General features: G+C 32.5%; 105 protein-coding genes, 1 tRNA gene, 1 rRNA gene, 2 pseudogenes and 2 other annotated features. Of the genes and pseudogenes, 98 read left to right on the top strand and 11 right to left on the bottom strand.

From position 1 onward, the window contains the following. The 16 genes from rrf to J2Z35_RS06285 form a co-directional block, all read left to right on the top strand. Positions 1-100: ribosomal RNA gene (rrf, locus tag J2Z35_RS06360) — 5S ribosomal RNA — on the top strand; the annotation flags it as partial. A gap of 148 nt (positions 101-248) precedes the next feature. After that, a complete protein-coding gene (locus J2Z35_RS06355; protein WP_209660541.1) occupies positions 249-728 on the top strand; it encodes a GNAT family N-acetyltransferase in 480 nt (159 codons plus the stop codon). A 356-nt stretch (positions 729-1,084) separates the two neighbouring features. Then, positions 1,085-2,266, top strand: coding sequence for an ABC transporter substrate-binding protein (locus J2Z35_RS06350; RefSeq protein WP_209660540.1), 1,182 nt, complete (start codon positions 1,085-1,087; stop codon positions 2,264-2,266). Positions 2,267-2,330: 64 nt separating this feature from the next. After that, a complete protein-coding gene (locus J2Z35_RS06345) occupies positions 2,331-3,263 on the top strand; it encodes a branched-chain amino acid ABC transporter permease (RefSeq protein ID WP_330623401.1) in 933 nt (310 codons plus the stop codon). A 3-nt stretch (positions 3,264-3,266) separates the two neighbouring features. Beyond that, positions 3,267-4,352 carry a branched-chain amino acid ABC transporter permease gene (locus J2Z35_RS06340; protein WP_209660539.1) on the top strand — a complete coding sequence of 362 codons (1,086 nt, stop codon included), beginning with the start codon at positions 3,267-3,269 and terminating at the stop codon, positions 4,350-4,352. Then, positions 4,345-5,100: an ABC transporter ATP-binding protein gene (locus tag J2Z35_RS06335; protein WP_209660538.1), complete on the top strand. Its 756-nt coding sequence runs from the start codon at positions 4,345-4,347 to the stop codon at positions 5,098-5,100. The genes J2Z35_RS06340 and J2Z35_RS06335 overlap by 8 nt, the downstream gene beginning before the upstream one ends. Next, entirely contained in the window at positions 5,101-5,808 is a 708-nt protein-coding gene (locus J2Z35_RS06330) for an ABC transporter ATP-binding protein (protein WP_209660537.1), read from the top strand. A gap of 62 nt (positions 5,809-5,870) precedes the next feature. Beyond that, positions 5,871-6,121: a binding site (T-box leader), on the top strand. Positions 6,122-6,265: 144 nt separating this feature from the next. Then, a complete protein-coding gene (gene aspS, locus J2Z35_RS06325) occupies positions 6,266-8,353 on the top strand; it encodes an aspartate--tRNA ligase (protein ID WP_209660536.1) in 2,088 nt (695 codons plus the stop codon). Positions 8,354-8,482: 129 nt separating this feature from the next. Beyond that, entirely contained in the window at positions 8,483-9,958 is a 1,476-nt protein-coding gene (gatA, locus tag J2Z35_RS06320; RefSeq protein ID WP_209660535.1) for an Asp-tRNA(Asn)/Glu-tRNA(Gln) amidotransferase subunit GatA, read from the top strand. Then, the gene (gatB, locus tag J2Z35_RS06315) at positions 9,958-11,397 is read left to right on the top strand and encodes an Asp-tRNA(Asn)/Glu-tRNA(Gln) amidotransferase subunit GatB (protein WP_245330786.1); all 1,440 of its coding nucleotides are present in this window, start codon (positions 9,958-9,960) and stop codon (positions 11,395-11,397) included. The genes gatA and gatB overlap by 1 nt, the downstream gene beginning before the upstream one ends. Positions 11,398-11,437: 40 nt before the next feature. After that, positions 11,438-14,869 carry a pyruvate carboxylase gene (locus J2Z35_RS06310; RefSeq protein WP_209660534.1) on the top strand — a complete coding sequence of 1,144 codons (3,432 nt, stop codon included), beginning with the start codon at positions 11,438-11,440 and terminating at the stop codon, positions 14,867-14,869. A 302-nt stretch (positions 14,870-15,171) separates the two neighbouring features. Further along, positions 15,172-15,909 carry an SDR family oxidoreductase gene (locus J2Z35_RS06305; protein WP_209660533.1) on the top strand — a complete coding sequence of 246 codons (738 nt, stop codon included), beginning with the start codon at positions 15,172-15,174 and terminating at the stop codon, positions 15,907-15,909. 39 nt (positions 15,910-15,948) lie between these two features. Beyond that, a complete protein-coding gene (locus tag J2Z35_RS06300; RefSeq protein WP_209660532.1) occupies positions 15,949-16,779 on the top strand; it encodes a YfjL-like protein in 831 nt (276 codons plus the stop codon). 86 nt (positions 16,780-16,865) lie between these two features. Next, on the top strand, positions 16,866-17,165 hold the full coding sequence (locus J2Z35_RS06295; protein WP_245330785.1) for a YciI family protein: 300 nt from the start codon (positions 16,866-16,868) through the stop codon (positions 17,163-17,165). A 119-nt stretch (positions 17,166-17,284) separates the two neighbouring features. Continuing rightward, entirely contained in the window at positions 17,285-17,800 is a 516-nt protein-coding gene (locus J2Z35_RS06290) for a type 1 glutamine amidotransferase domain-containing protein (RefSeq protein WP_209660531.1), read from the top strand. Positions 17,801-17,994: 194 nt separating this feature from the next. Next, positions 17,995-18,960: a DapH/DapD/GlmU-related protein gene (locus tag J2Z35_RS06285; protein ID WP_209660530.1), complete on the top strand. Its 966-nt coding sequence runs from the start codon at positions 17,995-17,997 to the stop codon at positions 18,958-18,960. A gap of 205 nt (positions 18,961-19,165) precedes the next feature. Here the strand turns inward: J2Z35_RS06285 and speB are convergent, their stop codons facing one another. The 4 genes from speB to J2Z35_RS06265 all read right to left on the bottom strand — a co-directional run bounded on the left by speB (position 19,166) and on the right by J2Z35_RS06265 (position 23,365). Then, on the bottom strand, positions 19,166-20,017 hold the full coding sequence (gene speB, locus J2Z35_RS06280) for an agmatinase (RefSeq protein ID WP_209660529.1): 852 nt from the start codon (positions 20,015-20,017) through the stop codon (positions 19,166-19,168). Beyond that, on the bottom strand, positions 20,010-20,858 hold the full coding sequence (gene speE / locus J2Z35_RS06275; protein ID WP_209660528.1) for a polyamine aminopropyltransferase: 849 nt from the start codon (positions 20,856-20,858) through the stop codon (positions 20,010-20,012). The genes speB and speE overlap by 8 nt, the downstream gene beginning before the upstream one ends. Before the next feature lie 12 nt (positions 20,859-20,870). Continuing rightward, positions 20,871-21,302, bottom strand: coding sequence for an adenosylmethionine decarboxylase (speD, locus tag J2Z35_RS06270; protein ID WP_209660527.1), 432 nt, complete (start codon positions 21,300-21,302; stop codon positions 20,871-20,873). A gap of 587 nt (positions 21,303-21,889) precedes the next feature. After that, on the bottom strand, positions 21,890-23,365 hold the full coding sequence (locus J2Z35_RS06265) for an aminotransferase class I/II-fold pyridoxal phosphate-dependent enzyme (protein WP_209660526.1): 1,476 nt from the start codon (positions 23,363-23,365) through the stop codon (positions 21,890-21,892). A gap of 141 nt (positions 23,366-23,506) precedes the next feature. On the opposite strand from J2Z35_RS06265, the gene J2Z35_RS06260 reads away from it, so the two are divergent. The 3 genes from J2Z35_RS06260 to J2Z35_RS06250 all read left to right on the top strand — a co-directional run bounded on the left by J2Z35_RS06260 (position 23,507) and on the right by J2Z35_RS06250 (position 28,842). Then, entirely contained in the window at positions 23,507-24,604 is a 1,098-nt protein-coding gene (locus J2Z35_RS06260) for an alanine racemase (protein WP_209660525.1), read from the top strand. A gap of 513 nt (positions 24,605-25,117) precedes the next feature. Next, positions 25,118-27,913, top strand: coding sequence for a UPF0182 family membrane protein (locus J2Z35_RS06255; RefSeq protein ID WP_209660524.1), 2,796 nt, complete (start codon positions 25,118-25,120; stop codon positions 27,911-27,913). A gap of 44 nt (positions 27,914-27,957) precedes the next feature. Beyond that, positions 27,958-28,842 (top strand): mechanosensitive ion channel family protein, encoded by an 885-nt coding sequence (locus tag J2Z35_RS06250; protein WP_209660523.1) that lies wholly within the window; start codon positions 27,958-27,960, stop codon positions 28,840-28,842. A 131-nt stretch (positions 28,843-28,973) separates the two neighbouring features. On the opposite strand, the gene J2Z35_RS06245 is transcribed toward J2Z35_RS06250, so the two are convergent. Next, positions 28,974-29,924: a TDT family transporter gene (locus J2Z35_RS06245; protein ID WP_209660522.1), complete on the bottom strand. Its 951-nt coding sequence runs from the start codon at positions 29,922-29,924 to the stop codon at positions 28,974-28,976. Between the two features lie 384 nt (positions 29,925-30,308). Between J2Z35_RS06245 and rbr the strand changes: the two genes are divergently transcribed. The 3 genes from rbr (at position 30,309) to J2Z35_RS06230 (ending at position 34,200) form a co-directional block, all read left to right on the top strand. Beyond that, positions 30,309-30,911, top strand: a complete 603-nt coding sequence (gene rbr, locus J2Z35_RS06240; protein ID WP_209660521.1) for a rubrerythrin — start codon at positions 30,309-30,311, stop codon at positions 30,909-30,911. Between the two features lie 62 nt (positions 30,912-30,973). Then, positions 30,974-31,180: a binding site (T-box leader), on the top strand. A gap of 116 nt (positions 31,181-31,296) precedes the next feature. Further along, positions 31,297-32,574 (top strand): serine--tRNA ligase, encoded by a 1,278-nt coding sequence (gene serS, locus J2Z35_RS06235; RefSeq protein WP_209660520.1) that lies wholly within the window; start codon positions 31,297-31,299, stop codon positions 32,572-32,574. A gap of 177 nt (positions 32,575-32,751) precedes the next feature. Further along, positions 32,752-34,200: an alpha-amylase gene (locus tag J2Z35_RS06230; RefSeq protein WP_209660519.1), complete on the top strand. Its 1,449-nt coding sequence runs from the start codon at positions 32,752-32,754 to the stop codon at positions 34,198-34,200. Here J2Z35_RS06230 and J2Z35_RS06225 read toward each other — a convergent pair whose 3' ends face one another. Beyond that, a complete protein-coding gene (locus J2Z35_RS06225; protein ID WP_209660518.1) occupies positions 34,201-34,461 on the bottom strand; it encodes a hypothetical protein in 261 nt (86 codons plus the stop codon). A 226-nt stretch (positions 34,462-34,687) separates the two neighbouring features. Between J2Z35_RS06225 and J2Z35_RS06220 the strand changes: the two genes are divergently transcribed. From J2Z35_RS06220 to J2Z35_RS06190, 7 genes are all read left to right on the top strand, one after another. Beyond that, complete coding sequence (locus J2Z35_RS06220; protein ID WP_209660517.1) at positions 34,688-35,401, top strand: M48 family metallopeptidase; 714 nt, start codon at positions 34,688-34,690, stop codon at positions 35,399-35,401. A 260-nt stretch (positions 35,402-35,661) separates the two neighbouring features. After that, positions 35,662-36,258: a type IV toxin-antitoxin system AbiEi family antitoxin domain-containing protein gene (locus tag J2Z35_RS06215; protein ID WP_209660516.1), complete on the top strand. Its 597-nt coding sequence runs from the start codon at positions 35,662-35,664 to the stop codon at positions 36,256-36,258. Further along, on the top strand, positions 36,255-37,097 hold the full coding sequence (locus tag J2Z35_RS06210) for a nucleotidyl transferase AbiEii/AbiGii toxin family protein (RefSeq protein ID WP_209660515.1): 843 nt from the start codon (positions 36,255-36,257) through the stop codon (positions 37,095-37,097). The genes J2Z35_RS06215 and J2Z35_RS06210 overlap by 4 nt, the downstream gene beginning before the upstream one ends. 22 nt (positions 37,098-37,119) lie before the next feature. Then, positions 37,120-37,311, top strand: a complete 192-nt coding sequence (locus tag J2Z35_RS06205) for a hypothetical protein (protein WP_209660514.1) — start codon at positions 37,120-37,122, stop codon at positions 37,309-37,311. 167 nt (positions 37,312-37,478) lie between these two features. Beyond that, positions 37,479-37,555: transfer RNA gene (locus J2Z35_RS06200), tRNA-Arg, on the top strand. A 151-nt stretch (positions 37,556-37,706) separates the two neighbouring features. Further along, entirely contained in the window at positions 37,707-39,617 is a 1,911-nt protein-coding gene (locus J2Z35_RS06195) for a DEAD/DEAH box helicase (protein WP_209660513.1), read from the top strand. 67 nt (positions 39,618-39,684) lie between these two features. After that, complete coding sequence (locus J2Z35_RS06190; protein WP_209660512.1) at positions 39,685-39,945, top strand: hypothetical protein; 261 nt, start codon at positions 39,685-39,687, stop codon at positions 39,943-39,945. Between the two features lie 1,548 nt (positions 39,946-41,493). On the opposite strand, the gene J2Z35_RS06185 is transcribed toward J2Z35_RS06190, so the two are convergent. Next, positions 41,494-42,654 (bottom strand): tyrosine-type recombinase/integrase, encoded by a 1,161-nt coding sequence (locus J2Z35_RS06185; protein ID WP_209660511.1) that lies wholly within the window; start codon positions 42,652-42,654, stop codon positions 41,494-41,496. Between the two features lie 37 nt (positions 42,655-42,691). Next, positions 42,692-43,384, bottom strand: coding sequence for a helix-turn-helix domain-containing protein (locus J2Z35_RS06180; protein WP_209660510.1), 693 nt, complete (start codon positions 43,382-43,384; stop codon positions 42,692-42,694). Between the two features lie 191 nt (positions 43,385-43,575). Here J2Z35_RS06180 and J2Z35_RS06175 point away from each other — a divergent pair, with 191 nt between their 5' ends. The 13 genes and pseudogenes from J2Z35_RS06175 to J2Z35_RS06115 all read left to right on the top strand — a co-directional run bounded on the left by J2Z35_RS06175 (position 43,576) and on the right by J2Z35_RS06115 (position 52,256). Then, positions 43,576-43,770 (top strand): helix-turn-helix transcriptional regulator, encoded by a 195-nt coding sequence (locus J2Z35_RS06175; protein WP_209660509.1) that lies wholly within the window; start codon positions 43,576-43,578, stop codon positions 43,768-43,770. A 136-nt stretch (positions 43,771-43,906) separates the two neighbouring features. Then, positions 43,907-44,089 (top strand): hypothetical protein, encoded by a 183-nt coding sequence (locus J2Z35_RS06170; RefSeq protein WP_209660508.1) that lies wholly within the window; start codon positions 43,907-43,909, stop codon positions 44,087-44,089. Between the two features lie 82 nt (positions 44,090-44,171). After that, a complete protein-coding gene (locus J2Z35_RS06165) occupies positions 44,172-44,360 on the top strand; it encodes a hypothetical protein (protein WP_209660550.1) in 189 nt (62 codons plus the stop codon). Positions 44,361-44,467: 107 nt separating this feature from the next. Beyond that, positions 44,468-44,758 carry a hypothetical protein gene (locus J2Z35_RS06160; protein WP_209660507.1) on the top strand — a complete coding sequence of 97 codons (291 nt, stop codon included), beginning with the start codon at positions 44,468-44,470 and terminating at the stop codon, positions 44,756-44,758. An 80-nt stretch (positions 44,759-44,838) separates the two neighbouring features. Then, a complete protein-coding gene (locus J2Z35_RS06155; RefSeq protein ID WP_209660506.1) occupies positions 44,839-45,024 on the top strand; it encodes a helix-turn-helix domain-containing protein in 186 nt (61 codons plus the stop codon). Between the two features lie 79 nt (positions 45,025-45,103). After that, positions 45,104-47,296: a phage/plasmid primase, P4 family gene (locus tag J2Z35_RS06150; RefSeq protein WP_209660505.1), complete on the top strand. Its 2,193-nt coding sequence runs from the start codon at positions 45,104-45,106 to the stop codon at positions 47,294-47,296. 161 nt (positions 47,297-47,457) lie between these two features. Continuing rightward, a complete protein-coding gene (locus J2Z35_RS06145; protein ID WP_209660504.1) occupies positions 47,458-47,712 on the top strand; it encodes a hypothetical protein in 255 nt (84 codons plus the stop codon). Positions 47,713-48,170: 458 nt separating this feature from the next. Further along, on the top strand, positions 48,171-48,905 hold the full coding sequence (locus J2Z35_RS06140; protein WP_209660503.1) for a head maturation protease, ClpP-related: 735 nt from the start codon (positions 48,171-48,173) through the stop codon (positions 48,903-48,905). 84 nt (positions 48,906-48,989) lie between these two features. Next, positions 48,990-49,553, top strand: coding sequence for a hypothetical protein (locus tag J2Z35_RS06135; RefSeq protein ID WP_209660502.1), 564 nt, complete (start codon positions 48,990-48,992; stop codon positions 49,551-49,553). 1,245 nt (positions 49,554-50,798) lie between these two features. Next, positions 50,799-51,230 carry a hypothetical protein gene (locus J2Z35_RS06130; RefSeq protein ID WP_209660501.1) on the top strand — a complete coding sequence of 144 codons (432 nt, stop codon included), beginning with the start codon at positions 50,799-50,801 and terminating at the stop codon, positions 51,228-51,230. Beyond that, positions 51,217-51,603, top strand: a complete 387-nt coding sequence (locus tag J2Z35_RS06125) for a hypothetical protein (protein ID WP_209660500.1) — start codon at positions 51,217-51,219, stop codon at positions 51,601-51,603. The genes J2Z35_RS06130 and J2Z35_RS06125 overlap by 14 nt, the downstream gene beginning before the upstream one ends. Next, positions 51,603-52,016, top strand: coding sequence for a protein-export chaperone SecB (locus J2Z35_RS06120; protein ID WP_209660499.1), 414 nt, complete (start codon positions 51,603-51,605; stop codon positions 52,014-52,016). Before J2Z35_RS06125 ends, J2Z35_RS06120 begins: the two co-directional genes overlap by 1 nt. A gap of 129 nt (positions 52,017-52,145) precedes the next feature. Then, positions 52,146-52,256, top strand: a pseudogene (locus J2Z35_RS06115). 441 nt (positions 52,257-52,697) lie between these two features. On the opposite strand, the pseudogene J2Z35_RS14935 reads toward J2Z35_RS06115, so the two are convergent. Both J2Z35_RS14935 and J2Z35_RS06100 read right to left on the bottom strand, forming a co-directional pair. Then, positions 52,698-53,714, bottom strand: a pseudogene (locus J2Z35_RS14935) (recombinase family protein); the annotation flags it as partial. A 19-nt stretch (positions 53,715-53,733) separates the two neighbouring features. Next, positions 53,734-54,399, bottom strand: coding sequence for a LexA family protein (locus tag J2Z35_RS06100; protein ID WP_245330784.1), 666 nt, complete (start codon positions 54,397-54,399; stop codon positions 53,734-53,736). 163 nt (positions 54,400-54,562) lie between these two features. Between J2Z35_RS06100 and J2Z35_RS06095 the strand changes: the two genes are divergently transcribed. From J2Z35_RS06095 to J2Z35_RS05970, 26 genes are all read left to right on the top strand, one after another. Next, positions 54,563-54,787, top strand: coding sequence for a helix-turn-helix transcriptional regulator (locus tag J2Z35_RS06095; RefSeq protein WP_245330783.1), 225 nt, complete (start codon positions 54,563-54,565; stop codon positions 54,785-54,787). Positions 54,788-54,795: 8 nt separating this feature from the next. Then, complete coding sequence (locus J2Z35_RS06090; RefSeq protein ID WP_209660497.1) at positions 54,796-54,954, top strand: hypothetical protein; 159 nt, start codon at positions 54,796-54,798, stop codon at positions 54,952-54,954. Beyond that, positions 54,951-55,133: a hypothetical protein gene (locus tag J2Z35_RS06085; RefSeq protein ID WP_209660496.1), complete on the top strand. Its 183-nt coding sequence runs from the start codon at positions 54,951-54,953 to the stop codon at positions 55,131-55,133. The genes J2Z35_RS06090 and J2Z35_RS06085 overlap by 4 nt, the downstream gene beginning before the upstream one ends. Positions 55,134-55,149: 16 nt before the next feature. Then, positions 55,150-55,377, top strand: coding sequence for a hypothetical protein (locus J2Z35_RS06080; RefSeq protein ID WP_209660549.1), 228 nt, complete (start codon positions 55,150-55,152; stop codon positions 55,375-55,377). Continuing rightward, positions 55,358-55,603 (top strand): phage antirepressor KilAC domain-containing protein, encoded by a 246-nt coding sequence (locus J2Z35_RS06075; RefSeq protein WP_330623400.1) that lies wholly within the window; start codon positions 55,358-55,360, stop codon positions 55,601-55,603. The genes J2Z35_RS06080 and J2Z35_RS06075 overlap by 20 nt, the downstream gene beginning before the upstream one ends. 9 nt (positions 55,604-55,612) lie before the next feature. Then, positions 55,613-55,807, top strand: coding sequence for a hypothetical protein (locus J2Z35_RS06070; RefSeq protein WP_209660494.1), 195 nt, complete (start codon positions 55,613-55,615; stop codon positions 55,805-55,807). Between the two features lie 2 nt (positions 55,808-55,809). After that, on the top strand, positions 55,810-56,685 hold the full coding sequence (locus J2Z35_RS06065) for a phage replisome organizer N-terminal domain-containing protein (RefSeq protein ID WP_209660493.1): 876 nt from the start codon (positions 55,810-55,812) through the stop codon (positions 56,683-56,685). Positions 56,686-56,733: 48 nt separating this feature from the next. Next, positions 56,734-56,895, top strand: a complete 162-nt coding sequence (locus tag J2Z35_RS06060; RefSeq protein ID WP_209660492.1) for a hypothetical protein — start codon at positions 56,734-56,736, stop codon at positions 56,893-56,895. Continuing rightward, positions 56,895-57,275 carry a hypothetical protein gene (locus J2Z35_RS06055; protein ID WP_209660491.1) on the top strand — a complete coding sequence of 127 codons (381 nt, stop codon included), beginning with the start codon at positions 56,895-56,897 and terminating at the stop codon, positions 57,273-57,275. The genes J2Z35_RS06060 and J2Z35_RS06055 overlap by 1 nt, the downstream gene beginning before the upstream one ends. 33 nt (positions 57,276-57,308) lie before the next feature. After that, complete coding sequence (locus J2Z35_RS06050; protein ID WP_209660490.1) at positions 57,309-57,515, top strand: hypothetical protein; 207 nt, start codon at positions 57,309-57,311, stop codon at positions 57,513-57,515. A 79-nt stretch (positions 57,516-57,594) separates the two neighbouring features. Continuing rightward, complete coding sequence (locus J2Z35_RS06045; RefSeq protein ID WP_209660489.1) at positions 57,595-57,786, top strand: hypothetical protein; 192 nt, start codon at positions 57,595-57,597, stop codon at positions 57,784-57,786. 2 nt (positions 57,787-57,788) lie between these two features. Continuing rightward, positions 57,789-58,091 (top strand): hypothetical protein, encoded by a 303-nt coding sequence (locus J2Z35_RS06040; protein ID WP_209660488.1) that lies wholly within the window; start codon positions 57,789-57,791, stop codon positions 58,089-58,091. Between the two features lie 15 nt (positions 58,092-58,106). Beyond that, positions 58,107-58,331 (top strand): hypothetical protein, encoded by a 225-nt coding sequence (locus tag J2Z35_RS06035; RefSeq protein WP_209660487.1) that lies wholly within the window; start codon positions 58,107-58,109, stop codon positions 58,329-58,331. Positions 58,332-58,450: 119 nt separating this feature from the next. Continuing rightward, positions 58,451-59,101, top strand: coding sequence for a hypothetical protein (locus tag J2Z35_RS06030; RefSeq protein WP_209660486.1), 651 nt, complete (start codon positions 58,451-58,453; stop codon positions 59,099-59,101). Then, positions 59,094-59,507 carry a single-stranded DNA-binding protein gene (locus J2Z35_RS06025; RefSeq protein ID WP_209660485.1) on the top strand — a complete coding sequence of 138 codons (414 nt, stop codon included), beginning with the start codon at positions 59,094-59,096 and terminating at the stop codon, positions 59,505-59,507. The genes J2Z35_RS06030 and J2Z35_RS06025 overlap by 8 nt, the downstream gene beginning before the upstream one ends. A gap of 37 nt (positions 59,508-59,544) precedes the next feature. Continuing rightward, a complete protein-coding gene (locus tag J2Z35_RS06020) occupies positions 59,545-60,003 on the top strand; it encodes a sigma factor-like helix-turn-helix DNA-binding protein (RefSeq protein ID WP_209660484.1) in 459 nt (152 codons plus the stop codon). Next, complete coding sequence (locus tag J2Z35_RS06015) at positions 59,991-60,200, top strand: hypothetical protein (RefSeq protein WP_209660483.1); 210 nt, start codon at positions 59,991-59,993, stop codon at positions 60,198-60,200. Before J2Z35_RS06020 ends, J2Z35_RS06015 begins: the two co-directional genes overlap by 13 nt. A 12-nt stretch (positions 60,201-60,212) precedes the next feature. Further along, positions 60,213-60,833: a dUTP diphosphatase gene (locus J2Z35_RS06010; RefSeq protein WP_209660482.1), complete on the top strand. Its 621-nt coding sequence runs from the start codon at positions 60,213-60,215 to the stop codon at positions 60,831-60,833. A gap of 11 nt (positions 60,834-60,844) precedes the next feature. Next, positions 60,845-60,991 carry a hypothetical protein gene (locus J2Z35_RS06005; RefSeq protein WP_209660481.1) on the top strand — a complete coding sequence of 49 codons (147 nt, stop codon included), beginning with the start codon at positions 60,845-60,847 and terminating at the stop codon, positions 60,989-60,991. A 169-nt stretch (positions 60,992-61,160) separates the two neighbouring features. Then, complete coding sequence (locus J2Z35_RS06000; RefSeq protein ID WP_209660480.1) at positions 61,161-61,712, top strand: site-specific integrase; 552 nt, start codon at positions 61,161-61,163, stop codon at positions 61,710-61,712. A 168-nt stretch (positions 61,713-61,880) separates the two neighbouring features. Then, entirely contained in the window at positions 61,881-62,255 is a 375-nt protein-coding gene (locus J2Z35_RS05995; RefSeq protein ID WP_209660479.1) for a hypothetical protein, read from the top strand. A gap of 14 nt (positions 62,256-62,269) precedes the next feature. After that, positions 62,270-62,443, top strand: a complete 174-nt coding sequence (locus J2Z35_RS05990; RefSeq protein WP_209660478.1) for a hypothetical protein — start codon at positions 62,270-62,272, stop codon at positions 62,441-62,443. Next, entirely contained in the window at positions 62,430-62,705 is a 276-nt protein-coding gene (locus J2Z35_RS05985; protein ID WP_209660477.1) for a hypothetical protein, read from the top strand. Before J2Z35_RS05990 ends, J2Z35_RS05985 begins: the two co-directional genes overlap by 14 nt. Before the next feature lie 4 nt (positions 62,706-62,709). Then, on the top strand, positions 62,710-63,078 hold the full coding sequence (locus tag J2Z35_RS05980; protein ID WP_209660476.1) for an HNH endonuclease signature motif containing protein: 369 nt from the start codon (positions 62,710-62,712) through the stop codon (positions 63,076-63,078). Then, a complete protein-coding gene (locus J2Z35_RS05975) occupies positions 63,060-63,251 on the top strand; it encodes a hypothetical protein (RefSeq protein WP_209660475.1) in 192 nt (63 codons plus the stop codon). Before J2Z35_RS05980 ends, J2Z35_RS05975 begins: the two co-directional genes overlap by 19 nt. A 23-nt stretch (positions 63,252-63,274) precedes the next feature. Next, positions 63,275-63,475 (top strand): hypothetical protein, encoded by a 201-nt coding sequence (locus J2Z35_RS05970; protein WP_209660474.1) that lies wholly within the window; start codon positions 63,275-63,277, stop codon positions 63,473-63,475. Positions 63,476-63,522: 47 nt separating this feature from the next. On the opposite strand, the gene J2Z35_RS05965 is transcribed toward J2Z35_RS05970, so the two are convergent. Continuing rightward, a complete protein-coding gene (locus J2Z35_RS05965) occupies positions 63,523-63,672 on the bottom strand; it encodes a hypothetical protein (protein WP_209660473.1) in 150 nt (49 codons plus the stop codon). A 220-nt stretch (positions 63,673-63,892) separates the two neighbouring features. Here J2Z35_RS05965 and J2Z35_RS05960 point away from each other — a divergent pair, with 220 nt between their 5' ends. The 30 genes from J2Z35_RS05960 to J2Z35_RS05820 all read left to right on the top strand — a co-directional run bounded on the left by J2Z35_RS05960 (position 63,893) and on the right by J2Z35_RS05820 (position 84,827). Beyond that, on the top strand, positions 63,893-64,399 hold the full coding sequence (locus J2Z35_RS05960) for a P27 family phage terminase small subunit (protein ID WP_209660472.1): 507 nt from the start codon (positions 63,893-63,895) through the stop codon (positions 64,397-64,399). Beyond that, positions 64,374-66,137 (top strand): terminase large subunit, encoded by a 1,764-nt coding sequence (locus J2Z35_RS05955; protein WP_209660471.1) that lies wholly within the window; start codon positions 64,374-64,376, stop codon positions 66,135-66,137. The genes J2Z35_RS05960 and J2Z35_RS05955 overlap by 26 nt, the downstream gene beginning before the upstream one ends. After that, positions 66,124-66,354: a hypothetical protein gene (locus tag J2Z35_RS05950; protein ID WP_209660470.1), complete on the top strand. Its 231-nt coding sequence runs from the start codon at positions 66,124-66,126 to the stop codon at positions 66,352-66,354. The genes J2Z35_RS05955 and J2Z35_RS05950 overlap by 14 nt, the downstream gene beginning before the upstream one ends. Positions 66,355-66,358: 4 nt before the next feature. Continuing rightward, positions 66,359-67,579 (top strand): phage portal protein, encoded by a 1,221-nt coding sequence (locus tag J2Z35_RS05945; protein WP_209660469.1) that lies wholly within the window; start codon positions 66,359-66,361, stop codon positions 67,577-67,579. Continuing rightward, positions 67,572-68,333 (top strand): head maturation protease, ClpP-related, encoded by a 762-nt coding sequence (locus J2Z35_RS05940; protein ID WP_209660468.1) that lies wholly within the window; start codon positions 67,572-67,574, stop codon positions 68,331-68,333. Before J2Z35_RS05945 ends, J2Z35_RS05940 begins: the two co-directional genes overlap by 8 nt. Positions 68,334-68,368: 35 nt before the next feature. Next, complete coding sequence (locus J2Z35_RS05935) at positions 68,369-69,517, top strand: phage major capsid protein (RefSeq protein ID WP_209660467.1); 1,149 nt, start codon at positions 68,369-68,371, stop codon at positions 69,515-69,517. Between the two features lie 45 nt (positions 69,518-69,562). Continuing rightward, positions 69,563-69,886, top strand: a complete 324-nt coding sequence (locus tag J2Z35_RS05930; RefSeq protein WP_209660466.1) for a head-tail connector protein — start codon at positions 69,563-69,565, stop codon at positions 69,884-69,886. Continuing rightward, complete coding sequence (locus J2Z35_RS05925; protein ID WP_209660465.1) at positions 69,886-70,221, top strand: phage head closure protein; 336 nt, start codon at positions 69,886-69,888, stop codon at positions 70,219-70,221. Before J2Z35_RS05930 ends, J2Z35_RS05925 begins: the two co-directional genes overlap by 1 nt. A 4-nt stretch (positions 70,222-70,225) precedes the next feature. Next, positions 70,226-70,654 carry an HK97 gp10 family phage protein gene (locus tag J2Z35_RS05920; RefSeq protein WP_209660464.1) on the top strand — a complete coding sequence of 143 codons (429 nt, stop codon included), beginning with the start codon at positions 70,226-70,228 and terminating at the stop codon, positions 70,652-70,654. A gap of 146 nt (positions 70,655-70,800) precedes the next feature. Continuing rightward, positions 70,801-71,241, top strand: a complete 441-nt coding sequence (locus tag J2Z35_RS05915) for a phage tail terminator family protein (protein ID WP_209660463.1) — start codon at positions 70,801-70,803, stop codon at positions 71,239-71,241. Between the two features lie 3 nt (positions 71,242-71,244). Continuing rightward, the gene (locus tag J2Z35_RS05910) at positions 71,245-72,330 is read left to right on the top strand and encodes a phage tail sheath C-terminal domain-containing protein (protein ID WP_209660462.1); all 1,086 of its coding nucleotides are present in this window, start codon (positions 71,245-71,247) and stop codon (positions 72,328-72,330) included. Between the two features lie 16 nt (positions 72,331-72,346). Then, positions 72,347-72,769 carry a phage tail tube protein gene (locus J2Z35_RS05905; protein ID WP_209660461.1) on the top strand — a complete coding sequence of 141 codons (423 nt, stop codon included), beginning with the start codon at positions 72,347-72,349 and terminating at the stop codon, positions 72,767-72,769. 10 nt (positions 72,770-72,779) lie between these two features. Next, complete coding sequence (locus J2Z35_RS05900; RefSeq protein ID WP_209660460.1) at positions 72,780-73,169, top strand: hypothetical protein; 390 nt, start codon at positions 72,780-72,782, stop codon at positions 73,167-73,169. A gap of 210 nt (positions 73,170-73,379) precedes the next feature. Then, on the top strand, positions 73,380-75,167 hold the full coding sequence (locus tag J2Z35_RS05895) for a phage tail tape measure protein (protein ID WP_209660454.1): 1,788 nt from the start codon (positions 73,380-73,382) through the stop codon (positions 75,165-75,167). Positions 75,168-75,179: 12 nt separating this feature from the next. Further along, on the top strand, positions 75,180-75,602 hold the full coding sequence (locus J2Z35_RS05890) for a phage portal protein (protein ID WP_209660452.1): 423 nt from the start codon (positions 75,180-75,182) through the stop codon (positions 75,600-75,602). A gap of 1 nt (position 75,603) precedes the next feature. Further along, positions 75,604-76,599, top strand: coding sequence for an XkdQ/YqbQ family protein (locus J2Z35_RS05885; protein WP_209660450.1), 996 nt, complete (start codon positions 75,604-75,606; stop codon positions 76,597-76,599). Position 76,600: 1 nt separating this feature from the next. Beyond that, a complete protein-coding gene (locus J2Z35_RS05880) occupies positions 76,601-76,873 on the top strand; it encodes a hypothetical protein (protein ID WP_209660448.1) in 273 nt (90 codons plus the stop codon). An 11-nt stretch (positions 76,874-76,884) separates the two neighbouring features. Then, entirely contained in the window at positions 76,885-77,334 is a 450-nt protein-coding gene (locus J2Z35_RS05875) for a DUF2634 domain-containing protein (RefSeq protein WP_209660447.1), read from the top strand. Continuing rightward, complete coding sequence (locus J2Z35_RS05870; protein WP_330623399.1) at positions 77,331-78,431, top strand: baseplate J/gp47 family protein; 1,101 nt, start codon at positions 77,331-77,333, stop codon at positions 78,429-78,431. Before J2Z35_RS05875 ends, J2Z35_RS05870 begins: the two co-directional genes overlap by 4 nt. A gap of 10 nt (positions 78,432-78,441) precedes the next feature. Continuing rightward, positions 78,442-78,990 (top strand): putative phage tail protein, encoded by a 549-nt coding sequence (locus J2Z35_RS05865; protein WP_209660445.1) that lies wholly within the window; start codon positions 78,442-78,444, stop codon positions 78,988-78,990. A 12-nt stretch (positions 78,991-79,002) separates the two neighbouring features. After that, a complete protein-coding gene (locus tag J2Z35_RS05860; protein WP_209660444.1) occupies positions 79,003-79,521 on the top strand; it encodes a hypothetical protein in 519 nt (172 codons plus the stop codon). 16 nt (positions 79,522-79,537) lie between these two features. After that, positions 79,538-79,831 (top strand): hypothetical protein, encoded by a 294-nt coding sequence (locus J2Z35_RS05855; RefSeq protein WP_209660442.1) that lies wholly within the window; start codon positions 79,538-79,540, stop codon positions 79,829-79,831. Between the two features lies 1 nt (position 79,832). After that, positions 79,833-79,970, top strand: a complete 138-nt coding sequence (locus J2Z35_RS05850; RefSeq protein ID WP_209660440.1) for a hypothetical protein — start codon at positions 79,833-79,835, stop codon at positions 79,968-79,970. 1 nt (position 79,971) lies between these two features. Next, positions 79,972-80,106, top strand: coding sequence for a hypothetical protein (locus J2Z35_RS14780; RefSeq protein ID WP_281063624.1), 135 nt, complete (start codon positions 79,972-79,974; stop codon positions 80,104-80,106). Positions 80,107-80,280: 174 nt separating this feature from the next. Next, the gene (locus J2Z35_RS05845; RefSeq protein WP_209660438.1) at positions 80,281-80,823 is read left to right on the top strand and encodes a hypothetical protein; all 543 of its coding nucleotides are present in this window, start codon (positions 80,281-80,283) and stop codon (positions 80,821-80,823) included. Between the two features lie 340 nt (positions 80,824-81,163). Then, complete coding sequence (locus J2Z35_RS05840) at positions 81,164-81,511, top strand: hypothetical protein (protein ID WP_209660436.1); 348 nt, start codon at positions 81,164-81,166, stop codon at positions 81,509-81,511. 148 nt (positions 81,512-81,659) lie between these two features. Further along, the gene (locus J2Z35_RS05835) at positions 81,660-82,709 is read left to right on the top strand and encodes a nucleoid-associated protein (protein WP_209660433.1); all 1,050 of its coding nucleotides are present in this window, start codon (positions 81,660-81,662) and stop codon (positions 82,707-82,709) included. Between the two features lie 39 nt (positions 82,710-82,748). Beyond that, entirely contained in the window at positions 82,749-84,269 is a 1,521-nt protein-coding gene (locus tag J2Z35_RS05830) for a hypothetical protein (protein WP_209660431.1), read from the top strand. Positions 84,270-84,357: 88 nt separating this feature from the next. Continuing rightward, the gene (locus tag J2Z35_RS14775) at positions 84,358-84,531 is read left to right on the top strand and encodes a tyrosine-type recombinase/integrase (RefSeq protein ID WP_209660543.1); all 174 of its coding nucleotides are present in this window, start codon (positions 84,358-84,360) and stop codon (positions 84,529-84,531) included. Between the two features lie 41 nt (positions 84,532-84,572). Next, positions 84,573-84,827 carry a hemolysin XhlA family protein gene (locus tag J2Z35_RS05820; RefSeq protein ID WP_245330782.1) on the top strand — a complete coding sequence of 85 codons (255 nt, stop codon included), beginning with the start codon at positions 84,573-84,575 and terminating at the stop codon, positions 84,825-84,827. Positions 84,828-85,006: the final 179 nt, after the last annotated feature.

The raw sequence follows: 85,006 nt of genomic DNA, 5'->3' as shown, positions 1-85,006 counted from the left end.
AGAGGATACACCTGTTCCCATTCCGAACACAGAAGTTAAGCTCTTCATCGCCAATGGTACTTGGACCGCAGGGTCCTGGGAGAGTAGGACGCAGCGAATTAATTAAAGCCTCAGCTTTTGCTGTGGCTTTTTTGTATGTATTAAAAATTAATAACTAAATAGATAAATTAATTTTAGAATATTCTATAAAATTGGGGTATATCTAATTTATAATACTATAAAAAACTTTTACAGAGGAGAAGATATAATTGAGAGATATAGTAATCGAGTCTATAAATAAAGAAGAAATAAGATCCATAATAGATATAAAAAAGAGTATTCACAACGAATTTATAGAAAATCTTCCCCATGTATACAAAGAAAGCGATGTGCTTTATACAGAAAATTTTTTATCTAAGTTTTTTAAAGCAAACACTGAAAATAGAATATTTGTAGCCAAATCAAATAATAACGTCGCTGGATACGCTTTTGTGGAAATCATTAGAGTAAATGTCCCAATGATGCAAAAAAGAAAATATATTTATATCCATGATATTGCTGTAGATAAACAATATAGAAAAAATGGAGTAGCATCTAAGCTTCTTGAATATGTCGAAGGCTATGGAAAAACTATTGGTGTAGACAGAGTAGAGCTTGCAGTACACCTTTTTAGCAAGTCTGCAATATCTCTTTATGAAAAAAAAGGATATACTCCGAGAACTCTTAGAATGGAAAAAAAAATAGATTAAGAAATCTATGAAGATCTGAAAAATAAATACTTGAAAAATCAAATAAAATAGATTGGTGAAAAATCTCCATCTCTTAGAAGATATATTTTCTAGGAGCTGGAGATTTCTTTGATATAAAACTAACAATTATAATATAAAAAATTAATATGTCCTTTATATAAACACTATTTCTAAAAGAAAAGGAATTCCTGTATACGTTGATATAACTATAATACAGCAATATATAATTTTATATAAAAATTTATCAATATACATTGTAACAGAAGATTAATGGTGATAATATAAGAACAGATTTTTAACGTTCACCAATGACATACATATGTTTCTGGAAGAACGACTATAAGGAGGAAAAAGACATGAAAAAAATGTATAGGGTTTTTGTTTTAGTTTTAGCTCTAATGATTTCTATGGCTGGGTGTGTGCAAAAAGTCGAGGAATCTCAGGTAAGTGATGCACAAGATACAAGCGAAAGTGATGTTATAAAAATAGGTGTATTTCAGCCTCTTACAGGAGCAAATGCTGCTGGAGGAGAAATGGAGCTTGAAGGTACGAAGCTTGCTAACGAAATGTTTCCAGAGGTTTTAGGAAAAAAAATTGAGCTTGTTATTGTAGATAACAAGTCAGATAGAGTGGAAGCTGGTAATGCAGTAGCAAGATTAGTAGAGAGAGATAAGGTAACTGCAGTAATAGGTTCATGGGGTTCTGGATTTTCTATGGCTGCTGGAGAAACTCTAAAAAATGCTGGTATACCTGCCGTAGCACCATCTGCAACAAATCCTCTTGTTACTCTGGATAATGACTATTATTTTAGAGTTTGCTTTATAGACACATTTCAGGGTAAGGTTCTTGCACAGCTAGCATATGAAGAGCTAGGTGCAAAAAAAGTAGCTATAATTCAAGAGGTAAATAATGACTACTCTGTAGGACTAGCTCAGTTTTTCTCAAATGAGTTCAAAGGTCTTACATCTGATGATGGCTCTATAGTTGAGGTTGCAAACTATAATACAGGAGACCAAGATTTTACTGCTCAGCTTACAAATATAAAAGCAAAAAATCCAGATGTTATATTTGCTCCGGGTAACTTTACAGAATCAGCTCTTATAATGAAACAGGCTAAAGAACTGGGAATAGATGTTCCCTTCTTAGGTGGCGATACTTGGGAAACTCCAGAATTTATAGAAGTGGGACAAGATGCTGTAGAAGGAGCTATGCTTACAACATTCTTTGCAACAGAAGTACCTCTTAATGATTTATCTAAAGAATTTATTGAAAAATATAGAGAAAAATTTAATAGAGAGCCAAGCGCCGTTGCAGCACTAGGATTTGATGCATACCTTGTTATAAGAGAGGCTATAGAAAGAGCAGGAGATCCAAATGATACTGATAAGATTAAAGATGAGATAGCAAAAACAAATAATTTTCAGGGAGCTACAGGAAGTATTACTCTTGATGAAAATGGAGATGCAATCAAGGATGTAATTATAAAAACTGTTGATAATAGAAATTTTGTATATAAGACTACAGTAAAGCACGATTAAGTATCAAAGCCTCTGCAACTGCAGAGGCTTTATAAAATATATATATTTTAGCAGGCGGTGAATTATGGAAATGTTACAAAGCTTTTTTTTAAGTATCACAGGGATGTCTGTTGAAAGTTTTTTTCAGCATCTATCAAATGGAATATCACTTGGATCATTATATGCACTTATAGCAATTGGATACACTATGGTATATGGAATACTGAGATTAATAAATTTTGCCCATGGTGATATATTTATGATATCCATATATTCAGTTTTTTATGGAGTTGCGGTGTTTGCAATACCTTGGCCAGTAGCTGTTGTTTTATCAATAGTAATAACTGTTTTTCTTGGTATTTCTATAGAGAAGACTGCATATAGACCACTTAGAAATTCATCAAAAATATCAATACTAATATCTGCAATAGGAGTTTCTTTTTTTCTTCAAAATCTAGCAACAGTTGTGTTTGGAGGAAGACCAAAAGCATATCCAGTTCCAGAATTTTTTTCAAGGATATATAATTTTTCAGGGATATCCATTACATCAGTAACTTTTTTTATTCCTGTGATGACTATTTTTTTCCTTTTAGTACTTCTTAATTTTATTAATCATACTAAAACAGGTATGGCTATGAGGGCTGTATCAAGAGATTATGAGGCTTCGAGGCTGATGGCTATAGATGTGGATTTTATTATAATGCTTACATTTGGTATAGGCTCTGCACTTGCAGCAATAGGTGGAATTATGTGGGGGCTTAAATATCCTCAAATATCTCCTTTTATGGGTGTAATACCAGGTCTAAAATGCTTTATAGCAGCTGTAATAGGAGGAATTGGAAACATTAAAGGAGCAGTGCTTGGCGGGTTTATGCTTGGGATTGGAGAAATACTAATAGTAGCATTTTTGCCATCTATGACTGGATATAGAGATGCTTTTGCTTTTGTTCTTTTAATTCTTATACTCTTAGTAAAACCTCAGGGATTGCTTGGAGAAAACGTATCAGAGAAGGTGTAGACTATGAAAAACAGACAAGATATGTTGTATAGAGTATTTTTTATTGGGCTATTATTTTTGTCTTTATTTTACTTACAAAAGACAATGGATTCATATGCAGTTAGAATAATTAACCTTTGTGGAATTTATATTATATTAGCACTTGGTCTTAATCTTATAAATGGCTTTACAGGACTTTTTTCTTTGGGACATGCAGGGTTTATGGCAATAGGAGCCTATACATCAGCGATATTGACAATGCCTGAGAATGTAAAAGTGGTAAATTTTTTTATGAAGCCAATGAATGGATTTCTAGTTGAAGCTAATGCTCCTTTTGTGGTTGCATTAGTGATTGCTATGATTGTGTCTGGTCTTATAGCTCTTTTGATAGGAATTCCAGCACTTAGACTTAGAGATGATTATCTTGCAATTGCAACTCTTGGTTTTAGTGAGATTATCAGAGTTGTTTTTACTAATACTTATTCTGTTACAAATGGAGCATTGGGTCTTAAAATGATTCCTATTTTTACAAATATATGGTGGTCTTGGGGAAGTGCTGTAATTGTAATTATATTTATGTTTTCATTTTCACAAAGCTCATTTGGACGAGCTGTAAAAGCAATTAGGGAAGATGAAGTAGCGGCAGAAGCTATGGGAGTTGATTTATTCAAAACAAAGCTTTTGACATTTGTAATTGGCTCTGCTTTTGCAGGTCTTGGAGGAGCCTTATTAGGGAATCTTATAGGAACAATAGACCCTGCTCTTTTTAGATTTACCCTTACATTCAATATTTTACTTATAGTTGTAATAGGTGGTATGGGAAGTATTTCAGGAAGTGTAATATCTGCCGTAATAGTTACTGTCATGATGGAAGCACTTAGATTTTTAGATGAGAGTGTAAAGATAGGGGGATATATCATAGAGGGAATTCCTGGTCTTAGGATGGTAGTATTTTCTTTGATACTTATGATAGTAGTAATTTTTTATAGCGAAGGGCTTATGGGGAAAAAGGAACTATCAATAGATTCTTTAAAAGAGTTTGGAAAATCAGTAAAGGCAAGAAAAATACATCATAGAGCTCAGCAAAAGGATGTGAAAAAAAATGCTTAAAACAAAGGACGTAACTATACAGTTTGGAGGACTTACAGCACTTTCAAAACTTAATATAGAGGTTGAAGAAAATCAGGTTGTTGGTCTTATAGGGCCAAATGGTGCAGGAAAGACCACAGCCTTTAATGTGATTACAGGGGTCTATAAGCCCACATCTGGAAAAGTATATTTTGAAGAAAATGATATAAGTGGAAAAAAACCTAATGAAATAACAAAGTTTGGTATAGCAAGGACATTTCAGAATATAAGGTTATTCAAAGATTTGACGGTACTTGAAAATATTCAAATAGCTGAGCATCTTAGGATTAAATCAAGCCTTCCATCTGCTATCCTTGGTTTTTCATCTTACAAAAATGAGGAGAAGGAAATGCATGAAAGGGCTATCTCTCTACTAGAAGAGGTAGACCTTTTAGATAATATAAAAGACAAGGCATCATCCCTTCCATATGGAAAGCAAAGGAAGCTAGAAATAGCTAGAGCACTTGCTACAAGACCAAAACTACTGCTTTTAGATGAACCAGCAGCAGGGATGAATCAATCAGAAACTATGCAGTTTATAAGTTTTATAGAGGAACTAAAAAGAAAGCATAAGATTTCGGTTTTGATGATTGAGCATCATATGCAGCTAGTAATGGGGATTTGCGAAAAAATATGGGTACTTGATTATGGAAAAGAAATTGCAAAGGGCCTCCCAAAAGAAGTTCAGGGAAATAAAGCAGTAATAGAAGCATATCTGGGGGTGGATTAGATGCTCGATATAAAGGATTTAAATGTATATTATTCTGGAATCCATGCTCTTAAAGGTATTAACCTTAAGGTTAAAGAAAATTCTATAGTCAGTCTTATTGGAGCAAATGGAGCAGGAAAAAGCACTACCCTTAAAGCTATAATGAATATGACTAAGTATAATGGAAATATAGATTTTTCAGGAAAAAAACTCTCTTCAATGAAGACGAAGGATATTGTAAAAGAAGGTTTTACATTGGTACCTGAAGGGAGAAGAGTTTTTTCTAACCTTACGGTTTATGAAAATTTGTTACTAGGAGCATACTCAAGAAAAGATAAAGAGATACAAAAGGATATTAATAGCATATATGAGATTTTTCCAAGACTAAAAGAGAGAAAAGAACAAAAAGGCGGAACTATGTCAGGTGGAGAGCAGCAAATGCTTGCAATTGGGAGAGCCCTTATGTCAAGACCTAAGCTTTTAATGATGGACGAGCCTTCACTAGGACTAGCACCTCTTATAGTAAAAGATATATTCAATATAATAAAAGATATTCACTCAGAGGGAGTTACGATACTTTTAATAGAGCAAAATGCGAAAGCTGCCCTTGAAATAGCTGACTACGGCTACGTTCTAGAAACTGGAAACATAGTTCTAGAAGGAGAAGGAAAGGCTCTTTTACATGACGAAAGGGTAAAATCAGCATACCTTGGAGAAGAATCTATATAAAAAAATAAAATTTTATAAATTGACTTATATGAAAACTTCCCATATAATAAATCTCAATATAATTAAAGACTGTGAAGAGAAGAGTAAATCGAAATGGTAGTTACAGAGAACCGGCGTTGGTGAGAGACCGGTACGGATTTTTGATTGAAGAACATCTCTGAGTTGCTAACCGAAACCTTATGGGAGTAGACTTAGCCGGGATTGGACCGTTACATCCAATAGATATAGGCATATTGCCCGTATCGAAAACGAAGAGGGTTCTTTTTTAGAACCAATTTGGGTGGCAACGCGGAGATATACCTTCGTCCCTTTTAATACTAAGGGATGGGGGTTTTTTTATTGCCATAAATACACTAGATGCTTTTTTAAAATATAGAGCTTAAAAAATATATACGTTATGAATATAAACAAATACAAATAAAAATAAGATAATGCTTATGAAATTAAGGAGGAAGCTATGGAGACTATAAAGGGTTTAAAAAGAACATCATACTGCGGAGAGCTTAGAGAAGATAAAGTAGGTGAAGAAGTAGTAGTAATGGGTTGGGTCCAAAGAAGAAGAGATCTAGGTGGAGTAATATTTCTAGACCTTAGAGATAAAAAAGGGATAATACAAATCGTAATAGATGCAGAAGATGTAAGCCCTATAGATTTTAAAAAAGCTGAAGGAATAAGAAATGAGTTTGTAATAGCAGTAAAAGGAATACTGGAGCTAAGGGATGAAGACACAGTAAACCCAAATATAGAAACAGGAAAAATAGATATAAGGGCAAGGGAGCTTAGGATACTTTCTAAAGCAAAAACAACACCTTTTGCCATAGAGGATAAGCCGGTAAGAGAAGAAACCAGACTGACTTACAGATATCTGGATATTAGAAGACCTATGATGCTTGAAAACCTAAGGCTTAGACAAAATCTAATACAATCTGTGAGAAATCATCTTATTGAAAAAGATTTTCTTGAGGTAGAGACTCCAATACTTACTAAAAGTACACCAGAGGGAGCCAGAGATTTTCTCGTTCCAAGCAGAATGAAAAAAGGGTCATTTTATGCACTTCCTCAATCGCCTCAAATTTACAAGCAGCTACTTATGGTAGGGGGAATAGATAGGTATTTCCAAGTTGCAAAGTGTTTTAGAGATGAAGATCTTAGAGCTGATAGACAGCCAGAATTTACACAGCTTGATATGGAGCTATCATTTGTGGATGAAGAGGATGTAATAGCTGAACTTGAAGGACTTTTTAGTAAACTTTCAAAGGAAATTTTGAAAAAGGAAATTCCAGTTCCCTTTAAAAGGATGACCTATGCAGAGGCTATGGATTTTTATGGCTCAGATAAACCAGATACTAGATTTGACATGAAGATGGTAAATATTACAGAGATAGCAAGGACATGTAGCTTTGAGGTTTTTGCAAATGTTGTAAAAAAAGGGGGAATTGTAAAGGCAATCAATGTAAAAGGTGGAGATTGCTTTACTAGAACCCAAATAGAAGAGCTTACAGAAAAAGCAGTTTCTTACGGCGGTAAGGGAATGGCCTGGATAGCAATAGGAAAAGATGGTGAGCTTAAATCAGTTCTTACCAAGTTTTTCAAAAAAGATGAAATGGATGAAATAATTAAAACTCTAAAAGGTAAAGCTGAAGATTTAATCATATTCTGCGCTGATACAGAGGCTAATGTAAACAAGATCTTAGGAAGCCTAAGACTGGATATAGGAGATATGATGGGTCTTAGGGATAAAAATAAATTTGAGTACCTTGTAGTTACAGATTTCCCTCTACTTGAGTGGTCTGAAGAAGAAAAGAGATATGTAGCTATGCACCATCCATTTACAATGCCAAAGGATGAAGATTTAAGGCTAATGGAGTCTGCACCTGAAAAAGTAAGGGCAAAATCCTATGACATAGTACTAAATGGTGTGGAGCTTGGAAGTGGAAGTATAAGGATACACCAAAAAGAGGTACAAGGTAAGATGTTTTCTCTTCTTGGATTTAGCGATGAGGAAATGAGAGATAGATTTGGATTTATGCTAGATGCATTTGAATACGGAACGCCACCTCATGGAGGATTTGCATTTGGAGTTGATAGACTGGTGATGCTTCTTACTGGTTCATCATCTATAAGAGAGGTAATAGCTTTTCCAAAGATGAAAGACGGCTCATGTGCAATGCTAAGGACTCCTTCAGGCGTTAGCGAGGATCAGATTAAAGAGCTTTCACTGTTTATGGAAAAGTCAGAAGAGTCGAAAAAAGCAGGGGAAGAAAAAATAAGCACTGGAAAAATAGAAAAAATAGCAGACCTTGCAATGATAGAGCTTAGCGAAAAAGAAAAGAAGGAGCTTGGAGCTGACCTTTCAAACATCATAGATTTTGCAGATGCACTCCTTTCAGTGGATACTGAAAATGTAGAGCCTATGATGCACATACTTCCTGTAAACAACGTCCTTAGAGAGGATGAAGTACAGGAAAGCTTTGACAGAGAAGAGCTTCTAAAAAATGCAAAGACAAAGGAAAAAGGGTGCTTTTATGTACCAAAGATAATATAGGTAATTTATAAAATATACAATAAACCACTATAAATCCAAATAACTAAAAATTACGATTAGATTGAAAATAGATTATAGCAAAAACAAATTATACTACTTTCTTATAAATAAAGCACGTAGAGGTGAAAAATGGAAAAATTAGATCAGATTTTAGATATGTCCATAAAAGAGCTTAAAGACTCTATGGATAAAAAAGAAATATCAAGCGAAGATATAGCAGTAGCATATAAAGAGCAAATAGAAAAAACAGATAAAAAAATAGGGTCATATCTTTATTTAAATGAAAATATAGTTAAAGAGGCAAGGGAGATAGATAAAAAAAGGTTAAAAGGAGAAGATACAGGGATTCTTGGAGGGATTCCTGTGGGGATTAAAGACAATATGTGTACAATTGATATGCCAACAACCTGTGCATCTAAGATGATGGATGAATATATGTCTCCATTTGATGCCACTGTAGTAAAAAGATTAAAAGATGAAGGAGCTCTTTTACTAGGAAAGCTAAACCTGGATGAATTTGCTATGGGAGGCTCCACTGAAAACTCATATTTTCAAAAAACTAAAAACCCCCATGACCTTACTAGAGTTCCAGGAGGAAGCTCAGGAGGTTCTGCATCATCAGTTGCAGCTCACCAAGCTATACTTTCTCTAGGGTCAGATACAGGAGGCTCTATAAGGCAACCTGCAAGCTTTTGCGGAGTGGTGGGCATCAAACCAACTTACGGCACAGTATCAAGAAATGGACTGATAGCATTTGCATCATCCCTAGACCAAATAGGGCCTATGGGAAGGACTGTAGAGGATGTAGCTATAGGACTTGATGTGATATCAGGATATGATAGCAAGGATGCAACCTCATTCAAGTTTGAAAAACCTGATTATTTAAGTGAGATGAAAAAAGATATAAAAGGTCTTAAAATAGGACTTCCAAGAGCATTTTTCGAAGAAGGAATAAACGACGAGGTAAAGGAGGCAATACTAAAGGCTGCCAAGAACTATGAAAAAATGGGAGCTATAGTGGAGGAAGTTGAAATAGAAAATATAAAAAATGCACTTCCAGCATACTATATTATATCCTCGGCAGAAGCCTCATCCAATCTAGCTAGATTTGACTCTGTCCAGTATGGTTATAGGACAGATGAATATAGCACCCTTGAAGAACTTTATAAAAAATCAAGAAGTGAGGGATTTGGAAAAGAAGTAAAAAGAAGAATACTCCTTGGAACATATGCCCTTAGCTCAGGATACTATGATGCATACTATAAAAAAGCCCTTCAAATAAGAAGGCTTATAAAGGATTCATACGATAAGATATTTAAGACATATGATGTGATACTTTCTCCTGTGGCACCAACTACAGCCTATAAAATCGGAGAAAAAAAATCAGACCCAACAGAGGCTTATATGGGAGATATATACACAGTGCCAGTTAATATAGCAGGTCTTCCAGCACTTTCCATGAACTGTGGATTTGACTCAAACTCCCTTCCAATTGGGATGCAGCTTATAGGAAAGGCCTTTGGAGAAGACAAGATATTAAGGGCGGCATATTCCTACGAGCAGGAATATAAAGAGAAAATCATTAAGAAAGGAAGGCTAATATAATGGGAAAAACCTACGAGATGGTCATCGGCCTTGAAGTTCATGTCGAGCTTGCCACAAAGACAAAGATATTTTGCTCATGCTCCACAGAATTTGGAGCACTAGAAAACGCTCAGACTTGCCCTGTTTGTATGGGGCTTCCTGGAAGTCTTCCTGTACTTAATAAAAAAGTGGTGGACTATGCTGTGGCGGCAGGAATAGCCACAAACTGCAAGATTACAAGGTACTCTAAGCAGGACAGAAAAAACTACTTTTACCCAGACTTAGCCAAGGCATATCAGGTATCTCAATATGACCTGCCACTATGTGAAGAAGGGTTTATAGAGATTGAAACTGAAACAGGCTCTAAAAAAATCAGGATTAATAGGATACACATAGAAGAAGACGCAGGAAAACTAATCCATACGGAAAGTGGAGGCTCTTTGATAGACTATAACAGAGCTGGAGTGCCTCTGATTGAAATAGTATCAGAGCCAGACATCAGATCTGCCCAAGAAGCAAAAGAATATCTTTCAAAGCTAAGGTCAGTTTTAAAATACAGCGAAATATCTGACTGCAAAATGAATGAAGGGTCATTTAGATGCGACGTCAATCTTTCAGTAAGGGAAAAAGGGAAAGAGGAGCTTGGCACTAGGACAGAGATGAAAAACCTAAACTCCTTTTCCTTTATAGTAAAGGCAATAGAAAGTGAGTTTAAAAGACAGGTAGAGGTTATTGAATCAGGAGAAAAGGTGGTTCAAGAAACTAGAAGATGGGATGAAGGCAAGGGAAAATCCTTTAGCATGAGAACAAAAGAGGATGCCCATGACTATAGATATTTTCCAGACCCAGACCTTCCGCCAATACTAATAAGCGAAAAAATGATTCACGATATAGGAAAAAGCCTGCCAGCCCTTCCAGATGAAAGAAAGCTTTTATATATGAAGGAATATAACCTAACTAGCTATGAAGCAGATCAAATAGTTTCAGAAAAAGAGATAGCAAACTACTTTGAAGAGGCAGTAAAAGCCTATAAAAATCCTAAGCTAATTGCAAACCTTATAATGACAGACATATTTAAACTTCTTGGAAAAGAAGAGGATGAAACCATACCTTTTTCTCCAAAAAACCTAGCTATACTAGCAAAGCGAATTGATGAAGACATTATAAGCCAGTCCATGGCAAAAAAAGTGATAGAAAAAATGTTCAAATCAAACCTTTCTCCAGATGAGATCATAGAAAAAGATGACCTAAGACAGATAACAGATAAAGACCTTCTTGAAGAAATAGGGCACAGTGTAATCAAAGAAGAGGAAGAGGCTGTAAAATCTTATCTTTCAGGAAGGGAAAAAGCTCTTCAATCAATAGTTGGATCACTTATGAAAAAGACAAAGGGCAAGGCAAGTCCAAAATTAGCTCAAGATATAATCAAGGAACTTATAGAAAAGTTTTACCTAGAATAAGTTTAAGCTTTTGAAACTATTAAAAAGGAGAATGAGCTTTATGAAAAAGTTTAAAAGAATTCTTGTTGCAAACAGAGGAGAGATTGCAATTAGAATATTTAGAGCGTGTAAGGAACTTGGAATCAGATCGGTAGCCATATATTCAAATGAAGATAAGACATCCCTTTTTAGGACAAAAGCAGACGAATCATATTTGATAGGAAAAAACAAAGGACCTATAGATGCATACCTTAGCATAGATGAGATAATAGGACTTGCCCTAAAAAAAGGGGTAGATGCTATTCATCCAGGATATGGATTTCTTGCTGAAAACTCTGAGTTTGCAAGAAAATGTCAGGAAGCAGGGATAGTATTTATTGGGCCAAATTCTAAGATGATAGATAGCCTAGGAGATAAGATAACATCTAAGATAGTTTCAAAAAAAGCCAACGTTCCAACGATACCGGGAGTAGAAAAACCAATAGAAAGCGATGAAGAGGTAGTGGAATTTGCAAATCGCTTTGGATATCCTATTATGCTAAAGGCATCTGCTGGAGGTGGAGGCAGGGGCATGAGGATAGTAAGAAGTGAGGATGAGCTTGTAGAGTCCTTTAGAAGCGCTAAGAGTGAAGCGAAAAAAGCCTTTGGAATAGAAGATGTTTTCATAGAAAAATATCTAGAAAAGCCAAAGCATATTGAAGTTCAGATACTTGGAGATGCACATGGCAATATAGTTCACTTGTTTGAAAGAGACTGCTCAATTCAAAGAAGACATCAAAAGCTTATAGAGTTCACCCCTGCAATATCTATATCAGAAAGCCAAAGAAAAGCGATATGTGAAGATGCAATAAAGATTGCAAAGGCAGTAGACTATATGAACGCAGGGACTGTTGAGTTTCTCGTTGACAAAGAGGGAAATCACTATTTTATAGAGATGAACCCAAGAATACAGGTAGAGCATACTGTAACTGAGATGGTCACTGGATACGATATAGTACAAAGTCAGATACTCATAGCCCAAGGATATCCTCTTAGCTCTGATGAAATCGGAATAAAATCCCAAGAAGATATAAAGCCTAGAGGGTATGCAATACAGTGCAGAGTGACTACAGAAGATCCGTCAAACCAGTTTGCACCAGATACAGGAAGAATAGATATATATAGAACAGGCTCTGGATTTGGTATAAGACTAGATGGAGGAAACGGATTTACAGGCTCTGTTATAAGCCCTTATTATGACAGCCTTTTAGTAAAGGTTACATCTCACTCAAGAACCTTTGAGGATGCTATTAGAAAATCCATAAGGTCAATAAAGGAGCTATCTATATCAGGAGTAAAAACAAACACAGGATTTTTAATTAATGTATTAAATAGAGAAGAATTTAAAAATGGTATTTGTGACACTCATTTTATAGCAGACAATCCATCACTGTTTGATATATCTCCAAAAACTGACAAAGAGCTTAAAGTACTGAGATTTTTAGGAGAAAAGGTGGTCAATGAAACTAAGGGAATCAAAAAAGACTTTGACGTTCCTGTAATTCCAAAGCTAGATAGACCACCATTCCAAAGAGGTACAAAGCAGATTCTTGATGAGCAGGGACCAGAGGGACTAATAAAATGGATAAAGTCTCAAGACAAGCTTCTTCTTACAGATACTACAATGAGAGATGCTCATCAGTCTCTTATGGCAACTAGAGTGAGAACAAGAGATATGATAAGAATATCAAAGGCTGTGTCAGTACTTGGAGAAGACCTATTTTCCCTTGAGATGTGGGGTGGAGCTACATTTGACGTAGCCTACAGATTCTTAAATGAATCTCCTTGGGAAAGACTAGAAAAGATAAGAAAAAGAGTTCCAAACGTGCTGCTTCAGATGCTGCTAAGGGGAAGTAATGCAGTCGGATACAAAAACTATCCAGACAACGTAGTAAAGGAATTTATTAAACAGGCTTCAATATCAGGAATAGATGTATTTAGAATATTTGACTCTCTTAACTCTCTAGACGGGATGAGACTTGCCATAGATGAAGTAGTGCAGCAGGGCAAAATTGCAGAAGGGACCATATGCTACACTGGTGATATACTAGATGAAAAAAGAGATAAATATACCTTAAAGTATTATGTAGATATGGCAAAAGAACTTGAAAAAGCCGGAGCCCACATTCTTGCTATTAAAGATATGTCGGCACTACTAAAGCCCTATGCAGCTGAAAAACTAATTAAAGCATTAAAAAATGAGATATCAATTCCAATCCATCTTCATACCCACGATACCAGCGGAAATGGAGTTGCTACAGTTCTGATGGCAGCAGAAGCAGGAGTTGATATAGCTGATACAGCATTTAACAGTATGTCTGGACTTACAAGTCAGCCAGCACTCAACTCAGTTGTAGCAGCACTTGAGAACACTTCAAGAGATACTAAGATAGATTTAGAGAAGATAGAAGAAATATCAAAATACTGGGAAGCAGTAAGACCTGTTTATGGAAAATTTGAATCTGACCTTAAATCAGGAACCACTGAAGTCTATAAGTACGAGATACCAGGAGGGCAGTATTCTAACCTTAAGCCTCAGGTTGAGAGCTTTGGACTTGGTCATAGATTCAAAGAAGTAAAGGAGATGTACAAATCCGTAAACGACATGGTGGGAGATATAGTAAAGGTTACACCTTCATCCAAGATGGTGGGAGACTTTGCAATATTTATGGTGCAAAATGACCTAACCCCAGAAACTATAGTGGCTAAAGGGAAAGATCTGACATATCCAGACTCAGTTGTCACATACTTTAAAGGTATGATGGGACAACCTATGGGAGGATTTCCAGAGGATATTCAGGAGCTTGTGTTAAAGGGAGAAAAACCTATAGACGTAAGACCAGGACTTCTTTTGGAGGATGAAGACTTTGGCAAAATAATTTCTTATCTTAAGGAAAAGTATTCTATAGAGCCTACTATGAAGGATGCTCTAAGCTATGCACTTTATCCAAAGGTATTTGAAGATTATCTAAAGTATATAGGAGAGTATGGAGACCTTAGCAGGATGGGGAGCGATATATTCTTCCATGGACTTTCAGAAGGAGAAACCTGCGAAGTTGAAATCGCAGAAGGAAAAACGATAATCATAAAGCTTCTTGAGATAGGAAAGCTAGATGGGGAAGGAAACAGAGCTCTTGCATTTGAAGTAAATGGAAACAGAAGAGAGATAAAAATTCACGATAAGGATAGCGGCAAGGAAAACAATGTAGTCTTCACTAAAATGGCAGACCCAGAAAACGAAAAGGAAATAGGGGCTAGCATCCCGGGAACAGTCCTAAAAGTCTTAGTAAAAGAGGGGGATAAAGTTGAAGCTGGCCAAAGTCTTATGATAATAGAAGCTATGAAGATGGAGACAAACATAGTAGCTAAAGAAGAGTCTATAATAGAATCTATCCTAGTAAAGGAAAACCAGCAGGTAAAAACCGGAGAGCTTCTTATGAAGATGAAAGGATAATAAAAAATAGGTAATATAAAAATTAGTTAGGAAGTTATAAAAAGCATAGCCGTATGACGATACCTTTTAATCCGGACACGGAATTAGAAGGCATAATCATTAGGCTATGCTTTTTTGTAGAGAGTTATAGTGACATTAATGTAGCTTGCGTTTTTGAAATAGTATATTAGAATTAAAAGTAAATATAAAAAATATGGGATTAGTTCTAGTTTTTCCTCCAACTTATATAAAAACTGAGGAAGAATTTATAGAATTTTTTACGACTACTCTCCCAGAGAGATATGCTTAGGAAGGAGATATTTATGGAAAACCAAAATAAGGTGGTCCTTGTGACTGGAAGCGGTCAAGGAATAGGAAAAGCAGTTGCCATAGGATATGCAAAAGAAGGGTATGATGTAGTTGTAGCTGAAATTAATGAAGAGAAAGGCCTAAAAACCTTAGAAGAAATAAAAAATATATCAAATGGTATATTTGTAAATACAGACGTATCAAAAGAAGAAGATATAAAAAGTTTAATGGAAAATATAAAAGATACTTACGGCACACTAGATATAATAATAAATAACGCTGGATTATCTAGAAAAAAACCAATTTTTGAACTTGAAGTGTCTGAGTGGGATGAAATCATAAATACAAATCTAAGATCAGTATTTATTTGCTCAAAAGAAGGGGCAAAGCTTATGAAAAGTGGTGGCTCAATCGTGAATATAGCGTCGACTAGGGCAATCATGTCAGAAAGCGACTCCGAGGCATATGCAGCAACTAAAGGTGGAATACTTGCTCTAACTCACGCCCTTGCAGCTTCTTTATCAAAATACAATATTAATGTTAATGCCATAAGTCCTGGATGGATTGAAACAGAAAATTATGAAGACCTTAGAGAGATTGATCATGACCAGCATCTTTCCAAAAGAGTTGGAAAACCTGAAGATATAGCAAGAGCATGTATATACCTTACAAATCCAGAAAACAATTTTGTAAATGGAACCAATCTAGTCATAGATGGAGGTATGACCAGGAAGATGATATATGAACATTAAACCTAAAAGTAAAAAATAGGTTATTGAGAGGAAATAAAAATGATAAAAATAAGTAAATTCAAGATTATAGTTTCTTTAATAATAGTTATACTTCTGAGCATAATATTATTAATTCTAAATGGCATTTATGGAAATCCTATTTCAAAATCAATTGCAGAACAGGCAGCAGATGAATATATGGCTAATAATTATAGTGATACAGATTTTTTTATAGAAGAGATTGTATATAATTTTAAAGATGGAGATTACTATGCAAGGGTAAAATCACCTTCTAGCCAAGACAGTTACTTTGATTTTAGAATTTTAATGACTGGAGAAATTAACTACGACTCATATGAAAGTGTATTATCTGGATGGAATACTTATAGAAGAATTGACAAAAAATACAATGAAATGGTAGGTGAGATTTTTTCTTCAGAAGAATTTCCACTGAAAAGTGATATTGATTATGGGAAACTAGAATATATAGATGAAAAATATAGGACTAATCGCTTTGATGAGCCAAATTATGGACTCGATATAAGGGAGCTAGAGCTTGATAAGGAATATGATATAAAGGTACTTGGAGAAAAATATGGGCATATTATTTTTTATGCGCAAGATGATGAAATATCATATGAAAAAGCAAGTGAACTACTTTTGATTCTAAAAGAGACTTTAGATAGTGAAGATGTGCCATTTTACGCCATTGATTTTATTTTAGAAAAGCCTCGAATGGAAGATGGGTCTCCAAATAGGGAAACAGAGTCAATAGATACTTCAAATTTTTTATATAGTGATATTTATGAAGAGGGTCTTGCACTACGTTTAGAAAAAGCACATAATGATTTAAAGAAATATTACGAGGAGCAGGATTCTAAAAATAAATAAAATATTTTACTAGCCGTATAGCTAAGTTATGGAGCTTGGGAATCTTGTTTTGAAAATAAATATATAATTTAGAGGAGGGTTTTTATATGATGCAGTTTATTGTTACAGGTTATGATGCCAAGGATGAAAAGGCACTTGAGAGAAGACTTGCAGCTAGGGAAAAACATATGGTACTTGTTCAGGAGATGAAAGAAAAGGGAAATGACCTTTATGCAGCGGCTATACTTAATGAAGAAGGAAATATGGCAGGGTCTGTTATGATAGTGCAGTTTGAGTCAAGGGAAGAGCTTGATAAATGGCTTGAAATAGAGCCTTATGTAGTTGAAAAGGTATGGGAAAAGATTGAGGTAACGCCATGCAAAGTACCTCCTATATTTTTGACCTAAGATTATTTTTTTCCTAATTGGGTATCACTAAAAATGTGGTAATTTTTAACATATAGAAGCTTTAGGTAGATTTTTTTCTTTATGTTATTTAGTTATATTAATGATGATGAGGTGATACCGTGGAAAAGGGAAAAATACTAATACTTGTAGAAAAGGAATTTGAAGATCTAGAATTTTGGTATCCAGCTCTAAGAGTTCAAGAAGCAGGGTACAGCCTTGATATAGCAGGAACAGAAAAAGATAAGGAATATATTGGAAAGTATGGAGTTCCAGCAAAAAGCGATATATCTTTTGAAGAAATGAATCCAGATGATTATGTAGGACTTCTGATTCCTGGAGGATGGGCACCAGATAGAATTAGAAGGTCAGATGAAGTTTTGAATTTAGTTAGAAAAATGAACGACCAGAAAAAGCCTATAGGACAGATTTGTCACGCAGGGTGGGTGCTTGTATCTGCTGATATTGTAAAAGGCAAGAATGTCACTAGTACACCTGCAATAAAAGATGATTTGAAGCATGCAGGAGCAAACTGGAGTGACGAAGAGGTAGTAGTTGATGGAAATCTCGTATCAAGCAGAAAACCAGGAGACCTTCCAAGATATATGGAAGAGTTCCTAAAGCTACTTGAAAAATAAAATATATTATGTAGAGAAAAGCATCATAAATAAGAGCCACCCATTTGAGTAATCAAAGATTGCTAATTTGGTATGGGAATCTTGCTTTATTCACAATAAAAAGCCCTGAATATAGTTTTCGGGGCTTTTAGTCTAATTAATATGTTAAAGTAAGGATAAATTTGGACAAAGCTCTATAAAAGTGGGGGAATCGTATGGATAATATAAAATTTGCAGAGTCTTCGGTAATCATTGGAAAGATAAGATGTGGGGAGAATGTATATATATCACAAGGGGCAGTGCTAAGGTCAAAGGATGATTCTATATCTATTGGAAATTCATCTATGGTGCTAGAAAATAGCGTGATAATAGGTACAAAGGATAATCCTGTAAAAGTGGGGAGCAAAACCGTATTTGGCCATAAATGCGTAATAATAGGGGCTGAAATAGGAAACCTCTGTGAGATAGGAAATGGTGTAACTATGCTTCCTGGCTCTAAGATAGGAAATATGTGTATATTTGGAGAGGGAACTATAATACCAAAAGGCACTGTCATTCCTGATGAATCTGTGGTAGTTGGAAGACCAGCAAAGGTGATTAGAAAACTCACTGAAGATGATAAAAACATGATAAAGAGGATGAGGGGAAACGACATATCTTTAAAGGAATTTAAGGAGAATATATTTGAAAAAGAGGGGGAAGTAAATATGGGAACATTACATAGATTTAAAGATAAGTATCCATCTATTGCAGATTCTGCTTTCATACATCAAAGTGCTGAGCTAACAGGAGATGTGATTGTAGGAGAAAACTCAAAGATAGGCTCTGGAGTAAAGATAATAGGAGACTCTCATGGTCCTGTAAGAATAGGAAAAAACGTAAATATACTTGAAAATACTGTACTTCACCTTCTTCCTGACAATCAGCTTATTATTGAAGATAATGTAAGCATAGGTCCATCATGTATAGTACATGGGACTGTAGTTGGTGAAAATACTGTCATAGAGGCAGGGTCCATAATATGTGATTATAGCAAACTTGGAAAAAATACTTTAGTAAAATCAGGAAGCCTTGTAAAGCAAAGAAGTGAATTTGGAGAAAATGAAATACTTGAAGGGTTTCCAGCAAAATCAATTGGAAAAAATGAAAGCAAAATGGAAAAGCCAGATTGGATATTATAACTAAAAATTTAATCTCTAAAATATTAATAAAAAAATATAAAAGTATATCATAGATCCTATAAGAACAAATTTAAGATAATACAAATCCTAGACTATGAAGCATCAACCTTATGGAGATGAATTCAGTCTAGGATTTTTTAATTAACATATTTTAAACAAGGGATTTACGCTTGACTGATCAACCTTGAATTAATAGAGTAATTGCTTATTTTACAGCAATAAGTGCCATTTCTCTAATAACCTTACATGCCACTGCAGTAGACATACCGCTTTGGTCATAATGAGGAGAAAGCTCGACAGCATCCATTCCTACTATGTTGTTTAGGTTATTAAATAACTTAAATGCTTCTATTAAATCCTTAAAGCTAATCCCGCCAGGCTCTATAGTTCCTGTACCAGGAAATGCAGAAGGGTCAAGTACATCAAGATCTATAGTGATATATACAGGCTTGTCCTTAAGCTTTTCTACAATTTCATTTAATCCATCTAGATTAAATGGATTCATAGAAACATGGTCCTTTGCCCAGTGAAACTCTTCTTTAGTTCCAGATCTTATTCCAAACTGGTAGATTTTGCCGTCGCCAAGAAAATCATGACATCTTCTAAGAACAGTGGCATGGGAAAGCTTTTGGCCCATATAGTCTTCCCTAAGATCCGCATGAGCATCAAGATGAATGATATGAAGGTCAGGATATTTCTTATATACGCTTTTTACAGAGCCCAGGGTTACAAGATGCTCTCCGCCAATCATAAATGGAATCTTAGAAGAGCTTACAATCTCATCTGCAGCCTCTTCAATCATATCTATGACTTTTTCAGGATTTCCAAATGGAAAGTCAAGATCTCCCATATCAAACATCTTATAGTCCTCCATATCCTTATCAAGATATGGACTATAGGTTTCAAGTCCGAAAGAGTCATTTCTCATTATGTTTGGTGCAAATCTTGTTCCAGGTCTAAAAGAAGTAGTTCCGTCAAAAGGAGCCCCAAATAGAACAATTTGAGACTCTTCAAATTCATTGTCAAAACCGATGAAGTTAAATATATTTTTATTCATTATCAAGCATCTCCTGTACATAAGTAGGAAGGGAAAATGATCCTACGTGTATCTGAGGGTTGTAGTATTTCGTTTTGATTCCAAGTGATGTCCACTTTTCAAAATCTGCATCCTTTATAGGGTCAAGCTTCTTTGACGCAAAGCCAAACAGCCAGTGCCCAGAAGGATATGTAGGCATATGGAACTGATATACTTTTGATATAGGAAATATATTTTTAATCTTGCTATGAGCTCTCTTCATTTCATGGGAGAACTGGTCATAGTAAGGGCTTTCGCTTTGATTTACAAGTATTCCATCTTCTGAAAGTATGTTGTAGCAGTTTGTATAAAACTCATTTGTAAAAAGTCCCTCTCCAGGTCCTATTGGGTCTGTTGAGTCCACAAGAATAAGGTCATACTTGTGCTTTGCATTTTTTACAAACTCTATTCCATCTTCAAAGTAGAGATTAACTCTTGGATCTGAAAGCTTTGAAGAAGTAATAGGAAGGTATTCAATAGAGACATCTACAACAAGCTTGTCTATTTCAACCATATCTATTTTTTCTATGAAAGGGTATCTAGTCAGCTCTCTTACAGTGCCGCCGTCTCCTCCACCTATTACAAGAACATTTTTTACATTTGGATTTGTAGCCATAGCCACATGAGTAATCATATCATGATATATAAACTCATCTTTTTCAGTAACCATCATAAGTCCATCAAGGGTAAGGAATTTTCCAAACTCTTCACTTTCAAATACGTCTACATCTTGAAAATCACTTTTTCCAGTATATAGATGCTCTTTTACCTTGATAGAAAGTCTTACATTATCTGTTTGCTCTTCTGTGTACCAAAGTTCCATGACTATACCTCCTTATGATGCTATTTCATCGTCTGTTTGAGGCTTGAAATGGATATCTCCAAGATCTTCTTTTGCAAATGTTTTTATTTTATCAACTGGTCCTCTAGGCACTTCGCTAGTTTCCCACTTTTCTGCTTTTAAAGTTTCGCTAAGGTATTCAAAACCAATCCATGGATTAACAGTGTCGCCACAAGTAAAGAGATCAACCGCTGCATATCCGAATTCTGGCCATGTGTGTATAGTAAGGTGAGATTCCTGTATTATTACAGCTCCACTTACTCCCCATGGGTTAAATGTATGGAATGCACTTTGAACAATAGTAGCCTTTGATTTTATAGCTGCTTCGTTCATAAGCTTCTCTATTAATGAATGATCCTTTAACACCTCTTTATCACAGTTATAAAATTCAACAAGTATGTGTCTTCCTAGTTGTTCAATTTTCACGCGTATCACTCCTTTTCTATATAAGAATTATTAGTTTATAGTACAGATATTTGCAGCATAACACTTACGTTAATCTGTTTTATGTTATGAATCTGAGGACTGGTGGTTTCCTTCAGATAAACATATTTATTAATTAATATGGGTTTCCTATGAAGAAACCTGAGGTTTACCCCTACTGTGGTTTCTTATTGGTAAACTTTTTATTTATCAATACTAAACAAAGATACAACATTTTTGTTCTTCTGTCAACACATAAAATAAAATATTTTTAATATTTTTTTATAGCAAAAACAAAAACTTCAAAATGGTGTATAGGTTGTCAAATCTAGGTTTAGAAAGAGATGAGAAGAAGAGTTAGAATAGAAGGATTTAAGCGAGATTATAAAAACATAAAAATATATTTAATTAAGGGAACTAGGAAGATATGAATTTTCAAAACTGGAGACAAAATTAGAAAAATTATAATTCAAGATGTTTTAAGCAAAAATTCTGTCCATAGATATGATAAATCTTTGGAATTTTTTAGCAAAGTATTAGTTTATTCACAACAAAAAAGCTATAAAGAGATTTCTCTTTATAGCTTTTGTTTATATAGCAATAGATCTTACATTATTGTGCTTTAATACTTTAATATATTCTCCCGATGGGTCATGATTGTCTGTAAGGACACTCTTTTGAGTTTTAAGGACTTCTATATAGTCGATTATACTCTTTGTTATTCTTTCCCCTGGACTAAGTATTGGTATTCCAGGAGGGTAAGCCATTATATATTCTCCGCTGATTTCTCCTACAGAGTCAGTAAGAGGGAGTATTTTCTTTTCCATATAAAACGCATCTCTTGGGATTATTACAACTTCTGGATTTTCAAGAGCTAGTAAATCACACTTAAACTCTTCTTTTTTATATTTCAGGCTTATGTCTTTAAGGGCATCTACAAGTGCTTCTATAGCATCTTTAGAATCTCCAAGGCTCACAATTCCAAGTACGTTGTATATATCTCCTAGTTCCATTTGTATATTATATTCATCTCTTAGGATGTCATAAGCTTGAAAACCTGTAAGTCCAAGTTTTGATACGTTAATTCCAAGCTTAGTTTCATCAAAGGAAAAGACACCTTCTTTATCTACAAGCTCTGTGGAAAATGCATACATTCCATCTATAGCATTAATTTCTTTTCTAGCCCATCTTACAAGCTCCAGCTTTTCACAGAGGATTTCTCTTCCTCTTGTTGCAAGGATTTTTCTAGCTCCATCAAGGCTTGCCATAAGCAGGTATGATGCGCTAGTGCTTGTAGTTAGGTTGATGATAGTCTTTACTCTGTTTTTATCTATTATTCCTTCTTTAAGAAGCAGGCCTGAGCTTTGGGTAAGTGAACCGCCTGTTTTATGAAGGCTCACAGCAGACATATCTGCTCCAGCTTCCATAGCAGACATAGGAAGCTCTTCATGAAAATGAAGGTGTGCTCCATGTGCCTCATCCACAAGGACTGCCATATCGTTTTTATGACAAAGCTCTACTATAGCCTTAAGGTTAGAACTTGCCCCGTAATAAGTAGGGTTTATTAAAAAAACAGCCTTTGCCTCAGGGTTTATAGCTATAGCTTCTCTGATTTTATCTAGTGTTACTCCCATTGCTATTCCTAGATTTTCATCCATTTCAGGCTGCACGTATACAGGAGTTATCCCTCCTAATATAAGGGCATTAATAGCTGACTTATGGGCATTTCTTGGGAGAATCACCTTATCTCCAGCCTGACAAGCGCTCATTATCATAGCCTGAACTCCAGACGAAGTTCCATTTGTAAGGAAAAAAGCATGGTCTGCACCATAAGCATCTGCAAGAAGGTCTTGAGCTTCTTTGATTACACTTACGGGATTACCTATATTGTCTAGGCATTTCATTGAATTTACGTCAATCCGCATGACTCTTTCACCGAAGAAGTCCACCAACTCCTTGGTTCCCTTGCCATGCTTGTGGCCAGGTACGTCAAATGGGATGACGTCTTTCTCATCGTACTCCTTTATGGCATCCATAAGAGGAAGTAGATCGTGGTTTTTTTTCATTCGTATCACTCCTTATAATAAAGATAAAAAGTAATACTGCAAAAATGTACTATGAATAGAATTTTACCAAAAAATTTAAAGAAGTAAATACCCAAAAATGATATAGTAGAAAAAAAGACTATACTAAGGGGTGGCAAAATAATGAAAAACACAGATTATCCAATGCTTGAAGTGGACTTGAAAAAAATATTTCACAATGGAAAAAAAGTTATGCATATGTGCGAAGAAAACTCCATAGAGATATGTGCAGTTGTAAAAGGAAGTGATTCCTCATCCAAAGTTGCAAATACATTAACTAAGGCAGGCTGCAAATCAATAGGAGATTCTAGAATAGAAAAAATCGCTAAGATGAAGGAAGAGGGCGTAACTGCTCAGATGCTTCTTCTAAGACTTCCTATGCTTTGTGAGATTGAGGAAGTAGTTAGATATGCAGATATAAGCCTTAACTCAGAGATGGATACACTTTTAGCTCTTAATAAAGAATCAATAAAACAAAATAAAATACATAAGGTGATTCTTATGATGGACCTTGGAGATTTGAGAGAAGGTTTTTTTAGTAAAGAAGAGATATTAAAGACAGCTTTAGAAGTAGAAAAAAATATGGCTGGACTTCATCTATATGGAGTAGGAACTAACCTTGGATGCTATGGTTCTATAAGGCCTTCAAAGGTCAATCTAACTGAGCTTGTAGAAATTTCAAAAGAAATTGAAGTACTTATTGATAGAAAGCTTGAAGTAATATCAGGAGGAGCTACATCATCCCTTCCTCTTATAATGGATAATGAGATGCCAAAAGGTATAAATCACCTTAGAGTAGGAGAGGGGATACTTCTTTCAAGGGATCTTAAAGATGTGTGGGGATATGAAATGAAGGGATTTGAAAATACTAATTTTACCCTAAAGGCTCAGGTTATTGAAATAAAGGAAAAGCCTTCATATCCTATAGGAGAGATATTTATAGATGCCTTTGGAAATAGACCCCAGTATCAGGATAGGGGAATGAGAAAAAGAGCTCTACTAGCTATCGGTAAAAAGGATATAGGTCATCACGATAGTTTAATTCCTAAAGATGAAGGTGTTACAATAGAAGGTAGCAGTAGCGACCATCTTATAGTTGATATTACAGATTCTATAAAGGATATAAACATTGGAGATATAATGGAGTTTGATATGTATTATCAGGCTATGCTTTATCTTGCAAGCTCATCTTCTGTGAAAAAAGTATATATAGACCTCTAAAAATACTGAAAAATAGTTATATACTCAAAACAAAAGAGACGCATCAGCGTCTCTTTATATATAAAATTTCATATCCAGTTTAAAAGAGTTAACAAATTATTTTAAAAAAACTTTCTTTTTAAAAATCAAGTTTCTGAAAAACTATTTCTGTTATTTACTTTGGTGGAATCATAGCCTTCCTCCCGAAAAAACTAAATGAAATTGCTTAAAAATGTAATTAACAATTGGTATGTCTTTCAATATTATATCGGTGGAATCATCTCGCTCACTCCTTGAGTCACTTTGAAAAATTTCCATTTAATCCTGAGAATTTCTCTTAAGATTTTGGTGGAATCAGCTCCTTTTTTTGAAGTTATAGTATATATACCACCCATATTTAAGCTTAAACAAAATATTAATTTAAGATGTAAATTTTTTATACTATTTAAATTATAGTATTTCTATAATATATAATTAATAGCCTAGATAATTGGGTATGATGAGGATAGCAATAATTGATTGGGGGATTAAAAAATGGAGAAAAAAAAGCCAATAGAAATATCGAATATAAAAAAAATAACTATAATTATATCTGTGATGGCATTAATTGCAATACTTACTTCATTTAGTAAAATTTTAGGATTTATGGCAGATTATTTGTGGTTTAAAGAGGTGGGTTATACTTCAACATTTTTGAAACAGGTGTTTGCCAAGCTCTATATAGGAGTGCCATTTTTTATTGCGTTTACTGGGTTTATCTACTTTTATTTTTACAGAATAAAAACAAATTACTACAAGCATATGAATATACTTACAACAAAGCAGGATGAAAAGCCTGTGAATAGAATAATAGGAATCATTGCAGCGATTCTTGGAGTGTTTTTTTCTTTTAGCATTTCATCATCCTTTTGGATGCAGATTCTTAGATTTTTAAACTCTACAAGATTCGGAGAGACAGACCCTATATTTTTAAAAGATATTTCCTTTTATGTCTTTACCCTTCCAATAGTAAGGGAAGTATTTAATTTTATGCTTGGTTTTGTAGTCTTTTTGATGATAATAACATTTGTGCTTTATATAGTGCTTATATCTATAAGACAGCCAGCGGATACAGGGGATGACCTTGGAGGAAAAATTAGGACACTTAGGACTAAAAACAGCTTTGAGGTAATTCAAAAAAGAGCTATGGACTTGGCCCTTGGCCAGATTATGGTAATAGGAGTCATATTTTTTCTTATAGTTTCTTTAAGAAGCTATATAGCTGCATTTGGACTTCTTTACTCTCCTACAGGAGCGACATATGGAGCTGGATACACAGATATTAATGTAACTCTTTGGATATATAGAATTCAGATATTTGTATCTCTTTTTTCAGCAGGACTATTAGTCTACTCAAGATATAGCGGCAATATAAAGGTTTCTGCTCTTGGTCCTATAGCTCTCGCAGGAGTCTATATCATAGGTTTTGGAGTCCAGACATTCGTTCAAAATATTATAGTGTCTCCAAATGAACTTGCAAGGGAAAGAGAATATATAGCTCATACCATTGAATATACTAAAAAGGCATACGGACTCGATGATATAAATGTGGTTCCTTTTGAAGCTACACAAGATCTTACATTTGAAGATATTGAAAATAATATGGAAACTATAACCAATATAAGCTTAAACGACTATAGGCCTACAAGAGAAGCTTTTAACCAGCTTCAAGGACTTAGAGGTTATTATAATTTTAATGATGTTGATATAGATAGATATACACTAAATGGCAGTCTTACCCAGGTCTTTCTTTCTGTAAGAGAGCTTGACAAGGAGGCCCTTGATGAAAGCGCAAAGACTTGGGTTAATAAGCATCTTAAATTTACCCATGGATATGGCGTTACAGTAGCTCCAGTTAATCAGCTTACAGCATCTGGACAGCCACTTATGGTGGTTAGAAATGCTCCTCCGATTTCAGACTTTGAAGAACTTAGAGTCACTAGACCACAGATATATTTTGGAGAGCTTACAAATGACTATGTAATCGTAAATACAGATGAACAGGAATTTGATTACCCAATGGGAGATACACTTCAGACGACATCATATGAAGGAAGTGCAGGAATAAGGCTTTCGTTTTTCAATAAACTTCTTTATTCTATAAGGGAGCAAAGTCTTAATATGCTTGTTTCTGGAAGCTTAAATGATGAAAGTCGAATAATTTTAAACAGAAACATAATGGAAAGAACAAGAAAAATAGCACCGTTCTTGCTTTATGATGAAGACCCTTATGCAGTGATTTCAGAGGGAAGGATATTTTATATAATAGATGGTTATACAAGTACAGGATTTTATCCATACTCGGAGCCTTATGCGAATACTAATATCAATTATATAAGAAACTCTTTTAAGGTTATAGTAGATGCCTATAATGGGGATGTAGATTATTATATAATAGATAGTGAAGATCCTTTAGTTCAGACCTATGATAAGATATTCCCTAACCTTTTTAAAACCGTGGAAGAGATGCCAGAGCAGTTTAGAGCTCATTTAAGATATCCTCAAAACATATTTGATATTCAGGCTCAGATGTATGGAACTTATCATATAGATCAGCCTGAGCTCTACTATAATAGAGAAGATAGATGGCAAGTAGCAAGGCAAAATTATGGAGGAGAAATACAAGAGATGGAGTCCCTTTACTTTACGTTTAAGCTTCCATCTGAAGAGGAGCCAGAGTTTGTGCTTAGCATACCTTACACACCTCTAGACAGACAAAATATGATAGCATTTTTGATTGCAAGAAATGATGGGGAGGACTATGGAAAGCTAAGGCTTTATGAGTTCCCTAAAAATAAAACTATAATAGGACCTGAGCAAATAGAGGCTAGAATTAGCAATAACGATGTAATATCAAGAGATTTAGCACTTTGGGATTCAAGAGGTTCTCAGGTAATAAGAGGGCACCTCCTTACTATTCCTATAGAAGATTCAATCCTTTATATAGAGCCTCTATATATTAGAGCAGGCTCTGAAAATGCTATACCTGAGGTAAGAAGGATTATAGGAGTTTATGGTGACAGAGTAGTGATGGATGACAACCTAGAAAAGGTCATAGAGCGTCTATTTGATAGAAGTCTTCCAGTAACTGGAGATTTAGAAGTTGATGATATACCTGTAGATGACCCTTCAGCTGAGGTTCCTATACTTGATTCAGACTATCAAGAGCTTATTATGAGGGCAAACACCCTTTATGAAGAAGCACAAGAGGCTCTTAGAAGTGGTGAGCTTGGGGAGTACCAAAGAAAGGTAAATGAGATAGGTGAGATTCTTAGAAGGATACAAAACTAAAGTATTTTAAATCAAAAAATTCAAAAAGAAAGGATGTTATTTCATTGAATGAATCTACCCTTGAAGTAGTGACAGAGGAAATTGCAAACACAGTAAATTATGGCTTTGATTTTATGGATGCATTAAAAGCCATGTTAATAGCATATGGAGGAAATATAATAATAGGACTTTTAATACTTGTTATAGGAATCTATATAGCTAAAAAAGGAAGAAATATCTCAAAAAGACTTATGAAAAGGTCAAATGTAGACCCATCAGCAGTTGGGTTCATATCCCAGATACTTTATTTTATTATAATAATAATGGTTGTTATTGCAGCTCTTGGTAGAGTAGGAGTTCCTACAAACTCATTTGTTGCAGCAATTGGTGCTCTTGGGCTTGCTGTAGGTCTTTCCCTTCAAAATAATCTTTCAAATTTTGCATCAGGGATACTGATTCTTATATTTAAGCCATTTAAGGTAGGAGATTTTATAGAAGCTGCTGGCGTATCTGGGACTGTAGATGAAATCCTTATTATGAATACCGTTCTTTACGCTTTAGACAATAGAAAAATAATAGTACCCAACTCTAAACTGACATCTGAAAATGTATCGAATTTTTCAGCAGCGGAAAATAGGAAGATGCCTTTGACATTAGATATATCTTATGAATCTGATTATAAAAAAGCCATTGAGATTATAAAGGCTATTTTCAAAGAGGAGATAGATATATTTGATGATCCAGAGCCAGTAGTAGTGCTTAGAGAGTTTGCTGACAACTCGATGAGGATTTTTGCACTTCCTTGGGTAAAAAATCAAAATTTTTGGGCTGTGCATGGTAGAGTAATGCAAAGGATTAAAGATGAATTTGATGCAAATAATATAGAGATACCTTATCCTCAAACCGTAATTCACGTAAAAGGTGAAAATCAGGTTATTCATAAGCGTTAAGAAGCATAAATTGTTCTTTATAGAATTTACAGTTTAGTTATCAAATATAATCCTCTTTTTACCATTTAACAAAAAGATTACTTAATATAAAAAAAGGTCTCATATTTTTAAAATGAGACCTTTTTTATATTTTATGCAGTTGTCTTTTGTTGTGAAGGAGCTGGAGCTTCTTTTTTCAATAAAAACGCACTGTATTGAGCTAATACATAAAGCACCATGATTACTGCTAATGCTTCAAGGAAAGATGCAGCTCCCTTGAGTATAGGAGAAGGGGAACCTATGCTTGCGAAAAATCCACTTGTTCCTTTGATAGCTATTGCACTAATTACAAATGGAAATGTGAAAGCTGAAAAACTAGGATAAAACTTCAGTCTAAGGAGCTTTGGCATTTGAGAAAGTGCTATAAGTATAGTAATGCTAGCAACTGCTACAAGAATATAAACCATAAAAATATTTTTTTCTGGGAAAGAGTTCATATATCCAGCAAGACAAAGGCTTCCTGGAGCAGCAAAGATTGCAAGTGTAGGAAGAGCCATCTCAGGAATCTCTTTTACTACAAAGGCGCGATAAGTTACAATTGGAAGAATAACCATATATGGCAAAAATCCTACCCAGAAAAGAATCTGCCCAATACTTTGCATTTGATGGACTGGAGCTGCCACACTTGCAGCTACAATCCCCGCATATACTATAAAATATGTAGGAAATACCTTTTTAATATTAAACTTTAATATATGTGTTTTTGTAAAGACTGCAATAAGGGAAAGATGAAGAACTATTCCTATAATCCAAAACCCTAATGCAAGTGGAGAAGAATATGGCTTTATGTATGTAGATAAAATCATCATAGACATAGGAAATGTAGCCATTACACCACCTACTACAGGGTTATCAAGCCCCTCCTTAATACATGCAGGATATTTTATAAACTTTGCAACAAGCATTAAAAAGATTATAAAAGAAACTGCCCCAAACATAGACCTAATTAAAGGACTGTATCCTCCAAGTAAATTTCCAAGAGCTGCAAGACCAAGCATAAGCCCTGAAACTGGAAGTGGAAGCTTTTGAAGTATTTTATTCATGTTTACCCTCCTAAAGTTCATTAATACTAAATTAATTTTTTCGAAATATAAAACTAGAAACTTTTTTAATATAAAAAATAATTTCGTTTACATTTTAACATGAAAAACCCTTATATTATATGAAACTCAGTGTTTTCAACTATTTAAATATTTAATAATTATTATAAAAAAAATCAATAACAGGAAAAATTTGTTATTTTATTTTCATTTTTTGTTTTTGTAGAAATTGAGTATAGGTCTTTTTAATTAGAAAATTATATTGAAATCATTACAAATTCGCTAAATTTATAGTATAATGTATAAAGCAGTTGTTAAACTGCTGGCAAATTGGGTAAATGAGAATCAAGGGATTAGACCCAAAATAAAAATTCAGGAGGTTCAATCATGGCAGGAAAATCATTAAAAGGAACAAAGACTTTAGGAAACCTTATCAAGGCTTTTGCTGGAGAGTCTCAAGCTAGAGGTAGATACAACATGTTTGCCGAGGTAGCTGAAAAAGAAGGATTCATGAGAATAGCAGAGGTTTTTAACGAAACTGCTGACAACGAGCGTATACACGCAAAGATATTCTATGATCATGCAGTAGCTGGCTTAGAGGGAGAAGAGTTTCCAGTAGCGCTTCATGTAGATGCTGACTATCCTGTAGTTATGGGAAATACATATACTAATCTAGTAGCAGCAGCTATGGGAGAAAACGAAGAGTGGACTGAGCTTTATCCAGAATTTGCAAAGATAGCTGATGAAGAAGGATTCCCAAAAGTAGCAGCTTCATTTAGAATGATAGTTGATATAGAAAAAGATCATGAAGAGAGATATCGTACACTTGCAGAGCATGTAAAAGCTGAAACAGTATTCAAAAGAGAAGAAAAAGACCTTTGGAAATGTATGTGCTGTGGATATATATTTGATGGTTCAGCAGCTCCAAGCATATGCCCAGTCTGTAAGCAGCCTCAGGCTTTCTTCAAACTTCACTGTGAAAAGTTCTAATATTTTAATAAAATAATTGAACAAAATCTTCTTTGGTGCTATAATCTTTAATAATAATTTAAAATTAAGCTATGAAGAAAAGTAGTAAAAAGCAGATATAATTCAGAGAATAGGCGGTTGGTGAGAGCCTATATATATCACTTTTGAATCCGTTTCTGAGCTCTGCATCTGAAGATAGTAGGATGCGGCGTAACCTTTTCGTTAAAGGTTCAAGTGGTCTTTATTAGACAATTTGGGTGGTACCGCGGAAGCTAGCTTTCGTCCCTTTACTGGGACGGAAGCTTTTTTGATTTTAGTAAAAAGTTGGTATTTGAGTGTGTATTTTAAAGTATTTTTAGTAGATAATCAGGTGTCAATTTTTGAAGAAGATAAAGGAGGATTTATCATGCTGGATATTAAAAGGATTAAAAGAGACCTAGAAGAAATCAAGCCCCTAATGGCTAAAAGAGGAGAAAAGGACTTTAGCTTAGAAGAGGTAATAGACCTTGATGACAAGAGAATAGAACTCCTTAAGGAGGTTGAGGTACTTAAAAATGAGCAAAATGTAGACTCAAAGCTGATACCTCAGTACAAAAAAGAAGGAAAAGACACAGCAGAGCTAATGACAAGACTTAAAGAGCTTTCAGATAAAATAAAAGAGCTTGATGATCAGGTGAAGGTTGTTGAAGAAGACCTGTTCCAAAAGCTTCTTAGAATACCAAACGTTCCAAATCCAAAGGTTCCGACTGGAGATACAGATGATGACAATGAAGAGGTTCGAAAATGGGGAGAGCCAACTGTATTTGACTTTGAGCCTAAAGCTCACTGGGATATAGGTACTGACCTTGGAATACTTGATTTTGAGGCAGCAGGAAAGATTACAGGCTCTAGGTTCACTCTTTACAAAGACCTTGGAGCTAGACTAGAGAGATCTCTTATAAACTTCTTCCTTGATACTCATACTAGGGATCATGGATATACAGAAGTGCTTCCTCCATTTATAGCTAATAGAACTAGCTTTGTAGGTACAGGGCAGCTTCCAAAATTTGAGGAAGATATGTTCAAGCTAGAAGGGTATGACTACTTCCTAGTTCCAACGGCAGAGGTACCTGTTACAAACATCCACCAAAATGAAATACTATCAGGAGATGACCTTACTATAAACTACTGTGCATACACCCCATGCTTTAGAGCAGAGGCTGGTTCTGCAGGTAGAGACACAAGAGGATTAATAAGACAGCATCAGTTTAACAAAGTAGAGCTTGTAAAATTCACAAAACCAGAAGATTCTTATGATGAGCTTGAAAAACTAACTGCAAATGCAGAGAAGGTTTTACAGATGCTAGGTGTACCATATAGAGTGGTAAGAATATGCTCTGGAGACTTAGGGTTCACGGCTGCATACAAATATGACCTTGAGGTATGGATGCCAAGCTATAATAGATATGTGGAGATTTCTTCATGTTCAAACTTTGAAGATTTCCAAGCTAGAAGAGCAAATGTAAGATTCAAAAGAGATAAAGCTTCTAAGCCTGAGTTTGTTCATACATTAAACGGCTCAGGAGTTGCAATAGGAAGGGCTCTTGCAGCTATCCTTGAAAACTTCCAGCAAAAAGATGGAAGTGTAGTAATCCCAGAGGTACTAAGAACTTATATGGGAGCAGATATTATAACTAAAAAATAAAGCCTTGTATTAAAAGTTAAGGCTCCATAGAAATATGATAAGACTCTCATTTATGGGGGTCTTTTCTCTTTGTTTCGTTTTTAAAAAAAAGGGAAACAATAATTAGAAGAGATTAATTGAAAATCATAGATATAGAATAATTATAAAAATACTGATTCATTAGAGGAGGAAATCTAAGTGAGTGTTAATGGAGTTATGATGCAGTATTTTGAATGGTATATAAAGCCTGATTCAAATCACTGGAAAAGACTTAAAGAGGATGCAAGGCATCTAAAGGAACTAGGCATTACATCGGTTTGGATACCCCCTTGCTATAAAGGCACTAGCAAAGATGATCCAGGATATGGAGTATATGACATGTATGACCTTGGAGAATTTGACCAAAAAGGGGATATTCCTACTAAATATGGTACAAAAGAGGAGCTTTTAGAGGCTATAAATGAGCTGAAAAATCAAGGAATACGGGTATATGCTGATGTTGTACTGAATCATAAAGCAGGAGCAGATGAGACTCAAAAGTTTATGGCAGTTGAAGTTGACCCTGAAAACAGAGAGGAAAGTATAAGTGATCCCCATGAAATAGAAGGATGGACAAAATTCAATTTTGATGCAAGGGAAGGAAAATATTCTGACTTTAAGTGGTCATGGGAGCATTTTAACGGCACAGATTACAATAATGAAAATGAAAAAACTGCAATATATTTGATTCAAGGAGAGGGAAAAAGTTGGGGAGATGGAGTAGATAAGGAGTTTGGAAACTATGACTATCTTATGTTTTCAAATATTGACTATAAACATCCCGATGTCCAAAAAGAGACAAAAAACTGGATAAGCTGGTTCATTAAGGAAACAAATATTGATGGGATAAGGCTAGATGCCATAAAACATATAAATGACTGGTTTATTAAAGAACTACTAGAGCACATAACTGCAGAATTTGGTGAGGATTTTTATAGAGTGGGAGAATACTGGGAAGGAAGAAAAGATATAATTGATAAATATTTAGAAGAGGTAGACTATAAGCTTGATTTATTTGATGTGCCTCTTCACTACAAGCTCTTTGAGGCTTCAAAAAGTGGAAAAGAGTTTGATATGAGAAAAATATTTGAAGGCACTTTAGTAAAAGACCATCCAGCCCTTGCAGTAACCTTCGTAGATAATCATGATTCTCAGACAGGGCAGTCCTTAGAATCCTTTATAGAGCCTTGGTTCAAATCTATAGCATATAGTCTAATTCTTCTTAGAAAAGACGGATATCCTTGTGTATTTTACGGTGATTACTATGGCTCAGATTCAGAGCATCCTATAGATTCAATAAAAGAAGCATTAGACAAGCTAATAGCTCTAAGGATAAATCATTCATATGGAGATCAGGATGATTATTTTGACCACGAAAATGTAATCGGATGGGTAAGAAAAGGAAATGAAGAACATCCAAAAGGGCTTGCTGTAATCATATCTACTGGAGATGAAGCAGAAAAATCAATGAACGTTGGAGATATTCATAAAGGGGAAATCTGGATAGATGCCTTTGGAGATATAAAAGAGGAGATAGAGATAGATGAACAGGGAAGTGGAGTATTTAAAGTAGGAGCAGGCTCGGTTTCTGTCTATGTAAAAAAATAATTAGCTTATCAAGGAAGACAAAAAGGTGGAACTTGGTTCCACCTTTTTTATTCTAGTCCAGTATTTTCTCAAAGGATATACTGTCATTCCATTTTCCTGATCAAAAATCAAATCTTTAGTTATTTGCTCAAAATTCCTAAAATCATAGTAGCTTTCATCTCTGGGAAAGCCTATTTGAGCAAAATAATTTCTATTTTCAACTTCAAATTCAAAAAGCTCCTCTTTTACTGACTCATCAAGTAGATGTATAGTAATATCCATAATATATCACCCTTTTGTTATAATTTTCTATAAATAAAGTATTCTATATACTAAGTTAAAGTCCTCTAAACTTTGTTGTGATTGAGAAGTAAAGCTATATGATATAATTTAGAGGCGTAAGTTAAAAAGGAATATAAGCCTATAATTAAGAGGATTTGAATTTGCAAAATTACAAAAAGTACAGAATTCATAAGTATATATTTTAAGTGCTGGAACTGGAGAAGATATGAATTTTAATATAGTATTTGAAGATAGAATTATAGAATATAATGTAATTTATTCAAAGAGGAAGACTCTTGAGATAAGTATCAAAGCACCTGGGATAGTTACAGTGAGGGCTCCACAGTATGTGAGTAAAAGCCAGATTGAAAAAAACCTTAGAAAAAAAGAAAAGTGGCTTATAGAAAAGCTTCATTTTTTAAGTGATTCCCAAAATATTCCTATCAAGAAAAACTATGTTTCTGGGGAATATTTGATGTACTTAGGAAAAAACTATATTCTTGATTTAGTAATTAATGAAGACTTAAAAAAACCAGAAATCAAGCTAACACAACATAACCTTATAATCACTGCGCCTACTAGAGATGAAGATATTATAAGGAAGTCTATGGAGATTTGGTACAAAGCAATAGCAAAGCAGATGATAGAAGAAAGGATATCCTATTATAGTAAATATTTTAATAAAAAAGTAAACTCAATAAAAATCAAAGCTCAAAAGACAAGATGGGGAAGCTGTAACTATAAAAATGACCTATTTTTTAATTATAAGCTAATAATGTCCCCACTTCCTATCCTTGATTATGTCGTAGTCCATGAGATGTGTCATATGGAGCACAAACATCATCAAAAAAGCTTTTGGAATAACGTTGCATCAATAATTCCTGACTATAGTGAGAAAAGGAAATGGTTAAAAGAGCATGGAGCAAAGCTAGAAATATGATGATAGAGAGAAATCTTTTGGAAAAACAAAGGTAGAAGCTATATAGCTTTTAGAGATAGGACTAAAAAGTCCTGCTACAATATAAATTTCATTTTTGTTTTTTGCATCAAATTTGCATCAAAACATTCTGCTATTGCTTATTTCTAATAATTTTATTAATGTATCTATCAAAGAAAAATGTTGATGAACTTGTCTTTTTAGTGAGTATATAGTAAAATGAATACGAACAAAAAAGACAAGAAGTTATGTGAGGTGAGCTTGTGAGCAAAAATGATTTGGTTTTGAAGTTGCTAAAAAAGAATAATGGTTTTATTACTTCACTTGAAGCAAAATCTAAAGGAATAGATAATAAAATACTGCAACGTATGGAAAAACTAGGTCAATTAGAAAGAGTAGAGCATGGCCTATACATGGATTCAAATCAGATGGAAGATGAATACTATTTAAGTCAATATAGGTGTAAAAAAGGGATTTTTTCTCATGAGACTGCTTTGTATTTTCACGAATTAGCAGATAGAACTCCTTTTCAAATAATGATTACTATTCCTTCAGGATATAATACTAGACTCTTAAAAGAGAAGAATAAATATAAGTTTTTTTATGTGGCTAAGAATTTGCATACTATTGGTAAAATTACAATGAAAACACCATATGGAAATGAAGTTTATGTTTATGATAAAGAGAGAACAATTTGCGATTGTTTGAAAAAGAAAGAACAATTAGATCGTGATTTGATAAATGAGGCAGTAAGAAGATATTTAAAAACACCTGGCTCTGATTATGCTAAATTAATTAAGTACGCAGGATTGTTTAATATGAAAGAGCTGATTCGCCAATATATGGAGGTGTTAATTTGAAAATTGGAAGCCCAAAACAATTAAAAGATTGGATTAATAATATGGCGAAGAAAAAGAACTTGGTAGCCAATACCTTGCTTCAAAATTTCATGATGGAAAGACTTTTAGAGCGGATTTCTATTTCAGAATATAAGGATAATTTTGTTCTTAAGGGTGGATTTTTAATTGCAGCAATGCTAGGAATAGATTTAAGAAGTACGTTAGATATGGACACAACTATAAAAGGATTTCCAGTTACTAAAGAAAATATAGAAGAAATATTGAATGAAATACTCTCCATAGACTTAGGTGATAATGTTACTTTCACTATTAAAAACATAAATAGCATTCATGATATAAGTGAATATGAAGATTTTAGAGTATCTTTAGAAGCTAAATTCTTCACAATTAAGGTAAATATGAAAATTGATATTACTACAGGAGATATTATTATTCCAAGAGAAGTTGACTATTCCTTTGAACTAATGTTTGAAGAACGGAGCATTGAAATTAAGGCTTATAATTTGAACACTATTCTAGCTGAAAAAATCGAGTCAATATTAGCCAGAAACATTTCAAATACGAGGGCTAGAGATTACTACGATGTATACATGTTAACCAGCTTTAGAAAAGATGATATTAATATTGTAGATTTAAGAAGTGCTATTATAGAAAAAGCAAAAGAAAGAGATACGTTAATTTACCTAGATAAAAAGGAGAAATATATTGCTGACATTGAAGAGAGCAAGGATCTTCAGTTGATATGGGATTCATATACAAAGAAATACCCTTATGCACAAGGTATTAAATTTGATGATATTATTAAAAAATTAAAAGAAATTCTTGGAGAAGAAAAATAAAATTATTTACATTATAGACATAATGCTAAAGCCAGAAAAAATTCATAACAAAGCCATTGGAAACTCTTTAAAAGAAACTTGTCTTTTTGGAAAGTATATATTGTTAAAAATACGAACCAAAAAGACAAGTAATGCTGGAGAGATTATATTGAAAAAAAAGAACTTGGAAACAGATTTTCTTACAAACCTAGCAAAATTTATGATTACTATGTAGATGTACTTGAAATAATAGAAGATATGGTTAATGTTTATGGAGAGCATGTGGCATATGTTCATAAAATAGAATCGTTAAGGCCTATTTTAATAATTTATTCTAGAGATATTTACGAAATTCATATTTAATGCTAATATAATAACTGTAGCTAGCTAATTCAAACCCATGCACCCATAGCTCAGGTGGATAGAGCTGCAGTTTCCTAAACTGTGAGTCGGAGGTTCAAGTCCTCTTGGGTGCACCAAAAATAAGCGATACAGGAGTTTTATACTCTTGTATTTTTTAATTTAGCCACTTTTTAGCCACCGGGGGAAAGTTATTATATGATTTTAAAGATTTTCAGTGCTTTACTATATGCTATAATTTAAGGAAAATATAGCAGGGGAGTGGGCGCTTTGTCATTAGAATATATGGGAAATTACTTCAAACATTCAAAACCGAATATACTAGGGAATGAAAAATTGAGATACCCTCAAGTAGAAGCCTATATAGAGCTTAAAGAATATTTTAATTCAGAATATGATAATAGGAATGCTTTAGTGGTCTTACCTACTGGAGTTGGAAAAACTGGATTCATGGCTATAGCTCCTTTTGGGATATCTGGAGGAAGAGTTCTTATAGTTACGCCTTATACCACAATAAAAAATACTGTTATTGATGCTTTGAACCCTGATTTTTATAACAATTTCTGGTTAAAAAGGAATGTTTTTTCATCAAAGAAATTTTTACCAAATATAATAGAATATAATGGCCAAGACACTCCTATGGAGGTTTTAAGTAAAGCAAATATAGTCATACTGAATATTCAGAAACTTCAGTCTAGATTAGAGTCATCTTTAATCAATAGAGTTTCTAAAGATTTCTTTGATATGATAATAATAGATGAAGCCCACCATTCTACAGCTGCTACTTGGGTGGACTCTGTGAAATATTTTGATAAAGCCAAAGTATTAAAACTTACTGGAACGCCTTTTAGAACAGATAGAAAAGAAATAAATGGAGAACTAATATATAAGTATCCATTGAGTAGAGCAATGGCTAATGGGTATGTAAAGAGTCTTAGAAATAACACTTTCATCCCAGATGAACTGAGACTAACGATAGATAAAAATACAGATAAAACTTATTCTATCCAGGAGTTATATGCATTAAATTTAAAGGACATGGAATGGATAACTAGATCAGTAGCTTTATCAGAAGATTGTTCTGAAAAGATTGTTAGGGAAAGTATAAGGCTTCTTGAAAAGAAAAAAAATATAGGTAGCAAAATTCCCCATAAAATAATTGCAGTTGCTTGTAGTATATACCATGCTGAAGAAATACAGAAACTATATGAAAAACACGGCTATAGCGTTGCTTTGATACATAGTAAATTGGAAGAAACAAAAAAAGATCGCCTATTTGATGAAATAAAAAATAATCTAGTAGATGTAATAGTTAATGTCGCTATGTTGGGAGAAGGGTATGACCATCCTTATTTATCTATAGCAGCTATATTTAGGCCATTTAGAAATGAATTGCCGTATGCTCAATTTGTAGGAAGAATTCTACGGTTTATCGAAGATGGGGATGCACAAGTAGAAGATAATATAGGAGAGGTAATTGCACATAAAAACTTAGAATTAGAGCACCTATGGGAAAAATATAAAATAGAAATCCAAGAGAGTGAAATTATTAAAAGATTAAAAGACTACGATGATATTATAAATAAAACAATGGATCCAAAGACCACTCCTGGTGAGTCTGAAAAAGATGAGTTGGGCAAAGTTATAAATCTTGGAGACTCCAGAATTGAGAGTGAAGAATATCTATCAACCGAGTTATTTGCTCTAAGTAAGAAAAAGGATGCTGAATTAAAGCAGAAAATAAAAGATTTGAAAAAAATACTTGGAGACAATATAACTGATGACCAGGCTCAACTTATAATCCAGCAAGCTGAAAGTGACGATGATGAGACAAAGCGCCCAGATTTACTCTACAGTAAAAAGAAAAAAAATATAGATGATAAAATAAGAGAAGATATTGTGCCCCGACTTATGGTGCAGTATGATATAGATAAAGATAAGAATTATTTGAAAGATTTATCGATAATAAAAACAAAATGTAATTATATAGCAAAATATGTGAATAAAAACGATGGAATTTTAGCATTCTATATTAACGATTGTCTTAAGAAAGCGATAGGGAAAGAAAGAAAAAAATGGACAGATGCAGATCTGGATAAGGGGCTTAATATTCTAGATAATCTAGAAAAACAGCTGGACTACAGTTTAGAGAATGAAATTGATAATTTAAAAATGAGGTGAAAACATGGATATACTCAGTAGACTATTTAAACTAAGGAATTTGCCTATAGTGACACCGTATAATTTATTGGATAATGCTAAACTTGACAACTATGAATATGTTAAATATTATACAAAGGAAAATAAATTCATTGCAGAAATGAAATGTCTAGTTGATAAATTTGATACAATTTTTTATTATGAATTTGATAATAACAATTATCTCCAGAAGATTATGATGTATCAGGATGAAAAAATGCAGTGCATGTTTAATAGGGAAAAAGAACTTAAAGAGTTAAAAAAAGAATATTTGGAGCTAAATAATATTCAATTATCTAAAATAGGATAGCGTTGATTACATTGAAAAAATAAGTACCTTTACAATTAATTTGGGAGGTGCTTATTTTTTTACAATTATATCTTTAAACGAATGGGGATTAGAGAAATAGGGAGTGTATATCCAATAAATAAGTACATTAATTCCAAGGAATTCATCAATCAGGGTATTAGATAAATAGTTAAAATTCACGTGATAAATTATTGAAATAAGCTTATACTATCAGAGATAAAGTTGAAGGGGTGGGGATGCATGAAAGGAATATTTCCTTAATGCACCAACAGAGTGGAAGAAAAAAATGTTAATAAGATATGATTTTATACTTTATTCATTCCTTGGCTGAAGAGTTCAAACTACCACTCGCTTCATTATTTTAAAATACCTGCACCCCTTTTTAAAAATTAGTCGTTCTATTGGATACAGTTCCCCCTTTCCGTCCCACAAAATTTAAATCCGATGTAACCTAGAGGGGGGGATATGCATAAACTACAGTATAGGTGCTTTTAAGCGTAAATATAATCATAATAAAGAGCAAAAGATAAAGATAATTAGCAAATAGATGAAAATTTTACACATTAGATATAGGCATAAGTTTGCATACATTTAAAGAAAATACGGTTAACAAAAATTAACATTTTAATATATATAGAGGTGCATAAACAGCCTCCCCCCCATAAAAATATTTTCAAATTTTCAGCTTGGGACCGAAGGGGGACCTCTTTGTAATACACAGGCTATTTTTACATAACCCCCACCCCAAAAAGAAAGTGAAAATATGGAAAATTATAAAAAAATAGAAGCATATAAAAGAATATAAGGAGTGTTTAAATTTTTTAAGAGCATATAGCAAGGTGTCGTATATTCACACTTTATAGGGTTAAAAATGATTATTAATTTTTATGAATCGTATAGATTTTTAGCGGTGATTATTTCATATTAAAAATCGCAATATTTATATCATTCCAAAATATCTTGGAGTCAGATTGTAGATAATTCTTAAAACTGGTGATTAATACTATAGGGTTTAAACCATTAGAAATAGAGGCAAATCTTCATTTTTATCCCCAGGCAGAAAATATTGCTACCCTCATTTTTATATTTAACGAGATGGAAAATCTCTATAGCTGGTAGATCATAAAAGCAGGAGTGGTTTCAACGCAATAGTATTCTATGGGAATACGAAATACCATTAATCAGAGCTACTTCAGAAACTAATTAACTCCTAGAAAATTGACTAAATAACATACGCACCTAACAGTTTCCTTGGATTCCTAAAAAATAAGATTCCATGGGGTATAATCTCCAGTTCATCTTTACCATGTGATATGATATGTGATTAAATATTGAGCCGGATATAAATAAGCTCAATAAAGAAATATTGGTTTAATTAAAAAACTTAAAGTCTATAAGTATTGAAAAATAAGGATTTGTGCAAAATGTGAAAAGTATATGTAAAGTTTTAATATAGAGCATATATAAAAAGGACACATAACAAAGTAACATTTTGCACAAAAGGCAAAAAAAGCCTCTTGCAGATAATCGCAAGAGGTCTTTACTATTTTAGGCAAACATGTCATTTAAACTCTGTACTGCCTCTATTTTAGTTTCTTCTAAAGTATGGGCATAAATCTCTGTAGTTTTGATAGAACTATGGCCAAGCAACCTAGAAACAGTAAGGAGATCCACACCGTTTTTAATCAATTGGGTGGCATAAGTGTGCCTTAAAGTATGGAATTTTTTATAGGGGATGTTGGCGCTTATTAACGCTCTTTTCCAACTAGTTCGTACGTTATTAACATCCAAATATGTCCCAGTAGAAGATGGGAAAAGTAAATTATTATCGAAATACGCAGGGCCAAGTTTTAGTTTTTCTTCTTTGGTTAATATACTTAGATTTTTCAGTTCAGATTTAAGTATATTAGGGATGGGGACATCCCTAATAGAACTTTCAGATTTAGGTCTAGTCAGTTTAATCTCATAATGATAATTATTTTGATCTATATATACTCTAACATTTCTAATAGATTTTTGAATTCTCACGAAATCATTAGAAATATCGGTCTTTTCCAAAGCCAATATTTCCCCAATTCTAGCTCCGGTTAAAGCAGCAAACATAATTACATATCTAATTTTTACATTTCCAACAGATTCTAAAATAGTTTTCAATTCATCTTTGGTAAAAGTGGTAACTTCTGTATTTTTTTCGGAGATAGTATCTTCGTGTTTTTTAGGAAGCTTCATTCCCTGCATTGGATTTCTAACTATATATCCTTCCGATAATGCAAATTGAAAAAACTTACTTAAAACCTTTCTTATAGATTCTATAGATTTATTACTATCTAATATCTCATTATAAAATTTCTGAATTGAAAGTTTATTTATATCTAAAACAGAAATTCTACCAATAGTAGAACCCTGAATATGGTTTCTGAAAACACTTTCATATCTTTCGAAAGTAGATGTTTTATTTCCGGAATATCTTTCTATATTCCAAAGCCAAGAGTAAAGAGCTTTTTCTAAACTTATTAATCCTAAATCTGGATTGATTCCACTTTCTATCATCTGAAGATATTCTTTCTTTTTGTTTTCAGCTTCAGTCTTAGAAGAACCATAGAAATTCTTCATGATTTTTTTCCCGTTAGCGTCATATCGTATAAGTAACCTTGTTCTGTAATACTCGTTTCCGTTTATTTTACTATTTGTTATTGGTTTCCTGGCCATAAATAGTCCTCCTACAAACTATCCGAGAAAGTGTTAATTATAATTTAGATATAATCCATGTTGCATCATCGTCATCTATATCTGAAGCTTTAGCTTTTATTGCTTCTGATAATTTTTCCAATACCAAATAGTTATCGAAATTCTTTTCTGAATGATCCAATAGCCATTCATAATACGCAATACGATTTTTTATATAATCTGGATCATTAAGTTTGTTTGTTAAATCAACCTTTTTAACTTGAGGATCTCCCGACAAATCCACACTATTTACATTAATGCAAATTGACTCTTTAATTATAGAATTATCATTTTGCTCAATTCTTTCTTTTAAAGTTTCTAATGTGCTCGAAGTAGTTTTAATAAAAAGATCCATTAGAGTATCTAGATAATATTTGTCTTGTTTAATCAATTCGTTAGCAGAAAATTTCAAAGTATCTTTTGCAGTTGAGTGATTGTATATTTCCGCAAAGATATCATAAGTAAGATCTTTTATTAAATCTAAGTCATAGCTCTTTTTATACACGAAAACGGAGTTGTTTGTAGAGAGAAGATTTTCTTCATGAACCTCCAGAGCCTCAGAAATTTTTTTTAATACGTCCAAAGGAGGCTTTATTCTATCGGATTCATAGTTCCTTATAGTGATTTCAGTTCTATCAATACATTCTCCTAATTTTTTTTGGGTCATTTTTCTTAATTTACGATACTTCTTGATGTTTTCTCCTATCGACAAGATGATCCCTCCTTTTGAAATAGTAAATATTAATAACTAAATTATAGCATACCGAAAATAAAATCACAACTTTTGATATAAAAAGTATTGAAATTAATAAAAGAATATGTTATTGTTTAACCATAAATAAAAATAACGCTTTTTTATAAAACAGTAAACAAATATATCTAAAAAGAGAGGTGATATAGGAAATGAAAAGAAAAAATTTGAAAATAGCACGAATAAAAAAGGAAATGAGTCAAAAGGAGCTGGCAAAAAAAATAGGGGTAAGTACACAAGCAATATCTGATTTTGAAAGAGGAATTATAAACCCAAGTTATGAAACTATGAAAAAAATTTCAGAAGCCCTAGAGAGTTCAGTAGATGACATATTTTTTGAAAAATAATAAGTGAAGATTGTTGCATGAAATAAAATAACATTTATACGAAGTGTCAAAAGTGATTAATGGGATATAACTTTACAATCAAGTATGTTTTAAAATTCTATCTATCTACCTTTAAATAAAAAATGGAGGACCAATTATGATAGGTGATGTGTGGAACTATAACAAAAGTCGAATAGAAATTATGAGTGGAGAAAAGAGAATAATCATAAACTTCGAATCTGATGAGGAATATTACCACTGGATTAAAAATGGAATGGGATTTAACAGAGGTGTGGTATTTGACTATGAAAATAAGAAGATAATCAAGTTTCTCCAATAGGGAAGCTTAAAAGTTTATATTTATATCTAATAAAAAATCTTTATTTAGAAAAAAATAGTTATTTGAGAGGAGAGATTAGCAGATGAAAGAAAAGATTACAGTACCGGAAGCTGCAAAATTATTAGGGATGCCAGCAGAGTTTTTAAGAGCTGGATTAAGACACCAGAGATTGCCTTTTGGTTTTGCAGTTCAGCACCACCCTGAAAAGAGTAGCAGGTGGACCTATTATATCAACCCTAAAAAATTAAAAGAATATATAGAAGGGGAATAAAAAACTGACTATAAAAGAGTCTTGAATTTTTAATACTATAATTTTCAATATTTAAAAAAAAATTTTAAAATGAGTAAACTAATACGAAAGTAAAGGGGAATATAAAAGTGGATAAAAACGATATATTGGAAAAAGTAAGTTCATTAACAATGGATATTGAGAAAAGTAAGCTGTTACTAAGCGAATTGCTAATTGATTATAGCTCAGATGAAAGACTTAATCCTGCAGAGGCCTTTAAGTACGGAACAACGGTTCCAAATCCTTCAAAACCAAATGAAATAGGTGAAAAATCATTCTTTTGGATTTTAGATCATAAAAAAATAATGGATTTTATAAGCATTAGTTATGATTATATCTTAAAAGTAGAAGAAGAAATTAATTCAATTTTTGAAGAATAAGTCTTAAGTTAAGGTTTTTGAATTTGACTTAATATTGAATATGCTCATACTTTGAGTTTGATATAGAAAGGTGATGAGGTATGGAGAAATATTTACTTACAGTAAAAGAAGTTATTGAATATACAGGTATTGGACAAAATAGAATTTATGAACTAATAAAAAAAGGGGATATTAAGGCAGTTAAGGTGGGGAGATACAACCGAATCCATCGATTGGAACTAGAAAAGTTTTTGGATGAAGCAGTAAGAGAAGGCATACAATTATAAAAACATTATTTGAGGAGATAACTAATAATGATAGGAAAAAAGAATTTCTGGTATATGGGACCGAAATTAGGTGATGGATATGGGATTAATTAATGAAAAAATTCAGAGAGATGAAAAACTTAATAGTGCTTTATTTCTTGCTGAAGAAGGGTTTAAAGTATTTCCGTTAAGAAAAAATGATAAACAACCAGCTATTTCAAACTGGCAAAAATTAGCTACAGGGGAGCATTCAAAAATAAAAGAATGGTTCGAATCTAAAGATCTGAATATAGGAATACTTACAGGAGAAGGCTTAATAGTATTAGACTTAGATATTAAGAACGGAAAAGATGGGGCTAAGAGCTTAGAGAAATGGGAGAATATAAACGGGACTCTACCGGAAACGAGAGCATCAAAGACAGCGGGTGGAGGCCTACACTTATATTATAGGATATCTGAAGAAATACGAAATAGAGCTAATATATATGAGGGGGTAGATGTAAGAGGCGATGGTGGCTATGTAGTAGCTCCTGGGAGTGATATTAATGGTGCTCCATACGAATGGATTAATGAGTGCGATATTGCCCAAGCAGATGAAAAAGTCATAGCTTTTTTAAATAAGAAAAATGTAGGTTCTAAATTTGAACTGAGTGAACATATAGATGTGGGGGCCAGGAACGATACTCTTTACAGATATGCCTGTAGTCTTCAAGCAAAAGGATTTTCTGATGAAGCTATTATAGAAAAAGTGAAAATTGCCAATGATGAGAAATGCGAAGTATCTTTGTCGGATAGAGAAATTGATGTAATAGTTAATCAGGCTTTGAAATATGAAAAGGGATCTCCATTTAGAGGGATGAAAGAAATTTCCAACACATTATTAGAAAAGTTTAAAGATTTAAGACCTTATGAAAGATATAGTTTTAATGATAAAGGTAACGGAGAGTTGTTTGCGGATGTATACAAAGACGTAGCGAGATATAATTCTACTGACAAGGAATGGTATATATACGATGGCAAGATATGGAAAGAAGATAAAGGGAGTATGGTAGTGTCACAGCTGGCAAAAACTCTATATGATGCACTTATCATATATGCTGCAAACATAACCGATGATCAAATAAAAGAAATATACCTAAAGCATATATTGAAACTTGGGCAGATAAGATACAGGAAATCAATGATAGAGGATGCAAAAGATAGGTATTTTATGAAAGCAGAAGATTTCAATAAAAATCCATATCTATTGAATTGTCAAAATGGAACATTAAATCTTGAGACATTTGAGTTTAATGAGCATTCTCCAGATGATTTACTAAGTAAAATAACAAATGCAGAATATAGACCTGGGATTAGAAGTTTAGAATTTGAAAAATTTGTCGATGAAATACTCTTATCAGATAGAGAAAAAATTTTATATCTTCAAAAAATCTTAGGGTTATGTCTAACTGGAGACACAAGCAATGAGACAGCATACATTCTCTATGGGCCAAAAACTAGAAATGGAAAATCTACTTTATTGGAGACTATATCATATGTTTTAGGAGGTTCCGAAGGATACTCAATGACGATACAACCTGAAACTTTAGCGAAGAAAAAAAACCCAGATTCTAGGCAGGCATCAGGTGATATAGCTAGACTAAAAGGGTGTAGAATGGTTCAAATGCCTGAACCCCCTAAAAGAATGATTTTTGATACAGCTTTGTTTAAAAGTCTCATCGCTTCAGACACTATTACAGCCAGATTTTTACACAAATCTGAATTTGAATTCAAACCGGAGTTTAAGTTATTGATTGGGACTAATTATTTGCCAGTAATAGCAGATGAAACAGTTTTTTCAAGTGGGAGAATAAACATAATTACTTTTGATAGGCACTTTGAACCTCATGAACAGGACAGAAATTTAAAAATGAGATTAAGAAAATCAGAAAATGTAGCTGGAATATTAAATTGGTGCGTAGATGGGTTGAAAAAGTATAAAAAAGAAGGAATTTTCCCGCCCAAAAGTGTATTAGTTGCTACTGAAGAATATAGGAAGGAATCTGACAAAACTGGAAATTTTATAGCAGAATGTTTGATTTACGAAAAAGATAAAAACACTGCAGCTAAAGAAGTTTATAAGAAATATCAATTTTGGTGCTATGAAAATGGTTACGGGGCGGAAAATAAAACGAATTTTTTTGCAGAACTCCGAAGTAAAGGCATACTGGCACCAATAGGGACAGTTAACGGAAAAACAATAAAGAATGTGGTTAAGAACTATACAATAGATTCAGATGATTTCATAAAATAGCAAAATGTGATTAAAAAACTTAAAGTCTATAAGTATTGAAAAATAAGGATTTGTGCAAAATGTGAAAAGTATATGTAAAGTTTTAATATAGAGCATATATAAAAAGGACACATAACAAAGTAACATTTTGCACAAAGAAATTAACTAAGGGGTGAAAAAAAATGAAAAGAATAGAATTGAAAGATACTTCTGTAGAAAGTTTAAAGGAAAGAGAAAAAAAATTAGAAGAAAGAAAACTTTATTTTGTACACTTGTGTGAAAGTTATAGAGGCCTCTTCCCTAGGGTAGACCCTTTGTCTGATGAATTTGAAGCTGCTTTTTCTGGTCTGTTAGAGGCACAGAAAGAGTTAAATGCTGTGGCGGTAGAGTTAATCCAGATAAGAATGAAATTAAGCTCAACTATGCACAATGAATAATATGTGCCCCTGTTGGATAAGTATTTTGTGATTAAGGAAGGGAATAGTTGAAATAAGGCCACAACGAAGGGAAAATTTTCCGCGGTTACATAAGCAGAATATTTTGCCCATGTATTGAACCAGCAATATATTTTGCCCGTTGATTTAAAGGGGAGTCGGGAATATTTCCTAGTCATAGATATTCAGGAGTGAACTCAGTTCATCAAACAAGACACTAAATGACATGTGAAGGTATATTATAATTTTTGTATTACAAAGATAAGGTTTTTAAATCTAGTGGGTGAGTTATGTGGGGTTAGATTATAGGGTAACGGTTAGGCTACCCAAAGAGCTAATAGAAAGCTTAGGTAAAACCATTGTGGCTTTAAACAAGAGTAATAAAACCTCAAGTGTAACTATAAGCAGCTTCACCAGGGACGCGTTAAAGAATCAAATAAAAACACAGGGGGTTGAAGTACATGAAGCATTTAAAGACACAATTTAAAGTGTTTAGGAATGAGAGCAACAATGATATTACGGAAATGTATCTCCACGGGAGAATAGGAGATCCAGTATTTGATGGGGATAGTGAAACGATAACTGTAAAGGATGTTAGGGAAAAGCTGAATAACATAGACACCAAAGCTATAAGAGTACACATAAACAGCGGTGGTGGATGTTTATTCTCATCCATAGCCATAAGTAATTTATTGAAATCACATAGTGCAAGAATTGAAATGATAATAGACTCATTAGCAGGTAGCGGTGGCAGTATCATAGCCATGGCAGGGGATGAGATTAAAATGTATTCTAATTCAATGCTTATGATTCATTCCGCTAGTACCTTTACATTCGGTAACGCTAAGGACCATGAGAAGATGAGTAATGACTTAAAGCAGATGGATAAGAGCTTAAAAGAAAACTACAAAGAGAGATTCAAAGGGACGGACGAAGAGCTGATTAACTTAATAGAAAGTGAAACATGGTTAACCGCAGAAGAGGCCAAAGACTTAGGATTCTGTGACCAGATAATAACATCAAACAGTTGTACTGATGAGATAGACAATAGTTATGATGTGGCCACAATGAATAGCTCTGAAAGTAAAGTAGTAGCTAAGCTAATGCAGAAGTATAGCAATAGTTCAGGAGCTAATAACATATTGAATAATTTCAGTAAGAGCTGCAATAAAAATAAAAAGCTATTCACCAGATGAAGGGGAAATATTTCGCCATCGTCTAAAGGGTCCCTGAATATTTAGGAGACAACAAACTATAAACCATGTAAAGGAGTGTGTGATATGGAACTAACTACACAAGAGATTATAGATAAGAGGAAGAGCCTTAATAGTGAGATAGAGGATATAAGCAGTAAGATAATGGATAATATGAAAATACTTAATGAGGCAAAGGCAAACGGTGAGCCACTGGATGAAACTATACAAAGTGTTGTTGTGGAGTTAAGAGATAGGTTAGCAGCTAAGGAAAGAGAGCTTGAAGACTTCATTAAGGAGCATGGATATGTGCCTGACCTAGTAGAAATGCTAGAGGCTCAGATATTAAAAGCTAAGAGATATGAGGAAATGTATAGGCGATTAACTGGAGTATTGGATGATCTGAAAGCCGTTAATGATTCAGTAAAAGAGATTGAAAGTTTAGCAATGGGGTCTCATAGTCATCTAATAAGCCTTAAATCTTCTCTACACACTGATATATTTAACCTAGAGCAGTGGTTACTCGTCTTCCCTGAGTTCAACCCTGATATTTTAGCCCAAAAGCTTGAAAATGAGCTAAAAAAGAGGCTAGAAGAGGCAAAAATCATTGAAAATAAGCGAAAATTGAAGGAAAAGCTCTTAAATAGCTGATTTTTTTGGTAGTTACCTCCTAAATATGGACCTTTACACCTCATACATTCCACTTCATGAGGGTAAGGGTCCTTTAAAATTACTGTGGAGTTAGGGTCTATTTTGAGTGAGTACCCCCGGGCTAAAAAAATTCGATTTATTCCAGAAATCCCCGACCGGATGTTGCTAGCTTCAAAAGAATTTTTTATAACAATCTCATATGAGGGGGGGAATGCAAGGGGAAAGCTGCTAAAGAAATTAGTATGCTCAAAAAAAAATGACTAGTTAGATGAAAGTGAATAGATTAACTTAGAAATATATATATATAATACATCTAAGAAATATCGATAGTGAAAAAAAATTTTTGATATCATTACTGCGCTAAAAAAGGTTAACCTTAATAAGCCTTTTGATAGGTGTCAAAAAAAAACGAAAATTTTAATATGGAATTACATCATGTAGCGATGTCGCATCTCGCTTTTAAATAATTTTTTTGATGTTCCTCCTTCTGTAATAATTTGGAATTCTTTTTTATCACGAAGGATGGCAAACACGATATTGCAAACTTTATGCATAACGGCCCCTAAGACCACCATTTTAGGCTTGTTCTGGCATTTTAGAAGATAGTAACCTCGCAAGAACTGGATTCTTGGAAAAACCATCTTTGTTCTTGCTGATGATTATTAAGACCATAGTGTGAATGACCCTTCGTGCAAACCTAGAACCACATTTTGACATACTTACTAGATTTTAACAGATCTAAAAGTTTTAAATACCCATATTCTTTCAAATTCCAGTTTTTTGAAACTTGGGTCTTTTTCAATTTAAGATATCTAAGTCTTTTAATTTCAGCAAACATAAATATTCCTTTCAAAGGCAACCCTTCTGTCGGTAATCTACTGTACATATTCTAAGAAGATTCAAAGGATTTATGAGTATTTTTCTTCATTTTTATTTTACAGTTACAGAATTATAGAATCTAAATTTCTAAACGCTTAAAGTCATATATCATTATTTTAGAAACAGAGTAAACTGAAATAAAAATAATATATTTCTACATGATGTATCTTTTGGCTAAAAAATATTACTATATAACTACATATAGTGCTTTACCTTTGATTAATTTAATTTACATTTTTTTGAAAGTATTGACCAAAAAGAAAATTTACTATAAAATCAGGTATAAAAATCAATAAGTCAATAAGTTTATATTTATTATCAAAGGGTATAATCTTAATCAATAATATTTAGCTTGAGAGGCAAAACATGAAGCTACAAAATGGAGATGTATTTCTTAAAAAAGCGACTCAAAATAAGGAATGTGTGAAGTGGGCTGAAAATAAACAGTACTATGACTTGGCAGTAAGTCGGTATTACTATAGTGTTTATCAAACGGTTCTTTTTTTATTGGATAAGTTTGGAATTAGCGGTGATAATAATGAGAAAAAAACACATTATGATACTCACAATAAACTCATGAAACATGTAACTACTCAAAATTTACTCCAACATAATTATGCAGGCTTACAATCCTTAGCAAAAATACCATATCTAAAGAAGAAAAGAAATAACGGGGATTATTCAAGCATTTATATAGGGGAAAAAGCTTATAAAGATGATTTAAAGCATAAATATGAAGAGGTATTAGAAATCCTTGATTATTTAGTAGAGAGGGAAAAAAATCATGAAAAACAATGATTATTTAATTGAAAATTGTATTGAAAAAATAAAACATTCAAAGTTTGGAGATTTAATAGAAAATATTGGCTATGATTTTGATAGCGAACTGGACATATATTTTATATGGCATGATAGCGGATTTTTAGAAAGAAATGAAGAATTCAAGTCTTTTATAGGTAAGTTACTTTATGATATATTTTACATTAATGATATTTTTAACATATCTGTTAATTATGATTATGAAAAAGCAAGTATAGTTAAGGCTATATCTTACGACATCCAAAAAGAAGAGTCTATAGAAAGAGGAATCACCATTAAAAACTATTCCAAAGGAAATATAGATTCTTTGTATATCCATAGTTGTTATGAGTGGAGGGGACTAGTAGCATAATGAAATTAGATAAAAAACATGAAAGCTTTTTGACAATGGAAAATTTATTTTTTTCTGAGATTATTTTTAAAAATCCCAATCATACAGATTCTATGGATTTGGAAATTGACCTGGATGCGGATGTGAAGGTTGATCAAAGTTCTAATGTTATTACAAAAATAAAGCTGAATATAATAAGTGAAAAAGATGACGATTTCTTTATTTCTATAACGGCAGTTGGAAAATTCAAAATTTCTGAAGTTGATTTTGTGCCAAATGACGTCAAACAGAAAATTGTAAAGAACAATACTATAGCGATATTATTTCCTTATATTAGATCGCAAGTTACTTTGCTTACATCTCAACCTAATTTTAAATCTTTTGTTTTTCCAGTAGTAAATATAAATAGTATATTTGAGTCTGAAGATGATTGATTTTAAACTGTAAATATCCTTAAGTATTTTAATTAAGGATATTTTTATTTTTTTGAATTTGATTAGCTATAAAAAATTAGCCACTTTTTAGCCACCAAGCCAAAATTTATCAGGTAGAACTATAATAATGTATATGGCTAAAAGCTTTGGAAAATAGGCATTACAACAAAGTATAAAGAACTGCATAAAATTAAAAATCGAAACTGTGAGTCGGAGGTTCAAGTCCTCTTGGGTGCACCACCCGAAAACACGACTATCCTTGTCAATGTCGAAAAGTATTGCTATATCAATGTTTTCGGCATTAACAACTACACTTTCTATGAAAGTTTTCAGGGCTGTTTTTTGAGATTCTTTATTTTCAAAATTAAGAAGTATTTCCAGATATTCCTTAAACTGATCTAAAGAAGGATTTAATTCAAGCTCATTTCTAGAGATTCTATTTTGGATCTCTTTTTTCTTTGCTTCTAAATCAGTAAGTTTCTGTTTCATAGACTCGTGATACATCCCATTAGATACTGCCTCTACTATAGAATCTATTTGCTTTATAGTTTCTCTAAGTTCTTTATTTAATATGTCTTTTAATTTAGGAGTTTCGTTCTTATCTTTTAAGTATAGTTCCTCCACTTTACTTATCAGCAATTCTTTACGCTCATCTGTAAAATATTCTTTCAATGCATTAATAGCTAGATTTTCTATTTTGTTTTTTTCTATCCCTTTTGCACCGCATTTTTGTGAACATACATAGCTAGAGTATATATACTTACCTTTATGGCCACCTTTTCTAGTATTTCCATGCATAGCAGCTCCGCATTCACAAAACAATTTTCCAGTCAATAAATACTCCACTTTAGCTTTGTTTCTTGCTGATATACCCTTATGAGCTCTTTCTTTCATTTTCATTTGTGCCATCTCCCAAATATCCTTTTCAATAATAGCAGGTATAGCATTCTCTTTCTTAATTACATTTTTACTTTCCTTGTGAGTATTTCTCTTTCCATCAACTTTTAATCTTTTTCCATATACATAAGTCCCTATATATCTTTCATTTTTCAATATTTCATGAAGTGCTGTTTTCTTAAAATCTCTTTTTAATTTAGTCTTGTAACCTTTTTCTTTAAGGGCATCAATTATTTCTTGATATGTATGATTATTGACATACATATCAAATATAATCTTTACTGCTTCAGCTTCATACTCATTTATTACATATTTTTTATCAACAAAATCAAACCCCAGTGGTGGAGTACCTCCTGTGGTTAGATTCTGCTCTACATTTTCCATCATACCTTTCATTACTTCTCTAGACAGATTAAGACTAAAATACTCAGCCATTCCCTCATATAAGGACTCTAATAAAACAGATTCAGGAGAGCCATCTAATTTTTCTAGTACTGATATAACCCTAATTCCGTTTTGTTTCAACCTATGTTTATACATAACAGAATCAAATTTATTTCTAGCAAATCTTTCAAATTTATGAACTATAACAGCATCAAAAGTCTGCATATATGAGTCATTAATCATTTTTTGAAATTCTTTTCTATTGTCGCTTGTTCCAGTTAGTGCATAATCTTTATATTCATCTATTAAATAATAGTCATTATCCAAGCAATATTTTTTTATAGCTCTTAATTGAGCTTCAATAGACTCATCTCTTTGATTTTCGCTAGAAAATCTAGCGTATGCAACTACTTTCATTATAATCACCTTTTTATTATTAGAATTTTGCCCTAAGTTCTACAACTTTGCCTAGAATATATACAGGTAATTCGCTTATATCTTTATATTCATAAAATTTAGGTGGAAATACAGCTGGATTTGTAGCCATTAAAAGTATTCCATTTTCTTGTTTTATTATTTTTTTCACAGTAGCATCACATCCGTTTACTATAACTACTCCAATTTCTCCAGATTCTACATCACTTTGTTTTCTAACAATAACAACATCTCCCTCTGTAAATTTAGGCTCCATACTATTACCTTTTATTTTTAATGCAAAATACTCTCCCTTTCTAGCCATTTCTTGAGTAATTTCCTCATAATCTTCTATATCTTGAATTGCCTCCAATGGTACTCCAGCTGCTACTTTTCCTAGAACTGGAATTTTTACTCCTAATCTAGATAAAATACTTTTAGAAAAATCATCACTAGATCTGAATTGATCTTTTAAAATTTTTTTATTAGTCAATAAATAATCACTTGTAACTCCAAGCGCATCAGCTATATCTTTCAAAACGGAGCCCTTAGGTTCTCTAGTATTATTTATATATCTGCCAATAGTTACCTCTGTTACATTAATTAATTTTGCCAAATCTCTCTGAGTCATATTTTTTTCTTCTAATAATTTTGCAATTTTTTCTCCTATTGTAACCATTTGTTTCATGATTTCACCTCCAAGTTAATTTAATTATATTATAATTTACCATTCGTTCGGTAAAACTAACCAAAAATTTATACAAAGTTGATTTTATTTGTTGACAACTAACCAATCGTAATATATATTATAAATATAACAAATGGTTAGCACTGAACAAGGAGATGATAAATTGAATTTAAAAGAACTTAAAATCGAAAGGATAAGAAAAGAAATTACTCAAAAAGAAATGGCTAAAAAGATGAATATTAGCGAAGTAAGCTATAACAGGAAAGAACAGGGGAAAAGAAGTTTTTCGCTACAAGAAATAAAGAGCATAGCAGCAATTTTAGGCTTAGATTGCTTAAAAGTTAATGAAATTTTTTTCGACAACGAACTAACCAATTGTAATAGTTAGGAGGACTTATGGAAAGAACAATTATTACTATAGATAGAGAAACTTCTAAAGTATTAAATGTTAGAAAAGAAAAAACAGATAAAAAAGCAGATATAAATTTATTTTGTAAGTTCTTAGCAGATAGTTATATAAAACATTTACAAGAAATAAAGGAGGAAAAATCATGATAGGTGATGTGATGTATTACAACAAAAGTCGAATTGAAATCCTTAGCGGAGAAAAAAGAGTAATTATCAATTTTGAATCTGATGAAGAATACAGACACTGGTTGAATAACGGAATGGGCTTTAACAGAGGTGTGGTATTTGATTATGAAAACAGAAGGATAATCGAATTTTTAAAGTAAAAAGGAGGAAAAGGAATTGAATAATTTACAGGAAAAAGATACTTTTACGAGTTTAGAGTTAACGGAGCTAATCAATCAGTACAGAGAGCAGGAAGGTAACAGAAAAGAGTTACAGCATTATGATTTCTTGAAAATAGTCAGAGATGAATTTGAAGAAGAAATTAACCAAGGAAATATTTCCGTCGTTGATTATAAGGATAAAAAAGGCGAATCAAGACCAATGTATGTCAGCCTATGCACTTAATAATATACTACATTCTTTAAAAGTTCAGTATAAACAATCAGATCAATGGCTTTTATATTCTAAATATCACAGCAAAGGATATACTCACTCAGAAACTATTCCAATAATAAAAAGTAATGGAATTAATGATACAAAAATTCATACTAAATGGACTCAAAAAGGAAGGTTATTTCTTTATGATTTATTAAAAGAAAATGGATTTTTGCCAATTATTGAGCAATCTTAGGAGGTATTTATGTACGAAAATATAATCGACTGGGTAAAGCTATCTGAAAATATAGGCCTTATATTTGGAGAGGATGCTGGAATAATATTTGCAGTATTTTTAAAACTTTTCTTCATATGGGGTATTCCTGGAATTATTATAGGACATTTTTTATTTAATCTATTTGATTTAAAAGATGGATCTATTTTTATTAGAAAGGAGTAGTCATGTCTGAAATAAAATGGATAAAAATTACTACTGGAATGTTTCAGGATGAAAAAATTGATTTTATAGAAAGTTTGCCTGAAGCTGATGCGATTTTAATTATATGGATAAAATTACTCACACTTGCTGGTAAATGTAATGCAAATGGTTTTATTTTATTAACAGAAAATATCCCATATACAGATGAAATGTTAGCAAATAGATTTAAAAAACCTTTAACTGTTATCAAATTAGCTCTTAAAACTTTTCAAAATTTAAACATGATAAAAATGGAAGGTCCTTATATAAAAATTAGCAACTGGGAAAAACATCAAAATATAGAAGGCATGGAAAAAATAAAAGAACAGACAAGAAATAGAGTTGCTAAATATAGAGAAAAACAGAAATTATTACCAGAAAATTCATGTAACGCTACATGTAACGCTACAGTAACGCAATGTAACGCAACAGATATAGATAAAGAATTAGATATAGAAATAGATAAAGATAATACTATTAATAAATTATCTAAAGATAATTTAATTAGCATAATTCAAAAATGGAATGATTTAGGACTTTCTCAAATAAAAACAATCAAAAGCAATCAAGTAAGATATAAACTTCTTAAAACTAGAATAAATGAATATGGCTTTGAGGAAGTGATTAAGGCTATAGAAAATATAAAAAAATCTAATTTTCTGCAAGGTGATAATAAAAATTGCTGGGTAATAACATTTGATTGGATGGTTAAGCCAAGTAATTTTGTGAAAGTATTAGAGGGTGCTTACAACAATAATACTAATAAGAAAAATTTAAACAATCAAAAAATAACAAGGTCCAATATAGATGAAGATGTTTTAAAGCAAAAGTTAAAAGAAAAGATGGAGAAAAATAATTAGTGCAAATTTAATAACGCAGTAGGTTGAAATTGCGAAGGAGTGGAAAAGATGATAGTAGCACATACTAAATGCTTGGGTTGTAATGGAAAAATTGAACTTGATGATAGATACGGCTGGACGAAAGAAGATGAAAACGAAAGTTCTGTAGTTTGTGATTTATGCAATGAAATCGGCACACAGAATGTAGAAGTAGAAAGTGAGGGCGAGTGATGAAGGCTAAGGAAACAAGGGAGTTTTTGGATAAATTGAACTGTGAAGTGTGCGGCTACGCAAAAGAAATGATGGAAAAAGGTTTATGCTTCCACTCTTGCGAAGATCACTTCAGGTTAGAAGAGACTATAGATACAGAGTTGACAGAGCTTGAAAGGCTTGCAGAGATAGGCAGGGCAACAGAGATAGAGCAAAAAACTAATAAGGCTATATTTGAGTGGTTTAAGTGTGAATCTAAAACAGGAGTGAAGTTTTTAAAACTTATTTATTACTCCAATGATGCAGGTGGCTACATTGAAGTGGGAAGATTCAGGATGAGTAAGAGTGAAGAAGTGCGAAGAATATGGTCTTTTGAGGATGTATTCAATGAAATAAAATAATACGCAATATAACCAGAAAGCGAGGGAAACTAAGTGCAATTACAAGAAAATATTTGGTATGAATTACGCTGGCAAGTAAAGCATAGAAAATTTCCTAATGAGGGATTTATTAAAACATTTGAAAATAAGGAACAAGCAAAAGAATTTTTAGATTATTTAAGATACAGAGAAGAAAATGAAAACATAATGATATTTTTAAATATTCAAACTCATAAAAGAGAAAAGATTGAGGATATATAACCAGATTGTTAACTATTTCCAAAATAGAAACAGTTGAAATAGTGGTTATTTCCAAAACAGAAACAACCACTTTGAAGGAGTGATTTGTATTAATAGTGAAGAAGAAATAAAAAAAGCCTTTGATAGAATACACGCAGAAGCTGAGCAGTTAAGAAAGATAGATAAACAAATACTAGAGGACCATGCACAGGGTTTAAGTATTCAGGAAATCAAGGTTAAGAATAAAGTGAGTTACAAATATGCTGAACTGACAATTAGATATGGGAGGTAAATATGTCTAAAAAATTAGATATAAAACTATTTACTCAACACTTACAAACGGAATATCCATTAGATCAAATATTAGAATTTGTAGAAAAAAACAATTTAGACGAAGATATTGCAATAAGAAACTGGTCGAATGCTATGCCATGCGATTATTGTGGTTTTGGAAGTTTGGAATATTACAGAAATGAGGAAGTCTACTACAGTGAAAATGATGGATTTTCTTTAGAAGAAAAAGAAGGTTATGAATGCATAGACTTCGGAATATCCAGATGTCCTAAATGTAAGAAATGGGAAACTTATATAGATTAAAAAGGAGGGCTTAAATTGAAAAAAGAACATTGGCCTATAGCGAAAGAAAAACAAGAATATGTATTTATTTGCGATAAATGTAATACAAAATCTAAGGAAAAATATAAAGCTTTTGATGCGGCTCTTCTAATTATCAGCAAAGGTAGAACTAAATGGAAAATAGATTCTGTTACAGGTCCTGGAATAGAAAATCCAAACAGATCTAAAAGGAATTATGCAATTATTTGCCCAGAGTGCTAGCAGGAAGGAGAAAGTAATGATAGTTCTTACAGAAGCAGACTTCCTAGATGCTGAGATATGGAGAATATGTAGCTTAATACAATTAACAAAAATTAACATTAGGAGGGTTAGAGGGTTTTATGAATACCAAAAAAGAAATAGGAGATAGCTTGAACAAACAAATGCCTTATTGCACAAATCATAAATGTATAAATTATTATGAGGATTCCTGTATGTATTTATTCGAAGATGGACCATTAAAAATAAATCCTATGGAATATTCTGATGAAACATGTGAAGCCTTCATTTCTGGAAAGCATCCTTTGTATTTAGAAGAAATACTTGAAATTACAGAAAGATATCAGGCATTGGTAGAAGCAGTGAGAGAGACTATGAACATGAATAAAGCTGAGGATGATACCTTCGGAGCATATGAAAGAGGATGGCAGGGTGCAGCTAATAGAATAAATCAAGCAATAGACTGTTATATACCAAAAGATACAGATGAATCAAAGGAACTTATAGATAGAATAACAGCAGCCACAAAATTTCTTAATGACATTAACGAAGCTGAACAACCATGGCTAGAAATATCAGAAATAGAATGGCAAACAGGAAATAGATATAAAGACGATTGTCTTGGCAATATATGGTGTGTCAATGAAGATGAAAATACTTTAATAAATTACGGGGTCGAATATCCTGAAACTATTGAAACAATTTTTAATGTCAGAGACATATATGTAATGAGATTTAAAAAAATTTCAGAAAGTGAGGAAGAAAATGAATAGCATAATCCTCATAGGAAGACTTACAAAGGACCCAGAGTTAAGATTCACCTCTGCTGGAAAAGCAGTTTGTAACTTTGACTTAGCAGTGGATAGACCATTTATTGGTAAGGACGGACAGAAACAAACGGACTTCTTTAAGATTCAGGTCTGGGGGAAAAGTGCTGAAAACTGTGCTAACTACCTTGTTAAAGGTAGACTTGTAGCAATAAAAGGATATTTACAGAACCGAAGCTATGAGAATGCAGAAGGTCAGAAAAGATATGTAACTGAGATTGTTGCTGAAAATGTGCAGTTTTTAGAATACGGTGATAAAAAGGAATCTAGTAATAATAACAACACCTTTGAACCTACAGGGTTGAATGAAGAAGGATTTAGAGCACTTGATGATGACGGTGTGCCATTTTAAATAATTGCCTTAATTGACAATAAAAAAGGAGGCAGAAATGAAAAAAGAAACAATAAAAAAAATACTACTAGATTATCCTTATACAAAAAAAGAAAAAGAAAAACTAAATAATGATTTAAAAGATTTGTTAGGCAGTAAATATGAAACAAGTGTTACTGCACAACTGACTGAAGCTATTAGCGGAAATAGAAGTATTTCAAATAAAACTGAGCAAGCAGTTATTAAAATTTCTGAAATTTATGATCATAAAGCAAATTTAATAAAAAATAAAATTAATATTCTATTAAAAAATCAATATTTAATTGAAGAATCTTTAGAAAGATTAGAACATGATCAAAAAAAAATAATAGAACTAAGATATTTTCAAAGGTATAAATGGGAAATAATATCAAAAAAATTAAAATATAGTATAAGTAATTGCTATAAATTGCATGATAAAGCACTAAATAAACTATCTATAGAATTTGAAAGAGGTGGAAAAAATTGGAAACAATAAAAGGTTTTGAATATTTATCAACCAATTCAAAAATTATTCTGAAAGATTTTTATAATAATCTTTCAGAATTAGATAAAGAATCAATAAAAAGCGTAATTCCTTTAAAGAAAAGTGATTACATAATTAGAATTGATTTTAAATTTGGAGAACACAAACTTTTAAGAAGAAATAATGATGGACAGATTGAATTATTTTAGGAGGAAATCATAATGACAATTAAAGAAATTTATAAAATGCAAGAAGCTCTGGATAATTCGATAATAGAAAAGAAAAATCTTAATGTAGATCCTAAAACTCTATTAAATACAAGGCTTTTAGCCTTGTTTGTAGAGCTGGGGGAGCTTGAAGAAGAAATAAACGCATGGGAAAATTTGACAAATTTTATGATGAGAAAATCTATTAAGTCTGAAATAGTAACAGTTTCAAAAGAAAAAGTTTTAGAAGAATATGTTGATTGTATGCATTTTCTTTTCTCAATAGCAAATTCACTAGATATTGAAGAATATATATATGAGACTTATGAAATTGCTGATTTTTCAGAACATCCAGATGATATATTATATTACGAAGATTACCAGCCAGAAACATGCACATTAAGTGATTTTTTAATAATATTTAGTAAATTTACAAATTATCTAGGAAATTGGAAATATTGGAAAAAAGAAAAAGAACATAATAAAAAATATTTACTTCAAAAATGGCATGAGGTTTTGATAAGTTTTATAAAAATGGGTACTTCTAATGTTTGGAATTTTACAGCAGAACAAATTGAAGAAGCTTACAAAACTAAGATGAAAAAGAATTATGAAAGGCAGGAAAATAATTACTAGGAGGGCTTAAAGTGGACATGGAAGAAAAATTAAAATATATAGTAGATGAATACTTTAAAGGCAAAGAAATAAAGCAAAGTATAAAAGAATTAGAGTTAGGGCAAGAAGATTTAAGCAAAATATTTAAAATTAATGAAAATAAAGACAAAAGAGTGTAGTTTTTTATAGTTTTTTCCACCTTTTTCCACTTTTAAAGCAAAAAAACAAGTGTTATAGTTAAAATGTAATAAAGCGCCATTAAGACAATTAAAAGTTCCCCCCCTTTTATCAAGAAGCTGTAAATTGTGCAGCTTCTTTATTTTATGCAAAAAAAACAGGGTGATTATAATGAATGTAGTAGAGCCAATTAGAGATTTTTATAAACTTGAAGATATTTTAGAATATTTAAAAAGAACAAATCCAAGAAATTACATTATGTTCATGGTAGGTATTTACACAGCATTAAGAATATCTGACATATTAAGGTTAAAAGTAAAAGATGTTAAAAATAGAAATAATATAACTTTACGAGAAAAAAAGACAGGAAAACAAAAAATCGTGCCAATAAATTTAACATTAAAAAAAGAGTTAGAGTGGTACTGCAAAGACAAAGAAAATTATGAGTATCTAATAAAGAGCAGAGAGCAAGAAAATAAACCTATAACTAGAGATATGGCTTACAAAATATTAAGAAATTTAGGAGATAGGTTTGGGGTGGAAAATTTAGGAACTCATACACTACGCAAGACTTTTGGATTTCATTATTACAAACAAACAAAAGATATTGTTGTACTTCAGCAATGTTTTAATCACAGTGATCCTAGCATAACATTAGCTTACATTGGTATCCAGCAAGATACTGTTAATAGAGCTATGAGAAACTTTACTTTTGGAAAGTGAAGTATGCTAGGGTTATTTTTTTAAAGCTTAAATATTATTCATATTGAAAAAGTGTATAATTCACACTTTGTTATTAGCTAAAAACATTGAAAAATAGATAATTAAAGAATTAAATCGCAATTATACAGAATTAAATGATTATGTATAATTCACTAAGAAGGTGAAAACATGACTCAAAGCATTGAAAACACTAGAATGAACAAGTCAGAATACAGGAAAATGATGAAAAATAGAATAAATAGTCTTTTGGAACTAGAAAAGGGCAATTTATTCCAAAATGTTATATTTTCAGAGTACATCAAGCAAAAAGGAGCTAAAAACCTTGTTGAATGGTTGCAATACAAGGGTTACAAAATTAACACATCATACAAGGGCAGAAAGTGGAATACAACAGATATAAGAAATTATGTTTTAGATCCTCAAAATCATAAAGGTGTTAATGAGGATATAGTAAAAATAGTTTGCCTCATGGTTAACTACACAGGGAAATCATCTTTTGAACAAAGATTATTTAGAGCAATGAAAACAGTATTGAAAATTTAAGGGAGAAATTAGAAATGACTAAAGAAGAATTTCTAAATAGTTTTCCAGAGTATCACAAGAAAAAAATAGAGCATAAGAAGAAATTAAAAAGCCAACTAAACTATGACATACATCAATGTTTGCTGGGGAGAATGAACAAATGCGTAAAGAATAAAAAGAATGTTAATAAATACTTTGGATACAGATAAGGGGGCTTTTATGGCGATTGAAAATATAAATGTTACTGTATGCAGTAAATGCGATAAAGTCTATTCGGAAGATTATAGAAATAAAGAATGCAATGATTGCGGATCTATAATTTTAGAGCAAATAGGAATCAGAATTGACACAATAAATGAGTGTAGAAAATGCGGGATAGAAATTCCACAATCATTAAAGCTTTGCAATTTATGCCAGATAGAACATGTTAATCACAAAAGGAAAAGGGCTGCTCATGTACAAACTCTGTAATAAGATGGGATGCAATAATATAGTTGATTTATCTGAAAAGTATTGCAAGAAACATAAGCATGTAGAAGAACTGGAGAAGAAACAAAGAAATAAATTTTATGATAATAAAACAAGAGATGATAAGTTTACTAAGTTTTATAAATCAAAAGCTTGGACAAAGACAAGGCAAGTCAGATTAATAAAAGATAGCAAGTTATGCCAAGATTGTTTAAGCGAAAAGAAAATAACTATTGCGGACACAGTGCATCACATTATAGAAGTAAAGGACAACTGGGCAAAGCGTTTTGATATTGATAACCTTATTAGTCTATGCCATAGCTGCCATAACAAGCGGCATAAGAAAGGGGAAAGGATATGGAAACAAAGAAAGTAAGCAGAAGCCGAAAGACATATCAAGACAGAAAAGAAACCTTTAACAGTTGGGCTTGTCAAGCTCATTGTGGAGTTGAGAAAGACATAGTACCAAGGAACAAAGGTACTGGATCATTATTTTATATGATACCTTTATTACTTATAACTTTTGCGGTTTTATTAATATTTTTATAAGGTCAAGAAAGAGAGGGGAAATAATGCAGGAATTAAGAAAATGTATTGTAAAAGAGAAAGAAGCATATTTCCATAAATGGTCCGAGATTGCTCAAGTTATTCCACCATCTGTTGCAATGGGTGGACATGGTGGTGGAGTAATCCAAAGGACATTAGGAATAATAGAATTCCTAGATAATGGCTCAGTACATGAGTGCTATCCAAATGAAATAAGGTTTATTTAAGAATAGAAAAAGAATTTATAGAATAGGTTGCACCTTATTCTATATTATCAATAACAAAATTCAAATAATACTGTAAGGACAAAATCAGCTATTGGTTTTAGTACTGTAAGCAGAGTGCCAATAGCAGTAACCAGAGTAGATATTGCGAGTATCTGCTCTTTTATTTTGCCAAAGTTTTCTTTGGTAATCTTTTTCACTGTAAATCAAACAATATAAATTGCGGGAACAATTTGTATTATTATTTTGAGAATTTATAAGGGTAGGGGTATATCGGTAATTTTTAGCCGATTTGCCCACGACCGAATGGGGAACTCTGATAAAGAAAATTTCCTAAAATTCAAGTTTGAGGGGTACACCCTCACTTCAAAACAGAAAAAAGACATGATAAAAAAATAACGAAATAGGGGGTGATTATGTTTGGCAGGTAGACCAAGAAAACCAGTATCACAATTAGAAGGGCATTTAACTAAAGAACAAATAAGGCAAAGAGAAGAACAGGAAGAAATGTTAAAGCAGCTGCCAAAAGATAAAATAAAACCTCCTGCTTGGTTATCAGTTAGAGGTAAAAAGATTTTTAGGGATGTAGTAAATAATCTTCAAGAAGTAGACATCCTTGCAAATGTAGATATTTATAATTTAGGCATACTTGCAGAGGGCTTAGATAACTTCATAGAGGTTACTATACAGCTAGATGCAAGAAGATTTGATAAAGGGGCAGGCGGAAAGAAGTTTACATCAATGCACACTAACAAGTTTGGAGCTGAAAACGAGGTTGAAGATCCTTTAATTAATATCCAAATAAAGTATTCTAAAATGGTAAAAGAATACTCTATGTTAGTTGGCCTTAATCCAGCTGCTAGATTAAAACTTATCCAAGCGCATTCGGAAGGTGATCTGGATGATTTTGACAGAGATTTTAAATAATAAGAATGTATTAATAGATGATCCAGTAACCACTTTTGCGAAATTAATAGTACAAGGGCAGATAATAGCTGGAGAAACAGAAATATTAGCATGTAAAAGACATTTAGAAGATTTAATGAATCAAGATACGGAAGAATTTCCGTATCTATTTGATTACAGCATAGCAGAAGAAGGAATAATAAAGTTTATTACTAAATATACGCTATTTACAGATGGTAAATTAGCTGGAAATCCAGTGGATCTTGTGGACTTCCAGTTTTTTATTTTAGGGAGCTTGTTTGGCTGGACACATAGAGAAACAGGGTACAGAAGATTTAGACAAGCTTATATACAAGTAGCAAGGAAGAACACAAAAACCTATTTGGTAAGTTGGGTAAGCTTATATATGCTAATGGGTGATGGCTACTTTGGAAGTCAAGTTTATACTGCTGCTAATGCAAAGGACCAAGCGAAGATTGCTTTTAATAATTGCGTTAAAATGGTTAAGATTAGCAAGTCTTTACTTAAAAGGCTTAAAGTAAGAGAAAGTGTAAGTGAAATATATTATGCTAAGAAATACTCTATACTTAAAGCTCTATCAAGCGAAACTAAAAACCTTGATGGATTTGATCCTCATTGCGGAGTAATAGACGAATATCACGCACATAAGAATAATCAAATATATAAGCTACTAGATGATGGAGCAGTACAGCAAGACGAGCCTCTAATATTTATAATTACTACAGCTGGATTTGACTTGGATTGCGCTTGTTTTCAAGAATACGAATACTGCAAAGAGATATTAGAGAGAAAAAAAGACAATGAAACAAGATTTATATATATAGCTGAAATGGATAAAGAAGATGATATAGAAGATCCTAAAAATTGGTTTAAATCAAATCCACTTTTTAGAGCTTTAGGAGAAATTGAAAAATTAAGAATAAAAGTAAAAGAAGGATTAGACAATCAATCGCATTTTAGGAATATGCTTACTAAAACTCTTAATAAATGGGTTGATATGAAAGAAAATGGCTACATGAACTATGAGCTCTGGAAAGAAAACGGAGTTGATGCAAAAGAGCTGCTGGAGATATGCAAAGGCAAAGAGTGTTATGTAGGGCTAGACTTATCACAAAAGCACGACTTATCAAGCGTAACTTTTGAATTTCCACTTGATAAAGAATATTATGCAGTAATCACAAGAACTTTCATTCCAGGTGCAAGAGTAAAGCAGAAAGAAGCTACTGACGGAGTAAGTTATAGCAGATGGATTGAAGAAGGGTTTTTAATTGAATGCGAAGGTTTAACTATAAGAAATCAGCAGATAGAGGATTTTATAGTTAATTTTTCTAAAGAACATGATTTTAAAATAAAAGAAATAGATTATGATCCATACTCTGCAAATCAATTAGCTCAGAATCTAAGTGAAAAAGGATATATAACGGTTGAAATAAGACAGGGAATGAAAACTCTATCTGAGCCTACTAAGGACTTTAGGGAGCAAGTATATAACAAGAATGTAATCCACGAAAACAATCCAGTTTTAAACTGGAATGTGCAAAATGCGGTAGAAAAGACAGATCACAATGGAAATATATTACTAGATAAGTCTAATACAACTAAAAAAATAGATGGATTAGCAGCTGGAATAAATGCACACACAAGAGCTATGACACATTATAACCAAGATGATGGCATAAATATATCTAACTATGCCGAAGATGAAATGCTGGATAAGTTATGGGGTGAAGACAATTGATAAAATAAAAAAAATACTTGAATTAATAAAAAGTAAAATCAATAATGATCTAAGTTTAATATTGCTTATGCTAGAAGATATTTTAATTAGCATAGGCATTATTATTATAAATGCTACAACCTACAAAATAAACCTAAACGCTGGATTGTATATAACTGGAATTACTTTTTTAGCTTTAGGTATTTATTTTGCAAAAAATCCTATAAAAAGGGGGTGATTAAGTGTTATTTAGTAAAGCTTACAAAAACGAAACTGTAAGTTTGCAAGATGAAAGACTTTTAGACTTTTTAGGAATTAGCTCAAATGATGTTAATGTAAAAGGTAAAAACGCTTTAAAAGTTGCAACTGTATTTAGCTGCTTTAGAATACTTACAGAAGGAATAAGTAAATTACCTGTAAAAATGTATAAAAACAATAAAAAAGATAGCAGTCATTATCTTTACAATATATTAAAGATAAGACCTAATCCGTTAATGAGTGCAATGGATTTTTGGAAAACTTTAGAATTTCAAAGAAATTTAAACGGAAATGCATATGCCTATATAGATTTTGATAAAAAAACAGGATTAATAAAAGCTTTATACCCAATTACATCATCAAAAGTTAAAAAGATATTAGTTGACGATACAAGGATAACAAAAAAAGAAATGTGGTACATCATAGAAGATAACGGAGATACATTTAAAATACCTTCTGATGAAATGCTCCACATTAAAGGACTTACAGATAATGGACTTGTAGGTATAAGTCCTATAGATTATCTAGTAGATCTAATTGAAAATGCTAAAAGTGGAACTGATTATATTAACAAGTTTTATAAAAATGGTATGCAAACTAAAGGTATAATCCACTATGTCGGAGATTTAAACCAAAGAGCAGAAGAAAACTTTAGAAATAGATTTGAAAGAATGTCAAGTGGTTTAAATAATGCACATAGAGTTAGTTTGTTACCTATTGGATATCAATATCAAGCAATAAGCCAAAAGCTTGCAGAAAGCCAGTTTTTTGAAAACAATAATCTTACAATAAGAGAAATAGCATCTGCTTTTGGGGTTAAAATGCATCAAATAAATGATTTATCAAGAGCTACTTTTAGCAATCTTGAAGAATCGATGAAAGAATTCTATATAGAAACACTTCAACCAGTTTTAACAGCTTATGAACAAGAACTTATGTATAAGTTACTTAGAACTGATGAAATAGAAGCAGGGTACTATTTGAAATTTAATATTGATGTAATTTTAAGAAGTGATTTGCAGAAAAGATTTGAAAGTTATCAAAAAGGTATACAAAACGGTATTTATACAAGCAATGAAGTAAGAGAGAAAGAAGAACTAGAGCCAAAAGAAGGCGGAGACAGACTTTTAATAAATGGAAATATGATACCTATTGATATGGCAGGCAGCCAGTATCCTAAAGGGGGTGAAACAGAAAATGAGTAAAGTATTGCAGCTTAAAAATAAAGACAAGCAAGGCAATATCAAAAATGTTGGTAAGATAGAAATAAGAAATGAAAGCAATGATACTGCAGGTTTGTATTTTTATGGTGATATTGTATCTTCTGAATGGGAAAAATGGGAAGATGCAGACACTTGTCCAGATGATGTCTTAAAGTTTTTGAAAGATATCGAAGGAACTAAAAACCTAAATATCTATATAAATAGTGGCGGAGGCTCTGTATTTGCTGGAATGAGTATATATAACATTCTAAAAAGAAATCAAGCATACAAAATAGCTTATATAGATGGGTTAGCAGGCTCTATAGCATCGGTAATTCCTTTTGCAGCGGATAAAATAATAATTCCTGCAAATGGCTACATGATGATTCATAATGCGTGGTCTTTTACATGGGGCAATGCAAAAGAGCTAAGAAAATTTGCAGATTCATTAGATGTAATAGATCAAGGAATTTTAAATGTCTATGAAGCAAATTTAAAAGAAGGAATAAAAATTGAAGCAATAAAACAAATGATGGATAATGAAACATGGTTTACTGGAAAAGAAGCGGCAGAGTATTTCGATATAGAAGTTGCTCCAGAAAATAAATCGGTTGCGTGTGTATCGGATTATTTTGGCAGCTATACAAATATTCCAGATGATTTAAAGACTAAAGAAGAAATTCAGCCAGAAAATAAAATTGATAATAACCAAATTGAAAAAGCTAAAGCAAGACTATTACTAAAGTCTAGGCTATAGCTTTTATTATTTTAAATCTTAGGAGGAAATTATAAATGAAAATGCTTAACGAACTTAAACAAAAGCTTGAAAATGCTAAAAACGCAGCTAAAGAATTGGTTGCAAATGAAAATGCAACTCTTGAAGAAATACAGGCTAAAGATAGAGAAATAGAAAGTCTGCAAGCTAGAATAAAAGTGCTTGAAAAGACAGAGCCACAGGACAGAACAGAGAATACTGAAATACCGCTTGATAATCCAGAAAATAACATTGACTATAAAACTGTATTCATGAAAGCATTTAAGGGCCAGCCACTAAGTGCAAAAGAATCAGACATGTTAAAAGTTCAAGGGGCTTTATCCTCTGCAACTGGAGAAGATGGAGGCTATCTAATTCCTATAGACCAGCAAACAAGAGTAAATGAGCTAAAAAGAAGCTTGCCAGCTCTTGAAAACTATGTAAAAGTAGAGCCAGTTAGAACGCTGACAGGATCAAGAAACATAGAGAAGAACGCTCTATATACACCATTCCAAGAATTTACAGAGGGAAATGATGTACCTGCTTCTGATGCTCCACAATTTACAAATATTCCTTATGCTATAAAGGATAGAGGGGGCATACTTCCAGTTCCTAATAACCTTATGAATGACAGTGATATTGCAATAGAGTCATACTTAAATAGCTGGCTTGCTAAAAAATCAGTTGCAACTAGAAACAAACTTATACTGGACTTACTTAATACTTTAACTAAAGTTCCAGTTACTGACTTAACAGATTTAAAAGAAATATTCAATATAGAATTAGATCCAGCAATAGAAGCTTCTGCAAAAGTATTCACTAATCAAGATGGATTCAATTGGTTAGATACACTAAAAGATGCAGAAGGTAAATTCATGGTCCAGCCTAATCCTTTAGAGCCTACTAAAAAGATGCTATTTGGAAAGTATGAAATAGTAGTTCTTTCAAACAAAGCTATGGCAACTAGAAATGATGGAACAAACTATCAAGCTCCTATAATCATTGGTGATATGGAAGAAGCTGTTGTGTTATTTGACAGAGAGCAAATGTCTCTATTATCTACTAACATTGGTGGGCAAGCATTTACTAAGAATAGAACAGACATTAGAGCAATACAAAGAGAAGATGTAAAAATGTTTGATAGCGAGGCAGTAGTGTTTGCAGAAATCAATGTGGGAACAGTTTAATTAAGGGGGCTTAGCCCCTTTAATTACTATAAGTAGGTGATACAAATGATACTGACATTACAAGAAACTAAGGAATATTTAAGGCTTGAAGATGAATACACCCACGAAGATAATTTATTAAATGGCTTTATTGCTGCAGCAGACGAATATTTAAAAACTGGAGTTGGCACAGAGATTTATAACAAGATTGTATTAACCGAAAATGAGGAATATGTCAACAAAGGTAAGCTGCAGCAAGCTAAAATATATTGCCTTGCTCTTATAACAGAGTGGTATGATAGCAGAAAATTTACAGCAAATACAACGGAAGGTACTTCTTTGGTGCTGCAAATTTTAGCAACGCAGCTAAAGTATGGGTGGGAAAGCTGATGGATATAGAAGTAGGTAAGTTAAGGCATAGAGTCGAGATCTGGGGAAAAGAAAAAATAATAAATGACTACCATGAAACTGATTTTGAAAACAAAAAGATAAAGACAATATGGGCGGAAGTAGTTCCGCAGACTGGAAAATTGCAAAATCAACAGGCAGACACAATATTAAGCAATGTAACACATAAAATTAAATGCAGATACTCTGCAGGACATGACATAAAGCAAGATAATTGGATTATGTTTGCTGGGAAGAGATTTGACATTAAATATATACTTGATCCTTATTTTAAGCATGTGATTTTAGAAATCTTTGCGGAAGAAATACAAGGGTGATAATATGCAAGATGGCTTTAATGTAGATGATATAGACAAATTAACTCAAAAACTTTTAGATGTAGCAAAAAAAACAGAGCCTAAGCAACTTAAAAAGTTTATTAAATCAGAAGGAAATAAACTAAAGCGCAAAACTGTAAGTAAAGCAAAAAAGACAGTTAAAAAGAAAAAAGGTAATTATCTTAAAGGTATTAAAACAGGTAAAGTATATAAGTATAAAGGTGATGAGCTAGCAGTAAGGGTTTATAATTCAATGCCTCATGCTCATTTGATAGAATACGGATATGAGCATAGAGATCATAAAAAAAGAAATAAAAGACCTACTGGAAAATTTGTTCAAGGCAAGAGAATATTTGAAAGTACAAGAAAAGAGTTTCAAAATCAGTTCATTAAGGATATTGAAGATTTTGTTGTTGAAAAATTGAAGCTTTAAAATCGTTTTTAAGACACTTTTATTTTTTATGGCTTATAAAGACATTAGAAAGTTTTTAAAATGTCTTAAATCTTAAAATAAAAAGTCTTTTTATTTTTATAAAATTGAGTAATATCAACGCTTGTAGCGTTTTAGGTGGTTACATTATGATAAAATACACAGATATATTAAAAGCAATAAATGCAAAGATAAAAGAAGCTTTTCCAGACAAAGAAATACAATCTAAAGATATAACAGAAGGTTTCGAGAGGCCTTCTTTTTTTATTGACTTTTCTAACATGGCAGCAAGTGAAATGATGAATTATTTTAGGAATAGAGTTACAACTATAGTAATTTATTATTTCCCTAGCGACAGATACAAAAACAGAATTGAAATACTAGGCATACAAGACAAGCTAGAAGAAATATTTCTTGATATGTTAAAGGTTAATGAAGATTTTATCATTACAATAAATGAAACAGAAGCAAATATTGTAGATGGGATATTGCAATTTAGTTTTGACTTAGAAACAGTGGAGCAGATAGAGCGAGAAAGTCCAGAACCGCTTATAGAAGAACTAGACATTGAAATAAGAAAGGAAGGTTAAAGCATGGCAAATATAGGAATGCCGAAAATTGATGTAATATTTAAAGGTTTGGCAGTAAGTGCAATACAAAGATCTGCAAAAGGTATTGTTGTACTAATTGTAAAAGAGCCTACAGCTGATTTTGATTTTGCAGAGTATAAAACAGTAGATCAGATAGAAGAAGATAAATTCACAGCTGCAAATGTTGCATATATCAAAGATGTATTTGTTGGTAATCCTTCTAGGGTTATTGTTGCAACTCAAAAAGATGCTGAACTATTAAGCGCAGTACTACTTAAAGTTAAGACTAAGTTTTTTAACTGGATAGGCCTTGCAGAAGGTACGCAGCAAGAGCAAGATGATCTAGCAACTTGGATTAAATCCGTAAATCAGAATGAAAAGAAAGTATATAAGACTATTACCTACAATGCTACTGTTACGGATGATATGCACATAGTCAATTTTGCAAATGAAACACTAAAACCTAAAAACAAAGATGAAATAACTGGTGAAAAGTACATTGCAAGGCTTTTAGGTTTGTTTGCTGGACTACCTTTTACCCAGTCTGCAACTTACTATATCATGCAGGATCTAGAAAGCGTAACAGAGCCAGCTGATCTAGAAACTGCAGTAAATGCAGGAAAGCTAATACTTTTTAATGATGAATTTAATTATGAGCCAGTTGTTAGGGTTGCAAGGGCTATAAATTCACTTATCACAGTTGCCCAGCCGCTTACTGACGATATGAAGAAAATTACTATTGTTGAGGCTATGGACTTAATGCAAACAGATATATCAAGCACTTTCAAAAACTTTTATATCGGAAAATACAAGAATGTCTATGATAATCAAGTACTGTTTTTAAGTGCTATTAATAGTTATTTTAGGCAGCTTGCACTTGAAAGCATACTAGATCAGAACTTTGCAAATTTATCTGATATAAATGTGGAAAAACAGCGCCTTGCATGGCTTGGAATTGGTAAGACAGAGGCGGAAACATGGACAGACTTACAAGTCAAAATAAATACATTTAGATCTAATTTATTATTAGCAGGAAAAGTAAAAATACTTGATGCAATGGAAGATTTAGATTTCACTATAAACATGTAAGGGAGGAGCTGACTTTATGAACGCAAATGAAGTAATAAACGGAAAATGGGGCAGGATTTGGGTAAATGGCGAGCTATGGGCAGAGTGCAAGAGCTTTGAAGGTAAAGTTGTTGGAGAGTGGGAAGATATAAGCTTTTGCGAAGAAATGGGAAATAAAAGAAAGCTTATAGGATTTTCTGGAGAAGGCACAATGGTTTTGCATAAGATGTATACAAGAGGCGGAAATCTTTTGGCAGAAGGTTTTAAAACTGGAATAATGCCAGATATAAAGATAGTTTCTAAGCTTGCAGATCCAGCAGCAAAAGGCCACGAAAGAGTGGAAATACTTCAAGTCACTTTTGATGAATTTACTTTAATGAAATTTGAAGATAAATCTGTTACAGAAGAAGAACTTCCTTTCAAGTTTGGGGATTACAATTATTTAGATAAAATAGCATAGGGGTGCAAGTATGGAAAAGAAAAATAAGAAATTGACATTAAATGATTTTATAGCAAAAGCAAAACAGAAAGAGCAAGGAAAGTTTAAAGCTAAAGCAGTATATGTAGAAAGCCTAGAAGGTGAAATAATAATGCAAAAGATATCTGCAAGCTATATTGTAGATGCTATGGATTCAATAACAAGTGATGATTCTATGCGTAACACTATAAGTATTTATAAAGAGCTTTTATATAACAGTGTACCGCTTTTAAAAGAAAAGGAGCTCCAAGAGCAGTTTGATCTTGTAGAGCCTTTCGACATTGTGGAAGAAATGTTTGATCTTGGGGAAATATTAGAGCTTGGAAATGAAGTGCTTAAAATGCATGGACTAGAAGATTTGGAATCTAATGTAAAAAACTAATTGAGGAAGATTTAAGGTTTCAAATTGCAGCCTTTTATCTTCCAAGAGGCCATAAATTAGATGATTTTTTAAATCTTAGTTTTTCAGAACAGCTTTTTTACAAAATAAGCATGGAAAAGCATTTAGAGAGCGAACAAAAAAAGCTTAATCAATTGTTTGGAGAGGGGTAATAAACCCTTCTCTTTATTTTGCCTAGAAAGTAGGTGAATCATGGCGAAGGCGATTAATACAGTCTTAAATCTTAAAGATAGATTTACTCAGCCTTTAAAAAAGACTACAGACAATACAAAGAAATTTACAAAGCAAACTAAGTTAGCAACTAGTCAATTGAAAAAAATGAGCAGTACTGCAAAAAGTTCTTTTAGTAGTATGGCAAAAGGTGTAATAGGTTTAGGCGCTGCATATTTAGGATTTAACTCCATGAAAAGCTTTTTTACTGAAAGTGTAGCAGGGGCAAAAGCGCAAATTGAAGCAGAAACAAAACTAAGCTCAGTATTAAAGAATACAAAAGGCATGACAGATGCTCACATAGAAGGTCTTAAAAAATATGCAAGCGCACAACAAAACATAGGGGTTATAGGAGACGAAGTCACTATATCTGGTATGCAGCAATTAGGAACTTTTCAGATGCAGGCCAAAACAATTGAAACACTTACTCCAGGTATGCTAGACCTATTAGCTCAGACAAAAGGATTAAATGCAACTCAACAAGATGCAGTACAGATAGGTAATTTATTTGGCAAAGTTATGAATGGTCAAGTTGGAGCATTATCTAGGGTAGGTATAAACTTTACTAAAGCACAAGAAAAGATTTTGAAATTTGGTACAGAAGAAGAAAAAGCAGCTACACTAGCCGAAGTTTTAAAAATGAATGTAGGCGGTGTAAATGATGCAATGGCTCAGACAGATCAAGGAAAAATTCAGCAAATGACAAATAGCTGGGGAGATTACAAGGAAGAAGTAGGAAAAAAAGTTCTCCCTATTATGGCAAATGTTGCAAACTGGTTTTTTACTAAAATTCCTAAAATACAAACTTTAACTTTAGGTTTAATTGATACAGTTGTAAAAGTATCTGCAGCTATACAAAGCAATATAATCCCTGTACTCAATTATGTAAGCGGCAATCTGCTCCCTAAGGTAAGGGCTTCATGGCTACAAATGCAAGGTCCAATCAATGAAATAATCCAAAAGGTTTTACCTGCATTAAATCAAATGTTTATTGAAACAAAAGCTTTTGCACTTGAAGCAGTAAAAGGAATTGTTGATATGTTTAATTTTATAAAAAATAACTGGGCTACTATAAAACCTTTTGTTATTGGGGTTGGTATAGCTTGGGGAGTTTATAAAACTTATCTACTAGCAACGCAGGCAGCAACTTTAGCTTTAGCAGCAAAGACAAAAATACTTAACATGGTAATGGCTGCTAATCCTATGGGATTAATAGTAACATCCATAGGCCTTTTAATAGGTGCTGGAATACTACTTTATCAAAATTGGGATAAGATAAGCGCAAAGGCATCCGAGTTATGGGAAAGTGTAAAACTGGCCTTTTCTCCTATACCTGCTTTTTTTAGTGGGATATGGGAAACCTCAAAAGCTAGTTTTAAAGGCTTTATAAATTATGTAATATCTGGAATCAATAAAATGATTGATGGAATGAATAGCCTTAAATTTGATGTACCTAAATGGGTGCCAGGAATTGGCGGTCAAAAGTTTGGTATAAGTATTCCTAAAATACCAGCTTATGCAAGCGGTACAAGCTATGCAAAAGGCGGACTAGCACAGATCCACGAAAAAGGCGGAGAAATAAGGCAGCTAAGCTCTGGAGAAACAATCATTCCAGCGGACAAGAGCGAAAAGATTATTAATAATACAAGTAATACCGATTCTGGTGTTGTAGTTAATATATATGGCAATGTTTATGGGGTTGACGATCTTGTAAATATTGTAGGAAATGCAATGGCTAAAAGAATTAAATTAGCAAAAGCCAATATGTAGAAGGGGGTATCTATGGATATTGTAGTAAGTGCAAATAACAATCAAGAAATTCTAGTGTTTCCAGTTGTGCCCCCCGATACTGGGACCATAGAAAAACCTGCAAAAAATGAGGTATTTGAGAGTATAAATCAAGGGGAGTTAAATCTTATAGGTACTCTAGGACTCAAAAATTTATTTATAGAATCTTCTTTTCCGAATAAAGAATATCCCTGGATTAAAGCAGGGTCTATTGCTAATGGCTGGGCTTATGTGGATTTCTTTGATAGGTGGAGAGCTGCAAGAGTACCTATAAGGATTGTAATTACTACAAAAGACGGACAAGAGCGGCTTAATATGCCTTGTACTGTTGAAAACTTTACACATTATTTGGATAAGGCTGGAGATATAAAATACAGTTTAGAGCTTAAAGAATATGTGTTTGTGAAGGTGACTTAATATGCTTATAGACGATTACAGCGTATTTTTAATAAGAGACTCTAAAACTTACAATATAGCAGCTCTATGCGGAGATTTAAGCTGGAGAGACAGTATAGATACTCTAGGGATGGAGTTTAATTTTTCTACTGGCTATACAGATGCAAGGTTTTTTCCTAAACTTGTTGTGCGGCTTGGGGATCTTATTGTTTTAAGTAACAATGGAGCAGAAGTATTTAGAGGCATTGTCACAGATGAAAACATAGACGGAAGATTTAAACGCAGTTTTACCGCCTTTGATTTTGCCTTTTATTTGAATAAATCAAGAACTATTATACAGTTTAATAAAATTAGGGCAGATAAGGCTATAAAAGAGCTATGCGGAAAATTTAATATACCTGTAGGCAATATAACTGCAATACCTACTTTGATATCTAAAATATACAAGGATGCTACTATAGCAGACATTATAGAAGATATATTAGAGCAGGCAACGAAAGAACAAGGTGTAAAATACCGCAAAGAAATGCGAATAGGAAAGTTTTATATAGAAAAATATAGTGATTTAATAGTTAAAGGACTTTTTAAACCTGCAAGCAATATACAGGCCTTTGATGTTACTAAGGCTATAGGCAGTATAAACAGGACAAGAAGCATTGCAGACATGAAAAATAGTATCCTTATTGTCTCTGGAGAAGAAAAAAGCACTAGAGTAGCAGCTAAGGCAGAGGATGCAGCAAGCATTAAAAAATATGGCCTTTTGCAAGATATAGAAAGTGTGGACAGTAAAAACATAGCACAGGTAAGAAACATTGCTAAAAATAAACTGGCAGAGCTTAATAAGATTGCAGAGGATACAAGTATAGAGCTACTAGGAGCAGACAGCGTAAGAGCTGGGCGGATATTAGAGATTACAGAGCCTATAACTGGCCTAAGCGGTAAATATCTAGTAAAAGAATGTACTCACACATATAGCAATAGAATACACAAAATGAACCTCAGTATAGAGGGGGCTTGATATGAGCTGGGATATAGAAATGGCAAAAATGATTAAAGAAGAAAGCAAGGCAGGAGCAGGAAATTTTAACACTGGGGCAATTATTGGGGTTGTAGTTTCTAGTTCTCCTGCTCAAATTTCTATACTTGATGGTGCCGCAATGCTCCAGCAAGAAAACTTATATTTAGCAAACGGATCTACTACTTTTAATTTTCAAGTAGGCCATGAAGTACTTTTGATACAAGGCGAAGATCCACAAACTTTTTTTATAGTAAATAGAGCAATTAAACTTTAAGGGGGCATGACATGGATATATTTCCAGTTTCAGATATAAACCTTATATTGCAAGAACAGACAGAAGAAGCAGCCCCAAGCGTTGGTAAGGTTTATAAATTTGATTTTGAAAATGGCAGGTATTTGCTCCAGGATGGAAAGCTTATTAAAACTACTAAAATAGAGGCTATACAGCAATTTGTAAAATGGACTCTAAAAACTTTAATTAGAAAATATAAAATATATGATGAAGATTATGGAATGGATTACAGCTTTATAGGATATAAAAACATTCCTATAGGTTTTGTAAATTCTGAACTAAAAAGGCAGATTGAAGAACAGCTTGAAGCCTATCCGCTTATTAATAAGGTTATAAATTACAGCGGAATAAGAGAAGGAAGCAAGCTTATTATTTCATTTACGCTTATTACAACAGAAAATGAAAGCATTGTTTTTAATGAAAGCGTGGTGATTGCAGCGTGAGTTTTGAGTACAAAACAAAAGAGCAGTTAAGACAAGATATGCTTGATAATATCTCAAATGACTATGAAAAAAGCAAAGGGAATCTAACATATGATATCCCAGCCGCTGCAGCTATAGTATTAAATAAAATATACGACGAGTTGCAAAAGCTGAATGATAAAGTAGATGTTGATAAGCTAAATGGTACAGAGCTTACAAAGTATGTAAGACAGCGTAAAGGTATCAAAAGAAAAGAAGCTACAAAAGCTAAAGCAGTTTTGGATATTGTAGGTAATGCAACTATAAATATAGGCGATTTATTTGAAACTCAAGCAGGAACTCAGTTTTATGCTACTGAAATTGTGATAATTGAAGGTGCTGGAACTGTAAATGTTGAAGCTGTTATTCCAGGGACAAATGGAAATGTAGGAGCAAATACTATTACTTTAATGCCTGTTACTCTACAAGGTGTAGTTTCGCTTACTAATACACAAGCTAGTTATGATGGTTTTGCAGAAGAAAGCGATGAATCACTAAGAGAAAGATACTATGAAGCAATACAAAGACCAGCCACATCTGGAAATATATATCACTATATGGGATGGGCTAAAGAAGTAGCAGGAGTAGGAGATGCTAAAATTTTATCTTTATGGAATGGAGATAATACAGTAAAGATAGTTATTATAAATTCCGATAAGCAACCAGCTTCATCAACTTTGGTTGATACGGTTCAAGAATATATAGATCCTAAAGGAGAATATATAGAAGCGGAAGATAGATGGACTCTTTGGGGTACTGGCTCTGGCCAAGCACCAATAGGAGCATACTGCACTATATCAAGCGCTACTGGATTAAATATAAATGTTACAGCCGATGTACAAGAAGAAGAAGGATATACTCTTGAAGAGGTTAAAACTAATATAGAGAATAGCATATATGGTTATTTGAAAGAGATTGCATTTAAGCAGAACTATGTAAGCTATGCTCTTATAGGTAGTGCAATAATCAATACAGAAGGTGTAGCAGACTATCAGAATTTGCTTATAAATGGTGTTGCTACAAATATATCTATAGGTGTAGAACAAGTGGCAATATTAGGCACTGTAACTATAACTTAAGGGGGCTAACATGGATAATCAAAAGATTATAACTCTTATGCACCATTTAGTGAGAAATGACCCTTACACTAAAGATATTACAGATGCTATAGATATAAAAATTAATGAAATAAATGATGTAGCTCAAGACTTATATAATCAGTTTTGGTTTAACACTATGACTTGGGGAGCTGATGTTCTAGCAAATTTCTTAGGCATTAAGTTTAAGACAAATACTCCAATTGAAGAAAAAAGGAGCATTGTAGAAGCTAGATGGAAAAACAGTAGTAAGGCTGATTTATATTTGTTACAAGCAATAGCCGAAAGCTGGCAAAATGGAGAAACGGAAGTAACTTTTGTAAATGCAAAGATAATAATAAAATTCATAAGTGAGTATGGAATTCCAGCAAATTTAGATAATTTTAAAGCAGAAATAGAAAAGGCAAAGCCTGCACATTTACCATATGAATTTATTTTTGCTTTTATGACTTGGGACCAGTTTGACACTTACAATAAAACTTGGGATATGTGGGATACTCTGAACCTAACATGGGATGAGTTTGAAGCATATAAAGAATAGAGAGGTGATATAATGCCAAGTTTATTAAAAACAGCTTTTTTACAACTTAATAAGTGGGCAGGGAACGAGTATCCCAAGCGTGAAGATTTCGTGTCTGATAATGAAAAAATAGATGCATTTGCCGATGATATTAGTTCGCAAATGGCACAGATTGAGTTAGATTTCAATCTTCACAAAATACAAACCGTTACGCATGTTGCTAGTTTTACTAGAGATGTTTCAATAGCAGGTTTACAAGTAATTAATATCCCGTTTAAAGCTAAAAGTATAGCATCTATAGGAGCTATAGCCGGAACTAAAGCATTTAGCGAAGGTTTTTGGGCTGAAAATAACGCATCTAGAGCACTGTATATCGCTCCGGACGGGAATCAATATTCTGATTCGGCTTTGGTGGTTATTTCCCCTAGTTCTGGCAACTTTGCTACTGTATATATAAATTCGGTTACTGAAAACGAAATAATTTTGGATTGGCAAAAGTCAGGTACACCAGCAGGCACAGCCACTGTTCATCTGCTTATTCAAAGCCATTAGAATTGGGGGGATTAATATGCGATATTGCGTAGTTAAAAACACTACAAAAGTAATAGATGGTTCTGAAAACTCTATTGAAATAATGCTACAAAATGCACAAAATGCAGGATTTGCTGAAACAGAAGTCGAGATATTAACAGAAGAAGAATATCAAGAAAGATTAGCAAATGAGCCTAAGCCACCACCACAGCCGACAAGCGAACAACAATTGACTATGGAAATGACAATGGCTATGGCACAAATGCAAATGGATAATATGATGGCAATAGCAGAATTAACTAATCTAATAATGGCAATGGGAGGAATGTAATATGTTTAATGAAAATTCAATGGTCGTTAAAACTTGGTTTGATTTAGTAAAGATGAAAATCTACAAAAGAGAAGAAGTTCCAGCACTTTTTAATCTCAGAGATGTTGTTTATTCAATTTTAGACAGGGAGGGAGTGTAATATGTTTAATAGAAATTCTATAATAGTAAAAACTTGGGTGTCACTTGTGATGATGGGAATATACAAGGATACAGAAGTACCGAGATTGTTTAATTTAAGAGATGTAGTTCAAGAAATATTTGCAGAGATTGTTTAGGAGGGAGCTATGGAAAAATGGGAGAGAAAGTATTTTATTAAGTTGGTGATAGTTCCGTTTTCAATAGTCTTAGTCGGTTTTGTTTTTGCTAATTTGAAATATCCTCTATTTTAAAGGAATTTTACAATAAATGTCGAAATCTTTCTTATGTACAAAATAGGGAGGATTATTTTTATGGAGTTAGAATCAATCGACAATCAGATTAATAGTTTAAAAGACACTATAACATTAATTGACGGCACAGTAAAATTTCATTTAACTATACAATGGATGGTATTAGCATTTGTTATCGCAGCATCTGGATGGGCTTTATATTTAATGGCTAAAGATTGGTTTGAAAAAGGTTTAGATAGAAGAGTTGAACAACTTAAAACCGAATTGATTGATGAAATTACAAATTATAGTGTAATTAATTTGTTAAGAACCATTAGTTTGTCTGGTGTTCAAACAATATCGAGCAAGAAAAAGCCTAATTTGGTAATTATTAACGCTTACTTTAGTGATTATGATAAAACTTACGGATGTGAGTTTGTAAAAAATTCTTTTATATGGAGCAAGAACGAGATTAGTAGAGACCCTATTAAAATTTTGTGTCCGAATAAATCTACTGTAGAATTGAGATTTAAAAATATCTCACAAAATGGGTTCGAGTTAGAATGGAAAACATATGGCGAAGCTCCTGATGTAACGGTAGCTTTAGAAATTATCGTTATGTAAAATTTAAATTTTTAAATCAAAAGACATGTTAAGTGTCTTTTTTGTTGCTCAATAGTTTAAAATTGTGAAATAAGAATAAGTGTGGAATCCGGTGAATTAGATATATTTGATTAATACTATAAAATAGAGATACTAATGAATAGTTAGAAAGAACATTAATATGTTATAGAAAACCGCCTAAATTAAATTAGACGGTTTTTCTATTATAGCGATAATTTTAGCAAAACAGATTTTAAGCAGATTTAATGATACATATTTGCTATAATAGAAATAAAAAGGAGGGGTTATTATCATTTATAATGCACAAAAGGGAGAGATAGATTCATTTATAATTGAAATCATGCCGCAGGGAGGAGACTCTCTTCAATTTTGGAGCGATTTAAAAAAATGCTATTCAAAGAAAAATATTGTAAAAATGAAGTACAGAATAAGCTGGATTCCCATGAAATATACGGAGACTGAATCATACTTGATTAACGATATAACAATATATAAAAAAGACAATGATAAATTTGATTTTTTATTAAGGTTAGAAAAAGAAAGTGATAATTCTATTATGGAGTTTAATTTTGAGGATATAGGATTAAAGGATTTTAAATGGGCAGATGAAAAAGATAATTTTTCTAAATACTATGTTGATGTACCAGAGAAACATCAATATTCTTTTATATTTATGAAAGAGAATTGATTATATATTAAAGTTAAACCAAAAGAGTCGTTAAGACTCTTTTTTCATTTATTCTTGCAATTCTATCATTTACCAATACCCCTGTAGATTAAATATAAGCCTTAAGTTATAATAATAACATGTCATGGAAAAATAACGGGGGGTAAAAATGCAAATTATTAGCAAATCGATACATGTAATAAATTATAATGAAGAATTGGTTTCTTCGAGAGTAATTCCGGATTCATTTGATGCTTATGTTATGCAATTAATAAGGCATATAAATAGTAATACTTTTGTTAGAAATTATAAAGCTAGGTCTCAAGCCACACAAATTATTATAAATGCAAAAGAAATATATAGAAAAGTTATAGGTGAAGATTCTGAGATAGAACATTCTATAATACAAGGTTATTTTGATGATAACGCTGATAGATTGATGAGAAAAGAAATTGAAGCTCAACGCAAAATAGCTCGGCTAAATAGGAATATTCAAAAGGGCAGCTTATTACAAAGTCTGATTTATAATAGTGAAACAGAGGAGTATGTTTTTTTGTTAGCAAAAGTAGAACATGGCGGTTTTGTAGATGAGACAGATTTTAATTTTAAAACCGGGTTTTCTTCAGATAAAAAGGATATATGGAAATCTTGTCTTTTATATTTTGATGATGTTACAGAATTAAATATAAATAACGCTAAGGTATATTCTAATACAGTTGCAAAATATTGGAGTAATGATTTTTTAGAATTAGATGAAATGATTACAGATGAGACAAATACTTTACAAGCTTTTAAAGCAATTGATGAGACTTTAGCGAGAAACGTTAAAAAAGTTGCTCCTAAAGATTATATGGTTATAAGACACAGTGTTATAGCATATTTTAAGGGAAATGAACACTTAGACTATAATTCAATGGTAGAGGGAATATTAGGGACATATCAACCCACAGATTTATCTAATGATGAATTATTGAACTTGAAAGATAAGCTTACTGCTTTACCGGAAAAAAGAAAGTTTGATTCTCAATTTAACTCAGTACCATCTGTTATCGACCCGAAAGTTAAAAAAATATATAAAGTTAATAACGGAATAGAAATTAAAATAACAGATTCAATTGAAGATATTGAACATGCGATTAAATCAGTTGAAGATCAAGATGGTAATAGATATTTAAAGATAAAAACAAATAATGACGAAACGTTTGATTTTTTTAAATAATAAAATGTAATTTAAATAATATAGAAAGGGGGAATAGCTATGAATCTTATCAATGAATTCAAAATGCTTTTTCAGACGGAGGATTTAAGCATATCTGAAAGAGTTAAAGTCCTTGAGTTGAAAGTGTCTATTGATAAGGGAAGTATTCCCGATTTTTCAGATATTATCAATTTGGGGAAAAATATTGCCGATAGGGATAAGTGTATAATTGAATTTAATACAATAATTGAAGACCATTTGAGGCTTGTTTTAAAAGAGCCTGATGAAAGTGAATATGAGAGTTTTATAGATGATTTAAAGGATTATGAAGATAGTGTTTTAGTTATACTCACAATTGAAAAAACAATAATGGAAAATAGTTTTTCTATTTATTGTTTCAAAGAATTTACAAAAGACCTTTTGAACAAAAGTATAGTAGATATAATGAGTTTGTTTGGACTTCTATTAAATAGAGCAGAATATTTAGTATTTGAAATTTATGACTCGGATATTTTTTTTTCCACACAAACAATGTTCTTTGTTAATAGAAGTAGTCATAATATTACCCTTAAGGAAATCAACAGGTCAGAAAGAATAAGTGAATGCAAAGATATTTCTTACTTTTATAATAATTCAAATTTGAATTTGCTTCCTGAAGATTTTAAAATAGTTACCAGTTATGATAACAATCCATACGAAGAAATATTTGATAAATTGGTCAGTATATTGAGTTTAGTGTACATCTCAACATTAGCTACAATTGAAGATGATGTTTTGAAAGTACAAATATCTGGACAAAGAAACGTAGATTTTTCATATGAATTGAATAGGGTTATGATACATAACCCTATTCTTTTCAAAATTTATAGTTGGATATATAACGGCGGAAACTTGATTGACAAAGCACTTATTGCGAGAAATATTCTAAGCCTTCATTGCAAATATACAAACTTAATAAATACTGATGAAAAGACTTATGCAACAATACAATCAAACTTTAATCTGTATTTAAAGGATAATGTAAACCAATATTTGGATTTAAAAAATAAAGTTTCAGAATACATTTGTTCAGTTACTACACAAGTAGGTGATAATGTTTTGTCTTTATTCAATAATTTTAAAACAAATTTGCTTACTTTAATTACGTTCTTATTCTCAGTGATAATTATTAATATAGTTTCTGATAATCCATTAGATAATATATTTACTAGAGATATAATATTAATTCTTGAATTGATTTTGTTGGGTTCGATTATCTATTTATTGATTTCAATTAGTGAGAATAAATATAGGCTCAAAAAAATAAAATCCGGATACCAGGTTTTAAAGGACAGTTATAATGAAATACTGTCTAATCAAGATTTAGAAGATATTTTTAAAGAGGATAAGGCAATAAAAAATGCAATTAAAGAAGTTGAAGATGGTACAAAAAAATATATGATTTTATGGGTAGGGTTTATATTGCTTTCGTTGAGTTTACTGGAATTTATCAGTTCTGAACCACCAATTTCAAATTTTATAAAGGATATATTTAAAAATATAATATCTTTAAGAAACCTATTAGTTCAGTATTATTGGTGATATAAATGTTGGCACATATTTAAAGATTGACTGAAGGTTCAGCACAATTAGAGATTAAAAGACTTGGAAAAGCAACAAACTTAATAGAATAGCGCATTCACACCTTTTAAGGCATACTTTTGCTACACTTGCACTTAATTCAGGCATGGATATAACAGTAATACAATCAATTCTAGGACATGAATCAGTGGCAACGACACAGATATATGCGACTATGAACAAGGAACATATCAAATCAGAATATAGAAAACTTATATCATAAGGGCCTACGGGCTCTTTTTTATTACCAAATAGGAGGATTATATGGTGGAAGAGAGACTTTGTTTAGAGCGACACAACTCAATAAACGACAAATTAAAGGTTCATGAAAGAAGAATTAATGATCATTCGAAGAGGATAGACATCATAGAGCAAAACAATTCCAGAATGGATGAAAAATTAGCTGGTCTAATTACTCAGCTGGGAACATTAAACGCAACTCTTAGGTGGTTTATGGGTCTACTTGTTGGAAGTTTTGTAACCTTTTTCTTCTATGCAGCGCAAAAGGGGTTGCTTTAAAAAATGGATGAAAGAATAGCACTTCTTGAAGCAGAACTTAGAAAAGCTAGAAAAGAAGAAAAAAGCAAGAAAAGAGAGAAAATGTTGTAACTGGTAAAATAAAATGGAGAGATTTCGGCAAATAAAAATGGAGAAAAAATACTCATAAAGTCTTTGAATCTTGTTAGAATACTTAAAGT

It is taken from the genome of Acetoanaerobium pronyense, assembly GCF_017874355.1.
Lineage (GTDB): Bacteria > Bacillota > Clostridia > Peptostreptococcales > Filifactoraceae > Acetoanaerobium > Acetoanaerobium pronyense.
This window is presented reverse-complemented; position numbering and strand designations above follow the sequence as displayed.

What these genes read in the sequence shown, in the direction of transcription:
- J2Z35_RS06135 (WP_209660502.1), top strand. Translation starts at nt 48,990, where the DNA reads ATGGAACTAACTACACAAGAGATTATAGATAAGAGGAAGAGCCTTAAT.
- J2Z35_RS06295 (WP_245330785.1), top strand. Translation starts at nt 16,866, where the DNA reads ATGATGCAGTTTATTGTTACAGGTTATGATGCCAAGGATGAAAAGGCA.
- J2Z35_RS05850 (WP_209660440.1), top strand. Translation starts at nt 79,833, where the DNA reads ATGTTTAATGAAAATTCAATGGTCGTTAAAACTTGGTTTGATTTAGTA.
- J2Z35_RS06330 (WP_209660537.1), top strand. Translation starts at nt 5,101, where the DNA reads ATGCTCGATATAAAGGATTTAAATGTATATTATTCTGGAATCCATGCT.
- J2Z35_RS05865 (WP_209660445.1), top strand. Translation starts at nt 78,442, where the DNA reads ATGGATAATCAAAAGATTATAACTCTTATGCACCATTTAGTGAGAAAT.
- J2Z35_RS06170 (WP_209660508.1), top strand. Translation starts at nt 43,907, where the DNA reads ATGATAGGTGATGTGTGGAACTATAACAAAAGTCGAATAGAAATTATG.
- J2Z35_RS06070 (WP_209660494.1), top strand. Translation starts at nt 55,613, where the DNA reads ATGTACGAAAATATAATCGACTGGGTAAAGCTATCTGAAAATATAGGC.
- J2Z35_RS06260 (WP_209660525.1), top strand. Translation starts at nt 23,507, where the DNA reads ATGAAAAACACAGATTATCCAATGCTTGAAGTGGACTTGAAAAAAATA.
- J2Z35_RS06010 (WP_209660482.1), top strand. Translation starts at nt 60,213, where the DNA reads ATGACAATTAAAGAAATTTATAAAATGCAAGAAGCTCTGGATAATTCG.
- J2Z35_RS06340 (WP_209660539.1), top strand. Translation starts at nt 3,267, where the DNA reads ATGAAAAACAGACAAGATATGTTGTATAGAGTATTTTTTATTGGGCTA.
- J2Z35_RS05880 (WP_209660448.1), top strand. Translation starts at nt 76,601, where the DNA reads ATGAGCTGGGATATAGAAATGGCAAAAATGATTAAAGAAGAAAGCAAG.
- J2Z35_RS05895 (WP_209660454.1), top strand. Translation starts at nt 73,380, where the DNA reads ATGGCGAAGGCGATTAATACAGTCTTAAATCTTAAAGATAGATTTACT.
- J2Z35_RS06055 (WP_209660491.1), top strand. Translation starts at nt 56,895, where the DNA reads ATGAAGGCTAAGGAAACAAGGGAGTTTTTGGATAAATTGAACTGTGAA.
- J2Z35_RS06185 (WP_209660511.1), bottom strand. Translation starts at nt 42,654, where the DNA reads ATGGCCAGGAAACCAATAACAAATAGTAAAATAAACGGAAACGAGTAT.
- J2Z35_RS05990 (WP_209660478.1), top strand. Translation starts at nt 62,270, where the DNA reads ATGACTAAAGAAGAATTTCTAAATAGTTTTCCAGAGTATCACAAGAAA.
- J2Z35_RS06025 (WP_209660485.1), top strand. Translation starts at nt 59,094, where the DNA reads ATGAATAGCATAATCCTCATAGGAAGACTTACAAAGGACCCAGAGTTA.
- J2Z35_RS05875 (WP_209660447.1), top strand. Translation starts at nt 76,885, where the DNA reads ATGGATATATTTCCAGTTTCAGATATAAACCTTATATTGCAAGAACAG.
- J2Z35_RS05970 (WP_209660474.1), top strand. Translation starts at nt 63,275, where the DNA reads ATGCAGGAATTAAGAAAATGTATTGTAAAAGAGAAAGAAGCATATTTC.
- J2Z35_RS06130 (WP_209660501.1), top strand. Translation starts at nt 50,799, where the DNA reads ATGAAGCTACAAAATGGAGATGTATTTCTTAAAAAAGCGACTCAAAAT.
- serS (WP_209660520.1), top strand. Translation starts at nt 31,297, where the DNA reads ATGCTGGATATTAAAAGGATTAAAAGAGACCTAGAAGAAATCAAGCCC.
- J2Z35_RS05820 (WP_245330782.1), top strand. Translation starts at nt 84,573, where the DNA reads ATGGTGGAAGAGAGACTTTGTTTAGAGCGACACAACTCAATAAACGAC.
- J2Z35_RS05935 (WP_209660467.1), top strand. Translation starts at nt 68,369, where the DNA reads ATGAAAATGCTTAACGAACTTAAACAAAAGCTTGAAAATGCTAAAAAC.
- J2Z35_RS06060 (WP_209660492.1), top strand. Translation starts at nt 56,734, where the DNA reads ATGATAGTAGCACATACTAAATGCTTGGGTTGTAATGGAAAAATTGAA.
- J2Z35_RS06175 (WP_209660509.1), top strand. Translation starts at nt 43,576, where the DNA reads ATGAAAAGAAAAAATTTGAAAATAGCACGAATAAAAAAGGAAATGAGT.
- J2Z35_RS06245 (WP_209660522.1), bottom strand. Translation starts at nt 29,924, where the DNA reads ATGAATAAAATACTTCAAAAGCTTCCACTTCCAGTTTCAGGGCTTATG.
- J2Z35_RS06075 (WP_330623400.1), top strand. Translation starts at nt 55,358, where the DNA reads ATGTCAGCCTATGCACTTAATAATATACTACATTCTTTAAAAGTTCAG.
- J2Z35_RS05940 (WP_209660468.1), top strand. Translation starts at nt 67,572, where the DNA reads ATGAGTAAAGTATTGCAGCTTAAAAATAAAGACAAGCAAGGCAATATC.
- J2Z35_RS06350 (WP_209660540.1), top strand. Translation starts at nt 1,085, where the DNA reads ATGAAAAAAATGTATAGGGTTTTTGTTTTAGTTTTAGCTCTAATGATT.
- J2Z35_RS06040 (WP_209660488.1), top strand. Translation starts at nt 57,789, where the DNA reads ATGTCTAAAAAATTAGATATAAAACTATTTACTCAACACTTACAAACG.
- J2Z35_RS05835 (WP_209660433.1), top strand. Translation starts at nt 81,660, where the DNA reads ATGCAAATTATTAGCAAATCGATACATGTAATAAATTATAATGAAGAA.
- speE (WP_209660528.1), bottom strand. Translation starts at nt 20,858, where the DNA reads ATGGAACTTTGGTACACAGAAGAGCAAACAGATAATGTAAGACTTTCT.
- J2Z35_RS06120 (WP_209660499.1), top strand. Translation starts at nt 51,603, where the DNA reads ATGAAATTAGATAAAAAACATGAAAGCTTTTTGACAATGGAAAATTTA.
- J2Z35_RS06155 (WP_209660506.1), top strand. Translation starts at nt 44,839, where the DNA reads ATGGAGAAATATTTACTTACAGTAAAAGAAGTTATTGAATATACAGGT.
- J2Z35_RS05855 (WP_209660442.1), top strand. Translation starts at nt 79,538, where the DNA reads ATGCGATATTGCGTAGTTAAAAACACTACAAAAGTAATAGATGGTTCT.
- J2Z35_RS06030 (WP_209660486.1), top strand. Translation starts at nt 58,451, where the DNA reads ATGAATACCAAAAAAGAAATAGGAGATAGCTTGAACAAACAAATGCCT.
- J2Z35_RS05900 (WP_209660460.1), top strand. Translation starts at nt 72,780, where the DNA reads ATGGAAAAGAAAAATAAGAAATTGACATTAAATGATTTTATAGCAAAA.
- J2Z35_RS05860 (WP_209660444.1), top strand. Translation starts at nt 79,003, where the DNA reads ATGCCAAGTTTATTAAAAACAGCTTTTTTACAACTTAATAAGTGGGCA.
- J2Z35_RS05995 (WP_209660479.1), top strand. Translation starts at nt 61,881, where the DNA reads ATGACTCAAAGCATTGAAAACACTAGAATGAACAAGTCAGAATACAGG.
- aspS (WP_209660536.1), top strand. Translation starts at nt 6,266, where the DNA reads ATGGAGACTATAAAGGGTTTAAAAAGAACATCATACTGCGGAGAGCTT.
- J2Z35_RS05955 (WP_209660471.1), top strand. Translation starts at nt 64,374, where the DNA reads ATGATTTTGACAGAGATTTTAAATAATAAGAATGTATTAATAGATGAT.
- rbr (WP_209660521.1), top strand. Translation starts at nt 30,309, where the DNA reads ATGGCAGGAAAATCATTAAAAGGAACAAAGACTTTAGGAAACCTTATC.
- J2Z35_RS06090 (WP_209660497.1), top strand. Translation starts at nt 54,796, where the DNA reads ATGGAAAGAACAATTATTACTATAGATAGAGAAACTTCTAAAGTATTA.
- J2Z35_RS05915 (WP_209660463.1), top strand. Translation starts at nt 70,801, where the DNA reads ATGATAAAATACACAGATATATTAAAAGCAATAAATGCAAAGATAAAA.
- J2Z35_RS05925 (WP_209660465.1), top strand. Translation starts at nt 69,886, where the DNA reads ATGGATATAGAAGTAGGTAAGTTAAGGCATAGAGTCGAGATCTGGGGA.
- J2Z35_RS06145 (WP_209660504.1), top strand. Translation starts at nt 47,458, where the DNA reads ATGAAAAGAATAGAATTGAAAGATACTTCTGTAGAAAGTTTAAAGGAA.
- J2Z35_RS06125 (WP_209660500.1), top strand. Translation starts at nt 51,217, where the DNA reads ATGAAAAACAATGATTATTTAATTGAAAATTGTATTGAAAAAATAAAA.
- J2Z35_RS06265 (WP_209660526.1), bottom strand. Translation starts at nt 23,365, where the DNA reads ATGAAAAAAAACCACGATCTACTTCCTCTTATGGATGCCATAAAGGAG.
- J2Z35_RS06305 (WP_209660533.1), top strand. Translation starts at nt 15,172, where the DNA reads ATGGAAAACCAAAATAAGGTGGTCCTTGTGACTGGAAGCGGTCAAGGA.
- J2Z35_RS05905 (WP_209660461.1), top strand. Translation starts at nt 72,347, where the DNA reads ATGAACGCAAATGAAGTAATAAACGGAAAATGGGGCAGGATTTGGGTA.
- gatA (WP_209660535.1), top strand. Translation starts at nt 8,483, where the DNA reads ATGGAAAAATTAGATCAGATTTTAGATATGTCCATAAAAGAGCTTAAA.
- J2Z35_RS06345 (WP_330623401.1), top strand. Translation starts at nt 2,331, where the DNA reads ATGGAAATGTTACAAAGCTTTTTTTTAAGTATCACAGGGATGTCTGTT.
- J2Z35_RS06085 (WP_209660496.1), top strand. Translation starts at nt 54,951, where the DNA reads ATGATAGGTGATGTGATGTATTACAACAAAAGTCGAATTGAAATCCTT.
- J2Z35_RS06140 (WP_209660503.1), top strand. Translation starts at nt 48,171, where the DNA reads ATGAAGCATTTAAAGACACAATTTAAAGTGTTTAGGAATGAGAGCAAC.
- J2Z35_RS14780 (WP_281063624.1), top strand. Translation starts at nt 79,972, where the DNA reads ATGTTTAATAGAAATTCTATAATAGTAAAAACTTGGGTGTCACTTGTG.
- J2Z35_RS06225 (WP_209660518.1), bottom strand. Translation starts at nt 34,461, where the DNA reads ATGGATATTACTATACATCTACTTGATGAGTCAGTAAAAGAGGAGCTT.
- J2Z35_RS06310 (WP_209660534.1), top strand. Translation starts at nt 11,438, where the DNA reads ATGAAAAAGTTTAAAAGAATTCTTGTTGCAAACAGAGGAGAGATTGCA.
- J2Z35_RS06335 (WP_209660538.1), top strand. Translation starts at nt 4,345, where the DNA reads ATGCTTAAAACAAAGGACGTAACTATACAGTTTGGAGGACTTACAGCA.
- J2Z35_RS05980 (WP_209660476.1), top strand. Translation starts at nt 62,710, where the DNA reads ATGGGATGCAATAATATAGTTGATTTATCTGAAAAGTATTGCAAGAAA.
- J2Z35_RS06255 (WP_209660524.1), top strand. Translation starts at nt 25,118, where the DNA reads ATGGAGAAAAAAAAGCCAATAGAAATATCGAATATAAAAAAAATAACT.
- J2Z35_RS05830 (WP_209660431.1), top strand. Translation starts at nt 82,749, where the DNA reads ATGAATCTTATCAATGAATTCAAAATGCTTTTTCAGACGGAGGATTTA.
- J2Z35_RS06020 (WP_209660484.1), top strand. Translation starts at nt 59,545, where the DNA reads ATGAAAAAAGAAACAATAAAAAAAATACTACTAGATTATCCTTATACA.
- J2Z35_RS05885 (WP_209660450.1), top strand. Translation starts at nt 75,604, where the DNA reads ATGCTTATAGACGATTACAGCGTATTTTTAATAAGAGACTCTAAAACT.
- J2Z35_RS05975 (WP_209660475.1), top strand. Translation starts at nt 63,060, where the DNA reads ATGGAAACAAAGAAAGTAAGCAGAAGCCGAAAGACATATCAAGACAGA.
- J2Z35_RS05920 (WP_209660464.1), top strand. Translation starts at nt 70,226, where the DNA reads ATGCAAGATGGCTTTAATGTAGATGATATAGACAAATTAACTCAAAAA.
- J2Z35_RS06165 (WP_209660550.1), top strand. Translation starts at nt 44,172, where the DNA reads ATGAAAGAAAAGATTACAGTACCGGAAGCTGCAAAATTATTAGGGATG.
- speB (WP_209660529.1), bottom strand. Translation starts at nt 20,017, where the DNA reads ATGAATAAAAATATATTTAACTTCATCGGTTTTGACAATGAATTTGAA.
- J2Z35_RS05840 (WP_209660436.1), top strand. Translation starts at nt 81,164, where the DNA reads ATGCCGCAGGGAGGAGACTCTCTTCAATTTTGGAGCGATTTAAAAAAA.
- J2Z35_RS05845 (WP_209660438.1), top strand. Translation starts at nt 80,281, where the DNA reads ATGGAGTTAGAATCAATCGACAATCAGATTAATAGTTTAAAAGACACT.
- J2Z35_RS06000 (WP_209660480.1), top strand. Translation starts at nt 61,161, where the DNA reads ATGAATGTAGTAGAGCCAATTAGAGATTTTTATAAACTTGAAGATATT.
- J2Z35_RS06100 (WP_245330784.1), bottom strand. Translation starts at nt 54,399, where the DNA reads ATGAAACAAATGGTTACAATAGGAGAAAAAATTGCAAAATTATTAGAA.
- J2Z35_RS05910 (WP_209660462.1), top strand. Translation starts at nt 71,245, where the DNA reads ATGGCAAATATAGGAATGCCGAAAATTGATGTAATATTTAAAGGTTTG.
- J2Z35_RS06205 (WP_209660514.1), top strand. Translation starts at nt 37,120, where the DNA reads ATGCTAAAGCCAGAAAAAATTCATAACAAAGCCATTGGAAACTCTTTA.
- J2Z35_RS05930 (WP_209660466.1), top strand. Translation starts at nt 69,563, where the DNA reads ATGATACTGACATTACAAGAAACTAAGGAATATTTAAGGCTTGAAGAT.
- J2Z35_RS06150 (WP_209660505.1), top strand. Translation starts at nt 45,104, where the DNA reads ATGGGATTAATTAATGAAAAAATTCAGAGAGATGAAAAACTTAATAGT.
- J2Z35_RS06300 (WP_209660532.1), top strand. Translation starts at nt 15,949, where the DNA reads ATGATAAAAATAAGTAAATTCAAGATTATAGTTTCTTTAATAATAGTT.
- J2Z35_RS06220 (WP_209660517.1), top strand. Translation starts at nt 34,688, where the DNA reads ATGAATTTTAATATAGTATTTGAAGATAGAATTATAGAATATAATGTA.
- J2Z35_RS05890 (WP_209660452.1), top strand. Translation starts at nt 75,180, where the DNA reads ATGGATATTGTAGTAAGTGCAAATAACAATCAAGAAATTCTAGTGTTT.
- gatB (WP_245330786.1), top strand. Translation starts at nt 9,958, where the DNA reads ATGGGAAAAACCTACGAGATGGTCATCGGCCTTGAAGTTCATGTCGAG.
- J2Z35_RS06285 (WP_209660530.1), top strand. Translation starts at nt 17,995, where the DNA reads ATGGATAATATAAAATTTGCAGAGTCTTCGGTAATCATTGGAAAGATA.
- J2Z35_RS06065 (WP_209660493.1), top strand. Translation starts at nt 55,810, where the DNA reads ATGTCTGAAATAAAATGGATAAAAATTACTACTGGAATGTTTCAGGAT.